Genomic DNA, 113,387 nt, shown 5'->3' with positions numbered 1-113,387 from the left:
CGCCATGTCGACCTGGCCGAGTACGCCCTGCTGCGCCCGCCGGCCGACCGCCGCACCCCCGCCCCCGCCACCCTCTCCGAGGAGGCCGCCGTATGAAGCGCCCCGGACACGTCACCAGCGGACCGTACGCACCGCCACCGCCCCGCCGGACGCGGTACGTCGCCTCCGGCGGCGCCCGGCTGTACACCGAGATCCACGGGCCCGAGGACGCCCCGGCCGTCGTCCTCGCCCACGGCTGGACCTGCTCCACCGCCTTCTGGGCGCCCGTCGTCCGCGACCTCGCCGCCGACCACCGCGTCATCGTCTACGACCAGCGTGGCCACGGCCGCAGCCCGGCCCCCGGGCCCGGCGGCTACAGCACCAGCGCCCTCGCCGACGACCTGATCGCCGTCCTGGAGGCGACGCTGGCACCGGGCGAACGCGCCGTCGTCGGCGGCCACTCCATGGGCGGCATGACGATCATGGCCGCGGCCGACCGCCCCGTACTGCGCGAACGGGCCGCCGCCGCCCTGCTGTGCAGCACCGGCGCCGCCGACCTCTCCGCCGCATCGCGGGTCATTCCGCTGCGCACCCCCGAGGGCCGCCGCCGGGCGCACCGGCTGATGCTCGGCTCCCGCGCGCCGCTCGGCCCCGTCAGCCCGGTCACGAGGGCAGCCCTGAAGTACGCCACGATGGGCGCCGGTTCCTCCCCCGAGCAGGTCGAGGCGTGCGCCCGGATCATCCACGCCTGCCCGACCGGCGTCCGCTCCCACTGGGGGCGGGTGCTGTACGGCCTCGAACTCACCGGTGGCGCCGCGCGGCTGTCCGTCCCGACGGAGGTCGTCGTCGGCACCGCGGACCGGCTCACCCCCGTGGTCCACGCCCGCCGGCTGGTGTCCGTCCTGCCCGACTGCCGCCGTCTGACGGAACTGCCGGGCCTGGGCCACATGACCCCGCTGGAGAACCCGGGCGCGGTGGCGACCCGGCTGCGCGCCCTGGCGGCGGAGCACCTGGCGGGGGAGGGCGCGGGCGGGGGATCTATCAGGGAGCCTGCCGGACAGAAAGCAGCGGCGTCCGAGGAAACCCTCAGGAAGGCATCCGGAAAGAAAGCCGGCACCGGCACCGGCACCGGCACCGGCACCGGCACCGGCACCGGCACCGGCACCGACGCCGACGCCGAGCCGGGCGCGCACCGCAAGGACACCAAGACCGAGGGGGAGGCGGCATGAGCCGGCGCAACGGGCTTCAGGGGCAGGTCGTGGTGGTGACCGGGGCGGCGCGCGGGGTCGGTGAGCTGCTGGCCCGCAAGCTGTCGGCGCGCGGCGCCACCCTCGCACTGGTCGGTCTGGAGCCGGACGCACTCCGCGAGGTCGCCGTCTCGCTGCGCGGACCGGCCCACCACTGGTACGCGGATGTCACCGACCACACCGCGATGGCGCAGGTCGCCGCCGAGGTGAAGGCGCGGTTCGGGAAGGTCGACGCGGTCGTCGCCAACGCCGGGGTGGCGACCGGCGGCCCGTTCGCCGACTCCGACCCGGACGCCTGGCGGCGGGTCATCGAGGTCAACCTCATCGGCGGCGCGGTCACCGCCCGCGCCTTCCTGTCCGTCCTCACCGAGTCGCGCGGCTACTTCCTCCAGATCGCCTCGCTCGCCGCGCTCACCCCGGCGCCGATGATGACGGCGTACTGCGCCTCCAAGTCCGGTGTCGAGGCGTTCGCGCACAGCCTGCGCGGCGAGGTCGGGCACAAGGGCGTACGGGTCGGCGTCGCCTATCTGAGCTGGACCGACACGGACATGGTGCGCGGCGCGGACCAGGACGACGTCATGCGGGAGTTGCGCTCCCGGCTGCCCTGGCCGTCGAACAAGACGTATCCGCTGGGGCCCGCCGTCGACCGGATCGCGGACGGTGTCGAGCGGCGCTCGGCGCACGTCTACGGCCAGTGGTGGCTGCGCGGGATGCAGTCGGTCCGCGGCTACCTCCCGGCGCTCATCGGCACGGTCGGCCAGCGGGAGATGCGGCGGTTCGGGGACCGGCTCGACGGGATGGACGTCGGGCTGGTCGGCGCCGGCGGCGCGGCGGACGAGAAGGCGCGCGCCGAACGGTGACGCGCGCCGAGCCGTGACATGTGCCGAGCCGTGACACGCGGCGGGTGAGGGCGGGCCGGGCGCCGGGCGCCGCCCGGCGGTCAACGCACCGGCCGCGCCGCCCCGTTGATCACCCGCCGCCCGGCCCGCGCCCGCCGGTTGATCGAAATGCGGGGTGCGGGGGTGCGTGCAAGGCTGGTCGCGTCCGGCACCCGACATCCGACGGGAGTGAACAGCATGGGGCTCAGGGAGCAGTTCCAGGCCAAGGCCGAACAACTGGCGCAGCGGGCGCGCGCGGAGGCCGACGCGGAAGCGGCCCGGCGCAGCGCCGGAACCACCGACGGGCCGGAGCCCGAACCCGGCACCGAGCCGACGGAGCCCACCGGGTACTGACCCCGGCGGCCCACCCCGTACCCGGAAGGCGCACCCGGACCACACGCCGGGTGCGCCTTCCGTATGCGGCAGACGGCCTGCGGGCCCGGCCCGACATGCGGCAGACGGCCGACCGGGGCGTCCGGCCCGCCGCCGCGCCCGGTACCGCCCCCTCACCGCGGCGGCAGCTCCGGTCGTCGCAGGTCCGGCACCTCCGAGAGATCGGGAGGGGTGGCCGCCGGGTGGCGGTCGAGGAGGTCGAGGGCGGTGCGGACGGCGACGCCGAGCTGGGGGTGGCGGTTCTCGGCCCAGTCCAGCGGGGAGCGGAGCGCCTCGATGTCGGGCTCGACACCGTGGTTCTCCACACCCCAGCCGTACACCTTGAACCACGCCGCGTTCATCGGCACCGTGATCGTCGTCCCGTCGCCCAGCCGGTGGCGGCCGGTCATCCCGACCACCCCGCCCCAGGTGCGCAGACCGACCACCGGGCCGATGCCCTGGAGCTTGAACGCCGCGGTGATCATGTCGCCGTCGGACGAGGTCATCTCGTCGGCGACCGCGACGACCGGCCCGCGCGGCGCGTTCTGCGTGTACGAGACGGGCTGCGCGTCGCGCGTGAGGTCCCAGCCCATGATGGTGCGGGTCAGCTTCTCGATGACCAGCTCGGAGATGTTGCCCCCGGCGTTGCCGCGGACGTCGACGATGAGCGCCGGGCGCGACACCTCCATCCGCAGATCGCGGTTGAACTGCGCCCAGCCCGAGCCGCCCATGTCCGGGATGTGGAGGTAGCCGCACCGGCCGTCGCTCAGCTCGCGGACCACCGCCCGGCGCCGCTGCACCCAGTCCTGGTAGCGCAGCGGCCGCTCGTCGACCAGCGGCACCACCGCCACCCGGCGCGGCGGCCCGGCCCCCTCCGCCGGGGCGAACGTCAGCTCCACCGTCGTCCCGCCCGCCGCCGACAGCAGCGGCGAGGGCCCGGCGACCGGATCGACCCGGCGGCCGTCGACATGGGTCAGCGCCGCGCCCTCCCGGATGCCGGTACCGGCCAGCGGTGAGCGGGCCTTGGAGTCCGACGACTCGCCCGGCAGGATCCGCTTGAGCACCCACCGCCCCTCGCGCGGCACGAAGTTGGCGCCCAGCAGGCCCATCGCCCGCTGGTAGTGCGGCGGCCCCTCGTTGCGCCGCGCCCCGGCGACGTACGCATGGGAGGTGCCCAGCTCACCCAGGACCTCCCGCAGCAGATCGGCGAACTCGTCCGGGGTGGCGACCCGGTCCAGCAGCGGACGGTACTGCGCCAGCACCGCGTCCCAGTCGATGCCGGACATCCCCGGGTCCCAGAAGTACGCCCGGACGATCCGGCCCGCCTCCTCGTACGCCTGCCGCCACTCCGCCTCCGGGTGCACCTCGTGGAGGATGCGCCGCAGGTCGAGGTGGACCGTCGAGTCGCTGTCCGCCTGCTCGGTGGCGGGCACGGCGCGCAGATCGCCCTCGTCGTTGACGACCAGCCGGGTGCCGTCGCCGCTGAGCGCGAACCGGTCGAGCGCGGAGGTCAGTTCGGTGCGCCGCGCCTTGACCAGGTCGAAGTGTTCGAGGGTGGGCTGGCCCGAGGTGTTGTCCGGGTTGGCGAACGTCTCGCCGAGCGCCCCGGAGATCGGCCAGCGCAGCCACACCAGACCGCCCCCGGCGACCGGTCGCAGCGAGGAGTACTTCGACGCGGCGACGGGGAACGGCGTGACCCGCTCGGGCAGCCCTTCCACCTCGACCAGCACCGGGCCCTCCGATACCGGCGGGTTCTCGGCCGGATCGAGTCCGCCGGCGGCCGGGCGGCCCTCCGGCGACAGCGCGAACGGCGACGGCGTCGCGGACGACAGCGGGACCAGATGCGGGCGGCAGCCCAGCGGGAACGACAGATCGCCGGTGTGCACGTCGTAGACCGGGTCGAAGCCGCGCCAGGACAGGAACGCCAGATAGCGGCCGTCGCGGGTGAAGACCGGCTGCTCGTCCTCGAACCGGCCGTTGGTGACGTCCACGATCATCCGGTCGGCGAGCCGGGCCATCTTGATCTGCCGCAGCGACCGGCCGATCCCCGGATGCGACCAGGTCAGCCACCGCGAGTCCGGTGAGAACGCCAGATCCCGTACCGGACCGTTGGCGGACCGGATCAACTCGGCGACCTCGTCGGGGAGTTGGCGCTCGGCCGGTTCGTCGTCGCCCTCCACCGCGGGCGGCTCCGCCGCCTCCCGCTCCTCGGGGCGCCGCACATCGACCAGCAGCAACCGGCCGTCGTGGGCGGCGACCGCCAGGCAGGTGCCGTCCGGCGACGCCACCGTCTCCTGGACCATGCCCAGCCGCCCCGCCGCCAGCCGCCGCGGCTCGCCCACCCCGCTGGCCCGCGGCAGCCCGGCGATCTCGACCGCGTCCGCGCCCTCCGCGTCGGTGACGTACGCGATCCGCCCGGTGTCGCCCAGCATCTCCGGCAGCCGCACCCGGACACCGGGTACGTCGTGCAGGGCGCGGGCCGGACCGTCGCGGTGGGTGAGCCAGTACAGGCTGCCGCGCACCCCGACCGCGCTGGCCCGGCCGGTGGTGTCCACCGCCAGTGAGGTGACGTTCGAGGCGGTCGGCACCTGGTACGTCCGGCGCCCGGTGCGCGGCCCGCCCACCCGGACGGCCAGCTTCCGGGGCCGGGCGGTGGGGGAGAGGTCGTCGACCAGCCAGAGGTCCCCGGCGCACTGGTAGACGATGCGGGAGCCGTCGGTCGAGGCGTGCCGGGCGTAGAAGTCGTCGTGGTCGGTGTGGCGGCGCAGGTCGGAGCCGTCCGGCAGACAGGAGTAGACGTTGCCGACGCCCTCGTGGTCGGAGAGGAACGCGATCCGCCCGCCGGTGAACATCACCGCGTCCAGATGGCCCCGCAGCTTCGGCAGCAGCCGCGTCCCGTGCAGCCACATCCGGCCCATCGCCCCGCCCCGGTACCGCTTCCACGACGCCGGTTCGTGCGGCGGCTTCCCGCTGAGCAGCAGGGTGCGCCGCTCCCCGGCCACATCGGCGACGGCGATGTCGGACACCGGCCCCCAGGGCAGCCGCGCCCCGGGCCCGCCCTCGACGGGGAGCCGGTACGCCCACGAGTAGTACGAGAACGGCTGGCCGTGCGAGGCGACCGCGAGGATGTGGGAGACGCCGTCCTCGTCCGGCGGCGTCCAGCCGCAGACCCGGGCGTCCGTGCTGGCCCAGTACGTCAGCCGCCGCGCGGGCCCGCCCTCGACCGGTACGAGGTGGATCTCCGGATCGAGGGAGCGCCAGGTGGTGTAGGCGAGGTGGCGGCCGTCGGGGGAGAAACGGGGGTGGCCCACCCGGGTGCGGTCGACGGTCAGCCGCCGGGCGGGCGCCGGTTCGACGCCCTCCGGGACGAGGGGCGCGACCCACAGGTCGTCCTCGGCGGTGAAGCAGAGCAGATCGCCGTTCAGATGCGGATACCGCAGGTAGGACGCGGGTGGCGGGCCCGGCGGCACCGGCATCCGGCGCAGCCGGCCGGGCGGTGCGGCATCATCCGGCTCCGGGTGGGGTCCGACGGCCTCGTGTGCGTCGCTCATCCGTCTCATCGTTCCGCCGCCCCCGCCGGGCGGCAACTCGGCGGACGGACACGGCAGGCCGGGCGGGGCATCGGGACGGTTCCGCCCAAGCCGGGCGGGCCGTCGGCCGGTTCACGGCGGGCGCCGGAGAGGCGCGCCGCGGCGCCGGACCGAGGCGTACCCACCGTCCGGTACGGCCGCGCCGGTTCGGCGCCCCCGGGGCCCGCAGACGGGTTTCCGTACCGCTGTGACGAAGCCCACGCCGCACCGGCCCCGGTCATGAGCACCGCTTCGCGCGAGGCACCATTGAAGGGTCACCAAAGCGACGGAACAGTGGGAAGCGGGAAACAGTGGTGGACGTCCAGGGCAGGGTCGACGACGGCTTCGAGCCGGTCCGGGACGCATTCGCAGCCAACTTCACCCACCGCGGCGAGCACGGCGCCGCCGTGGCCGTCTACCGCGACGGCCGCAAGGTCGTCGACCTCTGGGCCGGTACGAAGCACGGCGACGGCGGCGACGACCTCGGCCCCGCCGCCGACGGCCACCCCGACGCCCCCTGGGAGGAAGGCACCGCCCAGGTCGTCCGCTCCGCCACCAAGGGCGTCGCCGCCGTCGTCCCGCTCCTGCTCCACCAGCGCGGACTCCTCGATCTGGACGCACCGGTCGGCACGTACTGGCCGGAGTTCAAGGCCGCCGGCAAGGACCGCGTCCTCGTCCGCCATCTGCTCTCGCACCGCGCCGGACTCCCCGTCCTCGACACCCCGCTCACCCCCGAGCAGGCCGTCGACGGCGTCAGCGGCCCCGCCGCCCTCGCCGCCCAGGCCCCCGCCTGGACGCCCGGCACCGACCACGGCTACCACGCCCAGACCTACAGCTGGTTGCTGGCCGAACTGGTCCTGCGGGTCACCGGCCGCACCATCGGCGCCTGGATCGCCGACGAGATCGCCGCCCCCCTCGGCCTCGACCTCTGGCTCGGCCTGCCGCCCGGTCAGCAGGCCCGCGCCGGACGCCTCGCCGACGTCACCTCGCCCGAGCCGGACCCCGCGGGCGGCCTGCGGGTGCGCCCCAAGCGGTCGGTGACGGACGCCTACCGCGACCCGTCCTCCCTCACCAGCCGCGCCTTCGCCGCCATCACCCCGGCGCCCGACGAGAACGCCCCGGCCTACCGCGCCGCCCAACTGCCCGCCTCCGCCGGGATCGCCACCGCCCGCTCCCTGGCCCGCGCCTACGCCGCGCTCATCGGCCCGGTCGACGCCGACGGCACCGGTGCGCACCCGCGCCTCTTCGCCCCCGCCACGCTGACCCTGGCCCGCACCGAGGAGTCCGCCGGACCGGACCGCACCCTCGTCGTCGGCACCCGCTTCGGCCTGGGCTTCATGCTGCACAGCGCCGCATCGCCGCTGCTGGCGCCCGGCTCGTTCGGCCACCCCGGGCGCGGCGGCGCACTCGCCTTCGCCGACCCCGAATCCGGCCTCGCCTTCGGCTACGTCACCAACGGCATGCAGAAGAACGTCACCGCCGACCCCCGCGCCCAGGCCCTCGTCCGCGCCCTGGCCGCCGCCACCCGCTGAACGCACGCGGGGCCCCGGCACCGCGCCGGGGCCCCGCGTCGTGTCGGCCGGTCAGCTGTGCAGCATCAGCCCGATACCGACCACCATCAACCCGGCGGCCGCGATCCGCGGCCCGCCGAAGCGCTCCTTGAAGAACAGTGCGCCGATGGCCGCACCGACGATGATCGACGACTCCCGCAGCGCCGCGATCGGCGCCAGCGCCGCCTGCGTCTGCGCCCACAGCACCAGCCCGTACGCGAACACCGACAGCACCCCGCCGGCCGCACCACGCAGCGCGAACGGCTTGAGCTGGACGAGGAGTTGGCGCCGCCGCACCGCCAGCGCCCAGAGCGGGATGAAGATGCCCTCCAGCAGCATCAGCCAGGCGATGTAGCCGAGCGAGGTGCCCGACGCCCGGACGCCGAGCCCGTCGACGGTGGTGTACGAGGCGATGGCCAGGCCGGTGGCGAGCGCCGCGAGAAGCGCCGGCCAGTGCGGGCGCGCCCCCGAACCGCGCAGCCCCCACAGGGCGACGCCGAGCAGCCCGGCCGAGGCCAGCGCGACCCCGGCGAGCGCCCAGGGCCCGGGCACCTCACCGACGAAGAGCGCCGCGAGGACGGTGACGACCAGCGGCGCGGTACCGCGGGCGATCGGATACATCTGCCCGAACTCGCCCAGCCGGAACGACTGCATCAACAGCGCCTGATAGACGACGTGCAGCACGGCGGAGCCGAGGAGATACGGCCAGGCACCGGCCGCGGGCAGCGGGGTGAACGGGAGGAGGGCGAGGCCGCAGACGGCACCGGCGCCGCCGACCAGGGTGAAGGCGAGGAGCTGGTCGCGGATGCCGTGGGCGATGGCGTTCCAACTGGCGTGGGTGACCGCGGCGATGAGCACGGCCACGACGACGAGAGGCGTCATGCGGTGGGCTCGGAGGCGTTCGCCGCGGGTGCGGTGGCGCGGCGCCGGCGGATGAGGGCGGCCCGGCGGGCACGTGCCCGATCGGCTGCCGGAACGGGCAGGTTGGGCGGGAAGACGCTCATGCCCCGCACGCTAGCGAAGGGTGTACGGGCCACGCGATGGAAAGGTGAGCAGTCTCTCACCAGCCGCTCACGACGTTTACGCCGCACGGCCTTCCCCCGGCCACCTTCCGTTCATCTCCCGGGTGCGGCGAAGCCGCCCCGCACCGCCGGAGAGGCGGGACGGAGCGGCTTCGCCGCGCGGCGCGGTCAGCCCGCGGAGAGCAGGGCGCGGACCACCGGGCCCGCGTTGTCGCCGCCGTGGCCGCTGGCCGGGACGAGCGCCGCGGCGGCCATGTCGTTGCGGTACGCGGTGAACCAGGCGTTCGGCTTCTTCTGGTTGTCGACCTCCGCCGAACCGGTCTTCGCGCCGATGTCGCCGCTCAGCCCGGCCATCGGCTTGACCGCCGTACCGGCCACCGCGGTGGTGCGCATCAGCGACTTCAGCCCGGCGGCGGTGGCCGGCTTCATCTTGCGCGCCGCGGTCGCCAGCTTCCGGTGGTCGACGTCGGGGGAGACGAGGTAGGGCTGGCGGAAGACGCCGGACTGCGCGGTCGCGGCGAGCGAGGCGACGTTCAGCGGGTTCATCCGCACCCCGCCCTGACCGATCAGGGACGCGCCCATCTGCGCGCCGTCCTGCACCGGCACGATGCCGTCGAAGGTCGGGACGCCGGTCTGCCAGTTGAGACCGATGCCGAAGACGTCCCGCGCCTCCACCGTCAGATCGTCGTTGTTGAGGTTCTTCGCCTCACCGATGAAGGCGTTGTTGCAGGACGCGGCGAAGCTCTGCGCGAAGGTGCCGTGCGGGATCTCGCTCATCTGGTCGTTGTGGAACTTCCACCCGGCGACCTTCATGTACTTCGGGCACGGGTGCTGCTTGCCCGGCGAGGTCAGGCCCTTGTCCATGAGCAGCGCGGCGGTGACGATCTTCATCGTGGAGCCGGGGGCGAGGGAGCCGCCGGTGGCGACGTTGAAGCCCTTCGCGGGGGAGTGGGCGAGCGCGAGGATCTCGCCGGTGCTGGGCTTGAGGGCGACGGCGGAGGCGTTCTTCCGCTCGTCGACCTGCTTCTGCGCGATCTCCTGGAGCGTGACGTCCAAGGTGGTCTTCAGCGTGCCGGGGGTGCCCTTGGAGAGGACCTTCAGCGTGGTGTCGGGCTTGGCCTTCTTGCCGTCCGCGGCGTGGCGGACGGCCAGCTCTATCCCGGGCGTACCGCCCGCCTTGCCGCCGAACTTCTCCTGGAGGCTGCCCAGCACCCCCGCCAGCTCCGGGTGGTCCTTGGCGGTCAGCGGCTTGCCGTTGCGGTCCACCGCGTTGATCGGCGCCGTACCGGAGGGCCCGGTGCGCAGCGTGTCGCCCTTGGTGAGGGAGGGGTGGAGCACGGCGAGGTTCCAGTTGACCCGGGGCTTGCCGGTGGCGCCGTCCCGCCGGACGTGCAGCGCGGAGGTGTAGGAGTACGGCGCCTGTTGTCCCTGGTAGGAGATCTGCGCGGTGACGGTGTAGGGCACCTTGTCGCCGTTGGGGGCGCCGGGCTTGACGGTGAGGTTGTTGAAGTGGGTCTCCTTGGCGAAGGAGGCGAGCGCCGCCTTCGCGGATGCCGGGTCGTCGGTCAGCTCCGCCGCCTTCGCGGCGTCGGCGGACTGCCAGGCGGTCAGGAAGTCCCGGGACGTGGTGGCGATCTCCTGCGCGGTGGCCGGTCCGGCCTTCGCCCCGGAGCCGCCGTTCTTGGCGTCGGTGGCCGTCACCCCCGACGCGGACGTGTCGTCCGAACCGCCGCCGAACAGCGCGAACCCGCCGACCACCCCGGCGACCAGCGCCGCGGATCCGCCGATCAGCCCGTACTTCACCTCACGGCGCATGCGACCGTTCCCCTCCCAGTGCCTCACCCCGCTCAGCCGGGGCCTGGTGCGCACTCTATGGGACGGCGGAAACCCGGAGAGTGCCGGTCCGTCTCGATCAGGGCACGGTCGGATGAACGGCCCGGTGCGCCCCGCTTTCCCTGTTGTAAAGGAGCCCGCCGGGCCGTCCGCAGCGGGGCCCCGTGGCCTGGCAGAACCCTGCCGCGGGGCGCCGATCACCGCCGCCTCGGGGCCCGCACCCGTCCGGGACCACCCGCCGGAAAACCGGGTGCGCCCCCTCCCGTCCCCGCCGAGGATGGACGCCATGACCGCACCACCCGCGCGCCCCGCGCCCGTCGGAGACCCCGCCCGCACCGGTACGGCCCGGCTGCCCGACGGGCGGCTGCTCGGCTGGGCGGAGTGGGGGCCGGTGGACGGCCGGCCCGTGGTGCTGTGCCCGGGAGCGGCCACCAGCCGGTGGCTGGGTTTCGGCGCGGACGTCGTCGACGGCCTCGGCGTCCGCCTCGTCTCCGTCGACCGCCCCGGCCTCGGCGCCTCCACCCCGGCGCCCGGCCGCACCCTCGCCGACTTCGCCACCGACCTGCGGGCCCTGTGCGCCGCCCGCGACCTGGGCCGTCCGGCCGTCGTCGGCAACTCCCAGGGCGCCCCGTTCGCCCTCGCCTGCGCCGCCGCGGGCGTCGCCGGATCCCTGGCCCTGGTCTCCGCCGCGGACGAGGTCGCCACCGCGGAGGACCTCGACCCCGGCGTACGGGACCTGGTCGCACTGACCGCCCGCGACCCGGCCGCCGCCGAGGAGTTCTTCGCCGGCTTCACCGCCGAAGCGATGCGCGAGATGGTCCTCGCCACGAGCCCCGCCTGCGACCGCGCCGTCTACGACTCCCCGCCCTTCGCCGCCGCCTACCGCCGCGCCCTCGACGAAGGCTTCGCCCAGGGCGCGTCCGGCTACGCCCGCGACACCGTCCTCGCCATGTCCCGCTGGCCCCTCGACCTCGGCGCGCTCACCGTCCCCACCGACATCTGGTACGGCACCGAGGACACCACCCACTCCCCGGACCACGGCGCCCGCCTCACCACCCGCATCCCCGGCGCCCGCCGCCACCTCGTCCCGAACACGGGCGGGGCGCTGCTGTGGACACATGCGGGGGAGGTGCTGGCGGCGGTGGTGGCGGCAGGTGCGGATCCGGCGAGCTGACCCGCCGGCCCGCCCCGCCTCACACCCACGAGTCGAACCACATCCGCCGGTGCCACTCCGACTTCGGGATCGGCAGGCCCGTGTAGATCGGGTAGAAGTAGATGAAGTTCCACACGATGAGCAGGACGAGGACGCCCGCGCCGACCGCGCCGATGGTGCGGCGGCGTTCCGAGGAGCCCGGTGGGCCGATGATCGCGCCGATCATCATGGCCAGCGCCAGGCAGAGGAACGGCACGAACACCACGGCGTAGAAGAGGAAGATCGTCCTCTCCTGGTAGAGGAACCACGGCAGATACCCGGCGGCCACCCCGCACAGGACCGCGCCCGCGCGCCAGTCGCGTTGGAAGGCCCAGCGGTAGAGGGCGTACGCGAGGGCGAAGCACGCGGCCCACCACAGCAGCGGGGTGCCGATCGCCAGGACCTCGCGGGCGCAGCCCTCCGCCGCGGTGCAGCCGTCCTGTCCGGCCTTCGGGTCCTCGTAGAAGTACGAGACCGGGCGGCCGAGGACCAGCCAGCTCCACGGGTTCGACTGGTAGGTGTGCGGGGTGGTCAGGCCGGTGTGGAAGGCGTAGACCTCGGTCTGGTAGTGCCACAGGCTGCGCAGCCAGTCCGGCAGCCAGGTCCAGGCACCGGTGTGGCCCTCGGGGGTCGTCGCCCACTCGCGGTAGTAGCCGCCCTTGGTGGCGAACCACCCCGACCACGACGCCAGATACGTCGCCACCGCCACCACGACCGTCGCGCCGAACGCGGGCGCCACGTCGAGCCGCAGCACCGACCGCACCGGGCGCCGCGCCCCGGCGGTGCGGCGCGCGCCGATGTCCCACACCACGGACATCAGGGCGAACGCGGCGAGGAAGTACAGGCCGTTCCACTTCGTCGCCGACGCCAGGCCCAGGCACAACCCGGCGGTGAGCCGCCAGGGCCGCCAGCCCAGCCGCAGCCGGTCGCCGACCGTGCCGTCCGGATGGGCCTGGCCCTCCGCGTCGACGGGCAGCGCCGCCGCCAGCCGGGCCCGCGTACGGTCCCGGTCCAGGAGCAGCGCGCCGAACGCGGCGACCACCCAGAACATCACGATGAGGTCCAGCAGCGCGGTCCGGCTCATCACGAAGTGCAGCCCGTCGACGGCGAGCAGCGCACCGGCCAGGCAGCCCAGCGCCGTCGAGCGCAGCAGCCGCCGTCCGATCCGGCAGACCAGCAGCACCGACAGTGTGCCGAGCAGCGCCACCGTGAACCGCCAGCCGAACGGATTCATCCCGAAGGCCCACTCACCGACGGCGATCAGCCACTTCCCCATCGGGGGATGGACCACGTACGACGGGTCGGAGTTGAGCAGGATCCGGGCCGGATGGCCGATGAGCGCGTCGTTGGCGTTCTTGTCCCAGGTGCCCTCGTAGCCGAACTGGAGCAGCGACCAGGCGTCCTTCGGGTAGTACGTCTCGTCGAATATCACCTTGTCCGGGCTGCCGAGGCGCCAGAACCGCAGCACTCCGGCGACCAGCGTCACCAGCAGCGGCCCGAGCCACCCCGAGGCGCGGGCGAGCCGCGCCGCCAGCAGCGGGTTCGCGCCGCACAGCTGCCACAGCCGGGTGCCGGGCTGCGGGAAGGGGGGCACCAGCCGCGTACGGACATCGGGCCGGGGGCCGTCCGCGTAGCCGAAGCGGCGCAGCCTGCGCTGCCACGCGGGCGGTCGCCGGTCGGGCTCGTCGGCGGCGCGGGCTACGGCGTCGGTGTCACTGGTCACCCGGCCCATCGTAGGGAAGCGGCCTGTGGACGGACGGGTACGCCGCAGCCCGTGTGACGAGGACGTCGCCCGCGGGCTGGGAGGATGGGGGCGTGACTGGAACGCTGGTACTTGCAGGGACGCCCATCGGCGACATCGAGGACGCCCCGCCGCGCCTCGCCGCCGAGCTCGCCGCCGCCGATGTGATCGCCGCCGAGGACACCCGCCGGCTGCGCCGCCTCACCCAGGGCCTCGGCGTGACGCCCGGTGGCCGGATCGTGTCGTACTTCGAGGGCAACGAAGCGGCCCGGACGCCGGAGCTGGCCGATGCGCTGGCCGGCGGCGCCCGGGTGCTGCTGGTTACCGACGCCGGAATGCCGTCCGTCTCCGACCCCGGCTACCGCCTGGTCGCCGCCGCCGTCGAGCGGGACGTGAAGGTCACCGCCGTCCCCGGGCCGAGCGCCGTGCTGACCGCGCTCGCGGTGTCCGGGCTGCCCGTCGACCGGTTCTGCTTCGAGGGCTTCCTCCCCCGTAAGCAGGGTGAGCGCCTCACCAAGCTGCGGGAGGTCGCGGACGAGCGCCGCACCCTCGTCTACTTCGAGGCGCCGCACCGCCTCGACGACACCCTCGCCGCGATGGCCGAGGTCTTCGGCACCGACCGCCGCGCCGCGGTCTGCCGGGAGCTGACCAAGACGTACGAGGAGGTCAAGCGCGGCGGGCTCGGTGAGCTGGCGGCGTGGGCGGCCGAGGGCGTACGCGGCGAGATCACCATCGTGGTCGAGGGGGCTCCCGAGGCCGGTCCGCAGGAGCTGGGCCCCGCGGAGCTGGTGCGCCGGGTGCGGGTCCGGGAGGAGGCCGGGGAGCGCCGCAAGGAGGCCATCGCCGCGGTCGCCGCCGATGCGGGGCTGCCGAAGCGCGAGGTCTTCGACGCGGTGGTCGCCGCGAAGAACGCCGAGAAGGCCGACGGGAAGGCCGAGGGGAAGTCCGCCGGGGCCTGACCAGCGGCCCGGCCGCGTCCGGTGTCCGAAAGCCGCTGCCGGAAGGTAAACGGCCGGTCTCGAAGGGTAAAGGGAGCATCCGGACGGCCCGGACTTTGCCCTTGAGCGGGCCAAATCTGGGCCAACAGGTAAGAACATCCGCCGCACCTCGCCCGGGACAGGAGTCCACTGGAGACCGGGACGCACGGTTCCCCGGAGACCTTGTCCTGCGGACAAGAGGAGCGGCACATGAGTGAGATCGCGGACATCCGCACCACCTACCCCGACACCCACCCCACCACCGATGCCCCTGTTCACGAGGCGTACGCCTTCGCCTGCATGCATTGCGGCCACGGCTGGGAGCAGGCGTACGAGATACGGCACCAGGCGGACGTCAAGGGCGTCCTGCACGCCGTCTACTACGCGGACGGCGAGCGGGTGCCGTCCCCGCTGACCAGTCCGTCCTGCCTCAGCTGCGGCTCGACCGTGGTGCGGATCATGCGCGCGGGCGAGGTCTCGAAGGTGTCCCACGCGATCGAGAACCTGCACCAGCGCACCGCCTCCCCGGCGAAGCGGCCCGCCGCCGGCCCGGAGGGCGGCAGCTCCCTCGCGCCGCGCGAGCACCACTGGCACCTCTCCGACCTGCTCCACCCCTTCCAGCACCACCGCCGCTGATCCGCGGCGCCCGGGCCCGGCGCCCGGAGACCGCGAGGTGAGGCCGTGGCCGCCGTCCTCGTAGGATCGCGGCCATGGCCCCGCACGACACCGGCTCCGAGACCGCCCCGCCCACCGCCGCCCCGAGCGGCACCGCAGCCAAGGCGAAGGCCGCGAAGGACGCCCCGCCACCGCTGCCCGAGCCGCTGCGGGTGCCGGTCGCCGACTCGCACACCCACCTCGACATGCAGCAGGGCACCGTCGAGGAGGCGCTGGCCAAGGCGGCGTCGGTCGGCGTCACGACGGTCGTGCAGGTGGGCTGCGACGTGGCCGGATCGCGGTGGGCGGCCGAGACCGCCGCCGCGTACGACGCGGTGCACGCGGCCGTCGCGCTGCACCCCAACGAGGCGCCGCGCATCGTCCTCGGCGACCCCGACGGCTGGTCGCGGCAGGGCGCCCGCGAGCCCGGCGGTGATGCGGCGCTGGACGACGCTCTGACCGCCATCGACGCGCTGGCCGCCCTCCCGCACGTCCGCGGCGTCGGCGAGACCGGGCTCGACTACTTCCGCACCGGCGCCGAGGGCATGGCCGCCCAGGAGCATTCGTTCCGGGCGCACATCGAGATCGCCAAGCGGCACGGGAAGGCGCTGGTCATCCACGACCGGGAGGCCCACGCCGACGTGCTGCGGATCCTGCGCGAGGAGGGCGCCCCGGAGCGCACCGTCTTCCACTGCTACTCCGGCGACGCCGCGATGGCGAAGGAGTGCGCGGCGGCCGGGTACTTCCTCTCCTTCGCCGGGAACGTCACCTTCAAGAACGCCCAGCCGCTGCGCGACGCGCTCGCGGTGGCCCCCGCCGAACTGCTGCTGGTCGAGACCGACGCCCCGTTCCTCACCCCGGCACCGTTCCGCGGCCGCCCCAACGCCCCGTATCTCATCCCCGTCACCCTGCGGGCGATGGCCGAGGTCAAGGGCGTCACCGAGGACGCGCTCGCCACCGCCGTCGCGGCGAACACGGCACGCGCCTTCGGCTACTGACCGCGCGGGCGGGCCGACCCCCGTCCGGCCCGTAAGCTGCACCGGTGAACCAGCGCAGCGAGCGAACAACGGAAAGGCGCGCCCCGGCGGCGCGTGGCGAGGCTTCGGCATGAGTGAGAGCACCACCGGCGACGAGTCCGGCCCCCTGCTGGGCCCCGCCGACATCCGCGAGCTGGCCGCCGCGCTGGGCGTACGCCCCACCAAACAGCGGGGCCAGAACTTCGTCATCGACGCCAACACCGTCCGCCGCATCGTGCGGACCGCGGGCGTGCGGCCCGACGACACCGTCGTCGAGGTCGGCCCGGGTCTCGGCTCGCTGACCCTGGCGCTGCTGGAGGCGGCCGACGCGGTCACCGCCGTGGAGATCGACGATGTGCTGGCCGCGGCGCTCCCGGCGACCGTCGCGGCGCGGCTGCCGCAGCGCGCCGACCGCTTCGCGCTGGTCCACAGCGACGCGATGCACGTCACCGAGCTGCCCGGCAACGCGCCCACCGCGCTCGTCGCCAACCTGCCGTACAACGTCGCGGTGCCGGTGCTGCTGCACATGCTGGCGACGTTCCCGACGCTGGAGCGCACCCTGGTGATGGTGCAGGCGGAGGTCGCCGACCGGCTCGCGGCCCGCCCCGGCAACAAGGTCTACGGCGTGCCGTCGGTCAAGGCCAACTGGTACGCCGAGGTCAAGCGCGCCGGTTCGATCGGCCGGAACGTCTTCTGGCCCGCGCCGAACGTCGACTCCGGTCTGGTCTCGCTGGTCCGGCGGCAACCGCCGGAGACCACCGCGACCCGCGACGAGGTCTTCGCGGTGGTCGACGCCGCGTTCGCCCAGCGCCGTAAGACGCTGCGGGCGGCGCTGGCGGGCTGGGCCGGTTCCGCCCCCGCCGCCGAGGAGGCGCTGACCGCCGCCGGGATCTCCCCGAAGGCCCGCGGCGAGGCACTGACCGTCGAGGAATTCGCCCGCATCGCGGAGCACAAGCCGAAGCAGCACGAGCAGCAGGACGAGCAGGGGGGTACGCGGTGAGCGCGGCGGTGACGGTACGGGTCCCGGCGAAGGTCAACGTCCAGCTGGCGGTCGGCGCCGCCCGCCCGGACGGCTTCCATGACCTGGCCAACGTCTTCCTCGCCGTCGGCCTGTACGACGAGGTCACCGCCGCCCCGGCGGACGGGCTGCGGATCACCGCCGAGGGCGAGGGCGCAGACAGCATCCCGCTCGACGCCACCAACCTCGCCGCCCGCGCCGCCACCCTCCTCGCGGCCCGCCACGGCCGCACCCCCGATGTCCATCTGCACCTGAAGAAGGACATCCCCGTCGCGGGCGGCATGGCGGGCGGCAGCGCCGACGCCGCCGGCGCCCTGCTGGCCTGCGACACCCTCTGGGGCACCGGCGCCTCCCGCGACGAACTCCTGGAGATCTGCGCCGAGTTGGGCAGCGACGTACCGTTCAGCCTGGTCGGCGGCGCCGCGTTGGGTACCGGCCGCGGCGAGGTCCTGACCCTGCTGCCCGTCGGCGGCACCTTCCACTGGGTCTTCGCGGTCGCCGACGGCGGCCTGTCGACCCCCGCGGTCTACGGCGAGTTCGACCGCCTCACGGCCGGCACCGATGTCCCGGAACCGGCCGCGTCCCCCGCCCTCCTCGCCGCCCTCGCGGCGGGCGATGCGGAAGCCCTGGCGGGCGAGCTGGTCAACGACCTCCAGCCCGCCGCGCTCTCCCTGCGCCCGTCGCTGGCGGCCACCCTCGACGCGGGCGCGGCTGCGGGCGCGCTCGCCACGCTGGTCTCCGGCTCCGGCCCGACCACGGCGTTCCTCGCCGCCGACGCCGAGGGCGCGGAGAAGGTCGCGGCGGCGCTGACGGCGTCGGGGACGTGCCGTTCCGTACGGATCGCGGTCGCTCCGGCGCCGGGGGGCGACGGTTCTCTGAGTCCCGGCCCGCGGGCCCGAAGCCGTACCGGACGCGTTACGCGCGCAACGCCTGCGACAGCGCGTCCACGGTCACGTCCGTGATGGCCCGGAGCTGCGCCGGGCTCGCCCCGGCCCGGCTCATGACGGCGAGCGACTGATTCACGGCCGCCACGTGGAGGGCGAAGGTCTCGGCGTCCCGGTCGGGCAGCCGCCCGGCCTTCAGCGCGGTGCGCAGGCGCAGACGCTGGAGGCCGAGCGCCTCCTCGGCGCGGGCCGCGACGCTCGGGCTCAGCACGGGAATGGCCATGGCGGACTGGGCGATCAGGCATCCATCAGGCAGCGCGGGATCGGCGATGCGCTCAAGGGTGACGTCGAAGAACGCGCGGACCGCGGCGGCGGGGTCCGAGACCGCACGCGCCAGGGCGGCGTCGTACTTCTCGCCATAGCGCGCGGCGTAGCGATCCAGGCAGCGCAGGAAGAGCGTGTCCTTGCTCCCGAAGGAGGAGTAGAGGGAACTGCGGTTCAGGCCGGTCGCCCGGGACAGATCGTCCAACGAGGTGTCGGCGTAGCCGTCGCGCCAGAACTGGATCATCGCGGCGTCGAGCGCCGCGTCCATGTCGAACTGCTTCTTTCCTGCCACGCGGCACTTCCTTGCCGATGCGTCGAGGGTCCGGACCGTGTTGCGCACCATCCTATCTTGAACTGATCGGTTCAAGATGCGTTAGCCTTCCCCCCACCCGCCCGACATCGATGGAGGATCCCGTGACCGGCCCGGCAACCAGCACTCCGCATGTCTCCGAAAGCAACCCCGTCCCTGACCTGCCCCTACAGCAGCTGGCCGGATTCACGCACTGCTGGGTCGACGCGGACGGCGTCCGCCTCCATGCCGTCGAAGGCGGACGGCCGGACGGCCCCGCCGTCGTCCTGCTCGCCGGATTCCCGCAGACCTGGTGGGCCTGGCGAAAGGTGATGCCCAGCCTCACCCGCCGGTTCCGCGTCCTCGCGATCGACCTGCCGGGCCAGGGCCACTCCGAGCGGCCGGCGCACGGCTACGACACGCACACGGTCGCCGCGCACGTCCACGCCGCCGTGCAGGCGCTCGGAGTGTCGACGTACTCCCTGGTCGCCCACGACATCGGCGCCTGGGTCGCTTTCTCCCTCGCCCTCAACTTCGAAAGCCACCTGCGCGGGGTCGCCCTGCTCGATGCCGGAATTCCCGGCATCACTCTCCCGGAGACGATTCCCACCGACCCGGATCGCGCGTGGAAAACCTGGCATTTCGCGTTCCACGCCGTGCCCGACCTGCCCGAGACGCTGCTCGCCGGCCGCGAACGCGAGTACCTCGGCTGGTTCCTGAAGGCGAAGGCCCTGTCTCCCGACACGTTCGACGACACCGAACTCGACCACTACGCGGCCGCCGTCGCCACCGACGGCGGCCTGCGCGCCTGCCTCGCGTACTACCGGGACGCCGCGGAGTCGGCACGCAAGAACCGCGAGGCGCTCCAGCGGCAGCACCTGACCGTGCCCGTCCTCGGAATCTCCAGCAGCCACGGCTCCATCCCGGACATGGCCACCTCCCTCAGCCCCTGGGCCGCCCACACCACCGGAATCGTCGTGCCCGACGCCGGCCACTTCATCCCGGACGAGCAGCCGGAAGCTGTCGCTGCCGCGATAGCGCGCTTCGCTACAAGGGTTCCGCAACTGATGTGATCACACCAACTCGTCAGAAGTTGTTGAAGTCCCTCATCTGTTCCATCGTGTTCTCCCTGCTCCTCGCCACATAGTTATCGACTTCCCGGTCCAGGGCCTGGTTGCGGGCATTCCGGAGATTCTCATAGGTCTGGGGGCTGAAATCTCTGATGGTCTGCACGGCCTCCGCGCCGTCACCGAACTTCTTGGCCGCCGCCAAACCTCCGAGAAGGGTCGAACCAAGCTTGGCCGCCACTTTGAGGCCGGGGTGCGGTATGAAATTCGTGGCCTGGCCGATCGCCGCGCCCGTCGCCAGGGAGCCGATAACGGAGCCTTCCATTTCCCGTTTCTTTGCCTCCAGCGTTTTATCAAACTGCTCCAGGAGTTTCTGGCCTTCCTCGGGACTCACGTGCTTTGCGGCCTGCTCCATTGCATGGCGCACCTTGTCCTCGCCCTCCAGTGCGACCCAGGTAGCCCAGCGCGCCCCTTCCGAGACGCTCTCCATACTTGGCGAAGGCCCGGTCAACGCGGCGGCGCGACCGGTGACAGCCGACTGCACTCCGCTGGCCAAACCTGTGGCGAACGGGCTCTCCGGCGTGTGTGCAGCCAGCCTCTGCCGGGCCAGCTGCGACAGCACATCGGCCGCGCCCCGGTCTCCCCCACCTCCGTGCGATGAGCCGGTATGGCCACTGCCCGGCTGTCGCGGGCCCACCTGCCCGTGCGGCGCGCCAGCGGCGAAGGCCGCCGGCCGCCCGTGCGAGGCTGCGCCTTGTTCCTGCGCCGCGAAGAGGGCGAGGACTCGTTCGCAGATGGCGTCGGCCAGCTCTCTTGCGCCGGCCTCGCTGTCCTCGTAAACGTGATTCCGCTCTTCGGTGATGAATTCCTTGATCGCATTGCTGGATTTGAAGCCAACCCGGCCCTTCGCCGCAATTCCGAGAGGTCCGGCAACACGTTGTTCGACCAGTGTGGAGATGGATATCTTGTACTGGTCGAGAAATGACCGAACGCTCTGTTCGTCGCTGAGCTCTCGCGTCTTCTGCGAGTCCTGCGAATCCCGGAGAATCACCCGCCGCTGGATCGCGCTCCCAGCCGGGGCGCCACTGCTCTCGGCGGGCGCCGCAGCTGGCTGAGGATGCGATGTACTGCTTTGCATCACCCGCGTCGCGTTGGCCTCTGCTTCACGTTCGAAATGGTCACCCGGGTCGCTGACGGAAAGCCCTTGGCCGTTGTCGGTCCCTGCGACCGGGCCTTTACGTTGCTGAATGACGTGGGTGAGTTCATGGGCCAGGGTGTGCTTGTCGCCGCCACCCTCACCGATTACCACATGATTCCCGCTCGTGTACGCGCGAGCGCCGACCTCGGCCGCAGAGGCGCGGGCCTGGCCGCCCTCGTGGATACGGACGTCGGAGAAGTCCGCGCCGAGCCGGGTCTCCATGTCGGTCCGGGTGGCCTCGTCGAGCGGACTGCCGCTGGTGCCCAGTACATCGTGCACGGTTGAGCGCTGCACGGCGGGCGAATCCCCTCGGTGGCCGCAGCCGGCAGAGTGCTGGTGCTGCTCAGGCTGAGCCCATGGGTGACCGGACTGACGGAGCATCTGCACGACCGCCGCATTGCCGACCGACCGCTGTAGACCGAGCGGGCCCAGCATCTGTTGGGGAGGGGCCTGCCCGGACCGGCGGGGACGTGCGGCCTTCCGGGACCCTTCCGACTTCGCTCTCTCCTGCTCGTACACGGACACCCTCCCCTGGCGTGGAATCGTCAATTTCTACAGGGCAGGGCCTTTTGTTGCCAGGTACTCCCGGGCAGGTCTGGTGCCCGACCGGGCAACGTTCACCACGATCCCGCCCCGCGCCACTCAACAGACGAGATCGCTTGCTGCAACGCAAGGGCGACCGACGGTTACGGGAAAGTCCTCAGCTGACGAAGTGGTCGAACTCGCCGTTCTTCACGCCGAGGAGGAAGGCGGCGAGTTTTTCCGGGGTGGTTTTGACGATGACGGTGGGGTCGTCGCTCTCGCGCAGGAGAATTTCACCGTCGACTATGGCGGTTTCGAGGCACTGCGTGTTGGAGTTGGAGAAGCTTGACTTCTGCCAATTGATTTCGCTGTTCATTCCCTGACTCTCACGGTTCCTTTGTGACGTGGTGGACGAAGCTTCGCGACTCTTCGGGGGTGAGTGCCGCCTGTTCGGCGCGGTCGAGCAGTGTGCGATAACGGTCGAGGTCGGCGGCTGAATGCAAGAAGCTGTTGCCGATTGCGGTATCGATGTGAACGGTATCGAGCTGCGGGACGACGCCGCTCGCGTACATCACTGTCTGCGTCACGTCGATGAAGTCCTCGTTCGCGAACGGAATAACCCGGAGGGTCAAGCCGGGGTGCTCGGACACGGACAAGAGGTGTTCGAGCTGCTCGTGCGCAACCCTGCGTCCGCCTACGCGCATGCGCAGGGCCGCTTCATGAATGATGACCTGGAAATTCGGCGGAGCATCTCGTTCCAGGATGCTCCGCCGCTTCATTCGATGCTCGACACGGGACTTCAGTTCGTCGTCGGGGAGTTGCGGAATGGCGCCTGCGAACAAGGCGTGCGCATACTCCTCGGTCTGGAGGATCCCCGGAAACGTGATGGGTTGCAGATATCGCAGCTCTGTGGCGTGGTGCTCAAGCTCGGCGATGTCGAGGAACCCGGGAGCGAGCACGCCGCGATAGTCGTCCCACCAGTATTGTCCGCGATGCTCGCGCGCGATGGCGCACAGTGCCTCGATGAGGGCTTCGTCGTCGCAGGCGTAGAAGACGGCGAGCCGGCGGATGCGGTCCTCGCTGACTCCGATGCGTCCCGCCTCTATGTGGCTGATCTTGGCCTGGTCGGTCGAAACCATGCCCGCCGCCTCGCGGGCGGTCTTGCCTGCGCGCTCGCGCAACTTGCGTAGCTCGCCGCCGAGTCGAGCCTGGCGGGCCGTCGGGTTGTCCCTCGGTGGCATGTCACCTTCCCCTTTTTGCGCACAGTCTTGCGCGTGCCGACGAGGGCGGTCCACTCAACCTGGTTAATGCTCTGCGGCAAGCTTGCTACGGCGCATATATGCGCCTACCTTCCAAGTGGTGCAGCGCAGCACGCGGGATCTCCCAAGTGCCGCCCCCTGCATGCCCGTTGGGATCCCCAAGGGCTCACTTCAGCGCGCCCAACGCCGCGCACAGAAAGGTGTAGCCACATGCCCCTCCACCACTCCACCCCCGACGACGTACCCGACCTCGTCGCGGAGCTGCGTACCGCGCTCAAGGACAACGGCATTACGCTGCCGTCGCTCGGCGTCGATCTGCCGAGCTTCGCGGGCAGCTACGGCGTCCCGCTCGTCGCCCTCGGCAACTGCAACGCGGCCACCGCGCACCAGCTCACCGAGGTTCTGCGCAAGGCGGCCACCCGGTGAGCGGCCTGGTCGGTCTTGTCTGCACGGTCGTCGGAGCGCTGCTGGAGCGGTTATTCCCGGGGCGGGGTGGTCATCGTGCGACCCGTAGCGCCAGCGCCTTCGCCGCAACGGCCCGGCCACCGACCGTTGCTCCGAGGCGACGCCTCGTATGCGTTCCCCGGGTGCCGCCCGACCTGCTCCCCCTGCTGGGAGGCGGGGACAACGGCCTCGTCCGGCCGTACGTCCTCGCCGCGCAGGAGCGGCAGCGCCTGGCGAATAAGCGTGCCAGGCGCCGGGAGCTGGAGGAGGCTGTCCGGGCGCTCAACGCCTGGTCGTCGGGTGGTGGCGGGCGGGGCTGAGGCCGCCCGCACGAGAGAGGGCGAGCTGTTGAAGCCTCCGCAAGCTGGGGAATGTCCGAGCAGGTCGCAGACACCGCCACTGGCGGCAGGCGGACCGCCGTCCGCCTGCCCCTGGCCCCCGTCCCCACCTGATCCACGAAAACCCCGAGAGACAGGAAGTTCCGCGTGTTCATCGATATCCCGAGTGAACTCGAATCCGCTCTGATCGACCTTCCCCTCCCGACGTGGAAACTGGACGGCTCGTTCCTGGCGAAGTCCACCATGGAGCGGTATCGGGCCGAACTGACGGCCATACCGCGGTTCGAGGAGGCCGCCGCGACGCTGCGCCACGCGCTGACCGGGGAGGGCGGCGGATACGCCGTGTTGCGCCTGGGAAACCTCGCCAAGGCGCTGGGGGCCGACGACGACCGGTTCCTGCGGCTGGCGACAGCCTTCGTCGCCGAGGTGGCGGTCCCCTTCTCGCCTTTCCCGCGGTGGCCCCTGTGGAAGGACATCGGGGTCAAGGCCGACAAGGACCCCGGCAAGTCCAGCGGCATCGGGTACAACGCGTTCCACATGGACCTGGTGAACGCGACCCTGCCCCCGGACTACACCACGCTCCTGTGCGTTCGCCGCGACCCGCTCGGCGGCGGCACCAGCATCCTCTCCGACGCCCACGCGGCGGTGGCGCGGCTTTCGGAGAACAGCCGCGCCCTGCTGGCCGAGACGGCCTACCACTACGGGACTTTCTTCGACCTGCACGTCGTCGGTGAGGAGTACAAGCCGTTCCCGATCCTGGACGGCTCCGGCCCGGGCGCGGGGTTCGTCCGGTTCACCGCCAAGATGCTGGAGCGGTCCCAGCTCGGCCAGGCGCACGCCAACGCCGCCAGGGAACTCGCCGAGGAGCTTGTGCGGGGGCAGGTCTCCTTCATGCTCCAGCCCGGGGATTACCTCATCGTGAACCAGCGCCGCTTCCTGCACGGCCGGGAGGCGCTCCACAGCGGTCAGGAGAGCGTCCCGGTCTCCGACCGGCGGCTGCTTCTCCAGCTCTTCCTGCGCGCAGGGGTCGGCGGTGGCTCGGCCGCGTAGCCGGCCGACGGCACCGGTGATCTACCGAATCCCGTCCCCGGGGCCAGCTCCCGAGCACGCGGCACGGCCGTGGGTCGGGGCACGGTCGGGCACCCCCGGAAACGGTCGCGCACCGGGCTCCCCGGGCCCGTGCACGGAGTCAGATGCGCGAGTTGCGCAGCGACTGCCACACGGCGCCGGCCAGCGCCCGCGTCGCTCGCGGGACCGACAGGTGCTCGTGCTCGCGGTACAGGGCCCAGTTGTACTGCACAAGCGACAGCTTGTTGGAGGACAACGATCCCGCCTGGTGGGCCCGGTACACCGCAAGCGGCTCGGCCAGGCCCCGGGCGTCAGCACCGTCACGCATGATCGACAGCCAGAGGGCGTAGTCCTGGCGCTTGCGCATCTCCGGCATCAGCCTCGTGCCCAGGACATTGCGGTCGTACATGGCGGTGAGAGCACCGATGTGGTCTCGGACCAGCATCGCGCGGTAGTTCACATGCTCCCGCGCACGGACCACCCGCCCGTTCGGGACCCAGTCGGTGCTCTCGCCGTCGTGGTCGGCGTCCATCTTGAAGTACGAGGTGAACGTCAGGGGCGCATCGCCTGCCGCGGCGAAGGCGAGCTGCTTCTCGGTCTTCTCCGGAAGCCACATGTCGTCGCTGTCGAGAAAGGCGATGTAGTCACCGCGGGCCCGCTCGATGGCGAGGTTGCGGGCCCGGCCCGCACCGCCCCGCTCGGGCGCCGCCTCCGGCAGGACGCGCTCGTCCTGGGCGGCGAATTCGCGGAGCAGGTCCATGGAGCCGTCGGAGGACTGGTCGTCGGTGACCAGCAGCTCCAGGTCGCTGTGGGTCTGCGTGAGTACCGATCGGACGGCTGCGCCGAGGGTGGCCGCCGAGTTGTAGACGGGCATCACGACAGACACCAGGGGCACAGCGCTTCTCCTTGCCGGATAAGGAACGACAGTCCATTCAAGCACCGCGAACGAGTAGGAGCTGACATGCAGATCGTCATTGCTGGTCAGGGCTACGTAGGGCTTCCGCTGGCCGTACGCGCCGCGGAGGTGGGGTACCGCGTGATCGGCTATGACGTGGACGCTCACCGTGTCCAGCAGCTCGCCGCCGGTCACTCCTACGTGGAGGATGTGACCTCCGCACGGCTGCGGGGCGTGCTGGACTCCGGGGTTTACGCCGCGACCACCGACGGCGCCGCGCTGGCCGGTTTCGACATCGCGGTGATCACCGTGCCGACCCCGCTGCGGGACGGCGTGCCCGACCTGACCTACATCGAGTCCTGCGCCCGAACCCTGGGTGAGCACCTTCGCCCTGGCGCGACCGTGGTCCTGGAATCCACGACCTACCCCGGCTGCACTGAGGAACTGCTGCTGCCGATCCTGGAGAAAACATCGGGCCTGCGGGCAGGAGAGGACTTCCTGGCCGGATTCAGTCCCGAGCGCATCGCTCCGGGGAACAAGCGGTGGTCGTTCGACGGGACGCCGAAGGTGGTGTCCGGTATCGACGCCACCTCTCTCGACGTGATCAAGAGGTTCTACGACGGCATCTTCCAGACGACGGTCCCGGTGTCCGGGCCCAAGGTCGCCGAGCTGGCGAAGTTGCTGGAGAACACCTTCCGGCTGGTCAACATCTCGCTCATGAACGAGCTGGCGACGCTCGCGGCGCCCCTCGGCGTGAACCTCTGGGAGGCGATCGACGCTGCCGCGACCAAGCCGTTCGGCTTCACGCGGTTCACCCCGGGGCCGGGAGTCGGCGGGCACTGCCTGCCCGTCGATCCGCTGTTCCTCTCGTGGAAGGTCGAGCAGGAGCTGGGGGTCCCCTTCCGGTTCGTGGACCTCGCCGACGACGTGAACCGGCACATGCCCGACTACGTCGTCCAGCGCGTCGTGGACGGCCTCGGCAAGCGCGGTCTGCCCATCAAGGGGTCGCGCGTCTTGCTGCTCGGCCTGACTTACAAGTACAACGCCACCGACCTGCGCAACTCTCCTTCCGCGAAGGTCGCTGAACTCCTCACCGACCTCGGTGCCGATGTCCGCGGAGCCGACCCCAACGTCCAGGAGAGCGACACCAACAGGCTGAACATGCCCCGGGCCGATGCGAAGCCGCAGGAGGTGGCTGCTGCTGATGCCGTGGTGCTCCTCATGGACCACACCCGGTTCGACCTCACCATGATCGAGAAGCACGCGTCGTACGTTCTCGACTGCCGCAATCGCCTGTCCGGCGCGAACGTCGAGACCCTGTAGCTCCCCAACTCCCCCCGGCAAGACGATCACTTCACCCGAAGGAGTTCCCTTGTACGACGAATGGGAGCACGCCCACACGGACTACACCAAGCCTGCGCAGCGACCGGCCCCGGCCTCTCTGACCGAGACCGAGGACGACTGGCGTCGCTGCCTGGAAGACGACACCCCCAACGGGTGGCTGATCCAGCACAGCGCGATGACCGAAACGCTCGCCAGCGGCCGGCCCATGTACTTGCTGCACACCACCAAGGACATCACCGCCATCCGCACCAGCGGTGAACTGCACGTCTCCACCGGATGCCTGGTCGGAGCCCTGTACTGCTCCCCACTCGTTCGTCAGCGCGAGGGATGGCGCCCGCACAACCTCGGCGCCTACCTCATGCAGACGAAGCCGAACACCACGCCCATGATCTTCGAGGTCACCCCGGACGCCCCGATCCCCACCAAGGGCGTGGACTACCTGCACCTGGGCACCATCCACCTGCGCACGTACTTGCGCTACCAGAGCTTCCTCACCCCGGCCGAGAACGACTACCTCGAACGTGCCCTGACGGCCGGGCTGCGCACCGCGGCCGTGTTCCTCGACACTGCCCTGCGCAACGCCGTCGGCCGGGCCACCGCAGCACCCGGGTTCATTGATCAACTGGCTGCCGCCGTGCCCGCCGTGCCGTTCCTCGGCTATCTGTACTTCGAGGTGCTGTCCGAGTACCTGATGCTCCACTCCGCGACTCCGGAGACCAAGACCTACGCCCAGGCCGGGGAACTGAACAACTGGCTGTACAAGAGGATGGCGTTCGCCGCCGTGGACGGCATGCACCACTTATTCGACTTGGCCCGTTTCCATCCGCGCCATCAGCGGCTCCTCCAGCTCATCGACGGCGTGGAGCCCTCGCTCGCCCCAGGAGTCGCCGAGTACGTGCGGCGACGGCTGTCCCACCTGTTCGCCCGGATCGCTCTGCACCCGTCCCAGGACGCGGCATCGGTCACCTTCCGAGGCGCTGATCTCGGCACGCTCCGGCAAGTCGCGCCGGGGTTGATCGGCCAGATGATCTTCCGCGAGATCCGGTACATGCCGCGCTACCAGCAGCTCTACCACTGCTTCGAGAAGGCCAAGGCGCTGGAGGCATGGGACTACTGGAACCGCGAGGGCATCCCCACACCCTTCAACGGCATCCTCCCGAAGGGCGAGATCGGGATACACCCCGTCTACCCCCGGTCGGCCGTCAGAGCGTGGACGGCCAAGCAGGACAGCAAAGGCTTCCTGCACCCGGCCCAGGAGATCACCGCCGTGTTCACACCGCACCTGGCGTCGTGGTGGGCGCCACCGCGTCACCGCGGACGGAAGGCCGGCGCCGACCTGCGGATCACGGTGGACCGGGGAGCCCCGTCCTCGCTGCCCGCCCACCGGTCGTCTATCAAGGGGGTCTCCGCATGACCACCAAACTCCTGAACATTGTGACCGGCATCAACCGCATCTCCGTGCCTTCGTCCGGGAGCCTGATCCTCGTCAACGATCTTTACCGCGCGATGCCCGACACCCATACGACCTTCCTGGGCAGGGCACCGGTCGATCAGGCGTGGAAGGCCGCCTTTGATCGTCTGATCAGCCTCTCCACGACGAAGCGCCCTCACGGTCCCGGCTTCGACTCGTACGTTGACGAGCTGACCCGTGAGGTCGGTGCGCTCATCGCGAAGATCCAGCCGAACGCCATCCATGCCCAGTATCTCGGCTTCGCTCTCAGCCTGGCCTTCGTCCGATCCGCCGGCAGCATCCCGATCATCGCCCTCGCCCACGGCCCCGACGTGATGGTGGCCGAGCGCAGTGCATCGGAATGCGAGGCCATGAATGAGGTTGCTGCTGCGAGCGCCGCGATCGTCGCCCCGACCGGCGCCCTCGCCGCCCGCATCGACCGTCTCACCGGACGCCGATTCACCGATCGGCTCACCGTCATCCCGTGGGGCATCCGTTTGAGCGATGTTCGGGTGCGCGATCAGCCTCCTACTGGAACCGGCCCCCTGTCCTTGGTGCACGCCGGGCGTCTGGACGGCAACAAATCCACGATCACCGCCATAGAAGCCCTCGCGTTGACCGAGCAACCGCACCACTTGGCCGTGATCGGCACGGGACCCCTACGGGAGCATCTGGAGCAGCGGACCATCGAACTCGGGCTGCGGGACCGAGTCCATTTTGATCCGTTCCTGCCCCGCGCCGAACTGTGGCGCCACCTGCCGGACTTCGACGCCTTCGTCTTCACTACCAGAGGCCTGGAGGCATTCGGACTTGTCCTCATCGAGGCCCAAGCCCACGGACTCCCGGTTGCCTACTCCAATCTTCCCGGTGTAAGGGAAATCCTCGGAAGCGCTGGCATTGCCTACACCCCTGGCGACCCCCGCTCGCTGGCTGTGGCCCTGGACGAGATGGGCCGAGACTCCCACCGGCGCAAGGACCTGGCCAAGGCTGCTCTCCGTAACGCGCGCCGATACGACATCACTACCACCGGCCGCCAGCTTCGCGAGCTGACGCTCCGCGTCACCTCCTAGCCTCGATGGAAATCTTGCCGCGGGATGTCCCAACGGCCCTCAACGCCTGGTCATCCGCCGGCGGCGGACGCAGCTGAGGCCGCGCCCCGGGTCCTCCCTCCCGGGGGCCGGGGCAGCACCCCGGCCCCCGTCTGCGCCATGGGATCCTGGAAGGGCCCAGGGAGCGTGCGCCGTACCGGAGCCGCGCGGGCCGTCAGCAGGGAGAGCAATGGCCAGCAACCTCGTCAATCTGGAAGCCGTCGGCAAGGTCTACGGGACGCGTGCCCTCCTCGACGGTGTCTCGCTCGGCGTCAACGAGGGGGACCGGATCGGCGTCGTCGGGCGTAACGGTGACGGCAAGACCACCCTGATCCGGATCCTCGCCAAGCTGGAGGGCGCCGACGACGGCCGCGTCACCCACGCCGGTGACCTGCGGCTCGGCGTGCTCACCCAGCACGATTCGCTGGACCCGGAAGCCACGATCCGGCACGAGGTCATCGGCGATCTCGCGGACCACGAGTGGGCGGGCAACGCCAAGATCCGCGATGTGCTGACCGGCCTCTTCGGCGGCCTGGACCTGCCGGGCTTCGGGCAGGGCCTGGACACCGTCATCGGCCCGCTCTCCGGTGGCGAGCGCCGCCGCATCGCGCTGGCGAAGCTGCTCATCGCCGAGCAGGACCTCATCGTCCTCGACGAGCCCACCAACCACCTCGACGTCGAGGGCATCTCCTGGCTCGCCCGCCATCTGCGCGCCCGCCGCTCCGCCCTCGTCTGCGTCACCCACGACCGCTGGTTCCTCGACCAGGTCTGCACCCGCATGTGGGACGTGCAGCGCGGTGACGTCCACGAGTACGAGGGCGGCTACAGCGACTACGTCTTCGCGCGGGCCGAGCGCGAGCGCATCGCGGCGTCGGAGGAGGCCAAGCGGCAGAACCTGATGCGCAAGGAGCTGGCGTGGCTGCGGCGCGGTGCCCCGGCGCGTACCAGTAAGCCGCGGTTCCGGATCGAGGCGGCCAACGAGCTGATCGCGGACGTGCCGCCGCCGCGGGACAGCGCCGAGCTGATGAAGTTCGCCAGCTCCCGGCTGGGCAAGACCGTCTTCGACCTGGAGGACGTGACCGTCCAGGCCGGGCCGAAGGTGCTGCTCAAGCATCTGACCTGGCAGCTGGGGCCCGGCGACCGGATCGGTCTGGTCGGCGTCAACGGCGCGGGCAAGACCTCGCTGCTGCGGGCGCTCGCGGAGGCGGCGCGGACGCAGGGCGAGGTGCAGCCGGTCGGCGGCAAGATCGTCGTCGGCAAGACCGTGAAGCTGGCGTACCTCTCGCAGGAGGTCGCCGAGCTGAACCCGGCGTGGCGGGTGCTGGAGGCGGTGCAGGCGGTTCGTGAGCGCGTCGATCTCGGCAAGGGCCGGGAGATGACCGCGGGCCAGCTGTGCGAGAAGTTCGGCTTCACCAAGGAGAAGCAGTGGACGCCGGTCGGTGACCTCTCCGGCGGTGAGCGCCGGCGCCTGCAGATCCTGCGGCTGCTGATGGACGAGCCCAACGTCCTCTTCCTGGACGAGCCCACCAACGACCTGGACATCGAGACCCTGACGCAGCTGGAGGACCTGCTCGACGGCTGGCCCGGCTCGATGATCGTCATCAGCCACGACCGGTACTTCGTCGAGCGCACCACCGACCGCGTCTTCGCGCTGCTCGGCGATTTCCGGCTGCGGATGCTGCCGCGCGGTCTTGACGAGTACATCGAGCGGCGCGAGGAGATGGCCGAGGCGGCGGCCCCGGCGCCCGCGCAGGCCGAGGCGCCGAAGAAGTCGGCGGCGGTCAACCGCGCGGCGCAGAAGGAACTCCAGCGGATCGAACGCCAGTTGGACAAGATCGGTGACCAGGAGTCGAAGCTCCACGCGCAGATCGCCGAGCACGCCACGGACTTCGAGAAGGTCGCCGGTCTCGACGCCGAACTGCGTGAACTGACCGGCCGCCGCGAGGAGTTGGAGATGCGCTGGCTGGAGCTGGCCGAGGACGCCTGACGGCCGCGGCCCGGGAAGGTACGCCTTGCCCGGGTCCGACCGGCCCCGGGCAATCCGGCCGAGTCCGGTCGGACGGGGCGCGCCCGGCGCGGTGAGCGTGTAGCTTCCCGTGCACGGCGGGCCCGGTCAGGGCCCCGTGCGCCGGGAGGAGGGCCGCGGGATGGGCGTACGGCTCGTGGTGGTCGACGATCACCGTCTGCTGGCCGAGGCGCTCGCCTCGGCCCTGAAACTGCGCGGGCACCGGGTGCTGGCGGCGGCCGCGCCGTGCGCCGGCGCCGCGGAGTTGGTGGTGAGCCGGGCCCCGGAGGTGTGCCTGCTGGGGACGGCGGCGCCCGCCGAGCCCGGGGTGTTCGACCCGGTGGTCCGGATCAAGAAGGAGCGGCCGGGGATCGCGGTGGTGGTGCTGGGCCCGGTGCCGTCGCCGCGGGGCATCGCCGCCGCGTTCGCCGCGGGCGCCTCCGGCTACGTACGCCATGACGAGCGGATCGAGGGCGTGGAGCGGGCGATGCTCAAGGCGCGGGCGGGCGAGGTGGCCGTCGCGCCGGTCCTGCTCCAGCAGGCGTGCGAGGAGCTGCTGCACCCGGCGGCGGAGCCGGACGACGAGGGTGCGCGGCTGCTGGCGCTGCTCACCCCGCGCGAGGTCGAGGTGCTGATGCGGGTCGCCGACGGCGAGGGCACCCGGCAGATCGCGGCGGGCATGGGCACCGCCCCGTCCACCGCGCGCACCCATGTGCAGCGGGTGCTGATGAAGCTGGAGGTCGGCTCCCGGCTGGAGGCGGCGGCACTGGCGGCCCGCACCGGCCTGCTGGAGCGGGCCGCGGAGGCGACGGAGAGCGCGGACCCGAGGGCGTAGGGCGGGGCCGGGCCTGCGGACGTAGCCCAGCGCCCGGGCCCGCGTACGTGACGTAGGCCCGGGCCCCTCGGTGGTCAGCTCGCCGGAGCGTCCCCCGGTGCCTCGCCGGTCAGTTCCTCGGCGGTGGGCGGGACGGTCGGCCGCAGCTTCAGCCAGACCAGGAAGAAGAGGCCGAGGGCGAGCATGCCCAGGCCGGTCCAGAGGTTGATGTTGATCCCCTGGGCCTTCTTCAGGTCCGCGTCGGAGGCGGTGAACCCGGCGATGGTGACGATCACGCCGTAGACGGCGAAGAGGCCGCCGATGATGCGCCGGACGTCGAAGAGCCGGGCGGCGGTCGCCGATTCGCGTTCGAGGGCGGCGACGTCGTGCTGGTGGTCGGACATGGTGGGCTCCCGGGCTCAGAAGGAGAAGGGGACGTAGCAGAGGGCGGCGAGGACGACCGCGCCCCAGCCCAGCAGGGCGGGCTTGCGGTACCACGCGTCGTCGCCGTCGGCGGGCACCTCCGCCATCTCCGGCGACCTCGTGCCGTAGACGAGCCCGGCGAGCGACTCGGCCGGCTTCGGCTTGGTGACGAGGGTGACGAGGACCATCACCACCGCGCCGACCACGAACGCGACGATCGACGAGACGAAGTTCGCGCCCTGCTCGGACGGGATGGAGATGACGCCCTGCTTGTACAGCCCGAAGTAGTTGATCATCGCGGCGGCGGTGCCGGAGAGCAGGCCCCAGAACCCGGCGGCGGCGCTGGTGCGCTTCCAGAACATCCCGATGATGAAGACGACGAAGAGCGGGACGTTGAAGAAGGAGAACAGCGTCTGGAGGTAGTTCATGATGTTGCTGAAGGACGAGGCGATGAACGCGGTGCCCATGCCGATCAGCACGCCGACGGCGGTGACCACCCGCCCGGTCTTCAGGTAGTAGGCGTCCTCGCGGCCCTTCTTCAGATACGCGCCCCAGATGTCGTTGGTGAAGACGGTGTTGAACGACGAGACGTTCGCCGCCATACCGGCCATGAACGCGGCGAGCAGACCGGTCACCGCGATGCCCAGGACCCCGTTGGGCAGCAGATCGCGCATCAGCACCGGGATGGCGTCGTTGTACTGGAGCCCGTCCTTGGTCTTGCCGAGCGTCGGCTCCATGACCAGGGCGATCAGCCCGGGGACGACCACGACCAGCGGGATGAAGATCTTCGGGAAGGCGGCGATCAGCGGGGTGCGCTTGGCGGCGGAGAGGTTCTTCGCGGACAGCGCGCGCTGCACCTCGGCGAAGTTGGTCGTCCAGTAGCCGAAGCTCATCACGAAGCCGAGCCCCAGGACGAGGGTGAGCCAGTTGGCGCCCAGCGGGTTGGCCTCGCCGATGCCGGTGCCCTTCCAGGCGGTGAGGAATGCATCGCCGTGCGAGGAGGTCAGCGAGTCGGTCAGCCCGTGCCAGCCGCCGACGCGCTTGAGTCCGACGATCGTCAGCGGGATCAGCGCGGCGAGGATGACGAAGAACTGGAGCACCTCGTTGTAGATCGCCGAGGAGAGCCCGCCGATCGTGATGTACGCGAGGACGAAGAACCCGGCGACGACGATCGCCACCCACTGCGGCCAGCCCAGCAGCGCCTGGAGGACGATCGCCATCGCGTAGAGGTTGACGCCCGCGATCAGCACCGACGACACGGCGAAGATCACCGAAGACAGCAGGTGCGAGGACGGGCCGAAGCGGTGCAGCAGGAACTCGGGCACCGAGCGGACCTTGGAGCCGTAGTAGAACGGCATCATCACCAGGCCCAGGAAGACCATCGCGGGGATGGCGCCGATCCAGTACCAGTGGACGGTGTAGGCGCCGTACTGCGCGCCGTTGGCGGCCATGCCGAGGATTTCGGTGGCACCGAGGTTGGCGGCGACGAACGCGAGACCGGTGACCCAGGCGGGCAGCGACCGGCCGGAGAGGAAGAAGTCCAGGCTGGTGCGGACGCTGCGCCGGGCGGCTATGCCGATGCCGAGGACGACGGCGAAGTAGAGGGCCAGGATCGCGTAATCGAGCCCGTTGGTGGGAAGCCTGAGCCCTTCGGCCAAGGTGATCATGAGGGCACTCATTTCCGGGGGCTGGGGGAGACCCCCAGGAGGACACATCGTTGTGCTCACGTGGAACGCACAAAAAGCTACGCGCGAGGTTCCGGAAACTGAACACTTATGTTCGTTTCAGTTTGGACAAGGAGCGGATGTGCGGTGCTTTTGTAGCGTTATGTCCGGCGCAATGGGTGCCTGGCGCGCCGCCTCCGCGTCCCGGTCCCGTATTGACTGCCCTGTTGGGTTGTGCTTCATTGTGTTTGTTTTTGTGTTCGGTCGAGGCGGTGGCGTCGGCCGAGTGGCAGGCTGAGGAGCCCCCGTGAAGAAGACGACGACCCGGCTGGCCGACGGCCGGGAGCTCATCTACTACGACTCCCGCGACGACGCCGACCGCGCCGCCCCCGACCACCGCCCCCTGCCACCGGTCGCCACCTCCTCCGAGATCCGCCGCGACCCGCTGCTCGGCGACCACGTCGCCATCGCCTCGCACCGCCAGGACCGCACCTACCTCCCGCCGGCCGACGCCTGCCCGCTCTGCCCCACGCGCGAGGGCCGCCCCTCCGAGATCCCCGCAGGCAGCTACGACGTCGCCGTCTTCGAGAACCGCTTCCCCTCCCTCGCCGGCGACAGCGGACGGTGCGAGGTGGTCTGCTTCACCTCCGACCACGAGGCGTCCTTCGCCGACCTCACCGAGGAGCAGGCCGCCCTCGTCCTGGCCGCCTGGACCGACCGCACCGCCGCCCTCCAGCAGCGCCCCGAGGTCGCCCAGGTCTTCTGCTTCGAGAACCGCGGCGCCGAGATTGGCGTCACCCTCGGCCACCCGCACGGCCAGATCTACGCGTACCCCTTCACCACCCCGCGCACCGCCCGCATGCTCGCCTCGCTCGCCGCGCACCGCGAGGCCACCGGCGCCAACCTCTTCGACGAGACCGTCGCCCGCGAACGCGCCGACGGCGTCCGCATCGTCCTGGAGACCGACCACTGGACCGCCTTCGTCCCGTACGCCGCCCACTGGCCGTACGAGGTCCACCTCTACCCGCGCCGCCGGGTCCCCGACCTGACCGCGCTCGACGACGCGGCGCGCACGGAGTTCCCGCAGGTCTACCTGGAGCTGTTGCGCCGGTTCGACCGGATCTTCGGCGAGGGCGACGGCCAGGGACCGGACGCGGACGCCACGGCCCGCACGCCGTACATCGCCGCCTGGCACCAGGCGCCGGTGAACGCCCCCGACCGCGACGAGTTCGCCCTCCATCTGGAGCTCTTCACCATTCGCCGTACCGCCGGAAAGCTGAAGTTTCTCGCGGGTTCCGAATCCGGCATGAACGTGTTCATCAACGATGTGCCGCCGGAAGCCGCGGCCCAGCGACTGCGAGAGGTAGCGACCAAGTGAGTGTGAGCGTGCCGTCCCCCAAGCCGACCACCCGAGCGAAGTGCCTGGTCACCGGCGGTGCCGGCTATGTCGGCAGCGTCGTCGCCGCCCATCTGCTGGAAGCCGGGCACGACGTCACCGTCCTCGACGACCTCTCCACCGGTCACCGCGAGGCCGTCCCGGCCGGCGCCCGCTTCATCGAGGGCCGCATCCAGGACGCCGCCCGCCACCTCGACGCCTCCTACGACGCCGTCCTGCACTTCGCCGCCTTCTCCCAGGTCGGCGAGTCCGTCGGGGACCCGGCGAAGTACTGGCGCAACAACGTCGGCGGCACCATGGACCTCCTCGACGCGATGCACGGCGCGGGCGTCCGCGCCCTCGTCTTCTCCTCCACCGCCGCCACCTACGGCGAACCGGCCACCACCCCCATCACCGAAGCCGCCGCCACCGCGCCGACCAGCCCGTACGGCGCGAGCAAGCTCGCCGTCGACCACCTCATCGGCGGCGCGGCGGCCGCCCACGGCCTGGCCGCCGTCTCGCTGCGGTACTTCAACGTCGCCGGCGCGTACGGCGACTGCGGCGAGCGCCACGACCCCGAGTCGCACCTCATCCCGCTCGTCCTCCAGGTCGCCCAGGGCCGCCGCGAGACGATCTCCGTCTACGGCGACGACTACCCGACCTCCGACGGCACCTGCATCCGCGACTACATCCACGTCGCCGACCTCGCCGAGGCGCATCTGCTGGCGCTGGAGGCGACGCTGAGCACCGTCGCGGAGGCGTCCGACGGCGACCTGCGCCCCCACGTCCGCCCCGGTGAACACCTCATCTGCAACCTCGGCAACGGCAACGGCTTCTCCGTCCGCGAGGTTATCGACACCGTCCGCAAGGTCACCGGCCACCCGATCCCCGAGGTCCTCGCCGACCGCCGCCCCGGCGACCCGGCCGTCCTCGTCGCCTCCGCGCAGACCGCCACCGACCGCCTCGGCTGGCGCCCCACCCGCGCCGACCTGGCCGGAATCATCGCGGACGCCTGGGAGTTCGCCCGCCGCACCACCCGGACGAAGGAGTCCTGATGCCCACGCACGAAGCCGCCGACCCGACCGCCGCCCCGCACGGCGCGGCCCGCACCACCGCGGCCTTCCGCGCCGTGTACGGCACCGCGCCCACCGGCGTCTGGGCGGCGCCCGGCCGGGTCAACCTGATCGGTGAACACACCGACTACAACGACGGCTTCGTGCTGCCCTTCGCCCTGACGGACACCACCCTCGCCGCCGCAGCGCCCCGCACCGACGGGGCGCTGCGGCTGCACTCCGGCGACGTCCCCGGCGGCGTCGTCGAGGTCCCGGCCGACGCCCTCGCACCCGGCCGGGACCTGGGCTGGGCCGCGTACCCGGCGGGCGTGGTGTGGGCGATGCGGGACGCCGGACTGCCCGTCGGCGGCGTCGACCTGCACCTCGACTCCACCGTCCCCACCGGCGCCGGACTCTCCTCCTCCGCCGCCCTGGAGGTCGCCACCGCCCTCGCCCTCGACGGGCTGTACGGACTCGGGCTCGACCGGCAGGAGGTGGCCCGCCTGACACAGCGCGCCGAGAACGCCTTCGTCGGCGTCCCCTGCGGGATCATGGACCAGACGGCCGCCACCAGCTGCACCACCGGCCACGCACTCCTCCTCGACACCCGCGACCTCACCACCCGCCAGGTCCCCTTCGACCTCACCGGCCACGGACTGCGGCTGCTCGTCATCGACACCCGCGTCCGCCACGCCCTGGCCGACGGCGCCTACGCCGAACGCCGCGCGGGCTGCGAACGCGCCGCCCGCCACCTCGGTGTCCCCGCCCTGCGCGACATCGATTACGGCCAACTCCAGGACGCACTGGAGAAGTTGGCCGAACACCCCGACGTACAGCCGCTGGTGCGGCACATCGTCACCGAGAACCACCGCGTCCAGCAGGTCATCGCCCGGCTGGACGCGGGCGAGCCCCGCGCCGTCGGCCCGCTGCTCACCGCCGGACACGCCTCGCTCCGCGACGACTTCGCCATCTCCTGCGCCGAACTCGACCTCGCCGTCGACACCGCGCTGGCCGCCGGTGCGCTCGGCGCCCGGATGACCGGCGGCGGCTTCGGCGGCTCGGCCATCGCCCTCGTCGAGGACGCGGCGGCACAGCAGATCACCGACGCCGTCCACACGGCCTTCACCACCGCCGGACACACCGCCCCGCGCGTCTTCACCGCCCGCCCCGGACCCGGCGCGCACCGCGCCGCCTGACGTACCGCCCGGCGCACGCCGGGCGGCCGCGTCAACACGGCGCACCACCCCGGCGGTACACACCGGCGCGGGGCGGGGAGCGCGCCGCGGCCCCGCGCGCCGGGACTTTCCCCAAAGCGTCGCTGCCCGGCGCGCCCGTCCGTACCCTGAGATGAGCGCCGGTGGGGGCCGGTGCGTTCATCCGGGGGAGCGGCGCCGCACCACGCGCGCCGGGCGGCGGGTACCGGCCACGGCACCGTTCGTGCCCGGACAGCGATCTTCACCCAGGGTCCGGTGGCCGCTAAGGTCCGTTCCCCACGACAGGGGGTCCATGTGCAACGCATCCGGGTACTGGTGGCCGACGGCCACCGCATCTTCGCCGAGTCGCTGGCCGCGGCGCTCGCCGCCGAGGCGGACGTCTGCGTGGCGACGGCGGGCAGCGCCCACGCCGCGCTGCGCACCCTCGAACGCGCCGCCGCCGAGGGCCGCCCCGTCGACGTCCTGCTGGCCGACGCCGACCTCACCGCCGCGACACCGACGCTCACCGCCGTCCCCGCCCAGCAGACGCGGGGCCGGGGCGGCGGCGCGCCGCGCCCGCCCCGCGACGGCATCGCCCTGGCCGCGGCGGTCCGCGCCGCCCACCCGGAGCTGCGCACCGTCGTCCTCGCCGAACGCGACGACCCGCGCCGGGCGGCCGCCGCACTCCAGGCGGGCGCCCAGGGCTGGGTCGCCAAGGACTGCTCCCTCTCCCGGCTGCTGACGGTGATCCGCGGGGTCCTCCGCGAGGAAACACATCTGCCGCCCGCCCTGCTCACCGGCGTCCTGCGGGAGCTGACCGCCGCCCGCCGCCACCGCACGGAGAGCGAACGCCTCGTCGAGACCCTCACGCCCCGCGAGCGCGAGGTGCTGCGCTGCATGGTCGCCGGCATGGGCCGCAAGGCCGTCGCCGAACGCCTCTTCCTCTCCCCGCACACCGTCCGCACCCATATGCAGAACGTCCTCGGCAAGCTCGACGTCCACTCCACGCTCGCCGCCGTCGCCCTGGCCCGCCGGGCGGGAATCGGCCCGGTGGAACCGGAGCCCGCACCGGCCGCCCCGGTGGAGGCCCGGGCAGGGGCCGGAGCGGCGGCCCCGGGGCGCTGACGGGCGCGGTCCCTTGTGCCGAGGGGCCGCGCCTTGCGTTGAGGGGCCCGCCTCCGTACGAGGACGAGCCTTCCTCAGGCCGTGGCCCCGGGGAGGGCGATGACGGCGACGCCCCTGGGGGCGAGGGTGAGCCGGTGGACCTGCGCGCCTACGGGGGCCGCCGGGTCGCCCGATCCGTCCGTGGAAGGGGAGCCACCCACGGGTTCCGGCCGCCCCGCCTCGTCGGACACCACCACCCGCCCCGGCTCCGGCAGCGTGACCCGGGCCGTCCGCGCCCCATGGTTGAGCAGGAACAGGAAGCGCCCCGCCGCGCCCTCACGGACGGTCGCCTGCACCCCTGCGGGCAGCCCGGCCACCACCGGGGCCACACCCGCCGCCTCCCGGACGTCGTCCAGCAGCGCCCGCAGCGACGCGGGCTCCAGGCGGGTGGCGACGTACCAGGCCGCACCGCGCCCGTACGGGTGCCGGGTCACCGCGGGGCGGCCGTCCAGCGGACCGCCGCTGAAACGGGCGCGCACCTCGGCGCCTTCCGGGACGACATCCTCCGCCCACAGGTCCGCCCGGCCCGCGTAGGAACCCTGCAGGGTGAGCACCGCGCCCTCCGGCTGCGGCCAGAACTCCTCCACCCGCAGCCCCAGCAGCTCCCGCAACGGACCCGGATAGCCACCGGGGTGCACCCGGTCCTGCGCATCCACGATGCCGGAGAAGAACGACACCACCAGCTGCCCGCCGTCGCGGACGTACGCCGCGAGCCGCGCCGCGTCCTCCTCCGTCAACAGGTACAGCTGCGGCGCCACCACCATCCGGTAGCCGGACAGCTCCCGCGACGGCGGGACGACATCGCATGCCACACCCGCCTCGTACAGCGGCCGGTGGTGCTCCAGCGTCAGCCGCGAGTGGTCCAGCGCGGTCGACGGCCGCGCCTCCAGCTCCAGCGCCCACCAGCTCTGCCAGTCGGCCAGCAGCGCCACCTCCGCCCGCGACCGCGTCCCGGCGATCTCCGGCACGGACGCCAACTCCCGTCCCAGCGCGGTCACTTCGCGGAAGATCCGGGTGTCCGTACCGCCGTGCGGCACCATCGCCGAGTGGAACTTCTCCGCCCCGCCCCGCGACTGCCGCCACTGGAAGAAGAGCACCGCGTCCGCGCCCTGCGCCACCGCCTGCCAGCTCCACAGCCGCATCGCGCCCGGCGGCTTCGGCCCGTTCCGTGGCCGCCAGTTGACCGCGCCGGGCGCCTGCTCCAGCAGCAGCCACGGCTGCCCGCCCCGCGCCGACCGCATCAGGTCGAAGACATACGCCGCCCGCAGCTGGTCATCGGACAGGAAGGGATCCTGATAGAAGTCCAGCGCCATCACGTCCAGGTGCGGCGCCCAGGCGAACGCGTCGACCGGCTTGTGCTGCGGCATCAGATTGGTGGTCACCGGCACCCCGGGCGCGCACCGCGCCAGCACCTCCTTCTCCGCGAGGTAGCAGGCGCGCAGCGCGGCATCGCCGAACCGCAGATAGTCCAGCTGCTGCGCCGGATTGGGGAAGGTCGGTGCGGTACGCGGCGGCAGCACCTCCGCGAAGTCGCCGTACGTCTGCGACCAGAACGCCGTGGACCAGGCGTCGTTGAGGGCGTCCACGCTTCCGTAGCGCTCCCGCAGCCAGTCCCGGAAGGCGGCGGCCGAGACGTCGCAGTAGCACTGCCGGGTGTGGCAGCCGTACTCGTTGCCGATGTGCCACAGGGCGAGCGCGGGGTGCCCGGCGTAGCGGGTGGCGAGCTGCTCGACGAGGCGGACGGCGTGCGCCCGGTAGACGGGGCTGGAGGGGCAGTAGTGCTGCCGCGCCCCCGGCCAGCGGCGCCGTCCGTCGGCGTCCTCGGGCAGGATCTCGGGGTGCGCACGGCTCAGCCACGGCGGCGGCGAGGCGGTCATCGTGGCCAGGCACACCTCGATCCCGGCACCGGCCAGTCCGTCCATGACCCGGTCGAACCAGCCGAAGTTCCACTCCCCGGGCCGGGGCTCGACCCGGGCCCAGGAGAAGATTCCCGCGGTGACCATCGAGACCCGGGCCGCCTTCATCAGCTCCAGATCCTCGGCCCACACCGCCTCGGGCCACTGCTCCGGGTTGTAGTCGCCGCCGAATCGGATGCCCATCGTTCGGCCCTCCAGGGTCGGGCCCGGCGCCCGCACGGCCGCCGGTACGGACGCGGACTGCGGCGCCGCTCGCCCCGCCCGGACGGCACCCGCGCGCCAGCATCCGCGCCCCGCCCACCCGCCACAAGGACCCCGACGGCACGGCTCCCGCTGTTCAGGGAGAGTTTTCGCTCAGGAAGGGTTCCTGAAGGGTGGGGGAGGGGCCGGTTCGTTCAGGAAGTGTTCCTGAGGGATGCGCGCCGGCCTGACCCAGTTCAATCAGGAAGGCTTCCGGAAAGCTCCGCCCCGCCAGGCCCGCGGCTCGTACAGGGAGGGTCCCTGAAGGATGGGGAAGGACCGGGTTCCTTCAGGAAGGCTCCCTGAAAGCTCCGCCGGTGGCCCCGTTCACCCGGGAAGGTTGTCGAACGGTCCCGTCAATCGCCGCAGCAGGCTGGCGAGTTCGCGGCGCTGGTCGCGGGAGAGTTCGGCGAGGATGGCCCGCTCCTGGGTGAGCAGACCGGCCAGGGAGGCGTCGGCCTTGTCGCGGCCCGCGGGGGTCAGGCGGACGAGGACGCCGCGCCGGTCGTTGGGGTCGGGCAGCCGCTCGACGAGGTCCTTCTTGGCGAGCCGGTCGATACGGTTGGTCATCGTGCCGGACGTCACGAGGGTCTGGGTGAGCAGCGCGCCGGGGGAGAGCTGGTACGGGGCCCCGGCGCGGCGGAGCGCGGTGAGGACGTCGAATTCCCAGGGCTCCAGCCCCACCTCGGAGAAGGCGAGGCGACGGGCCCGGTCGAGGTGCCTGGCCAGCCTGCTCACGCGGCTGAGGACCTCAAGCGGTTCCACGTCGAGGTCCGGGCGCTCGCGGCGCCATGCTGCGACCAGACGGTCGACCTCGTCCTCCATGGCGATCAGTGTAAGGGGTCTGTCGACGTGAAGTCTCTTGACATAGGCCTTCTCGACATCAACTATCTCGACGTAGAGATATGTGATCCGGTGCGACGGGACGGGCCCGCCCGACCCCACCGTTCCGGCGACCCGTCCCGGCCCCGGCCCACCCGGATCCGGCCGTACCAGCAGAGGGGTAACCGTCCATGTCCGACACGCCCACCTGGGACCCGCAGCAGTACCTCCGGCACGCGGCGCACCGTACCCGCCCCTTCCACGACCTCCTCGCCCGGGTGCCCGAGCTGCCCGCGCACGGCCGCCCCGCCCGCATCGCCGACCTCGGCTGCGGCGCCGGCAACGTCACCGCACTGCTCGTCGACCGCTGGCCCGACGCCCACGTCACCGGCCTCGACAACTCGCCCCCGATGCTGGCCGAGGCCGCCGCCCTCGCCGGGCCCACCCCCGGCGGCGGCCGCCTCGACTTCACCACCGCCGACGTCACCGACTGGGCCCCCGCCGAGCGCTTCGACCTGATCGTCTCCAACGCCGCCCTCCAGTGGGTCCCCCGCCACCCCGAGTCCTTCGGCCGCTGGATCGACGCCCTCACCCCCGGAGGCACCTTCGCCTTCCAGGTCCCCGGCAACTTCACCGCCCCCAGCCACACCCTGCTGCGCGAGCTGTGCGACACCCCGCGCTGGCGCGACCGCCTCGCCGGCCGGGGCAGCCGCCACGTACGCGTCCTCGAACCCGTCGACTACCTCGACCGCCTCACCGACCTCGGCTGCACCGCCGACGTCTGGGAGACCACCTACATCCAGCTGCTCCAGGGCGAGGACCCCGTCCTCGACTGGGTCAAGGGCACCGCCCTGCGCCCCGTCCTCACCGCACTCGCCGACGATCCCCCCGCCCGCGAGGAATTCCTCACCGACTACCGCGACCTGCTCCGCACGGCCTACCCGCCCGGCCCCCACGGCACGGCTTTTCCGTTCCGCCGCATCTTCGCGGTGGCGCAGCGGGGGTAGCCGCCGTCCCTCAGGAGGAAACGCTGTGATCACCGGCCTCGACCATGTCCAGCTCGCCGCGCCCCCGGGCAGCGAACCCGCGCTGCGGGCCTTCTATGCGGGGATCCTCGGGATGACCGAAGTACCCAAGCCGGAGCCGCTCGCCGCACGCGGCGGCTGCTGGTTCGAGGCGGGGGCCGCCCGCCTCCACCTCGGCATCGACCCCGATCACCGCCCGTCCGCCAAGGCTCACGCGGCCTTCCGCGTCCCCGACGCCGATGCCCTCGCCGCCCGGCTGACCGCCGAGGGCGTCCCCGTCACCCGGGACGACGCCCTGCCGGGCGTCCGCCGGTGCTTCGCCCACGACCCGGCGGGCAACCGGTTGGAGTTCCTGACGGAAGAGGAGGGACCGACCGCGGCCGGCTGATCGACCGCCCCGACGCCCGTGCCGTCTCCGGCGCGGGCGTCAGTTCTTCCGATGCCCCACCAGCCGAGGCTTCGCCTCCAGCCCGTCCAGGCCGTGCCAGGCGAGGTTCACCAGATGGGCGGCGACCTCGGCCTTCTTCGGCTTGCGGACGTCCAGCCACCACTGGCCGGTCAGGGCGACCATGCCGACCAGTGCCTGCGCGTACAGCGGCGCCAGCTTCGGGTCGAAACCGCGGGCCTTGAACTCCAGGCCCAGGATGTCCTCCACCTGGGTGGCGATGTCGCTGATCAGCGACGCGAAGGTGCCCGTCGACTGGGCGACGGGGGAGTCCCGCACCAGGATGCGGAAGCCGTCCGTGAACGTCTCGATGTAGTCGAGGAGGGCGAACGCCGCCTGTTCGAGGAGTTCTCGCGGGTGTCCGGCGGTGAGGGCGCCCGTCACCATGTCCAGGAGCTGACGCATCTCGCGGTCGACGACCACGGCGTACAGCCCCTCCTTGCCGCCGAAGTGCTCGTACACCACCGGCTTGGAGACGCCCGCCTTCGCGGCGATCTCCTCCACCGACGTGCCCTCGAAGCCCCGCTCGGCGAAGAGGGTGCGGCCGATGTCGAGCAGTTGCTCACGGCGCTCGGCGCCCGTCATCCGGACCCGCCGGGGCCGCCTCCCACCCCCGCCGGAGGAGGAAGCCTTGCCCTTGTTGCCGTTGCTCACGCTGCTGCCGTCGATCGCCACCCGACAATCATGCCGCCTGGGCGGTCTCTCCCTTGCGCCGGGCATCGATGCGGGACGCCTGCGGCCATCGCACGTCGTACGCCCAGCCCGCCTTCTCGAACCAGCGGATCAGCCGCGCACTCGAATCCAGCTGCCCACGCAGCACCCCGTGACGCGCCGAGGTCGGGTCCGCGTGGTGCAGGTTGTGCCACGACTCACCGCAGGACAGGATCGCCAGCCACCACACGTTCCCCGACCGGTCACGCGACCTGAACGGCCGCTTGCCCACCGCATGGCAGATGGAGTTGATCGACCACGTCACATGGTGCAGCAGCGCCACCCGCACCAGCGAACCCCAGAAGAACGCCGACAGCGCGCCCTCCCACGACATCGTGGCCAGCCCGCCGATCAGCGCCGGCAGCAGCAGCGACAACGCCGTCCACAGCACGAACTGCCGGGAGATCGCCCGCAGCGCCGGATCCTTGACCAGGTCCGGCGCGTACTTGTGCTGCGGCGTCCGCTCCTCGTCGAACATCCAGCCGATGTGCGCCCACCACAGGCCCTTCAGCAGCGCCGGGACCGTCTCGCCGTACCGCCACGGCGAATGCGGGTCGCCCTCCGCGTCGGAGAACTTGTGGTGCCGCCGGTGATCGGCCACCCAGCGCACCAGCGGCCCCTCCACCGCCAGCGACCCCATGATCGCCAACGTGATCCGCAGCGGCCGCTTCGCCTTGAACGCGCCGTGCGTGAAGTACCGGTGGAAGCCGATCGTGATGCCGTGGCAGCCGACGTAATACATCACCACCAACAGCCCCAGATCCAGCCAGCTCACCCCCCACCCCCACGCCAGCGGCACCGCCGCGGCCAGCGCCAGGAACGGCACCGTGATGAACAGCAGCAGCGTGATCTGTTCGACGGAACCCTTGCTGTCACCACCCAGCGTCGCCGACGGCAGCGGCGTACCGGCGGGCCCGGGTGACTCTTCGACGGTCTGCGGATCAGCGGTCATGTGGTGTCCCTCGTCGGAGGCTCGGGGCACGGCTACGGAACCGTAACCTACGGTTTCGTAAGTATGGCAGCGCCAGAGCCCCGGACAAGGCGGTGACAGGCCCGTACCCGCCAGCAGGGTGCACCGCGGGACGGCCCCGCCACGACCCGGCCGCCACTCCTGCCCGCCCCTGACCTGCGGCCCCGCCCGGACGGCCCGTTCCCAGCCGGTGGACGGTGTGACCACCCCCCGAACGGGAGACCTATCCTGGTGGGCGTCGGACAGCGCGGTCCGCAACCCGCCCACAAGCCCGGACGTGCACCCCGTCGCCCGCGCCCCACCGGTACGAAGGAGCCGCGAAGCGACGCACCTCCCGGGCCGTCGCCCGCCGCGCCCCGGGACCGCAGGCCCCGGACCGGCACGGCACGACGCCCCGCCCAGATCGCCGCAAGGAGCCGCACCTGTGAGCAGTGCCGACAACACCTCCGCCGCCGAGATCAGCACCCCCGGAAGCAGCCGGACGGACAAGCCGGGCACGGCCGGCGACAACGGCGACCACACCGCCCTGCGCGCCGACATCCGCCGCCTGGGCGACCTCCTCGGCGAGACCCTCGTCCGCCAGGAAGGCCCCGAACTCCTCGAACTCGTCGAGCGGGTCCGCGCCCTGACCCGCTCCGACGGCGAGGCCGCCGCTCAGCTCCTCGGCGCCACCGACCTGGCCACCGCCGCCAAGCTGGTCCGCGCCTTCTCCACCTACTTCCACCTCGCCAACGTCACCGAGCAGGTCCACCGCGGCCGCGAGCTGCGCGCCCGCCGCGCCGCGGAAGGCGGCATCCTCAGCCGCACCGCCGACATGCTCAAGGACGCCGACCCCGAGCACCTGCGCGAGACCGCCGCCCACCTCGGCGTACGCCCCGTCTTCACCGCACACCCCACCGAGGCCGCGCGCCGCTCCGTCCTCACCAAGCTCCGCAAGATCGCCGAACTGCTGGAGCACACCGACCCCACCGAGCGCCGCCGCACCGACCTCCGCCTCGCCGAGAGCATCGACCTCATCTGGCAGACCGACGAACTCCGCGTCGCCCGCCCGGAGCCCACCGACGAGGCCCGCAACGCCATCTACTACCTCGACGAACTCGGCCGCGGCGCCGTCGGCGACGTACTCGAAGACCTCGCCGCCGAACTCGCCCGCGCCGGCGCCCCGCTGCCCGCCGGCACCCGCCCGCTCACCTTCGGCACCTGGATCGGCGGCGACCGCGACGGCAACCCCAACGTCACCCCGCAGGTCACCTGGGACGTCCTGATCCTCCAGCACGAACACGGCATCACCGACGCCCTGGAACACATCGACGAGCTCCGCGGCGCCCTCTCCAACTCCATCCGCAACAGCGGCGCCACCGAGGAACTGCTCACCTCCCTCGGCCACGACCTCGAACTCCTCCCCGAGATCAGCCCCCGCTACAAGCGCCTCAACGCCGAGGAGCCCTACCGCCTCAAGGCGACCTGCATCCGCCAGAAGCTCCTCAACACCCGCGAGCGCCTCGCCGCCGACACCCCCCACGTCCCCGGCCGCGACTACCTCGGCACCGCCGAACTCCTCGACGACCTCGCGCTCATCCAGACCTCGCTCCGCGCCCACCGCGGCTCCCTCGTCGCCGACGGCCGCCTGGAGCGCACCCTGCGCACCCTCGCCGCCTTCGGCCTCCAGCTCGCCACCATGGACGTCCGCGAACACGCCGACGCCCACCACCACGCCCTCGGCCAGCTCTTCGACCGCCTCGGCGAGGAATCCTGGCGCTACGTCGACATGCCGCGCGAATACCGCCGCAAGCTCCTCGCCAAGGAACTGCGCTCCCGCCGCCCCCTGGCCCCCAGCCCCGCCCCCCTCGACGAGGCCGGCGCCAAGACCCTCGGCGTCTTCCGCACCGTCCTCAAGGCCAAGGAGACCTTCGGCCCCGAGGTCATCGAGTCGTACATCATCTCCATGTGCCAGGGCTCCGACGACGTCCTCGCCGCCACCGTCCTCGCCCGCGAGGCCGGCCTCATCGACCTCCACGCCGGCTGGGCCAAGATCGGCATCGTCCCGCTCCTGGAGACCACCGACGAGCTGAAGATCGCCGACCAGCTCCTCGACGAAATGCTCTCCGACCCCTCCTACCGCCGCCTCGTCGCCCTCCGCGGCGACGTCCAGGAGGTCATGCTCGGCTACTCCGACTCCTCCAAGTTCGGCGGCATCACCACCAGCCAGTGGGAGATCCACCGCGCCCAGCGGCTGCTGCGCGACGTCGCCCGCCGCCACGGCGTACGGCTCCGCCTCTTCCACGGCCGCGGCGGCACCGTCGGCCGCGGCGGCGGCCCCTCCCACGACGCGATCCTCGCCCAGCCCTACGGCACCCTCGAAGGCGAGATCAAGGTCACCGAGCAGGGCGAGGTCATCTCCGACAAGTACCTCGTACCGTCCCTGGCCCGCGAAAACCTGGAACTGACCGTCGCGGCCACCCTCCAGGCATCCGCCCTGCACACCGAACCCCGCCAGTCCGACGAAGCGCTCTCCCGCTGGGACGCGGCCATGGAGACCGTCTCCGACGCCGCCCACGGCGCCTACCGCCGCCTCGTCGAGGACCCCGACCTGCCCGCCTACTTCTTCGCCGCCACCCCCGTCGACCAGCTCGCCGAACTCCACCTCGGCTCCCGCCCCTCCCGCCGCCCCGACTCCGGCGCCGGACTCGACGGCCTCCGCGCCATCCCGTGGGTCTTCGGCTGGACCCAGTCCCGCCAGATCGTCCCCGGCTGGTACGGCGTCGGCACCGGCCTCAAGGCCGCCCGCGAGGCCGGACTCGACACCGTCCTCGACGAGATGCACACCCACTGGCACTTCTTCCGCAACTTCCTGTCCAACGTCACCATGACCCTGGCCAAGACCGACCTGCGGATCGCCCAGCACTACGTCGACACCCTCGTCCCCGACGACCTCAAGCACGTCTTCGACACCATCAAGGCCGAACACGCCCTCACCGTCCAGGAAGTCCTCCGCGTCACCGGCGAGAGCGAACTCCTCGACTCCAACCCCGTGCTGCGCCAGACCTTCCACATCCGCGACGCCTACCTCGACCCGATCAGCTACCTCCAGGTCTCCCTCCTGGCCCGCCAGCGCGCGGCCGCCGCCCGCGGCGAAGAAGCCGACCCCGTCCTCGCCCGCGCCCTGCTCCTCACCGTCAACGGCGTCGCCGCCGGCCTCCGCAACACCGGCTGACCCCCGGGCGTGCGCCCCGCACGCCCCACCCGCACACACCACGGCGGCCCGCCCCCGACACCGGGAGCGGGCCGCCGCCCTTCCACCACGCCGATCCTGCCGTCCTGCCGTACGCGCACCACGGCGCCCCCGCACGGCTACAACGCCACCCACGCCCCCACCAGCAACGCCACCCCGGCAAGCCCCATCCCCCACGCCGTACGCCGCCACCGCAACCCACCGGCCACCACCAGCGACGCCAGCAACAACGCCCCCGCGAACGGCACCCACGCATGCAGCACACCCGCCGGGCCCGTCCGCACCGCACGGTCACCCGCCGGCCGCAACGCCACCGTCACCCGCTCACCCACCCCCGGCGAAGCGGCCTTCACCAGCGACACCCGGTCCCGCGGCCGCCCCCTGCCCTCCGGCACGAACGACCCCGCACACCGCTCGTCATCACACGACGTCACCTTCACCGTGCCGTGCTCACGGCCCGCAAACCCCATCGCGTACCGCGCCGACCCCCACGACGTCCACACCCCCGCGACCAGCAACACCGCCGCCACCAGCACCAGCAACCCGTTCCGGACGAGCAGCATCACCCCGAAGGCGCTCTCACCCGCCCGCCGGGTACGACTGCGTTTGACCGGTCTGGACCCCACACTGCCTCTGGACATGCCCGGGATCTTTGGCCATGGCCCCGCACCCGGTCAACCTACGGCGACACCCGAAAACCCCCGCCCGAGCCCCAACCCGCACCCTCACCTCACGAGTTGTACGTGCTCTGCGCCCGCTCCAACCCCTCCAGGATCAGCGCCTCGACCGCATCCGCCGCCCGGTCCACGAAATAGTCCAACTCCTTGCGCTCCGCCGCACCGAAATCCTTCAGCACGAAATCCGCCACCTGCATCCGACCCGGCGGCCGCCCGATCCCGAACCGCACCCGGTGATACTCCGCACCCGACGACTTCGTGATCGACTTCAGACCGTTGTGCCCGTTGTCGCCCCCACCCAGCTTCAACCGCAACGCACCGAAATCGATGTCCAACTCGTCATGGACCGCAACGATCTGCCCCACCGGAACCTTGTAGAAATCCCGCAGCGCCGACACCGGCCCACCCGACAAATTCATGAACGACATCGGCTTGGCCACCACCACCCGACGGCTCCCCGGACCCGGCGGACCCACCCGGCCCTCCACCACCTGCGCCCGCGCCTTGTGCGCCTTGAACTTCCCCCGCATCCGCTCCGCCAGCAGATCCGCCACCATGAAACCCACATTGTGACGATTGCCCGCATACTCCGGACCCGGATTACCCAGCCCCACCACGAGCCACGGCTCGGCGTCCGCCATCTCCACCACTCCCGCATCCGCCCGGCACCACACCGAGCACCCGACGGCCCGCCACCACAACGGGCCACGAAACAACCCAACCGCCACCCCGCACCCGAAGGCGCGCGGCAGCGGTTGGAAAACGTCCTACCAGACGGCAGGGACGACGGCTCAGCCCTCGGCCGACGCGTCCTCACCCTCGGCCGACTCCGCAGCGGCCTCGGCCTGCGCGGCGACAACCTGCAGAACAACGGCGTCGTCCTCGACGGCCAGCGACGTACCGGCGGGCAGCACGACATCCTTCGCCTGTACCGAGTCACCCGCGTTCAGACCGGCGATCGACACCGTGACCGACTCCGGCAGGTGCGTGGCCTCGGCCTCGACCGACAGGGTGTTCATCAGGTGCTCCAGCAGGTTCGCACCCGGGGCCAGGTCACCCTCGGTCACGATCGGCACCTCGACGGTGACCTTCTCGCCCTTCTTCACCGCGAGGAAGTCGACGTGCACCAGGAAGCCACGGATGGCCTCACGCTGCACAGCCTTCGGGATGACCAGCTCGTCCTTGCCGTCCACGTCCAGGCGGATCAGCACGTTCGGGGTCTTCAGCGCCATCATCAGCGCGTGGTTGTGGATGGCCACGTGCTTCGGCTCCGCACCGTGACCGTAGACAACCGCGGGAACCAGGTTCTCGCGACGCGCCTGACGCGCCGCACCCTTACCGAACTCGGTACGCACCTGGGCGGTGAGCTTGACCTCAGCCATGACTGCACTCCTCGTATCTCAGAAATCGATGGCCGTTACCCGGCCCACGACAGACCTGCTACGAAGAGCGCGTCGATAACGGACCGCCGCACACACAGGTGCGGCCTCCCTCGCCGAGCAACCCCATGAGTCTACCCGGCCGGGAGGCCGCCCCAAAGTCGATCAGCCCACAGGCCGATCAGCGCCTCACTGCTCGTCGAAGAGGCTCGTCACCGAACCGTCCTCGAACACCTCACGGATCGCCCGCGCCACCGTCGGCGCCATCGACAACACCGTGATCTTGTCCAGCTCCAGCTCCGAAGGCGTCGGCAGCGTATTCGTGAACACGAACTCGCTCACCTTCGAATTCTTCAGCCGATCCGCCGCCGGACCCGACAGCACACCGTGCGTCGCCGTCACGATGACATCCGCCGCACCATTGGCGAACAGCGCATCCGCCGCCGCACAGATCGTGCCACCCGTGTCGATCATGTCGTCGACCAGGACACACACCCGGTCCTTCACATCGCCGACCACCTCATGAACGGTGACCTGATTCGCCACGTCCTTGTCACGACGCTTGTGCACGATCGCCAGCGGCGCACCCAGACGGTCACACCAACGGTCCGCCACCCGCACCCGGCCGGCGTCCGGCGACACCACCGTCAGCTTGTTGCGGTCCACCTTCGCGCCCACATAATCCGCCAGCACCGGCAGCGCGAACAGATGATCCACCGGACCATCGAAGAAGCCCATGATCTGATCCGTGTGCAGATCGACCGTGACAATACGGTCCGCACCCGCCGTCTTCATCAGATCCGCGATCAGCCGCGCCGAAATCGGCTCACGACCACGGTGCTTCTTGTCCTGACGCGCATAACCGTAGAACGGCACGACCACGGTGATGCTCCGGGCCGAAGCCCGCTTCAACGCATCAATCATGATCAACTGTTCCATGATCCACTTATTGATCGGAGCCGTGTGGCTCTGAATCAAAAAGCAGTCCGCGCCACGCGCCGACTCCTGATAGCGAACGTAGATCTCACCATTGGCGAAGTCGAACGCCTTCGTCGGGACCAGGCCGACACCCAGCTGGTGCGCGACCTCCTCGGCCAGCTCGGGGTGGGCACGTCCGGAGAAGAGCATCAGCTTCTTCTCGCCGGTCGTCTTGATCCCGGTCACAGCAAATCTCCTCGAATTCCTGTTTGCGTGCGCTCAACACGGTACGCCCCGCACGGCGCACCACGGCACGGTCAGCGCTCGCCCTCGGACTCCTGGCGAGCGGAAGAAGCAGCCTGCGCGGCGGCACTCCCGGGCCGCTTACGCGCGACCCAACCCTCGATATTCCGCTGCTGGCCACGCGCGACCGCCAACGAACCCGGGGGCACATCCTTGGTGATGACCGAACCCGCCGCGGTGTACGCGCCGTCCCCGATCGTGACAGGAGCCACAAACATGTTGTCCGACCCCGTCTTGCAATGCGAACCGACCGTCGTGTGATGCTTCGCCTCACCGTCGTAATTCACAAAGACACTCGCCGCGCCGATATTGGTGTACTCACCGATCGTCGCATCCCCCACATACGACAGATGAGGAACCTTCGTCCCCTCACCGATCGTCGCATTCTTCATCTCCACATACGTGCCGGCCTTCGCCCGCGCCCCCAGCACCGTCCCCGGACGCAGATACGCATACGGACCCACCGACGCCCCCGCACCGATCTCCGCACCCTCGGCCACCGTGAACGACGCCACCGCGCCCTCACCCACCACCGTGTCCGTCAACCGCGAATGCGGCCCCACCTCGGCACCCGACGCCACCCGCGTCGCACCCAGCAACTGCGTCCCCGGATGCACCACCGCATCCGCACCGAACGCCACCGACACATCCACCCACGTCGACGCCGGATCCACCACCGTCACACCCGCGAGCATCGCCCGCTCCAACAACCGCTCGTTCAACAGCCGCCGCGCCTGCGCCAACTGCACACGGTTGTTGATCCCCAGAATCTCCCGGTGATCCCCGGCCACCGCCGCACCCACCCGGTGCCCGGCCTCCCGCAGAATCCCCAGCACATCCGTCAGGTACTCCTCACCCTGACTGTTGTCCGTCCGCACCTTCCCCAGCGCATCCGCCAGCAGCCGCGCATCGAACGCGAACACCCCGGAATTGATCTCCCGGATCGCCCGCTGCGCCGGACTCGCGTCCTTGTGCTCGACGATCTCCGTCACCGCGCCGTTCGCACCGTCCCGCACGATCCGGCCGTAACCCGTCGCGTCCGGCACCTCGGCCGACAGCACCGTCACGGCGTTGCCGTCCGCGGCGTGCGTCTCGCTGAGACGACGCAGCGTCTCACCCGTCAGCAGCGGCGTGTCCCCGCACACCACCACGACGGTCCCGTCCAGCGCCGCACCGCCGGCGGTCAGCTCCTCCAGACCCATCCGCACGGCGTGCCCGGTGCCGTTCTGCTCGTGCTGCACGGCGGTACGGACCGACGGGTCGATCTCGGACAGGTGCGCCCGGACCTGGTCACGGGCGTGGCCCACGACGACGACGAGGTGCTCGGGGTCCAGCTCGCGGGAGGCGGCGACGACGTGTCCGACGAGGGACCGTCCGCAGATGGCGTGGAGGACCTTGGGGGTCGCCGATTTCATGCGGGTTCCCTCACCCGCGGCGAGAACGACGACGGCCGCCAGTGGGGTCTCCCCCGTCCGAGCGGAGCCGAGAACGGGAGGAAGGTTGGCGCTCACGGAGGTGCCCTTCGGCCTTGGCTACTTCGGGTGGTGGACATCCGAAGGATACCGGGGCGTATTCCTGGAGAAACGCATGCGGGTCCCGACCTGTCGGCCGGGACCCGAACTTTGCTTTGCTCCCCCGCCAGGACTCGAACCCGGACAGATGGCACCAAAAGCCACAGTGCTGCCAATTACACCACGGGGGAACGAAGCGGCTAAAACGGACACTTCATCAGCTCGGCTGCTTCGCTCCCAACACTATGCCGTACCACCAGCCTTCGATGCGACGGTATAGGTCAGCACCTTTCAGGACCCTGATCACCAGGCAGCCGTGGTAGTCCTCTCCGGTGTTCTTGCGCACGGTCTTGGGGTTGTGCTTCTTGAGTGCCGTCTTGCCGAGCGTGGATACGTCGATTCCGGCCAGGTCGGCCCAGTGGCGCTCGGCGGCGGGCACGTCGGCCGACTCGTGGATCATCACGTGGCAGCGCAGGCTCTGGGTCTCGATGCCCAGCAGCTTCAGCCACGCCAGGTAGACCGTGATCATGTCAGGGTCGCTGTTGACGAACTGCACGTTCTCGCGGCGCGCGTACGGCTTGCTCTTCGCGCCCTCCGCCCAGTACAGCCCCACGCCGAGCAGGAACAGCTCCCTGTCCGTGAGGGTTCCGATCTCCTTCGTCGCTGCCGCCTTGGTCTCCGCCGTCTGGCGGTCGCGTTCCTCGCGGTACGGCGCCCAGCGGGCCTCCCGCATCTGGTGCATCTCTTCCGGCGACTTCGTGGGCTTGGGCAGGTCGCGGACCCAGAGGGAGACGGAGCTCTTGGAGACGCCCAGCTCGGCGACGATCGCGTCGTAGGTCCGGCCCGCGCGGCGTAGCTCGCGGGCCTTTGCGCGGAGGTCGTCCTTGGCGTTGGGGCGTTTGGTCCACTCGGGAGGTGGTTCGCCTTCGAGGAGGTCGGTCAGGGTGCCGTCGGTGAGTGGGCCGAGCCGGTCGCGGATCTGGCGTCGGCTGAGGCCCGCGCGGCGGAGGGCGCGGGCTTCGGTGCGTAACGCTTCGTGGTCGGTGGGGCGCTCGTGGGCGCTGCTGTGGGTCATGGGAACAGGCTTGCGGGACGCGTGTGCGGGCGGGGCGAATATGTGGGCGATTCAATAGTTCGAGGGATAACCGTGGGTAAGGGTGCGTAACGGGTAGGGAACGTGCACGTGCGCTGTTCGGGGGGCCGGGGTGGGCGCCCGTACGCTGGTCGGTATGAGCGCTACGGGGGCAGAGGGAGAGGCCGGAGCGCGGGTGTGTGCCGTGCCCGCGCGGGGGCCGTGGTGGTGGGCCCGGCGGCGCAGTGCCGTGCTGGACGTGGTGCTGGCGTTGTTGTCGACGCTGGAGTGCGTCGTGGAGGGCGCGGCGTTCTCGGGTGACGTGGGGTGGCCGGAGCCGGTGGGGGTCGGGCTGGGTCTGGTGGCCGGGCCGGTGCTGCTGGTGCGTCGGCGGTGGCCGGTGGTCGTGGTGCTGGTGTCGATCGCGGTGACGCCTGCGGATATGGGTGTGCTGCTGGGGGTGGTGGGCCTCTACACGTTGGCGGCGTCCGACACGCCGCGGCGTACGACGGCGTTGCTGGCCGGGATGACGGTGGCGGGGACGTTGGTGTCGACGTTCCTGAACCTGCGGCAGGAGGTGGCGGCGGATCCGGATTTCCAGCCGCCGTTGTGGTTCGTGCCGGTGATGTCGGTGGCGATGGGGTTGGTGGTGACGGCGCCGCCGGTGCTGTGGGGGCTGTATGTGGGTGCCCGGCGGCGGCTCGTGGAGAGCTTGCGGGAGCGGGCGGACGGTTTGGAGCGTGAGCTGTCGCTGTTGGCGGACCGTGCGGAGGAGCGGGCGGAGTGGGCTCGTAACGAGGAGCGGACGCGGATCGCGCGGGAGATGCACGACGTGGTGGCGCACCGGGTGTCGTTGATGGTGGTGCATGCGGCGGCGTTGCAGGCGGTGGCGTTGAAGGATCCGGAGAAGGCGTCGCGGAACGCGGGTCTGGTGGGGGACATGGGGCGCCAGGCGTTGACGGAGTTGCGGGAGATGTTGGGGGTGCTGCGGACGGCGGAGGGTTCCGGTGGGCGTGCGGCGTCGGGGGCGTCGGATGATCCGGAGCGGTTGGCCGCGGTGGTGTCGAAGGCGGCGGCGCAGGCGGGGGTGAAGGTGTCGGTGCCGGGTGTGGTGGCCGGGGAGGCTGTGGGCGTCGAGGTGGAGGGGCCGACGTTGGCGGAGCTGGCGGAGTTGGTGGGGCAGTCGCGTGCGGCGGGTATGGCGGTGGTGCTGTCGGTGGACGGTGCGGAGGGTGCCGGTGTGCCGGGGCGGTATGCGGCGGGGGTGGAGCAGACCGTGTACCGGGTGGTGCAGGAGGCGCTGACCAATGTGCACAAGCATGCGCCGGGGGCGCGGGCGCGGGTGCGGTTGGCGCATCGGGCGGCGGAGGTCGCGGTGCAGGTGGAGAACGGTCCGTCGGATGGTGCGGCGTCTCCGGCGGGGTTGCCGAGCGGGGGGAACGGTCTGGTGGGGATGCGGGAGCGGGTGACGGCGCTGGGTGGTGTGTTCGTGTCCGGTCCGACGGATGCGGGTGGTTTCCGGGTGTCGGCGGTGGTGCCGGCGGGCGGTGCGGGCGCGGCGTCGGGTGCGGGTGCGGCGTCGGCTTCCGGTGGCGGGGTGGCTGCCGGGGGGTGAGGCCGGGGGGCCGGGGCGCTGCCTCCGGTGTGCTGGCCGCCGGTCGCCGGCCGGCGACCGCCGTGGCTGTGGCCGTGGCGCCCGCGGGCCCGTGCGCCCGCACCGTTCTCTTCACGGTCGTACGGCGTCACACGCAGCCGGTCCATAGGCCCACGCCGCCCTTTTCACGGTCGTGCGGCCGTCACGCGCAACTGCTCACACAGGCGCGGCGCGTCTCCTGCTCTCCCGCTCTCCTGGTCTCAGGCGTTCTCCGGTCGTACCAATCGGCTCGGTCGTGTGCCCAGGATGAGGGTGTTGAGGGCGTGGTCGATGGTGGGGCCGAGGTACCAGTCGCCGGTGTGGTCGAGGCTGTAGACGCGGCCTTCGGTGTCGATGGCGAGGAGGGCCTGGGGGTGGCCGGCGGTGTGGGTGCCGCTGAGTTCTTCGCGGCCGAGGGGGGAGACGTCGGTGTCGAGGGCGCGGCCGAGGTCGCCGAGGGTGCGGGCGAGGTGGAGGCCGTGGAGGGGGTCGATGGTGAAGGGGGTGGGGGCGATATGGCGGCCGGGGCCGGGGCCGGTGATGTGGAGGCCGCCGAATTCGGCCCATGCCTCGACGGCGGCGGGGAAGACGGTGTGGCGGTGGCCTGCGGGGGAGGTGTGGTCGCGGAGGGTGTCGGCCCAGTGTTCGGCGTGCTTGATGTCCCAGCGGCCGGGGGTCCAGCCGGCCTGTTGGAGGGCGACGTCGACGGCGGCGGGGAAGCGGGTGGAGCCGGCGTGGTCGCGGGGGTCGTGGGTTTCGGTGGCGGGCACGGTGGTGGTCAGCTCCCTGCGGGCGTGTTGCCGATGGGCATGACGCCGAAGTGGGCGAGGAGCGCGTCGCAGGAGCGGCAGGGGGGTGCGTAGCTGCCGTGCAGGGGGTCGCCGTCCTCGCGGATGTGACGGGCGGTGATCTTGGAGTGTTTCAGGGAGCGGCGGGCTTCGCCATTGGTGAGGGGTTTGCGGGAGGCACGTTTGCCGCGGTTGCTCTCGACGGCGTGGAGGTGGCGGGAGAGCAGGACGGCTTCGGGGCAGCGGCCGGTGAAGCGTTCGCGCTGTGCGGTGGCGAGGGTGTCGAGGAAGTCCTGGACGAGGGGGTGCAGGGCGGGGGGCTGTTCGGCCTTGCTCGCGGTGCAGGTGAGGGTGGCGCCGCGGACGGAGAGGGCGGCGCCGACGGTGGGGAGGATGCCGTCGCGGCGGTGGTGGAGCGTGGGGGTGTGCCCGTCGTCGGCGGTTCCGCTCCAGCCGATGCGGGGGTCGCCGGTGGCGGCGGTGTGGTGTGTCGTGGTGCTCATGCGGTGCTTCCCTCCCTGCAAACCCCCCGGTTGCGGGGTCAGCCTGCCAAATGTCCCGGGTGTTCCGGTAGTCGGGCATGCCGTGGAGGGCGTCACGGCCGGGTGACAGTGTGTTGCGGGTGGGGTAAGTGGGCTGGCCGGGGCGGGTGTGGCGGGTGGGGTGTGGTGGAGCGGGCGGTGGTGAGGACAGGGGTTGCGCGGGCGGTGGTGTGGAGGGCGTCCGGTACCTGCGGTGTCCCTTGCGGTACGGCATAGGCTGTGCGCAGTAGCCAGATTCAGCCAGGGGGCACCGCGATGACGACAGGTCGGCTCGGGCAGCATGCCGCGCCACCGAACACCGCTTATGCCGGGCAGGTCGTGCATTTCCCGGATCCGGTCCGTGCCGCCCGGCACCCGGCGGGGGTGCGGATGGACGGGCAGGGGTTCCCGTCGTTCACGCCGTATGCGCGGGCGGCCGTGGAGATCGCCGAGCCGCCGGAGGGGTTCGGCGTCGATGAGCTGCGGTTGACGGATTACGTGTCGGCGAATGCGGCGATGCATGCGCGGCGGCACGAGCTGTGGGCGGACGGCCCGGCGGTGGCGACGCCGCACGGTTGGACGTGGCATCACGTCGCGGGGACGCGGCGGTTGGAGCTGGTTCCGGTCGAGGTGAAGGCGTTGCTGCGGCACCACGGCGGGTTGGCGACGGCGGCGGTGGCGCACGACAAGCGGGGTACGCGGCCGTTGCAGGAGACGCGTCCGGTGCACTTCGGGCTGGCGCACCGGGGGATCTCGGTGTGCGAGGAGCAGGTGGCGCAGGCGGAGGAGGCGCTGGGGTACCGGCTGCCGGGTGCGTACCGGTCGTTCCTGAAGGCGGCGGGGGGCTGTGCGCCGGTGGGGGTGGGCCTGGATGCGGAGTTGGGGCTGCTGGTGGATCAGCCGTTCTTCACGGTGCGCGACGACGCGGCGGTGAACGATCTGGTCTACGTCAACAAGTGTCTGCGTGATCACCTGACCAAGGACTATCTGGGGGTGGCGTTCGCGCAGGGCGGGTTGCTCGCGGTGAAGGTGCGGGGTGCCGACCCGGGCTCGGTGTGGTTCTGCCCGTACGACGATGCGCGGGACCGCGACGGGTGGTCGGTGCAGGAGCGGGTGGAGCGGCTGTTGTTGCCGTGCGGGGCGGATTTCGATGCGTTCCTGGAGCGGCTGGCGGGGAATCCGCCGGAGCTGGAGACGGTGGCGAATCTGATGGTGGACGGTGGCTTCGCGCAGGTCGTCCCGGTGGAGGGGTGAGCGCGGTGGTGACGTTCGCGCAGGCGCAGGAGCGTGCGGAGCTGTGGGTCAACGGCGACGTGCCGGCGCAGCTCCAGCGTGAGGTGCGGGTGCGGGAGTTCGACCTCGGGTTCGTCGCGTGGGCGGAGGACCGGGAGGACGGTCCGGGGTCCGGCGGGGGCCGGAGCCGGTTGGTGATCGCGCGGGACAGCGGGGAGACGACGCTGTGGCCGGGGTTGCCGGTGGGTGAGGTGATCCGGCGGTACGAGGAGGAGTACGGCGCGGCGGCGGTGCGAACACCGTCTGCGGTGGCGCCGCGGATCGATCTGGAGGCGACGTCGTTCCTGCTGACGCCGCCGGAGTGGTTGCAGGAGGCGGCGGATGCGCGCGCCGAGGCGTCCGGCGGGGCGGCCGCGCCGCCCGCTCCGGCGCCCGCGGCCGGTGACGGTGCGGCCGATGCCTGGGCCGGGGTGAATGTGACGCCGGGGGCCGGTGGCGGTCCGGGGGCTGCGGAGGACGACGACCGGTCGGTGGCGCCGCCGCAGACGGTGTTCGCGCCGCCGTTGGCCGGTCTCGACGAGGTCGGCGAGGAGGACGGGGCGGACGGCGCCGCGCAGCGGAGCAGTCCCGAGGCGAAGACCCAGTTGTTGCGGGGCGGTAGTCAGTTGCCGCCGACGCAGGTGGCCCCGGCGGTCGAGCGGGAGGCGGCTGACGCAGCGTCAGGCGTGACGTCGGGCGATGACGCATCGCGTGCGGCCGATGGCTCCGGTGCGCCCGGTGGCTCCGCTGTGCCCGGTGGTGCGGCTCCGGTGCCGCCGATGCCTCCGGTGCCGCCCGCGGGGCCGGGGCTGGCGGATCTGCCGCCGCCGTCCGGTCCGCCGGTCGCCGATGTGCCGCCGCCGCAGGGCGCCACGCCCGCCGTGTCCGGCCCGCCCGGTCCGCCCGCGCCGCCCGCCACCGGCGGGGTGCACGCGGCGGCGACGGTGCTGGCCGCCGGTGCCGCGGTGCCCGCCGAAGCGGCGGTTCCGCCGCCGCCCCCCGGGGTGCCCGGGGCCGAGAAGGCGGCGTCCGGTGGTGCGGGTGCGCCCGCCGGTGGTTACGTACCGACGCAGCTGGTCTCGCAGTTGGACGGGGACGGGCTCGACCTGAGCGCGGTGGACGGTGCCGACGGCGCGTCCGGCGATGCCGGTTCCGGTGTGTCCGGGGGCGGGGTGCATGCCGCGGCGACGATGCTGGCGTCCGGTGCCGCGCTGCCCGACCCGGCGGCCGGTGGCCCCGGCGCGGGCGGCCCCGCCGTACCGCCGCCGCCCGGTCCGCCCGGTGCGCCGAAGGGGGCTGGTGCCGCCAAGTCCGGTGCGGCTGCCGGGAGTTCGGGCGCGGGTCCGGAGGTTCCGTCGCCGCCTCCGCCGGTGCCCGCGGTCGGTGGCGCCGGGGGCGGGGTGCACGCGGCGGCGACGATGCTGGCCTCCGGCGCGGCGGTGCCCGGCCCGGGGGCGCCCGGTCAGGCGGGCTCCGGTGCGCAGCAGGGTGCGGGTCCGGCCGGACCGCCGCCCGCCCCGCCGCAGCCCGCGCCGCAGGCCCCCGCTCCGGCCGCTCCGCCGCAGGCCGCGCCTTCGCAGGGTGCCCCCGGTGGCTACGGCTATCCGCCGGCGCCGGGTGGCGTACCGACGGTCGGGCCCGGCTACATGGCGGTGCTCAGCTACCGGGCGCCGGACGGTTCCGAGCAGAAGATCGTGCGCCGGTCGGCGCCCGGTATGCCGCATCCGGAGTGGCAGCTCCTGCACGAGCTGCGGGGGATGAACATCCCGCCGCAGCAGGTGCTGGAGCTCCACACCGAGCTGGAGAGCTGTGAGGTGCCGGGCGGCTACTGCGCCCGGCTGGTCCGGGACACCTGGCCGCAGGTGCGGATCAGCCACACCGCCGCGTACGGCCGGGACCACGCCTCGCGGCAGCAGGGCGTCCGTCATCTCGTCGAGCACCAGGGCGAGTTGCACCAGGTAGCGGACGGTCCGGCGCGGCCCGCCCCGGTGCGGGCGCCGCTGCCGCACCCCTCGCAGGTGCAGCCGGTGCCCCCGGCGCCGCCGCAGGTCGTCGGGCAGGAGCTGGAGCAGGCGTTCGGCCCGCAGGCGCTGTTCCGCTTCGACCAGCGGGCGGTCTCCCGGCAGGGCGTGCCGGAGGTCGTCGCGCAGATGCTGGTCTGGGCGGGGCTGCCGGTCGACTTCGGGCCGTTCTTCTGGGCGCAGGCGCAGCCGGGCCGCCCGGTGCCGACGCTGGCGGAGCTGGCGGCGGAGCGCGGTGTGCAGCCGGCGGCCGACGCGGGTTCGTACCTGGTGATGGGGAGCGACTACGGGCGGCAGCTGTGTGTGCAGTACGGCACGGCGCACCTCGTGGCGGTGCCGCTGGAGGGGGTGCCCGGCGGGCAGCCCGCCCCGGCGCAGTTCGTCAACAGCGGACTGCCGGAGTTCACGCGCTGCCTGGCGATGCTGGGCCGGATGTGGCGGCTGCGGTACGGGCTGACCCCGGAGCAGGCGGGTCGCTGGACGGTCGATTTCCAGGCACAGCTGGTGGCGCTCGACCCGGCGGCGCTCGGTTCGCCGGAGACGTGGTGGTCGGTGCTGCTGGAGCAGATGTGGGACGGGCTGCTGTAGGGCGTGTCCGCAAAGTCCCGCCTGCCTCGCGACGCCCGGCACGCACTCCCCCAAGCTCTCGGCTCCGCTCGAGCAGGGAGGTACCCCCTTGCCGCGTTGTCGGATCACCCCGATACACCCGGTATCGGGGCGACCCTCCGCCTTGCGAGGGCACGCACCGGACGCCGCGAGGCCCGCCCTCCGGGCGAACGACGGGACTTTACGGACACGCCCTAGGGGCCGTCGTCACGCTTCCGCCCGCCGTGCGGTGACGGCCTCTGGCCGCGTACGCAAGTTGTGCCGTTGACGCGCCGCTGACCTCCGGTTTTCCGGGGTCGGTGGCGCGTCGGTGTGCTGCTCGGGCTGCGGGAGCGGCGCGGCGCGCGGACCATACCGGTATGGAGCAGCTCGGGCAGGAGCCGCCACCGCCGTCCGCGATCACGGATCGCGCCGGGCGGCGGGCCGGGCGCGCCGGGGGCGGGCGGCGCCGCCACCGGTGGCTGCGCCGGACCCTGCTGACGCTGCTGGTCGTGGTGGTGCTGCTGGTCGCCGCAGGGGTGGTGGCGTACCGCTGGGCGGGCGGGCAGGTGCGGCACACCGCGGCGATCGGCACGTATCCGGGCCGCCCGGCCGCCGGGGCGGGCACGAACTGGCTGCTGGTCGGCTCGGACAGCCGCGCGGGTCTCACCCCGCAGCAGCGCAAGGAGCTGCACGTCGGCAACAGCGGCGGGCGGAACACCGACACGGTGATGGTGCTGCACACCGGCGCCCACGGCCCGTCCCTGGTGAGCCTGCCGCGCGACAGCTACGTACCGGTGCCGGGCCACGGCCGCCGCAAGATCAACGAGGCGTACGCGGACGGGGGGCCGCAGCTGCTGACCCGTACCGTGGAGGAGGCGACGGGGCTGCGCATCGAGCGGTACGCCGAGGTGAACTTCCTCGGCCTGGTGCAGGTCGTCGACGCGCTCGGCGGTGTGCGGATCTGCCCGGAGAAGCCGCTGAAGGACGCGAAGTCCGGTGCGGACTTCCGGGCCGGGTGCCAGCACGTCGACGGGCGGCGGGGGCTGGCGTACGCGCGGGCCCGCTACAGCGATCCGCAGGGCGATCTGGGGCGGGTGAAGCGGCAGCGGCAGCTGATGGGGGCGGTGGCGGACCGGATGCTGAGCACCGGGATGCTGGTCCATCCGTCCCGTCCGGCGCCGGTGGTGCGCACCACGCTCGCCGCGATCCGGGTGGACGAGGGCGCCGGGATCCGGCAGTTGGCGGAGCTGGGCTGGTCGATGCGGAAGATCACCGGCGGGTCGGGCCGGGCGGTGACGGTGCCGGTGGCGCGGCCCGGGGTGAGCGTCAGCGGTGCGGGGGATGTGCTGCTGTGGGACACGCCGAAGGCGCGGCAGTTGTTCGACGCGCTCCGAAAAGATGATCCAATTCCGACTTCTGTCATCAATTGACGCATCCTGGTGGGGTGGGAGCGGCCCACCTGCTGTCTTGCGGGCGGTGCGGGCCGTCCGGAGAGTTGAGTGCGGGGCGGCGCGTCGGCCGGACAGAGCGGTCCGGACGGCGCATCGTCGCGGAGGGCGTGACGTGCGCGCGCCGGAGAGGGGCATGAGGATGAGTGCGTCGGTTTCGCCGCACGGTTTCGTGACCGTACGCGGACGCGGCTACCGCCAGGACGACGTGGACCGCCGCGTCGCGGGCCTCACCGTGGACCGCGACTCGTGCTGGGAGCGGGTCGCGCGGCTCACCGAGGACGCCGAGCGGCTGGCGGCGGAGCTGGCGGAGCTGCGCGCCTACGTCGCCACGATGCCGCCGCAGACGTACGAGTCCCTGGGCGAGCAGGCCCGGCTCATCCTCACCACCGCCGAGTCCGAGGCGGCCCGGTTGCGCGCCGACGCGGAGCGGGCGGCCGAGGAGCTGCGGGAGGCGACGGTGGCGTACGCCTGCGACACCGGCGAGGCGGCCGACGAGGTCGCGCACGCCCGCCGCAAGGACGCCGAGGAGCGCGGGCAGCGGGTGGTCGACGCGGCGCGGGCGGATGCCGCGGCGCGGGTGAAGGCGGCACAGAAGGACGCCGCCCAGTGGCGCGAGGAGGCCGCCGAGGCGCTCCAGGAGATGCGGCGCCGCACCGCCGCCATGCTCGCCGACGAGGAGCAGCGGCAGGCCGACGAGTGGGAGGAGTGCGGCCGGGAGATCGCCGCCCGGGAGGCGGAGACGGCCCGCCTGATCGTGGAGCTGGAGGAGCGCGGCCGGGAGATCGTGGCGCAGGCGGAGCGGCGGCACGCGGAGACGCAGGAGGCCGCGCGCCACCGCCAGGAGGACGCCGAGGCCCGCGCCGCCGAGCTGCTGGCCCAGGCCGACGTCGAGGTCGAACGCATCGAGCGGGCCACCGCCCGGATCCTGCGCGAGCACCAGGAGGAGCGCGACGAACTCCGCTCCCACATGACCCACGTCCGCAACAGCCTGGCCGCCCTGACCGGCAAGGACCCGGGCGATCTGACGGGGGCGGACGAGGACGGCGACGCGGCCTCCGGCGACGGCCCGGCCGCCCCGGAGGCCGCCACCGCCTCGGACACCGACGCCCCGGACGCCGCCCCGGGCGCCCCCGCGGGCCCCACGACCGGCCCCGCCGCCGGTGATCTGCGCACCCCCGTCAACCCGGACGACGAGGACACCATCGAGACGGAACTGCCGCGCACGCCCTGAGCCGGGCCGCACGGCGGGCGCCGCTCGGGCCCGGGCGCGGGGCGGCGCTTCCCGTACGGCGGGCGGCCCGGCCCCGGCGGTGCCCGGTGGCCCGGCCCCGCGCCCCGTCCGCCGGGTGACCTGGGGCCCTTCGCTCGCGCGGCGGGCTGTCGGTGGGCGGGCGTAAGGTGGGCAACCCCGGCCCGTTCGACATGGGGACCGCTCCGGCCCAGATCGTCGCGTCGGGCTGTTCGCGTTGTTCGCCTCGCTGGGACGGAACCCCTCATGAGCCTTGCTGGTCTGCTCGACGCCGTCGTCAAGGATCCGGCGCTCGCCGAAGCGGTGCAGGCCGCGACCGACGGCCACCGCCCGCACGTGGACCTCGTCGGCCCGCCCGCGGCCCGCCCCTTCGCGGTGGCGGCGCTCGCCCGGGACGCGCAGCGGCCGGTGCTCGCGGTCACCGCCACCGGCCGGGAGGCCGAGGACCTCGCCGCCGCGCTGCGCACCCTCGTCCCGGCCGGGCAGGAGAACACCATCGTGGAGTTCCCCTCCTGGGAGACGCTGCCGCACGAGCGGCTCTCGCCCCGCTCGGACACCGTCGGCCGCCGCCTCGCGGTGCTCCGCCGCCTCGCCCACCCCAGCCCCGACGACCCGGCCACCGGCCCGGTCTCCGTCGTCGTCGCGCCCATCCGCTCCGTGCTCCAGCCGCAGGTCAAGGGGCTCGGCGAGCTGGTGCCGGTCAGTCTGCGCACGGGGCAGAGCGCCGATCTCGGCGAGGTCGTCGACGGGCTGGCGGCCGCCGCGTACGCCCGGGTCGAACTGGTCGAGAAGCGCGGTGAGTTCGCCGTCCGCGGCGGCATCCTGGACGTCTTCCCGCCCACCGAGGAGCACCCGCTCCGCATCGAGTTCTGGGGCGACGACGTCGAGGAGATCCGCTACTTCAAGGTCGCCGACCAGCGGTCCCTGGAGGTCGCCGAGCACGGTCTGTGGGCGCCGCCGTGCCGGGAGCTGCTCCTCACCGACGAGGTGCGCGAGCGGGCCGCCGCCCTCGCCGAGGACCACCCGGAGCTGGGCGAACTCCTCGGCAAGATCGCCGAGGGGATCGCCGTCGAGGGCATGGAATCCCTCGCGCCGGTCCTCGTCGACGACATGGAGCTGCTGCTGGACGTGCTGCCCGCCGGGAGCATGGCCGTGGTCTGCGACCCGGAGCGGGTCCGCACCCGCGCCGCCGACCTCGTCGCCACCAGCCAGGAATTCCTCCAGGCGTCCTGGGCGGCGAGCGCCGGCGGGGGAGAGGCCCCCATCGACGTCGGTGCGGCGTCCCTGTGGGGCATCGCCGATGTCCGTGAGCACGCCCGTGAGCTGGGCATGATGTGGTGGTCGATCAGCCAGTTCGCCGCCGACGAGGCCACCGCCGCCGATGCGGGCGACACCCTCACCCTCGGTATGCGCGCCCCCGACACCTACCGCGGCGACACCGCCCGCGCCCTCGCCGACACCAAGGGCTGGCTCGCCGACGGCTGGCGCACCGTCTACGTCACCGAGGGCCACGGCCCCGCCGCCCGCACCGTCGAGGTGCTCGGCGGGGAGGGCATCGCCGCCCGCCTCGACGCCGAGCTGACCGCGCTCGCGCCGTCCGTCGTCCATGTCGCCTGCGGCTCCCTCGACAACGGCTTCATCGATGCGGAGCTGCGGCTCGCGGTCCTCACCGAGACCGATCTGTCCGGGCAGAAGGCCGCCTCCAAGGAGCTGGGCCGGATGCCGGCCCGCCGCCGCAAGACGATCGACCCGCTGACCCTCAAGGCCGGCGACTTCATCGTCCACGAACAGCACGGTGTGGGCCGCTACATCGAGATGGTGCAGCGCACCGTCCAGGGCGCCACCCGTGAGTACCTCCTCGTCGAGTACGCGCCCGCCAAGCGTGGCCAGCCCGGCGACCGGCTCTACATCCCCACCGACCAGCTGGAGCAGGTCACCAAGTACGTCGGCGGCGAGGCCCCGACGCTGCACCGCCTGGGCGGCGCCGACTGGACGAAGACCAAGGCGCGGGCGAAGAAGGCGGTCAAGGAGATCGCCGCCGACCTCATCAAGCTGTACTCCGCGCGGATGGCGGCGCCCGGCCACACCTTCGGCCCGGACACCCCCTGGCAGCGCGAGCTGGAGGACGCCTTCCCGTACGCGGAGACGCCGGATCAGCTCACCACCATCGCCGAGGTCAAGGAGGACATGGAGAAGTCCGTGCCCATGGACCGGCTGATCTGCGGCGATGTCGGGTACGGCAAGACCGAGATCGCCGTCCGTGCCGCCTTCAAGGCGGTGCAGGACGGTAAGCAGGTCGCCGTCCTCGTCCCGACGACCCTCCTCGTCCAGCAGCACTACGGCACCTTCACCGAGCGGTACGGACAGTTCCCGGTCAACGTCCGCGCGCTGTCCCGCTTCCAGACCGACACCGAGTCCAAGGCGACCCTGGAAGGGCTCAGGGACGGCTCCGTCGACATCGTCATCGGCACCCACCGCCTCTTCTCCTCCGAGACGAAGTTCAAGGACCTCGGTCTGGTCATCGTCGACGAGGAGCAGCGGTTCGGCGTCGAGCACAAGGAGCAGCTGAAGAAGCTCCGCGCCAACGTCGACGTCCTGACGATGTCCGCGACGCCCATCCCGCGGACGCTGGAGATGGCCGTCACCGGCATCCGCGAGATGTCGACGATCACCACCCCGCCCGAGGAGCGCCACCCGGTGCTCACCTTCGTCGGGCCGTACGAGCAGAAGCAGATCGGCGCGGCCATCCGCCGTGAGCTGCTCCGCGAGGGCCAGGTCTTCTACATCCACAACCGGGTCGAGTCCATCGACCGGGCGGCGGCGCGGCTGCGCGAGATCGTGCCGGAGGCGCGGATCGCGACGGCCCACGGCCAGATGTCCGAACAGGCCCTGGAGCAGGTCGTCGTGGACTTCTGGGAGAAGAAGTTCGACGTCCTCGTCTCGACCACGATCGTCGAGTCCGGCATCGACATCTCCAACGCCAACACCCTCATCGTCGAGCGCGGCGACAACTTCGGCCTCTCCCAGCTGCACCAGCTCCGCGGCCGGGTGGGCCGCGGCCGCGACCGCGGGTACGCCTACTTCCTCTACCCGCCGGAGAAGCCGCTGACCGAGACCGCCCACGAGCGGCTGGCGACGATCGCCCAGCACACCGAGATGGGCGCCGGTATGTACGTCGCGATGAAGGACCTGGAGATCCGCGGCGCGGGCAATCTGCTCGGCGGCGAGCAGTCCGGGCACATCGCGGGCGTCGGCTTCGACCTGTACGTCCGGATGGTCGGCGAGGCGGTCGCCGACTACCGCGCCTCCCTCGAAGGCGGGGTGGAGGAGGAGCCGCCGCCGGAGGTCAAGATCGAGCTGCCGGTCGATGCGCACGTCCCGCACGACTACGCCCCCGGCGAGCAGCTGCGTCTCCAGGCGTACCGCGCCATCGCCTCGGCGTCGAGCGAGGAGGACATCACGGCGGTCCGCGAGGAGCTGACCGACCGTTACGGCAAGCTGCCCGAGCCGGTGGAGAATCTGCTGCTCGTCGCGGGCCTGCGGATGCTGGCGCGGGCCTGCGGCGTCAGCGACATCACCCTCCAGGGCTCCAACGTCCGCTTCGGGCCGGTGGAACTGCGCGAGTCCCAGGAGCTGCGCCTCAAGCGCCTCCACCCGCGCTCCGTCCTCAAGCCGGCCACCCACCAGGTGCTGGTGCCCCGCCCCACCACCGGCAAGATCGGCGGCAAACCGCTGGTCGGCCGGGAACTGCTGGCGTGGGTGGGGGAGTTCCTGACGACGATCCTGGGGGCGTGAGGGGCGCACGTACACCAACGGGCCGGAGGCGGATCGCCGCCTCCGGCCCGTGGTGCTCTCCGGCCGGGCGCGGGGCGGGCCGCCGCCCGCAGCCTTCGCGATGCTGCCCGTTTCGGGGTATTGACCACTCCCTTGCGGGAGTTATCGGCATATCCTCTCCCGGGGCGTGAGATCGCCCACGCCGATACCTCCGCCGTCTTCTCCCCGGACTGGATACCTCTGCCGTGATACGTGCCCGCCGTGCCGCCCTGTCCGCCGCCTTAGTGACGGCCGCTCTGGTCTCCGTCGTCGGCTGTACGCCGGAGGGGGCCGGTGCGGGCGAGCGGCCCGCGACCCCCACGGCGACGGCCTCCGCGACGGCCTCGCCGTCGGCCTCCGCCACCGTGACCCCCTCGCCGTCGGCCTCGCCCTCGGACTCCCCGTCGGCCACGCCCGCACGGACCGCGCCCGCCTCCCCGTCGCCCGCGGTGCCCGCCGCCCCGGCGCAGGGGCCCGCCCACGCGGACGCGCCGGCCCGGCCCGCCGCGCCGCCGCAGTCCCCGGCACCGGTCCGCCGGACGACGGCCCCGGCCCCCACCGCCGCCCAGGGCGGCTCCGGCGACGTGATCCTCGCGCCGTCCGGAAACCACTACCGGCGCGGTCAGTTCTGCAAGAACATCCATCTGGGGCTCACCACGCGGGACGCCCACGGCGCCACCCTGCACTGCGCGATGCAGAGCGGCCGACCGCACTGGCAGTAGGTCACCCCACCCGCGCCGCCACCTGGCGCGCGCACTCCTGCGGGGTGTGGCGGCCCGTGTCCACCTCCACGTCGTACGCCATTCCCCGGTGGACCAGGGACGCCTGGGCCGCGGCCATCCCGGGGACGCGGTCGGGGCGGGTGCTTTCGCGGGCGGTGGCGACGGCCGCGTCGCAGCGGACGCCGACCCACAGGGCGGGCAGGTCGCCCAGCGCGCGCTCCCAGGCGCGGCGCCCCTCGACGCCGCCGAGGAACACTTCGTCGAGGATGACCGGCGCCCCGGCGCGGGCGACCGCCGCGACGCCGTGCCGCCAGCTCTCCTGGAGCGCCTGGAACGCGGCGCCGGGCGTGACCGAACCGTCCGCGCCGAGGACGAGCCCGTCGGGGGCGTCCATCAGCCCCGGCGGCAGCGCCTCGATCAGACTGTCGACGCCGAACGTCAGCCACGGGCGGGGCAGCACGTCCTGGAGGGCGCGGGCCAGCGACGACGTGCCGGAGCTGGAACCGCCGTTGAGAACGATCACCTGGAGAGCCATCGCGCCACCGTAACGACCACGGCCCGCCGCCGCCCCCGGTTTTTTCCGCCCGGCTCAGGACCCGGACGTCCGCCGCAGCACCAGGAGTTCCGCCGCCGTACCGGACACCGCGTACCGGGTGTGCGGATGCCGCTGCTCGGCCTCGGTGCGGACCTGCTCCGGGGTGCGGCCGTCGGACAGCTGCACCGCGATGTAGTCGGGGGCGATACCGCGGGTGTCGCCGATCCAGAACACCCGGGTGCGGGAGACGAGCCGGGACAGCGGCCGGATGTCCGCCTCGACGCTCGCCCCGTCCGGGACGGTCGCCAGCAGCCGCTCGGCGGCGGTGACCTCCGGCGGGATGCGGTACGTCGCCGGCTCGGTGAGGCGGGCCAGTGGCAGCGTGGTGGTCAGCGCCAGCGCCGCGGCGAGCGCCGCGGCCGGGAGCTGGCCGGCCAGCGAGCGCAGCCAGGGCCGCGGCGAACGCCCCGTCCGCTCCAGCGCGTCGACGAGCGCGAGGAAGACCACCGGCATCAGCACCGCGTTGTAGTGCCAGTCGATGCCCCAGTAGTGCGGCTCGTGGGAGACGAACCGCCAGCCGAGCGTCGGCACCGCCGCCAGCAGCAGCGGCGAACGCAGGGCCAGCAGACCGGTGGTGGGCAGCAGCACCCACAGCAGGGTGTGCAGCGCCTCGCCCGCCCCGATCCCCGGCCCCGGCGCGCCGTCCCCGCCGAGCTTGGACCAGTAGTCGTACGAGCCGGTGCCGTTGAACCCGGGGATGATCACGCCGAGGGTGACGGCGGTGGCGGCGAGACCGAAGCCGACCAGCGCGACGGCGAGCGGCAGCGCCCGCCGCGCCCGGACCAGCACCACCACGCCGATCGCGGCGGCGGTGACGCCCAGGTCCTCCTTGACCAACGCCAGCGGCGCGGCCCAGCACACCGCCGCCGTCCACCGCCCGCGCACCACCGCCTCCAGTGCGAACGCCAGCAGCGGCAGCGCGAACGCGATCTCGTGGAAGTCGAAGTCGACGGCCTTCTGCAGGCCCCACGACAGCCCGTACGCCCCGCCGACGGCCAGCCCCCGGGCGCGTCCCAGATACCGGGCGGCGGTGCGGGTGACCGGCACCGACGACAGCGCGAACAGCGCCGCCTGCGCCGCCAGCAGCGTCATCGGGGAGGGCAGCAGCCGGTAGAGGGGCGCGAGCAGGATCAGCACCGGGCTGAAGTGGTCGCCCAGGATGTTGGTGCCGGGGCCCTTGAGGTCGACGATCGGCGCCCCGAGATGCGCGTAACCGCGCACCGCCTGCTCGAAGATGCCCAGATCCCAGGAGGCGGTGCCCATCGTGAGATGGCGCAGCAGCGACAGGGTGGCGTACGCGGCGAGGAGCAGCGCCGCCAGCCACCACGGGTCGAGGCGCGGCGCCCGCCACGCGGCGAGGCGGCCGCCGCGCGCGGCGGGCGGCGTCTCGCGGGGCGTGCCGGGCGGGCCGGTCCGCTGCCCGGGCGGCGCCCCGGTCGCCGTGCCGGGCGCGGCGGGACCGGCGCCCGCCGCCGTCACTGCGGCCGTGTCCATGCGCGTCCTCCGTCTCGGCTTCCGAAAAGATACTCGAAACCGTCGAACCGGGCGGTTACGGCGTACCCGCCCCATGGCGCGTACGCTCCTTCGCCGGACCGGCCACCGGTGCTCCGGCGGCCCAGCTACCTGAGGGGACACCCGACTTGAACCGGATACGGACCGCGCTGCCCATCGCCGCCGTCGCCGCACTGCTCACCCTGACCGGCTGCACACCCGCCGATGTGACGGGCGGCAAGGACGCCAAGGAGGGGACGACGGCGTCCGGCGCGCCCGGTGGCGCCCTGGCGACGCTGGCGGAACTGCCCGTCAAGAAGCGCGGCTCGCAGGACGGTTACGCCCGTGACCGCTTCGGCAGCGCCTGGGCCGACACCGACGGCAACGGCTGCGGCACCCGCGACGACATCCTCCAGCGCGACCTGGAGAACACCACCCACCGCGGCAAGACCTGCGCCGTCACCTCCGGGACGCTCACCCACGACCCGTACACCGGCGGCACCATCCGCTACCAGCGCGGCAGCAGCAAGGTCGACATCGACCATGTCGTCGCGCTCTCCGACGCCTGGCAGAAGGGCGCGTCCCGCTGGGCGCCGCGCAAGCGGATCGCGCTCGCCAACGACCCGCTGAACCTCATCGCCGTGGAGGCGTCCGCCAACCGCAGCAAGAGCGACGGCGACGCGTCCTCCTGGCTGCCGGAGAACCAGGGCTACCGCTGCACCTATGTCGCCCGGCAGGTGGCGGTGAAGAAGAAGTACCGCCTGTGGGTCACCCGGGACGAGAAGGCGGCGATGTCGAAGGTGCTGGACGGCTGCCCGAGCGAGAAGCTGCCGACCGGCGGCAACCCTACCCAGGCGCCGGAGCGGTTCACGGCGAAGTAGGGCCCGGGGCGGGGCGGCGCGCGTCCGGTGCACGGCCGGACGCGCGGCCACCGCGGCGTCCGGTGTGCGGCGCCCCCGCGGCGTCCCGCCCCGCGTACCCAAAAACCTGGGGAATCGTTGGCCAACCGGTGGCCCGGGGCACCCGGACTCCCTACTATCGATCAACGCCAGATCGATGAGATGACCGCTCCCGGCACCCGCCGGGGGCGCCCCGCCCACCGCCGCCGCACGGCGTTCGCGCCGCGCCGTCTCGTTCACGATCTCTGCCGGGAGGCCCCGTGCTCCGCCGTAGGACAGTGCTCTCCGTATCCGTCTCCGCCGCCCTGCTGGCCGCGACCCCGCTGCTCACCGCCTGCGGCAGCGACGCGCACCCCGGTGCCGCCGCGATCGTCGGCGGCCAGCGGATCACCGTCGCCCAGCTCCAGGCGAAGGTCAAGGACGTACGCCGGGCCCAGAGCAAGTCCCCGCAGGGCGGCCAACTCATCTCCAACACCGGCCAGTTGAGCCTGATCACCCTCAACGGCATGATCTTCCGGCAGGTCCTGGAGCGCAGCGCCGACCGCGCCGGGGTCACCGTCAGCCGCGCCGACGTGCAGAAGTGGCGGAACACCGCGGAGAAGGAACTGGGCGGCCCGGACCGGCTGAAGGCCGTCTGGCTCCAGCAGCAGTCCGTCGCCCCGGACGAGGTCGATGCGACCGTCCGCAACCAGCTCCTGCTGGACGGCCTCGCCAAGAAGATCGGCGCCGACCGCGCCAGCGCCGCGGGCCAGCGCCGCCTCGTCGACAACCTCGCCCGCACCTCCCGCGCCATGGGCGTCGACGTCAACCCGCGCTTCGGCTCCTGGAACGACCGCCGGGTGATCCTCGGCGAGACGAAGGACCCGTGGATCTCGCACGCCACGGGCGCCCGCGAGCAGGCGTAGCCGGTACGTCCCGGGGAGCGGCCCCGGCGCCCGGCCGGCCCCCGCGGCCCCCGGGCGCCGGGGCCGCTGCCGGTCCGCGGCGCGGGGCGCTGTCGGTGAGGTGCGTTACGTTCGAGGGGTGAACGCTGACGTGCCCTCCGCCGACGCCGCTGCCCGCCCCGAGGGCGGCACCGGGCGCCTGGTCCTGCTCACCACCAGCCACCGTGTCGCCCCGGGCCTGCTGTCCTGGAACGCCTGGCGGACGCTGCGCGCCGCCGACCGCGTGTTCTGCGCCGACGCCGCCCACCCGCAGCTGCCGTATCTGCGCGAGGCCGGGGTCACGGTGGAGTCCGCCGTCCCCACCGCCCGTGAGCTGGTCGACGACTGCGTCGCCGGGGACCGCACGGCCGTCGTCCTCACCTCCGCCGACGGCGAGAGCACGCTCACCGACGGACTGGCCCGCCTCGCCGGCTCCGGCCGCGAGACCATGCCCGACCTGGAGCTGCTGCCCGGCGCCTACGACCTGCCCGGCGCCCGCCTGCTCGATCTCGTCCAGGTCATGGACCGCATCCGCGCCGACTGCCCCTGGACGGGCATCCGCACCCACGAGGACCTCGCCAAGTACGCCCTGGAGGAGACGTACGAGCTGGTCGAGGCCATCGAGACCGGCGACCGCGAGGCGCTCCGCGAAGAGCTGGGCGACGTCCTGCTCCAGGTCGTCTTCCACGCCCGCATCGCCCAGGACGACCCCGAGGCGCCGTTCTCGGTCGACGACGTCGCCGGGACGATCGTGGAGAAGCTGATCCGCCGCCATCCGCACATCTTCGGGGACGAGCCCGCCGAGACACCCGAGGACGTCCGGGCGCACTGGCTGCGCACCAAGGCCACCGAGAAGGGGCGCGCCTCGGTCACCGACGGCGTCCCGCTCACCCAGCCCGCGCTGGCCCTCGCCGCCAAGCTCGCCTCCCGCGCCCGCACCGCCGGTCTGGACGTCCGCCCGTCGGCCCCCGGCATCGGCTACGAACTCCTCGCCCTGGCCGCCCGCGCCGAGGCCGAGGGCACCGACCCCGAAACCGCCCTCCGCGCCGCCGCCCGCACCTACCGCGACGCGATCCGCGCGGCGGAGGGACTGCCGGCGGCGGGGGAGACGCCCGAGACACCTGAGATATCTGAGACACCTGAATAAGGGGTGTCGCCCGGGGAGGCGGGGCGGTCCGCTGCTCGGCGGTCCGCCCGCGCCGCCGCCCGGGCGCCCCGGCTCCCGGCCGCCGTCCCCGGGCGCTGGGCGCCTCCCGCGCCCCGCACCGCGCCGTCCGACCGCCCCGAGCAGCGGTTACCGTCGAAAGGTGCACCCCACGCCCGACACCGCCCCCGGCTGCCCCGCGCACCCCGCGGCCGCCGCCCCGCCCGCCCCCGCCCTCTTCACCTGGGAGTTCGGCGCCGACCCGTACCCGGCCTACGCCTGGCTGCGGGAGCACGCGCCGGTGCACCGCACGGAGCTGCCCAGCGGCGTCGAGGCATGGCTGGTGACGCGGTACGCCGATGCCCGGCAGGCGCTCGCCGACGCCCGGCTGTCGAAGAACCCGGTGCACCACAGCGAGGGCGCCCACGGCAAGGGCAAGGTCGGCATCCCCGGCGAGCGCAGCGCCAACCTCATGACGCATCTGCTCAACATCGACCCGCCCGACCACACCCGGCTGCGCCGTCTGGTCTCCAAGGCGTTCACCCCGCGCCGTGTCGCCGCCTTCGCACCGCGCGTCCAGGAGCTGACCGACGCGCTCATCGACGGCTTCGCCGCCCGCGGTGAGGCCGACCTCATCCACGAGTTCGCCTTCCCGCTGCCCATCTACGCCATCTGCGACCTGCTCGGCGTCCCGCGCGAGGACCAGGACGACTTCCGGGACTGGGCCGGGATGATGCTCCGCCACACCAAGCCGGGCGGCACCGGCGGCGGGCCGCGCGGCGGCGTCGCCAAGGCGGTCAAGAAGATCCGCGGCTACCTCGCCGAGCTGATCCACCGCAAGCGCGCCGCCCTGCCGCCCGAGCCCGCGCCCGACGAGGACCTGATCTCCGGCCTGATCCGCGCCTCCGACCACGGCGAGCACCTCACCGAGAACGAGGTCGCCGCGATGGCGTTCATCCTGCTCTTCGCCGGGTTCGAGACCACCGTCAACCTCATCGGCAACGGCACCTACGCCCTGCTGCGCACCCCCGACCAGCGCGAACTCCTCCAGAAGTCGCTGGCCGCCGGCGACCGCGAGGTGCTGACCACCGGCATCGAGGAGCTGCTGCGCTACGACGGCCCGGTCGAGCTGGCCACCTGGCGGTTCGCGACCGAGGAGCTGACGCTCGGCGGCGAGCGGATAGCCGTCGGCGATCCGGTGCTGGTGGTGCTCGCCGCCGCCGACCGCGACCCCGCCCGCTTCGACGCCCCGGACACCCTCGACCTGCGCCGCACCGACAACCCCCACCTCGGCTACGGCCACGGCATCCACTACTGCCTCGGCGCGCCGCTCGCCCGCCTCGAAGGGCAGACCGCCCTTGCCACCCTCCTGATCCGCCTGCCCGACATCCGGCTTGCGGCGGAACCGGACGATTTGCGGTGGCGCGGCGGGCTCATCATGCGGGGTCTGCGCACCCTCCCCGTGGAGTTCACCCCGGCCCCCTGACGACACGCCGCCCACCTGCGCGGACGGCCGCCCGCAGGCCGGAAGTTGACCCTCCGTCAGCCGCGTGACCTACACGTGATCTCCGCTACACCGGCTTGTGACGCCCCGTGAGCCCGGCTACCTTGCCACCGAACACGTGCTCCAGCGCTCCGGTGGACGCCGTACCGGACCCCGGGCGGCCGGACCGGGGCGGCGGGGCGGACAACTCAACCGCCGCTCGAAAGGCAATCGCATGCGCACCGGCAACGGCAGACACCGTCGCCCCCGCCAGGCACCGGCCCTCTTTGTCACGGCGGGTGTGACCGGCGCGGGCCTCGCCCTGCCCCTCCTCGGCGCGGGCGCCGCCCACGCCGCCGACGCCTCCACCTGGGATCGCGTCGCCCAGTGTGAGTCCGGCGGCATCTGGTCGAGCGCCAGTGGCAACGGCTTCTACGGCGGGCTCCAGCTCACCCTCGACATGTGGCGCGACCACGGCGGTCTGGAGTACGCCGCCCGCCCCGACCTGGCCAGCCGCTCCCAGCAGATAGCCGTGGCCCAGGCGATCCTCGCCGAGCGCGGCCCCGACGCCTGGCCCCGCTGCGCGTCCGACGCCGGACTCACCGAGGACGGCGAGGCGCCCGACGTCGACCCCGGCGGCGCCGTCACCACCCCGCCCGCCGGTGCGGACGACGCCCACACGGGTACCGGCACCGACTCCGACCAGGACGAGCCCTCGACGCCGGACACCACCGACCCGTCCACCCCGCAGGGCACCCCGGACCCGTCCGGCAGCCCGGACCCGTCCGACACCCCGGACCCGGGCACCCCGGACCCGTCCACCTCGCCCGACGCCACCGGCTCCCCGGAGGCGCACGAGGGATCGCAGCGACCCGGCACGCCCGGCCCGTCCGACGAGCCGTCCACCGACCCGTCCGGCCACGCCTCGCACCCGTCCGAGCCCTCGCACCCGTCCCGTACGACGCCCCCGGCGGACACCGACGGCCCCCGTGGCGGCGACGGCTCCGGGCGCCACCGCGGCGGCGCCGACGAGGACGGCGACCGCGCCCCGGGGCGGCACGCCTCGCGCGGCGGTGAGCGGACGGACCCGGCCGAGGGCGGCTACACCGTGCGCTCCGGTGACAACCTGTCAGCCATCGTCGAGGCGCGCGACCTGCCGGGCGGCTGGCCCGCGCTGTACGAGCGCAACGAGGACGTCATCGGCGACGACCCGGACCTCATCCAGCCAGGTCAACTCCTCGATCTGGGCCACTGATCGAGCCGAAAGGCGGCTTTTGCCCGTTTTGGCGAAAGTGAGACATGGCTCTCGTCCGTGTCCGCCGTGTCCCGACCTGCCCTTCGAATCCACACCATGTCCTACCTGCGGAAATATGCGCCCTCTGCGGTCGTTGACGGTCAACTGGGTGCAGAAAACGGGGTTTGAACGACACGGGGGGTTCTGTTTACGGTCAGGACCGCTCGCCAAAGCGGGCCCTTCGTTCACACGCCGAATCCTGCCGGTGGGCGAAGGTGGTCGACGCGCAAGCGCCGAAGGCAGGAGCGGGGGACCCAAGGTAAGTGCCGGCCCCGCCCGTGAAAACGGGTCAACCGGCTTGGGGTGAAGCCGTGTGCGCGTCACACGGCCGGGCAATCCACACCGCCCGAACCCGACAGCTCACCTCGCAGGCGTCGGTGAGGAAAACGCATCATGCTGAGCAACAAGGCCAAGCACCGCCGTCCCTCCAAGGCCGTCCGCGTCGCCACCCTCGCCGGTGTCGCCGGCGCCGCCGTGGCCGTCCCGCTGATGGGCGCCACCAACGCCTCCGCCGCCTCCGTCTCCACCTGGGACGCCGTCGCCCAGTGCGAGTCCGGCGGCAACTGGTCGATCAACACCGGCAACGGCTACTACGGCGGCCTGCAGTTCTCCGACTCCAGCTGGAAGGCCGCCGGCGGCCTCCAGTTCGCCTCGCGCGCCGACCTGGCCACCAAGGCCCAGCAGATCCAGGCCGCCGAGAAGCTGCTCGCCATCCAGGGCCCGGGCGCCTGGTCCTGCGCCGGCGCCGGCAACCTCACCTCCGGTGGTCCGTCCCCCGACCTGAACACCGGCACCACCAAGGCCGCCCCCAAGCAGCAGGCCCCGCAGCCCAAGGCCGCCCCGCAGCAGCAGGCGCCGAAGCAGCAGGCCCCGAAGCCGCAGGCCGCCCCCAAGCAGCAGGCGCCGCAGCACCACGCCATGGGCCACGGCAACTACACCGTGAAGTCCGGCGACACCCTGGCCAAGATCGCCAAGGCGCACGGCAAGAACTGGAAGTCGGTCTACGCGGACAACAAGTCCGTCATCGGCTCCAACCCGAACCTCATCTTCCCGGGCCAGAAGCTCCACGTCTGATCCCCGCGCGGGGCCCCACCGCCCCGCACCCCGGGCCCCCGCCCCCTCCCGGCCCACCGCGCCCGTGCGTACGGCGGTACGCACGGCCCACCGGACCGGGAGGCGGCACCGGCCGCCCGGACCCGCGGGCCACGGCCCCCGGCACCGCCCGGGAGCCCCCGCTCACCCGCGGACCTCACCCCCCCCCACGGGATACCCCGCCCGGCGCGCACGTCCCCGGGGCGGCACCGGCTCCCCGCCTCGCCGCCCTCCGCGCGCCGAGGCGGGGTTTCGCCGTTCCGTACCCTGGTCCCGGACACAGCGTCGTGCCCGCCCCTTATCAGCTGCTTTTCCGTTCCGCGGCCTTCGTTGTCGAATGTCAGGAACCTGGCGTCCGAGGCACCTTTCGTCCCGTACTGCGGGCCGCGAGGTAGCGGAGGGCCCCGGGGCCGTTAGGCTCGTGCCGCAGAACTCCAGACACCCATGAAGGAGACAACGTGCCGTCCATCGACGTCGTCGTAGCCCGCGAAATTCTCGACTCGCGAGGTAATCCCACGGTCGAGGTCGAGGTCGGCCTCGACGACGGCTCCACCGGCCGGGCCGCCGTCCCGTCCGGTGCCTCCACCGGAGCCTTCGAGGCCGTCGAGCTGCGTGACGGGGACCCCAACCGCTACCAGGGCAAGGGCGTCGAGAAGGCCGTTCTCGCCGTCATCGAGCAGATCGGCCCGGAGCTGGTCGGCTACGACGCCACCGAGCAGCGCCTCATCGACCAGGCCATGTTCGACCTGGACGCCACCGACAACAAGGGCTCGCTGGGCGCCAACGCCATCCTCGGCGTCTCCCTCGCCGTCGCGCACGCCGCCTCCGAGGCCAGCGACCTGCCGCTCTTCCGCTACCTCGGCGGCCCGAACGCGCACGTCCTGCCCGTCCCGATGATGAACATCCTCAACGGTGGGTCGCACGCCGACTCCAACGTCGACATCCAGGAGTTCATGATCGCTCCGATCGGCGCGGAGTCCTTCTCCGAGGCGCTGCGCTGGGGCGCCGAGGTCTACCACACCCTCAAGAAGGTCCTGAAGAACAAGGGCCTGGCCACCGGCCTCGGCGACGAGGGCGGCTTCGCCCCCAACCTCGGCTCCAACCGCGAGGCCCTCGACCTCATCCTGGAGGCCATCCGCGAGGCCGGTTACGCCCCCGGCCAGGACATCGCGCTCGCCCTGGACGTCGCCGCCTCCGAGTTCTACAAGGACGGCAAGTACCAGTTCGAGGGCGAGGAGCGCTCCGCCGCCGAGATGACGGAGTACTACGAGGAGCTGGTCGGGGCCTACCCGCTGGTCTCCATCGAGGACCCGCTGTTCGAGGACGACTGGGCCGGCTGGAAGGTCATCACCGACAAGCTCGGCGCCAAGGTCCAGCTCGTCGGCGACGACCTCTTCGTCACCAACCCCGAGCGCCTGGCCCGCGGCATCGAGGAGGGCTCCGCCAACGCCCTCCTGGTGAAGGTCAACCAGATCGGTTCGCTCACCGAGACCCTGGACGCCGTCGAGCTGGCCCAGCGCAACGGCTTCAAGTGCATGATGTCGCACCGCTCCGGCGAGACCGAGGACGTCACCATCGCCGACCTGGCCGTCGCCACCAACTGCGGCCAGATCAAGACCGGCGCCCCGGCCCGCTCCGAGCGCGTCGCCAAGTACAACCAGCTGCTGCGCATCGAGGAGATCCTGGACGACGCGGCGGTCTACGCCGGTCGCTCGGCGTTCCCCCGTTTCAAGGGCTGACCTTTCCGGCCGGGTGCGTCCCGCTCCGCCCGACCGTGGGCGGGCCACCCGCCGCACCGGCCTGCGTTCGTCCCCGGCGACGGTCCCGTACCGTTGCCGGGGACGGCTGCGCTTCCGAACGGCCCCGCCCGGCGGGAGCGCCCGAACTCCATGACGGTCGGCCAACAGGGGAGGCGACGTGTCCGCGGACAGGTTCTCGACCGCGACCCGGCTCAAGGCGCTCGGCGAACAGGCGGCGGCCCGCGTCCAGCGCGTCCGGCGCCCCCGCCGCAACCGCCTCACCGGCCGGGCCGCCCTGCTGGCCCTCGTCATGTGCTCCCTCGTCGTGGCCCTGGCCTACCCGATACGGCAGTACGTCTCGCAGCGCTCCGACATCGCCGACCAGCGCCGCAAGGCCCAGGAGGCGGCCAGGACGCTGGATCGGCTGCGCGACGAGAAGTCCCGCTGGCGCGACCCCGCCTACGTCGAGCAGCAGGCCCGGCTGCATCTGCACTTCGTCCGCCCCGGCGAGACGGGTTATATCGTCCAGGACGGCTCGCGCGCCGACGACGGCGCCGCGCGCGAGGACGCGGCAGCGGCCTCCAGCCCCTGGTACGAGAACCTCTGGGCCGACGTCGACGCGGCCGACCGGTGACGCGCCGCACCCCGGCCGCGGCCACCGGCCCGCGGCCGTGAGCACCGAAGACCCATCGAAGATCCCACCGAAAGCGCACATGGACACGCCTCCGCCCCAGACCGAGCCCACCGAGCCCACCGCCGCGGACATCGCCGCCTTCAAGGAGCAGCTGGGCCGCCCGCCGCGCGGCCTGCGGGCCATCGCCCATCGCTGCCCCTGCGGTCAGCCCGATGTCGTCGAGACGGCCCCGCGCCTGGAGGACGGCACGCCGTTCCCGACGCTGTACTACCTGACGTGCCCGCGCGCGGCCTCCGCCATCGGCACGCTGGAGGCCAACGGCGTGATGAAGGAGATGACGGAGCGGCTGGCCACCGACCCCGAGCTGGCCGCCGCCTACCGCGCCGCCCACGAGGACTACATCAGCCGCCGCGACGCCATCGAGGTCCTGAAGGGCTTCCCCAGCGCCGGCGGTATGCCGGACCGCGTCAAGTGCCTGCACGTCCTCGTCGGCCACTCCCTCGCGGCCGGTCCCGGCGTCAACCCGCTCGGCGACGAGGCGATCGCGATGCTGCCCGAGTGGTGGCGCAAGGGCCCGTGCGTGAGCCCCTGCGACGAGGGCGCCGCCGAAGGAGCATCCGAATGACCCGGGTCGCCGCCGTCGACTGCGGCACCAACTCCATCCGCCTGCTGGTCGCCGACGTCGACGCGGCCACCGGTGAGCTGACCGAGCGGGACCGCCGGATGCAGATCGTCCGCCTGGGCCAGGGCGTCGACCGCACCGGCCGCCTCGCCCCCGAGGCGCTGGAGCGGACCTTCGCCGCCTGCCGCGAGTACGCCGCGGTCATCAAGGAGCTGGGCGCCGAGCGCACCCGCTTCGTGGCGACCTCCGCCTCCCGCGACGCGGAGAACCGCGACGACTTCGTCCGCGGTGTGGTGGAGATCCTCGGCGTCGAGCCCGAGGTCATCACCGGTGACCAGGAGGCGGAGTTCTCCTTCACCGGCGCCACCCGCGAGCTGACCGGCATGGAGGCCGGGGGTGCGGAGGGCCGACGGCCAGGCTTCGCCCGCCCGTACCTCGTCGTGGACATCGGCGGCGGCTCCACCGAGTTCGTCCTCGGCGACACCACCGTCCGGGCCGCCCGCTCCGTCGACATGGGCTGCGTGCGGATGACCGAGCGCCACCTGGTGCGCGACGGCGTGATCAGCGACCCGCCGGCCCCCGACCGGATCGCCGCGATAAAGGTCGACGTGGCCGCCGCCCTCGACGAGGCCGAGGCCGCCGTCCCGCTCCGCGAGGCCGCCACCCTCGTCGGCCTGGCCGGTTCGGTCACCACCGTCGCCGCCATCGCCCTCGGCCTCGACCACTACGACTCGCAGGCCGTCCACCACTCCCGCATCTCCCGCGCCCGCGTCGCGGAGATCACCGACCGCCTGGTCACCTCCACCCACTCCGAACGCGCCGCGATCCCGGTCATCCACCCGGGCCGCGTCGACGTCATCGCCGCCGGCGCCCTCATCCTGCGGGAAATCATGGACCGCACGGGCGCCGAGGAGGTCGTGGTCAGCGAGCACGACATCCTGGACGGCATCGCCTGGAGCCTCGCCTGAGAGGTTCACGGCCCGCGCGGCCCCCGTCGCCTTCGGGCGACGGGGGCCGCTGCGTTCACAGGGTGCGGTAGACGTCGCGCCGGTCGCCGACCTTGACGACGAGGATGATGAGTTCGCCGTCTTCGACCTGGTAGGCGATCCGATAGTTGCCTACCCGGAGTCGGTAGAGGCCCGACGGGCCGGTGAGTTTCTTGATGTCGGCGTCCTCGCGGTACGGATCGTCGCCGAGCGCGGTCAGCGCGGCCAGGATGCGCATGGCGGCAGGCCGGTCGATGGCGCGAAGTTGCCGCTGTGCCGCTGTGGTGAACCGGAACGCGTACTTCACGCCGCGCCTTCGGAGTGCTCGGTGAACAGGTCGGCCAGCAGCTCGGCCATGGTCACGGTCGGGCCGTCCTCGGCCAGGACCGCTTCCGCCTCCCGGGCCAGCAAGACATCGGCGGCTTCCTCGAGCGCGTCGAAGTCCGTGATCGGCACCACGGCCGCCACCGGTACGCCATTGCGGGTGATCACCGTGGGTGAGCCCTCCTCGGCGCGATTGATGTGGTCCGCCAGGTGCGCACGGGCTTCCCGCACGGTCACAGTGTGCTCAGCCATAAGGGAAGTGTACGCACCTTTGCGTACACGCGCAGCTCGGAGAGGGTGGCACCTGCGGCCGGAAGGCGGGACGGAGGGTAACTCCCCCGCCGCGCCGGAGAGTGCCGCCACGCCGGGCCGATACGTGCGTATATGGGCGGTAAGGGTCCGCGACCGCCTAGCGCATGACCATGTGTGCTTTCTTGGGCCGAAAGTCCCTTCACCTCGGGACTTTCGGCCGCTGGTGTGCCCGGTTCGCTCTGTAAAGATCTTGTTGGTGGCCTCTGGTCATCTTTTGGTCAGTTAAAAGGCGACATCTAAAGGCAGTTGAGAGGACGGGCGGTCGTGGAGGCAGTCGGGGGCCGAGCGCCCCGGAAGGGCGCGGGCGGTCTGCCGTCCGGTCCCGTCCGGCCCGGTTGCGCACGGTTACCCGGCCCACGGCCTCGCCGCGGTTCCTGCGACGACGGAGCGGACGATGGCATCGATACCCGACGATGAGCAGCACGAGGGTGAGTCGGCGCCCGTACCCGCCAAGCCGAAGCGGCCGTACAACGTGTGGCGGGGGGACGGCATCCCGATGGACAAGCTCTTCCGCGAGGGAGAGACGGAGGAGACGGCGGACGGCCAGGGAGCGCAGGCGCGGCACGCCCCCGTGACGGAGGAGGACACCGCGGAACAGCCGCGGGTGCTCGTGCCGTTGCTGGACGTGGACACCGGGCTCCCCTTCCGAGACGAGTTCGCGGACGAGATCCCGGTGCGGAGCACGGTGCTCCGGCCGGCCGGAGCGGCGGCCCGGGCGGGCGGCCCGGCGGCCGCGGACGCCGCGGTGGCAGGCATCGCCGCCGCCAACGGACTGCTGGACACGGCGGAGCGGACCGGCCGTGGCACACCCGAGACCGCGGACGGCGGCCGGGCCGAGGAGCCGGCGCCGCGCACCGGACGCACACGTACCGGACGTACGCGTACGGGGGTGGGAACGGGAGAAGGCACCGCGGAGCGGAAGCGGCGGGGGCCGTCGCGCTCCGGGGGCCGGGACGCCGAGGACACCGGGCCGCCCGCCGCGCGGGACGGCGAAAAGCGGGCGCCCTCCCGCCGGACCCCGTCGGCGGACCCCGCCCTGACCGAGCGGCGCGGCCCCTCGCTGTCCGGCTGGCTCGCCCTCGCCGTCGGCCTGCTGGCGCTCGGGAGCGGCGTGGCGCTGCTGTGGTGGCGCGGCGTGCTGCCCGAGCCGGTCGTGCGCGGTGCGGGTCTGCCCGTCACGGGGCCGGGCCGGCTGCGCGGCCGGGACGGGCTGCTGCTCGCCGGTGCGGCCGTGGTGGCGCTGCTCGCCTTCGGCGGGCTGACCCGCGGGCGGGTCGGCAGCGCCTTGGTGCTGAGCCTGTTCGGCCGCTACCGGGGCACCGTGCGCCGCGCCGGTCTGCTGTGGATCAGCCCGATGCTGCTGCGCCGCCGGGTGGACGTCCGGCTGCGGCACTGGCGCAGCGAACCGATGCCGGCCGTGGACGCGGACGGGGCGCAGCTGCGGGCCGTCGTGATGGTCGTCTGGCGGGTCAAGGACACCGCGCGGGCGCTGCTCGCCGTCGAGGACCACGCCGACTACCTGCGCGAACAGGTCGAAGCCGCGATGGCGCGGGTGCTGTCGCAGGCCCCGGCGGACGCCTTCCACGAGGGCGGCGGCCCGGGGCCTGCCGCCACCTCCACCCTGCGGGACGCGGAGGCGGTCGGGGACGCGCTGACCCGGATGCTGGCCGCCGACTGCCGGCCGGTCGGTATCGAGGTCTTCTCCGCGCAGCCCACCCGCATCGAGTACGCGCCGGAGGTGGCGGGCGCCATGCAGCGCCGCCAGATCGCGGCGATCGATGCCAGGCACCGCGACACCGTGCTGGCCTCGGTCGTCGACGCGGTGGACGACACCGTGCGCCGGCTGACCGCCCGGGGACTCGTCGAACTCGACGACTACGAACGGAAGGCCCTGGTCAAGGACTTGACCGTGGCCTTCTACACGGCGCGCGGCAGCGCGGCGTCCGAAAGCTGAGCCAGCGCTCAGGGAAAGGCAGGTCACGCATGCGGACACCGGAATTCACCGAGGAGGCCCCGACCGACTGCTCGTGCGACTTCTGCACGGGGGTCCAGGTCGCCGACGTGCACGGCGGCCACCGGCCGCGGTGCACCGTGCGCGGTGCCGTCGTCGCGGCGGTGGGCGCGGCGGTGCTGGTCGGCACGGGCGCGGGCCCGGCGAGCGCGGAACCGGCACCGAGCCACGCGGGCTGGGACGGCACGAAGTACTGGTTCAAGAACGCCGCCGGGGAGTGGCGCTGGACCAGCTACAAGTCGAAGTACGAGCGCTACACCGGCAAGAGCGGCGGCAGCACCGCCCGCCCCCCGGCCGCCTCCCGCCCCGCCCCGTCCACCGGGCACAACAGCTCGCCGACCTTCCGCGGCCGGTCCGGCTGGGACGCCGTCGACCGGGTGTACTGGTACCGGAGCAGCGGTCACTGGTGGTGGACCAGCCACCGGGACATCTACGAGGCCCGGACCGGTAAGTCCGGCTCCGCCTCCACGGGCTCCGGCAGCTCGGGCGGCTCCGGCTCCAGCGGCAAGGGCACCCCGTCGCGGCACGGCACCGAGGCCGCCATCGCGTGGGCGATGAGCCAGCTCGGCAAGCCGTACGCCTGGGGCGGCAACGGACCGTACTCCTACGACTGTTCCGGCCTGGTCCAGCAGGCGTACCGGCGGGCCGGCATCTCGCTGCCGCGGGTCGCCGACTACCAGTACCGCGCCGGGAAGCCGATCGCCCGCTCGCAGCTGCGCCGCGGCGACCTCGTCTTCTGGTCGAACAGCAGCTCGTCCTACGGCATCCACCACGTGGCGATCTACCTCGGCAACGGCCAGTACCTGGAGGCGCCGCGGCCGGGGAAGAACGTCCGCGTCTCGTCCTTCTCCTTCTACAACCCCAACATGTACGCCCGCGTCGGCTAGTCGCGAGGTGCACGCCGCCGCCGGGTCCGGAGCGAAGCCGCTCCCGGGCCCGGCGGACGGCTGCGGGGAAGAAAGTTCGTGAAATCCTTCACATGAAAAAGGTGCCGGATGGGCGAAGAAACCGGCCCTCCGGCCCTCATTCGAAGGCCCTAGGTCCCTTGTGGGCGGGGAATGCGCGGCTTCGGGTGTGGTGAGGGCGGCCCGGTCCGGTCGGTGGTCCAGCGGCCGGTGCGCCCGCAACGCCTGATCAACGGGGTGATCAACGCCTGGCGCGGTCCGGTGGTTCCCCAGGGGCGCTATGGCGTCGGTCACGGGGGCGGCGGAGTGTAGCAGATGCCCCTACGATCCTTGTGAAGGGGCTCACGAGCAGCCCCCCAGGGGGAGGTGGATACTCGATTGCATGAGCACCACGGAGCGTCCCAGGATCCTCGTTGTAGGCGGTGGGTACGTAGGCCTGTACGCGGCACGTCGCATCCTCAAGAAGATGCGGTACGGCGAGGCGACCGTCACGGTCGTCGACCCGCGCTCGTACATGACGTACCAGCCCTTCCTCCCTGAAGCTGCGGCCGGCAGCATCTCCCCGCGCCACGTCGTGGTGCCGCTGCGGCGTGTGCTGCCCAAGGCGGAGGTTCTCACCGGCCGGGTGACCACCATCGACCAGGACCGCAAGGTCGCCACCGTCGCGCCGCTGGTCGGCGAGGCGTACGAGCTGCCCTTCGACTACCTGGTCATCGCGATGGGCGCGGTCTCCCGTACCTTCCCGATCCCGGGCCTTGCCGAGAACGGCATCGGCATGAAGGGCGTCGAGGAGGCCATCGGCCTGCGCAACCACGTGCTGGAGCAGCTGGACAAGGCCGACTCCACCACCGACGAGGAGGTCCGCCGCAAGGCGCTGACCTTCGTCTTCATCGGCGGCGGCTTCGCCGGTGCGGAGACCGTCGGCGAGGTCGAGGACATGGCCCGCGACGCTGCGAAGTACTACAACAACGTCAAGCGCGAAGACATGCGCTTCCTGGTCGTCGACGTCGCCGACAAGATCCTCCCCGAGGTCGGCCCGAAGCTCGGTGCGTACGGCAAGGCGCACCTCGAGGGCCGTGGCGTCGAGGTCTACCTCAAGACGAGCATGGAGTCCTGCGTCGACGGTCACGTCGTGCTCAACAACGGCCTCGAGGTCGACTCGGACACCATCGTGTGGACCGCGGGCGTCAAGCCGAACCCGGCGCTCTCCCGCTTCGGTCTGCCGCTGGGCCCGCGTGGTCACGTCGACACCGCCGCCACCCTCCAGGTGCAGGGCAGCGACTACATCTGGGCCGCGGGCGACAACGCCCAGGTGCCGGACATGGTCGGCCGCCGGGCCGGCAACGAGAACGCCTGGTGCCCGCCGAACGCCCAGCACGCGCTGCGGCAGGCGAAGGTCCTCGGCGACAACGTGGTCTCCGGTATGCGGGGCTTCCCGCAGAAGGAGTACAGCCACGCCAACAAGGGCGCGGTCGCGGGTCTGGGCCTGCACAAGGGCGTCGCGATGATCGTCGTCGGCAAGGCGAAGATCAAGTTCAAGGGCCGTCTCGCCTGGTACATGCACCGCGCGTACCACGGCATGGCGATGCCGACGTTCAACCGCAAGATCCGGGTCTTCGCCGACTGGACGCTCGCGATGTTCCTCAAGCGTGAGGTCGTCTCGCTCAGCGCCATGCAGAACCCCCGCGAGGAGTTCTACGAGGCCGCCAAGCCGGCGCCGAAGCCCGCCGCCGAGGCCGACAAGCCGAAGGCCAAGGCTTCTTGATCTCCAGGTCGGCGTAGTCCGGCCGGCCCGAAGGGCGTCCGCCATCCGTGGGGCGGGCGCCCTTCGGCATGTCCGCCGTCGGAGCCGTGGCGCGCTTTACCGTTCCCTTACGCGGGAACGGGACTATCCGGGCGCCTGTACGGCGTTTACGTGGTCGGTGAAAGTGTTTCGCCGACTCGTCAAGACGGAGGTGTGCGACATGGCCGACGCCGCTGGACGGCTCACCAAGCTCGCCGAGGAGGTGCTGGGGGCGAAGCTCCCGGTCCGCATCCGCGCGTGGGATCGCAGCGAGTTCGGCCCTCCGGGCGCACCGGTCCTGGTCTTCCGCAATCGCCGGGCACTGCGCCGGCTGCTCTTCAAACCCGGCGAACTCGGCCTGGCCCGCGCCTGGGTCGCCGGTGACCTCGACATCGAGGGCGATCTCTACGAGGCGCTCGATCTGCTGGCCGGTCTCATCTGGGAGCGCGGCACCGCCGCCCCCGCACCGCGGCGCGCGCCGGTGCTGCGGGCCCTGGCGCGGCCCGAGATCCGCGCGGCGGCCAAGGAGTTGCTGACCCTCGCGGGCGCACCGCTGCCGCCGTCCCCGCCCGCGGAGGAGGCCCGCACCCGCCGCGGTCCGCTCCACACGCTGCTGCGCGACAAGGAAGCCATCAGCCACCACTACGACGTCGGCAACGACTTCTACGCGCTGGTCCTGGGCCCGTCGATGGTCTACTCGTGCGCCTACTGGGAGAGCCCCGACGCGACGCTGGAGGAGGCGCAGCGCGACAAGCTCGACCTGATCTGCCGCAAGCTCGGGCTCGCCGAGGGGCAGCGGCTGCTGGACGTGGGCTGCGGCTGGGGCTCGATGGTGCTGCACGCCGCCCGCGAGTACGGCGTCCGGGCCGTCGGCATCACCCTCTCCGAGGAGCAGGCCGCGTACGCCCGTAAGCGGGTCGCGGAGGCGGGGCTGGCCGACCGGGTGGAGATCCGGGTGCAGGACTACCGCGAGATCCATGACGAGCCGTTCGACGCGGTCTCCTCGATCGGGATGGCCGAGCACGTCGGGCGGGCCCGGTACGCCGAGTACGCGAGCGCGCTGTTCGCCCTGCTCAAGCCCGGCGGGCGGCTGCTCAACCACCAGATCGCCCGGCGGCCGCTGGATGACGAGGACACCTACCACGTCGACGAGTTCATCGACCGGTACGTCTTCCCCGACGGTGAGCTGGCGCCCGTCGGCCGGACCGCGGGGGCGCTGGAGGACGCCGGGTTCGAGGTGCGGGACGTCGAGGTGCTGCGGGAGCACTACGCGCTGACGCTGCGGCAGTGGGTCGCCAACCTGGAGGCCCGCTGGAAGGAGGCGGTGCGGCTGACGACGCCGGGCCGGGCCCGGGTGTGGCGGCTCTACATGGCCGCGTCCGCGCTGTCCTTCGAGCGCAACCGCATAGGGGTCAACCAGGTGCTCGCCGTGCGGACGCCGGAGTCCGGGGCGTCGGGGCTGCCGCTGCGCCCGCGCGTCTGGCAGGGCTGAGCCACCGCACGCAGGAGGGCCCCGGACCGTACGCGGTCCGGGGCCCTCCTGGTTGTCCGGGCGGCTACTCCGCCTTGAGGGCGGTGAGCATGTTCAGCTTCGCCGCGCGGCGGGCCGGCCACAGGGCGGCGACCACGCCGACCAGGGCGGCCAGGGCGAGGAAGATACCCATCCGGCCCCAGGGCAGCACCAGTTCGTAGGTGGCGAGCGAGGCGGAGATCAGCTCACCGGCGGCCCAGCCGAAGAAGACGCCGAGGCCGATGCCGAGCACCCCGCCGAAGAGCGAGATCACCAGGGACTCCAGGCGGACCATCCGCCGGACGCCGGTGCGGTCCAGGCCGATGGCGCGGAGCATGCCGATCTCCTGGGAGCGCTCGAAGACCGACATGGCCAGGGTGTTGACGACACCGAGGACGGCGACGATCACAGCCATGGCGAGCAGCGCGTAGAGCATGTTCAGCATCAGGTTGACGGACTGGGAGATGCCCTCGGAGACGTCCTTCTTGTCCTCGATGGTGAGGGCCGGGTTCTTGCCCAGGGCGTCGATCAGCGTCTGCTTGGTGGCGTCGGTGGCGCCGTCCTTGGTCTTGACCATCACCTTGAGGTCGGTGGCGTTCTTCTGGTGGTCGCCCAGGACGCCGTTGTCGACGACGATCTCGTGGAGCATCTCGTTGCCGCGGTAGACGCCGGAGACGGTCAGCGTCTCCTTCTTGCCGTCCTCGAATGTCACCGGGACGCGGGTGCCGACCTTCCAGCCCTTCTCCTTCGCGGTGCCCTCGTCGGCGACGATGCCGCCGTCGGCGAGGTCGCCGAGGGAGCCGGAGGTGAAGTCGAGGCGGGTCAGCTCGCCGAAGTCCTTGCCGTTGACGCCGGTCAGGTAGGCGGTGTGGCCGCCGATCTCGGCCTCGGAGCTGCGCAGCGGGCTGATGGCGGTGACCTCGTCGAGGCCCCCGAGCTTCTGCGCGACCTCGGGGGAGAGCGGCGTCAGCGAGGCCATGGAGACGACGTAGTCGGCCTTGAGGGAGTCGACGGCCATCTTGTCGATGCCCTTCTGGACGCTGTTCCCGATCACCGTCAGACCGGTGATCAGGGTCAGGCCGACCATCAGGGCGGAGGCGGTGGCGGCGGTGCGGCGCGGGTTGCGGACCGCGTTCTGCCGGGCGAGCTTGCCGGAGATGCCGAACGCGCGGAGCAGCGGGTCGGTCAGGCCGATCAGCGGGCGGGAGAGCAGCGGCGTCAGGATGAAGACGCCGATCAGCAGCAGCGCCGCGCCCAGGCCCAGGACGGCCTTGCCGTCGTTCATGCCGGTGGCGGCCAGGACGGCGGCGATACCGGCGGCGGCGAAGAGCGCGCCGAGGGTGTTGCGGACGACCAGGGACTTGGTGGTGGCCGTGGCGTGGACGCTGTTCATCGCGGCGATCGGCGGGATCTTCGCGGCGCGGCGGCCCGGCAGCCAGGCGGCGAGGACGGTCACGCCGATGCCGACCACCAGCGCGGTGACGACGGTGGAGACGTCGACGACGAGCGGGCCGTCGGGGGTGGCCCCGCCGGTGCTGTCCAGCAGGGCGCGCATCGCGGCGCCGATGCCGATACCGGCGGCCAGACCCGTGACGGCGGCGGCCGCGCCGACGACGAACGCCTCGATCAGCACGGAGCGGGTGACCTGGCGGCGGCTGGCGCCGACCGCGCGCAGCAGCGCCAACTCCTTGGTGCGCTGGGCGACCAGCATGGTGAAGGTGTTGGCGATGAGGAAGATGCCGACGAAGAGCGCGATGCCGGCGAAGCCCAGCAGCGCGGTCTGCATGCTCGACATGCTCTTGGCGATCATGTCGGCCTCGTCGTCGGCGAGCTGCTGCCCGGTGGTGGCCTCGGCGCCCTTGGCGGGCAGCACCTTGCGGAGCTGCGCCTCCAGGGCGGACTGCGAGGTGCCCGGGGCGGCCTTGACGTGGATCTCGTTGTACTTGCCGGGGGCGAGCAGCTGCTTCTGGGCGGTCGCGTTGTCGAACAGCGCGAGGCTGCCGCCGGCCGAGACATTGCCGTCGGTGGTGGTGAAGATGCCGGTCAGCCGGGGCTCGCGGACCGTTCCGTCGAAGGAGGTCCGGACGGTGTCGCCGACCTTGTACCCGGCCTCGTCGGCGGTACGGGAGTCCAGGGCGATCTGGTCGGCGCCGTGCGGGGCGGCGCCGTCGCGCATCGGGTAGCGGGCGTCCTTGCCGTCGGCGCCGGGGTAGTAGTTGCCGCCGCGGGTGGAGAAGCCGGAGCCGACCAGCTTGCCGTGGCGGTCGGCGATGGCGGTGAAGCCGGTGACGGTGCCGGTGGCCGAGGCGGCGCCGGGCACGTGGGCGGCCTTGTCGAGCAGCTTCTGGTCGAGGGCGGGGCGCTCGCCGGGGCCGGCGCCGTCGCCGGTGGGCTGGATGGCCACGTCGACGTCGGCGTAGCCCTCCTGGGCGCTGGAGCGCAGCGCGCCGGAGATGGTGGAGGTGAAGACCAGGGTGCCGGAGACGAAGGCGACGCCGAGCATGACGGCGAGGACGGTCATCAGCAGCCGGGCCTTGTGCGCGAGGACGTTGCGCAGGGCGGTACGGAGCATGGGTCAGTAGTCCTGGGGGAGTGGTCCGAAGTACGGGCGGCGGGGCGTCAGCTGGTACGGCCCTTGGCGTCGAAGCCCTTCATGCGTTCCAGGACCAGGTCGGCGGTGGGGTCGGGCATGTCGTCGACGATGCGGCCGTCGGCGAGGAAGACGACGCGGTCGGCGTAGGAGGCGGCGACCGGGTCGTGGGTGACCATGACGACGGTCTGGCCGAGTTCGCGCACGGAGTTGCGCAGGAAGCCGAGGACCTCGGCGCCGGAGCGGGAGTCGAGGTTGCCGGTCGGCTCGTCCGCGAAGATGATCTCGGGCCGGGAGGCGAGGGCGCGGGCGACCGCGACGCGCTGCTGCTGGCCGCCGGAGAGCTGGCCGGGGCGGTGCTTGAGGCGGCCGCTGAGGCCGACGGTCTCCACGACGCGGTCCAGCCAGGCGCGGTCGGGCTTACGGCCCGCGATGTCCATCGGGAGGGTGATGTTCTCCAGCGCCGTCAGGGTCGGCAGCAGGTTGAACGCCTGGAAGATGAAGCCGATCTTGTCGCGGCGCAGCTGGGTGAGCTTCTTGTCCTTCAGCCCGGTCAGCTCGGTGTCCCCGATCCGGGCGCTGCCGCCGGAGATCGTGTCCAGCCCCGCCATGCAGTGCATCAGCGTCGACTTGCCGGAGCCGGAGGGGCCCATGATCGCGGTGAACTGTGCCTGGTGGAACGTCACGGAGACGGCGTCGAGGGCGACCACCCGGGTCTCCCCCTCCCCGTAGACCTTGGTGAGATCCGTCGCGCGGGCGGCCGCCTCGGTGGTGCGGGAGGCGGTGGGGACGCCGGAGGGGATGGTGGTCACGGAAGCGTGCTCCTCGTCGAGACGGTGCGGCGGGACGGCCGCGGCTGGGACCTTTCCATCGTCGGCGTGCGGAGCCCCCGGAACGTCAGCCCGGACGCCCGACCTGGGCCCGACCTGGGGCGTATCGGGCACCACGGCCCTCCTCCCTGGGTATGAGGGCGATCCCTGAGACGGACGGTCGGCCACGGGGCGCGAGGGGAGCGCGGGGCGGACCGGGGCCGGGTGCCCGGACCGGTGGGATTCATGCCGGAGTGTCGGCCGAGCACATATCGGGGTGGGTTGGCGAGGCGGTACGGCGACTTTCCGTCATTTCGGGGCCCGAACGTGTTTCAGGACGTTACGCCGGAGGTGCGCCACAGGCATGTGACAACGGCTCACGGTGGTGACTGACACACCCTCAGTTGCCAATAAAATAAGACAACCTCGGGATGAGCGGCCGGGGGTTCGGCGGCCTGCGGGCTACGCTCGTGCTGCCTCTGCGGGGGCATGGGGGAGTCCACGCCCGGATGGTGGAATGCAGACACGGCGAGCTTAAACCTCGCTGGCCTTCGGGCCGTGCCGGTTCAAGTCCGGCTCCGGGCACTTCCGGCAATCGGCCGCCCGTTCCGAAGAGTTTTCCCGGACCTTGCGCCGAGCCGCACCTACCCTGACACATCCCGTTCGCGCTCCGCTCCGGCGGGGTGTGTCCACGGCCGCCCGCCGCCGCGTTCTCCCTGTCCGGACGCCCGGCGCCCGGCGGTGCGCGGCCGGACGCCCGGGCGCGCCGCCCCGTCCGGCCGGACGGACCGGGTGCCGCTTCCGGAGAAATGCGGCTGCCGTTTGCGGGGTGTGCCCCTTCCTTCCCCCGGCCATTTCCGTGACCGTACGAATCCGTAGGGTCACGGCGTGGCGGGCGGGGTTTGTGGCCGCGTCGCGAACCGGTGCCGGATAACGGGCCGGAGGCCGTGTGCGGGTGATTTCCCGGAGGCGTTCCGCGGTATTTCGTATTCGCTCGTTCCGGGGAATTCGCCGCTCCGCCGACCGGATTTCGCGTGCCTGTGGAGAACCGTGGCGCGAGCCCGTCCGGACGTGCTCGCCGGGGTCCTCGCGCCGGGTGGCGGCGGGGGTGTGCGGTCGTCGAATTCCGAGTGGGCGGCCCATCCGGGGTGCGGTCCGGGTGCCGGGTCGCCGGGGTCCCGGAAGTTGCGCCGGCTCTGCGTATGGTGAGCTTTTGTCGGATTTGAGCGTATTGAGGATGGTGGCTTACGGCATGGAACTCTCCTTCCTTCGTCCCCTCTACACGGAGGGCGCCCCGGTCGCCTCGGTGTACCTCGACACCACGCGCGCGGTGCCGGACGCGGACGAGCGGATCGCCACCCGCTGGCGGACCGCGCGGCGCACGCTGGCCGAGCGGGGTGCGGACGACGCGACGCTCGAAGCGCTGGACGCCACGGTCGGCGGCGTGCCCGACCTGCCCGGACCCCAGGGCGAGGCGCTGTTCGCCGCCGACGGACGACTCCTCGGCGCCTTCACCCTGACCGAGCCGCCCGCCGCCGACGAGGCACTCTGGACGCCGGTGCCGGACCCGCTGCTGCTCGCCTTCGACCGCGACCACCAGGTGCCGCACGTGGTCGTCGCGGTCGACCGGGAGGGCGCCGACGTCGAGGGATACCCGGCCGCCGCCCATGAACCGGCCTTCCGGCGCACCTTCAACGGCAGCACCCTGCACATCACCCGCGTCCGCGCGGGGGCCGAGGCCCAGGCGTCGTTCCACCGGCGCAGCGTCAACGTCTGGTCCGAGAACACCGAGCAGGCGGCGCAGGACGTCCGCGACGCCGTCGACGCGGTGGACGCCGAGGTCATCCTGGTCGCCGGCGATCCGAAGGCGTTCGGGCTGCTGCGGGATCACCTGGGGCCGCTGGCGGAGCGGTTGGTGAAGGTGGGCGGTGGCCGCACCGACGCCCAATCCCGTGCGGCGCTGCGCGAGGCCACCGACACCGCGCTCCACGAGATTTCGGCCGAGTCCCACCGGGACGCCTTGCGGCAACTGGAGAGCGCACTCGACGGCGAGCAGGCCCTCCAGGGCATCCCGGCGGTGAAGGAGGCGCTCGCCGAGGGCCGGGTGGACACCCTCTACATGGCGCCGCCCACGGGGACGCAGGGCGTCAGTCTCTTCGCCTCGGAGCGCAACCCCCGGGCCCTGGCGACCGATCGGGCGGCCCTCGGCGACGACCCGACGGTGTTCGAGGCGCCCGCACCGCTCCTGCTGCTGCGCGCCGCGGTCCTCGGCGACGCGTCCTTCAGCGAGATCCAGCCGCCGACCCGGTGCACCGACGGCGTCGCCGCCCTGCTGCGCTACTGAGGTGCGCCACGCCCGGACCCGGTGGCGGGCCCGGGCACGATCGCGGGCGGCCGTTCGTACTCTTCGTGGTGTAGGAGCGCCCCCGAGAGGCGGGGAGAAATCGTGCTCAGGAAGTAGCCCCGCGTCTTTGCCAAGCCATTACTCTTGTGGCGAGGTCGCGCAGGGCGGCCATGGAGGAGTGAGGATGAGGAGCAGCAACCCGGTCTTCTCGCGTCGGGGGTTCAGCCGCGACACCGGCTACGCGGGCTTCAACGCGCCGCCGCAGGCCGGGGGCGTCGGAACCAACCCGTACGCCGGGGCCAACCCGTACGCGCAGACCGCCACCCAGGCACCCCAGTACACCCCGCAGCACCGCGCCATGACGATGGACGACGTCGTCATGCGGACGGCGTTCACCCTCGGCACGGTCATCGTCGGCGCCGTCGTCGGCTGGCTGTACCTGTCGGACAAGATCGGCTTCGCGATCGGCGCCGGTATCGCCGCGATGGTGCTGGGCTTCATCCAGTCCTTCAAGCGCAAGCCGTCGCCGGCGCTGATCCTGGGGTACGCGGCGCTGGAGGGCCTCTTCCTCGGCGCGCTCAGCGGCAACCTCAACGACCTGCCGAAGATGAACGGCGCGCCGATGCAGGCGGTGCTGGGCACGATGGCGGTCTTCGTCGCGATGCTCATCGCCTACAAGACGCGCATCGTGCGGGTCACCGCCCGCTTCACCCGCTTCCTGATGATCGCGACTCTGGGCTTCGTGCTGCTGTCGCTGGTCAACGTCCTGTTCATGGCGTTCGGCGGCGGTGACGGCCTCGGCTTCCGCAGCGGCGGTCTCGGCATCGTCTTCGGTCTGGTCGGCGTCGTCCTCGGCGCGCTGTTCCTCGCGCTGGACTTCAAGCAGGTCGAGGACGGCATCGCCTACGGCGCCCCGCGTGAGGAGTCCTGGCTGGCGGCGTTCGGCCTGACCACGACGCTGGTGTGGATCTACATGGAGATGCTGCGGCTGATCTCGATCCTGCGCGACTGACGGGACGGCGGGGCTGACGCGACGTCACCCCGCCGCCCGCAACCGCACCGTCACCGAGCCCCGTGGGCAGCCGCCCGCGGGGCTTCGGCGTGCCCGGGGGAATGCGCGGCCCCGCACGGCCGTGCGCGCCGCCGTGCGCCGTCGCATAGGCTCGCGCCGTGCCTGACGTAACGCCATTGGTCCACGCCGTGGACGCCTTCGCCGACCGCCTCCGCTCGATGCCGCAGAGCACTCTGCGCCGGGGCGCGGCCGCCGACGCGCTCGCCCTGGCGAGGGAGTTGACCGCCCGCGCCCAGCGCCTGGAGCACCCGGACCGGGAGCCGCACATGCTGCCCGACGTGGGGCTGTTCGCCGTCGGCGACCAGCTCGCCGTCGTCGGGCACGACCTCGCCGAGGCCCTGCGGAACGCGGAAACGGCCTCCGCCGGGGATGTGGCGGAGGCCGTGGCGCGGGTCGGGGAGACGGCGCGGCGCTGGTGAGCCGGGGCGGCGGCCCGTGGGGCGCGCCGCCGACGGCCGGTCAGAGCGAGGCGATGACGCGGTCGGCGAGGAGGTAGACGCTCTCCTGCCGGTCCTCGCCCCAGGCGAACGTCAGGGCGTACGCACCGGCGATGGCGGAACCGCCCAGCAGCACCGGGGCCTGACCGTCGCGCAGCGCCTCGGCGACGCGCTCGGACGTCTCGCGGTGGCCCGGCGTCAGACAGAGGGTGGTGCCGTCGGAGAAGACGTAGACGTCGAGGGTGCCCAGCGGGCCCGGGCGGACGTCGACCAGCGGCACGCTCCGCTCGGCCAGCTCCCCCAGGCACGCCACCGTGCGCTCGTGGTCGGTGACGGCGGCGACCGGTGTGAAGTCCGGGTGCGAGGGGTGCCGGCGGCGGGCCGCGGCCAGCTCCGCCGAGTCGCCCTCCTCCGCCGCTTCCCAGCCGTCGGCCCGCAGCGCCTCCGACGACTCCAGCGTGGGCTCGACCGCGGCGAACGGTTCCGGCACGGTGAACGGCTCCAGCGCGTCCGGGCCGAGCAGCGGCTCCACCCCGGCCAGGTCCGCCTGACGCGGCAGGAACGGCCGGGTGTCGAACCGGTCGTCCGGCAGATCGCGGGGGTCCGGCGGGCTCTCCTCGCCGATACCGGGCACCCCGCCCAGCAGCGACGGGGTGTCCGCGGCGTCCCGGGCCTCCTGGGCCGCCCAGAACGCCCGCGCCTCGGCCAGCTCCCGCTCCCGCTCCTCGGCGAGGGCGTCGGCGACCGCCGCGCGTATGTCCGCCAGCGGCGTCGCCCCGGCCGACTGCTGCCGGGCCGCCGGGATCGCGCAGACCGCGTCGGCGCGGGCGGAGAGGGTCTCGCGGGTGGTCACCAGCTCGGTGCGCACCTCGATGAGCTGGCGGCGCAGCCCCCGGACGGTGTGCAGCGCCGCGGCGCCCACCGCCACGGCGCAGGCCGCGGCCAGGAACAGGACGAGGTTGATGACGCTCATGCGCCCTCCCCCCGTCGCTCCGCGGCCGCGGCGCCGCGGGGCGCGCGCCCGTCGACGGCCCGGGCCCGGCCGGCGGCCGCGACGGCGGCCTTGCTGGGTTCGCTGCGCTCGCTCACTGGTGTACTCCCCATAGCAGAAGGTCTTTCGACTTCTACCTCAGCCTGACGGGCGTCGGCGACCGCGCCCAGTGCGCTTTGTCCCGAAATAGTGGGGGCTTGCGACCTCGTGCGAAGGAGTGCCCCCTGGCTGACCTGCAAGAACCCTTCTCCGGCGGGGCGTTGGTCACAATCCTGACGGCGATTGGGTCGCGATCTTGTCACCGGGTGACCCACCTCACCCCCGCTTGCCGAGGGTGCCCGTACGACGACGAAGGGTGCGCGGAACCGGGAGAGTTGGCTTCCCGATTTCCACGCACCCTTACGAGGGGATCGTGCGCGCTACGCGCTACAGCTCAGCCGCGCGCTTTCTTGGTCGCGTTCCGCTTCGCCTCCGCTGCGGGCAGGTGCCGCCCTCCTCCGTCGGGCGACCCCTACCCTCCGCTACGGCTCAGCTCAGCCGCTCGATGACCATCGCCATGCCCTGGCCGCCGCCCACGCACATCGTCTCCAGGCCGAACTGCTTGTCGTGCCACTGGAGGGAGTTGATCAAGGTGGTGGTGATGCGGGCGCCGGTCATGCCGAAGGGGTGGCCGACGGCGATGGCGCCGCCGTTGACGTTCAGCTTGTCCAGCGGGATGTCCAGGTCCCGGTAGCTCGGGATGACCTGGGCGGCGAACGCCTCGTTGATCTCGACCAGGTCGATGTCGGACATCGACAGACCGGCCCGGCGCAGCGCCTGCCTGCTGGCCTCGACCGGGCCGTAGCCCATGATCTCGGGGGAGAGGCCGGAGACGCCGGTGGAGACGATCCGGGCCAGCGGGGTCAGGCCCAGCTCGCGCGCCTTGGTGTCGGACATGATCACCAGCGCCGCGGCGCCGTCGTTCAGCGGGCAGCAGTTGCCCGCGGTGACCAGGCCGTCCGGGCGGAACACCGGCTTGAGGCCCTGCACACCCTCCAGCGTGACGCCCGCCCGCGGGCCGTCGTCCTGCGCGACGACCGTGCCGTCCGGCAGCGTCACCGGCGTGATCTCCCGCTCCCAGAACCCGGCCGCGATGGCCTTCTCGGCGAGGTTCTGCGACCGGACGCCGAACTCGTCCATGTCCTGACGGGTGACGCCCTTCAGCCGGGCGAGGTTCTCCGCGGTCTGCCCCATCGCGATGTACGCGTCCGGGACCAGGCCGTCCTCGCGCGGGTCGTGCCAGTCCGCGCCCGCCTGCTCCGCGCGGGCCGCGGTGCGTGCCTCGGCGTCGGCGAAGAGCGGGTTGTGGGTGCCGGGCATCCCGTCCGAGCTGCCGTTCACGGAGCGCGAGACGGTCTCGACGCCCGCCGAGAGGAAGATGTCGCCCTCGCCCGCCTTGATCGCGTGCAGCGCCATCCGGGAGGTCTGGAGCGAGGAGGAGCAGTAACGGGTGATCGTGCAGCCCGGCAGGTGGTCCATGCCCATCTGCACGGCGACGATGCGGCCGAGGTTGTGGCCCTGCTCGCCGCCGGGCAGCCCGCAGCCGAGCATCAGGTCGTCGATGTCCCGGGGGTCCAGCTCGGGCACCTTGGCCAGCGCGGCCTCGATGATCTGCGCGGTCAGGTCGTCCGGGCGCAGCTCCTTGAGCGAGCCCTTGAAGGCGCGGCCGATCGGCGAGCGGGCGGCTGAGACGATGACGGCTTCGGGCATCACGGCTCCATGGGGTCGTAACGTGCGGCGGCGCGAGACCCGGAAGCCTCGGCGGGCGCGGACGGGCGGGACTGTCAGGGAAGTTACCGGTACGTACCGCGGAGGTCACGGGGTGCGCGCTGTGATGCGGGACTCTTTTCTAAGCGGATGCTTATGTGGCGGCGGGCCCGGCGCCCACGGCGCCCCCGCCCCGGGCCGCCGGCGGCTGGTCCGCCTCCTCCGGAGCCGGGATCCGGCGGCGCCTGCGGTGCTTGAGCAGGGCCCAGGGGGCGCGGGCCGACGCGACCTCCGTGCCGGCCTCGGACGCGGCCTCCACGGCGGCCTCCTCGACCGGCAGCACGCCCTCGTACCGGGCGGGCTCGGGGTGCTCGCCCTCCGGCCACAGGCCCAGGGAGGCGCAGAGCGTCGGCAGTACGGCCATCGCGGCGGTGGCGTACCCCTCCGCCGACGGGTGGTAGTTGTCCGGACCGAACAGCTCCCGCGGCCTGGCCTCGAACTCCGGGCCCAGCAGATCGCCGAGCGAGACCGTCCGGCCGCCGTTCTCCACCACGCCGATGGTCTGCGCCGCCGCCAGCTGCCGCGACAGCCGCCGGGCCACCCAGCGCAGCGGCTGGTAGACCGGCTCGATGGTGCCCATGTCCGGGCAGGTGCCGACGACGACCTCGCTGCCGGCCGCCCGCAGCCTGCGGACCGCGTCCGACAGCAGCCGTACGGAGAGGGCCGGCGGCATCCGGTGGGTGACGTCGTTCGCGCCGATGATGATCACGCAGACGTCCGGGGCCGCGGCGTCGTCCGCCAGCAGCAGATCGACCTGGCGCTCCAGATCGTCGGACTGCGCCCCGGGCAGCGCGACGTTGCGGAAGTCGACCGGCAGCTCCGACAGCGCGGCGAGGCCGGAGGCGAGGAGCGCGCCCGGCGTCTCGCGGGCCCGGCGCACGCCCTGGCCCGCCGCCGTGGAGTCGCCGAGGAAGGCGAGCCGCAGCGGCGGCCGGTCGGCGCCGTGGCCGAACGCGGCGCCGTAGCGGCCGTCGGCGCACGGCGGGCTGTCGCCCGAGCCGCCGACCGTGCGGCGCGCCAGCCGGGCCTCGGTCAGCAGCACCCCGGCGGCGGCCACCCCGAGCAGCCCGATCCCGCCGCCGCCGTACGCCGCGGCGGCGGCGATCCGCCGGGCCACCCTCGCCCTGGACAACGTCATCGGCATAGGCCGGGCACCTCCCCGTGCAGTGCGTCGGTGCGCCCCGGGCCGTACCGGTCGGCGCACACCGGACATGCGGTGAGAACTCGTACAACAGGTTGTTGCCCCGTCGTGCACCGAACGCAACGCGACGCCCCCGCAGACGGGCGGGCAATAGGCTGATGTGATGGGCGCAGGACAGCGTGCCCCCGACCGCGGAGACCACCGTGCAGTTTTACGATTCGATGATTGAGCTCGTCGGCAACACCCCGCTCGTGCGGCTCAACAGCGTCACCCAAGGGATCCAGGCGACCGTCCTGGCCAAGGTCGAGTACTTCAACCCCGGAGGCTCGGTCAAGGACCGGATCGCGGTGCGGATGATCGAGGCCGCCGAGGAGTCGGGCGCGTTGCAGCCGGGCGGCACCATCGTCGAGCCGACGTCCGGGAACACCGGCGTGGGGCTGGCGATCGTGGCCCAGCAGAAGGGCTACAAGTGCATCTTCGTCTGTCCCGACAAGGTCTCGATGGACAAGATCAATGTGCTGCGGGCGTACGGCGCCGAGGTCGTGGTCTGCCCGACCGCCGTCGACCCCGAGCACCCGGACTCGTACTACAACGTCTCCGACCGGCTGGTCCGTGAGACGCCCGGGGCCTGGAAGCCGGACCAGTACAGCAACCCGAACAACCCGCGCTCGCACTACGAGACGACCGGCCCGGAGCTGTGGGAGCAGACCGACGGGAAGATCACCCACTTCGTGGCGGGCGTCGGCACCGGCGGCACGATCAGCGGCACCGGCCGCTATCTGAAGGACGTCAGCGACGGCCGGGTGAAGGTCGTCGGCGCCGATCCGGAGGGCTCCGTCTACAGCGGCGGCTCCGGGCGGCCGTACCTGATCGAGGGCGTCGGTGAGGACTTCTGGCCGACCGCGTACGACCGGACCGTCGCCGACGAGATCGTCGCGGTGTCGGACAAGGACGCCTTCCAGATGACCCGGCGGCTGGCCAAGGAGGAGGGGCTGCTGGTCGGTGGCTCCTGCGGGATGGCCGTGGTGGCCGCCCTGGAGGTCGCCTCCCGGCTCGGCCCCGACGACGTGGCCGTCGTCCTGCTGCCGGACAGCGGCCGCGGCTACCTCTCGAAGATCTTCAACGACGAGTGGATGGCCGACTACGGCTTCCTGGAGGAGGGCGGCGCCGCCGCCGTCGGCGAGGTGCTGGCCCACAAGGAGGGCGCGCTGCCGTCGCTGGTGCACATGCACCCGGAGGAGACCGTCGGCCAGGCGATCGAGGTGCTGCGCGAGTACGGCGTCTCCCAGATGCCGATCGTCAAGCCGGGCGCCGGACACCCGGACGTGATGGCCGCCGAGGTCGTCGGCTCCGTCGTCGAGCGGGAGCTGCTCGACGCCCTCTTCGCCCAGCGCGCCTCGCTGTCGGACCCGCTGGAGAAGCACATGTCGGCGCCGCTGCCGCAGGTCGGCTCCGGCGAGCCGGTCGCCGACCTGATGGCCGTCCTGGAGGGCGCGGACGCCGCCATCGTCCTGGTCGAGGGCAAGCCGACGGGCGTCGTCAGCCGCCAGGACCTGCTGGCGTACCTGGCGCGCGAAGCGGGGAAGTGACGGCCCTTCCGGTGTGCGGCGGGGCGGCCGGCGGGGGCCCGGCCGCCCGCTGTGCGGCACACCGCCGCCCCGCCGCGCAAGATGTACGAACGCGTCATGTGAACGCAGCACGCGCTTAACACGGGTCCGGCAGATTGTCGGTCACGGCGATCGGAACTCCGGAGCGGCTCCCGGACCTTCCTCTTCGCCGGGGCGCCGCGTCCGGTCCTGGCCCGGAACGCACCCCCTAGCGGGGACCGCCGCCGTCCCGACCCCGGCCACGGCCGGGGTGCGGCGGTCCCCGCCCCTCTTCCCCGGGTGCGGTGCGCTCAGCGGGAGGTGGCCGGTTCGGGCCCCTCGGCGGCGGCCGTGTCCGGCTCCGGCGGGACCAGGCGCCCGGTGTCGCGCCGGGCGAAGATCCCGTACAGCACGGCCGGTACGACCAGGCCGACGAGCCAGGAGACATCGGCGCCGCCGAGCGGGCCGACCAGCGGGCCGGTGTAGAACGCGGTGGCCAGGAACGGCAGTTGGGCCAGGACGCCGACCGCGTAGACCGCGAGCGCCGTGCCGTTCCACGCGCCGTAGCGGCCGCGCGGATCGGTGAGGGCGGGGATGTCGTACCGCTCCTTGGAGATCAGGTAGTAGTCGACGAGGTTGATCGCCGACCACGGCGTGAAGAACGTCAGCAGGAACAGCAGGAAGTCCTTGAACGCGGTGAGGAAGGAATCCTTCCCCAGCAGCGCGACGACGGTGCCCGCCACCATGATCCCGGCGATGTACGCGGTACGGGCACGTGTCGACAGGGTGCGCTGGGCGCGGAAGCCGCTGACGCCGGTCACCAGCGACATGAAGCCGCCGTAGGTGTTGAGGATGTTGATGGTGAGCTTGCCGAGCGCGATGACGAGGTAGAGCAGCGAGGCGATCAGCCCGGTGCCGCCCAGGCCCACGACGTACGTCACCTCGTGGCCGACGAAAGCGGCGGGCGCCGCGGCGGCGGCCAGCGCGCCGAACGTCATCGACCACTGCGAGCCGAGCACCGAGCCGGACAGCGTCCACCAGAACGTCGCCCGGGTCGAGGTGTGGCGCGGCAGATAGCGCGAGTAGTCGGCGACGTACGGGCCGAACGCCAGCTGCCAGGAGGCCGAGAGGGAGACGGCGAGCAGGAAGACGGGCAGGCCGAAACCGTGCGGGTGCAGCAGCGCGCCGAGGTCGGTCTGGTGCAGGAGGCGGGCGCCGAGGTAGACGAAGGCGAGTGCGCACACCAGCCCGGCGACCTTGCCGAGGACGTGGATCAGGCGGTAGCCGACGGCCGTGGCGACGCCTGTGATCAGCGCGAACACGAGGATTCCGGTGGTGTCGCCGAGATGCGTCAGCTCACCGACCGCCTGCCCGGCCAGCACCGTGCCGCTGGCGAAGAAGCCGATGTACATCACGATGACCAGCGCCAGCGGGACGACCGCGCCGCGCACCCCGAACTGCGCCCGCGAGGTGATCATCTGCGGCAGTCCGAGCCGGGGGCCCTGCGCGGAGTGCAGCGCCATCACCGCGCCGCCGAGCAGATTGCCGACCAGCAGTCCGGCCAGGGCCCAGAAGGGCGTCGCGCCGAAGACGACGGCCAGCGCCCCGGTGACCACCGCGGTGATCTGGAGGTTGGCGCCCAGCCAGAGCGTGAACTGGTTGAACGCGCTGCCGTGCCGCTCCTCGTCCGGGACGACATCGATCGAGCGTTTTTCCACCACACCGGCCATGGACACCACCTCCCTGGATGACTCCTGTATGAATTCATTCAGAATTAGGGTGGAGTGAATGGAAGGTCAATAGGTGGGAGCGGGCCATCTGTGCCGGACGGGACGGAAGGGAGCCCGGTTCGGTGAGGTCTGCTCCGGTGCGGTCCGATTCGGCCACCCGGCCCGGCGACGGTCTCCGGGCGGACGTACGACGGTGCGTCGCGGGGCCGGAGTTTCCGTAGAGTCGATCGGTAGACGACATGGCCCCCGACCGGGCCGGGAGGAAGAGGCGATGAGCGGGGACGGGGACGGGAACAGCGGCGGCGGTGCGGCCGGTGTCGCGGGTGTGACGGGGGCGACGGGTACGGGGGAGGCCGGTGCGACGGGTGCTCCGGCGGCCGACGCGGCTGGCGTGGCCGGGGCGCCGGTCGGTGAGGGTGATGCGGCCGGTGGTGACGCGGCGGCCGCACGGGTGCAGCGGCTCTTCGAAGGGCGGCGGCTGACGCCCACCCAGCGGCGCATCGCCCACTGCATGGTGCGCCGCGCCGCCGACGCACCGTTCCTCTCCAGTGTCGAACTCGCCGAACTCGCCGGGGTCAGCCAGCCCTCCGTGACCCGCTTCGCGGTCGCCCTCGGCTTCGACGGCTACCCGGCGCTCCGCCGCCGGCTGCGCGACACCGCCCCGACCGGCCCGGACGCCACCGCCGTGGCCAACGAGTACCAGCAGGCGGTCCAGGCGGAGATCGACAACCTCCGCCATCTCGCCGCCGTCCTCGCCGACCCGGAACCGGTCGTCCGGGCGGGCCGGCTCTTCGCCGCCTCCCGCCCGCTGCCCGTCCTCGGCCTCCGCGCGGCCACCGCCCAGGCCGCCGGATTCGTCTACTTCGCCCGCAAGGTCCACCCGGACGTCCGCCTCCTCGACGAGGGCGGCTCGCTCCTCGCCGACCGCATCGACGCCGCCGTACGCGCCGGGGCGAGCGCCCTCCTCTGCTTCGCGCTGCCGCGCCATCCGCGCGAGGTCGTCGAGGCGCTGGAGTACGCGCGCACCGTCGGCCTGACCGTCGTCACCGTCGCCGACAGCGCCTTCGCCCCCGTCGCCCACCACACCGACCTGCTGCTGCCCGCCCCCGTCGGCACCGGCCTGACCTTCGACACGGTCTGCGCCCCGATGCTCCTGGGCCGCGTCCTGCTGGAGGCGATGTGCGACGCCCTGCCCGGGGCCCAGGCCAGCCTGGAGGAGTTCGACGCGAAGGCGGCGGCACGGGGGTTGTTCGTGGAGTGAGGCGCCTGGAGCGGGTGCGGGGCCGGGCCGGTGGGGCGTGCGCCGGGGTGGTTCGGCTTGCGCTCGGTGAGGCTTGCGTTCGGGCGCCTGTGAGCTTGGGTTTTCGGTGGCGTGGCCCGGGGTGGGATCCGGGGGCCGTCGTGGCCGTTCGCCGTCTCCTGCGTCCCGTCCCCCGTGTCCCCTCTCCCGTCTCAGGGAATCCTCATCCGGACTTACTACGATCTGCGGCCGGCACGGGGGTGTCGGTGCAGAGGTGACGGTACGGGTGTGCCGGTACGCGGACGGGGCCGTGCCGGGCCGTCCGTGCGGTGCGGCCGAGGTGAGGAGGTCCGGCGTGGGACGTGGGGCGTACGGGCTGGCGCGGGTGGCGGTGATCGTCCGGGCGCCGGCCGGCTGGCTGTGGTGGTCCGGACTGCTCGCGGCCGGAATCGGCGCGCTGCCACCGGGGCTGACGGGGCGCCGGATCGGGGTGCTCGCCGGGATCGCGGGCGGTCTGATCGTCGCGTTCGCGGTCTACGCCACGCGCCGCCGCCGCTGGAACGCCCTGCTCGGCGCCGCGGAACGGGCCGGCCGGGCCGTCGTCCTCCAGGACCGGGCGGTCACCCTCCGCACCTGGCGCCGGGCCCACCGCTGGTGGCTGCTCCTCGCCTTCGCAGCCGCCGTCGGCTCGTCGTTCGCCCTGCCCGCGGCCGGTGGCCTGCTGCTGTCCGGCGCCGCGCTCGGGCTGTGGGCCAAGGCCCTGTGGCTCGGCCGCTGGGAACGGGAGCACGACGCCCTGCTCTGGGTCCGCACCGAAGCGGCGGTACGCGGTGGCGCCGCGGGCCGGACCGTCCCCGGCCACCACACCACCGGCCTGGCCGCGGGCGACGCCGCCCCGGGCGGCGCCCGGACCCGGACCCGCACTCGCGCCCCGGGCCGTCCGACGGGCCCGACCCGGCGCTGATCCGGCGGATCACGCTTCAGGTTCGGTGCGGCAAAGGTCGTAGAGGTAGGACTGGTCGCCCTTGAAGCTGCGCCAGACGGTGGCAGGGGGTTCGGGTGCGTCACCGTCGTGGTGCAAGGGATGAGCGGTGACAAGACCACCGGCGATCTCGCAGTGCCAGCCGTCCTCCGGCCCCCAGACACACCACACCTGCCCGTCCGTTCGGCGATAGGCAGGCCGGTGATGCCTCTCGCCGTCGCGTTCGAAGCGGTGACGAAGACCGTCGACATGGCGCACGAAGACGAAGGACGCAAGAGCCGTCATGCCTCCGGCACTGTAGGGGCCAAGCCTGTCCGCGGCGAAGGTGTTTCGGCGCGGCCTCCTCGGCGGCCGCGACACCGGAGGCCCGGCCCGTTGGTCCTCCGGTGTCGGGAGGGGGCTTGGCCTGACGTCTGCGCCAGGTACGGCGCCTTGGCCCGGATTGGCCGGTTCGTCTTTGCCCGCGTTGGCTCGGCCCACACAGCCTTCGCTCGTGCCGCATCGGCTCGACCCGGCTCGGCTCACTCCGCGCAGCCGCAACCTGGAGGATCGGTCCGGTTCGCCCCGCGGCCCTGCCTCAGCCCGGCCGCAGGCCCCCTCACCGCAGCGCCCGCAGCTCCTCCCCGTGTGCCCCGCCGCTCTCCGCCGTCAGCTCCTCCAGGGTCTGCGGCGTGCGGACGGTCGCGAAGCGGACCTCGCCCGACGGGTCCGCCGTGTAGCCGTACACCCCGGGCCGGGGCAGCGAGTTGTAGGCGAAGTGGGTGGAGAAGTAGTACGCGCCGGTGTCCAGCAGTGCGGCGTGGTCGCCGGAGGCCAGGAGCGGCAGCGGGCGGTTCTCGGCGACCAGGTCGCCCGCGAAACAGCACGGCCCGGCGATGTCCTGGGCGACCGCCGGCCCCTCCTTGGGGCGCCCCTGCGCGTCGTACGCGGCGACCCGTAGCGGCCAGGCGTCCGGTACGAACACCGTCCGGGTGGCGACCTGCGCCCCCGCGTGGGTGACCGCGATCGGCCGTCCGCCCGCCGATTTCGCGTACTCCACCCGCGCCACGACCGTGCCGTGCTTGGCCAGCAGCGACCGGCCGAACTCGGTCACCAGCCCGTACCGCCCCCGGAACAGCCCCGGCACCCGCTCCCGCAGCAGCTCCACATACTCCCGGTACGTGGGCGTGACCCGGTCCGACGCGAAGTTCACCGGCAGCCCGCCACCGATGTCGAGGGTGTCGACCTGGGCCCGCCCCACCCGCGCGTTGATCTCCTCGGCGAGGTCGTACAGGGCCCGGACCCCGTCGGCCATCAGCGGCAACGCCATGCCCTGCGAGCCGACGTGACCGTGCAGCCGGGTCAGCCACGGGCGGTCCCGATAGGCCCGCACCACCCACTCGCGGGCGCCCTCGTCCCGCAGCGCCACCCCGAACTTGGAGGTGTCCGTCGCGGTGCTCATCGCGCCGATGCTGCCGCCGCCGAGCTGCGGATTGACCCGCAGTCCCAGCGGCGCGTCGGTCGGTGCCGACGACACCAGCGCGTCGACCCGGGCCAGCTCCTCCGGGTTGTCGACGTTGACCGCGATGCCCAGCGCCAGGGCCTCCCGCAGCTCGGCGGGGGTCTTGGCCGGGGAGTCCAGCACCGTGCGCCGCACCGGGACGTGCGCCGCGCGGGCCAGCGCCAGCTCCCCGGGGCTGGCCACCTCGCAGCCCAGCCCCTCGTCGGAGAGCAGCCGCAGCACCGGCACCAGCGACGCGGCCTTCACCGCGAACGCGTGCAGCACGGGAACCCCGGCATCGGTGAACTCGGCGAAGGCGGAACGGAGTTCGGCCGCCGAACGCCGCACCCCCGCGACATCCAGCAGCCCGGCGACGGGCGCGGCGGGGCTCACGAGCCCCTGCTCGACGGCTGCCCGTACGGCACGGTCCCGGTCGGTGAGGCCCGGAACGGTCGGAGAACCAGTGGTGAGGCCAGTCATGTCGTCACTCCATCATCGCTCTGCCGTGCGACGCCACAGGTGTCCAGGGACCGGTCACCGAGCTGTTACGCCACCCCGGTGCCGCTCAGCTCCGCCTTCCGCTGCCGCGCGGACAGCCGCGACCCGGACTCCCGCCGGGTGGCCCGCCGCAGCAGCGGTACGGCCAGCAGGAACCCGAGGACCGCCCACGCCGCCAGCACCAGTGCGACCCACGGCAGATCCCAGGACCCCGCGGGCTCCGCCGCCCGCGCCGCGTCCGGGAGCAGCGCCGACCGTATGCCCTGCGCCATCCACCGCAGCGGGAAGCAGGACGCCACCCGCTGGACCACCTCGGGCAGCGCGCTCAACGGGAACATCGCACCCGACGTCACCAGCAGCGCCATCACCGGCAGCATCAGCAGCGCCAGCGCCTCCCGCGGGTTGGGGAGTACGGCTCCGATGGCGGCGCCCAGCGGTATGACGGCGAGCAGGCCCAGCGTCGTCACCCACAGCAGCGTCAGCCAGCCGCCCGGACCCTGCGGCAGCGGCCCGTCCACCAGCAGCGCACCCGCTCCGAGCAGCACCACCAGCGTGCCCACGGCCACCGCGACCATCAGCAGCGACTTGGCCAGCAGATAGGCCGGTATGCCGCCCGGCGTGGCCCGCAGCCGCAGCAGCGTGCCCTCCTCGCGCTCGGTCACCATCATCTGCGGGAGGTTGAACAGCCCCACCTGGAAGAGCAGATACGCCGAGAACCCGGCGAGGGTGAGATGCCCCATCGGGATCCGGGTGCCGGGAACGGTGCCGCTCAGCGTTCCCGCGATCACCAGCGCGACCACGGTGTTGAGCAGATGCCCGGTCATCTCCTTACGGTTGCGCAGCAGATGCCGTATCTCGATGACACCCCGCGCCCACCCGGCCCGCCAGATCTGCCCGCGCGCACCGGCATCCCTCGGGCCGGCGCCCCGACGCCGGCCCGGAGCGCGACCGGCCGCCCCGGTCGAAGCCGCTTCCGTGCCTGTCCTCGTGCCTGCTGCCACACCTGTCGCCGTACCTGTCACCGTGTCCGTCCCGGTATCTGTCATGACGTCATTCCCCCGTGCCGGTCCTCGTCGTTCGTGTCCGTGTCCGTGTGCGCGTGCGTGCGCGTGTCCGTGCGGTGCGGAGCCGTGCCGTCAGGCCGCGTGCGCCGCCTCGGCGGTGGCGTCCTGTGTCCCGTCCGTCGCCGGTCCGGCGGGATCGTCCGCATCGGCCGTGCCGTCCTGTCCGTGCAGCATGTGGAGATAGGTGTCCTCCAGCGTCGGGCGGCGGACCTCCAGGTCGGGGAGGGGGCCGTCGGCCGACCGGTGCAGGTCCCAGACCAGCTGGGAGGGGTCGGCGGTCCGCTCCCGGCGCGGTGTGCCGTCCAGGGCCGTCCAGCGGACCTCCGCCTCTGCGGCCGCCCGCCGGGCCAGCTCCCGGGGCGTGCCGCAGGCCCGTATTCGGCCCTTGACCAGCATCGCCATCCGGTCGGCCAGCCGCTCGGCCTCGACGAGGTCGTGCGTGGTGAGCAGGACCGTCACCCCTTCCTCCCGGGCCAGCCGTTCGACCAGGGCGTGGAAGTCGCGGCGCGCCTCGGGGTCGAAACCGGTGGTCGGCTCGTCCAGGAAGAGGAGCTCGGGGCGGCCGACGATGCCGAGTGCCACATCGAGGCGCCGCCGCTGGCCGCCCGAGAGCTGGGCCACCTGCTGGCCTGCCTGGTCGGTGAGGCCGACGAGGCCCAGCAACGCCTCCGGGTCGCGCGGCTCGCGGTAGTAGCGGGCGAAGTGGGCGAGGAGTTCGCCGACCCGCCAGCGTCCGTGGTCCCGCCAGGTCTGCAGGACCAGGCCGAGCCGGGCGCGCCAGGCGTCGTCGCCGTGGGCCGGGTCCGTGCCCAGCACCTCGACCTCGCCCGCCGAGCGCCGCCGGAAGCCCTCCAGGATCTCCACGGTGGTGGTCTTGCCGGCGCCGTTGGGACCGAGCAGGGCGAGGATCTCGCCGCGGTGCACCTCCAGGTCCACCCCGCGCAGCACCTCCCTGGCGCCGTAGCTCATCCGCAGCTCGCGCGCCCGGATCACCGGACCGTCGCCGGGCCGCGTGGGCATGGTGCGTGTGGTCATCGGGTCACCTCGGCGGGCGTCGGGGCGGCGGTCTCGTCGGTGGGTGCGGTGGCCGCGGGGGCGGCGGTCGGGGCGTTCTCCACGATGGTCCGGAGCGCCGCCACATGGCCCTCGAACGCGGACCTGCCCCGGCCGGTGAGCCGGACCTTGGTGCGGCGCCGGCGGCCGCCGCCCTCCTTGCGGATCTCCAGGTACCCGGCCTCCTCCAAGGTGTGCAGCTGCTTGGAGAGTGCCGAGTCGCTGAGCGAGAGGCTGTCCCGGATGAACGGGAAGTCGGCCCATTCGGTGGCCGCGAGCAGCGCCACCACGGACAGCCGGGTCGCTGGATGGATCAGTTCATCGAAGCCTGTCGGGGTGCTCATCGGGCGTACTCCTCACCACGGGGGCGGATCATCGGGCGGTCGGCGCGGCAGGGGCGCCGCCCGGGGCGGGCCGGTCGCCGCGGCCGCGCAGCGCGGTCAGCGTCCAGCGGTTCACCGGACCGGCGCAGAGCAGGAAGACGCCCACGGAGACGGTGGCCTGGATCACGGTGGGCAGCGGCAGCCGCAGGCTCTCGGCGGCGTACCCCGACAGCAGGACGGTGGTGAGCGCCACCACGGCGCCGAGCAGGGCGGAGACGCCGGAGCGCCAGGTGTGGCGGGAGCGGTGCAGCCGCACCCGGGCCCGGCGGACCCGGCTGCCGATCAGCACGCCGATCAGGGCGACGTAGGCGGCGGTCACGAGCCAGGAGGCCCAGTCCGGGAGGGACAGGCCCCAGCTGGCGACGAAGAGCCACATGAGTGCGGCCGTGGGATAGATGACGCCCGTGCTGTCGGACGCGCAGCGCTCCACCTCGTCGTAGACCCGCTCCTGCGGTACCCGGATGCGCTGCAGGTCCTGCCAGGCACGCTCCGCGTCGACCGGTGTGGTCATGGTCGTCCCCTCCCCGTGACGTTACTTGCCTACTGGGAAAGCTAACACCGGCTTTCCTTGCGGGCAAGTCAAAATCCGGGGTGAATTTTCGCGTGCGCCCGATTCGGCCGCGATGGCCGTCCGCCTCCCCGTCCTGTTGACTAGCCATATTCAGCGAAGTCAAGATGTGAATATCCCGATCCAATCGCTGCCGGGAGGCACCCGTGCCAGGACCTCGTCCCGTTCCGCGTGAAGGCGCCGCCGATCCCACGACGGGAGTGCGCGCATGACCGGTCAGACCGCGTCGTTCCACACCATGTGGCGGGAGCTGCGGCCCCTCGGCCGCGACACCTCCTCCGGCGGCTACCGCCGCCACGCCTGGACCCCCGCCGACGCCGACTGCCGCGCGTGGTTCCGCGCCCAGGCCGAGTCCCGCGGCCTCGTCCACGAGCTGGACCGCAACGGCAACCAGTGGGCCTGGCTCGGCGTCCGCTCGTACACCGAGGTCGCCCCCGGCGCCGCCGTCGTCACCGGCTCCCACCTGGACTCCGTCCCGGACGGCGGCGCCTTCGACGGCCCGCTGGGCGTCGTCTCCTCCTTCGCCGCGCTCGACGAACTCCGCCGCAGGGGAGCGGAGTTCACCAAGCCGCTGGCCATCGTCAACTTCGGTGACGAGGAGGGCGCCCGCTTCGGGCTCGCCTGTGTCGGCTCCCGGCTCAGTGCCGGCGCCCTCACTCCCGAGGACGCCCGTGAGCTGCGCGACGGCGACGGCGTCACCCTGCCGCAGGCCATGGAGCGCGCCGGATACGACCCCGACGCGATCGGCCCCGACCGCGACCGGCTGGACCGGATCGGCGCCTTCGTGGAGCTCCACATCGAGCAGGGCCGCGCCCTCGACCTGACCGGCGACCCGGTCGGCATCGCCTCCGCCATCTGGCCGCACGGCCGCTGGCGGTTCGACTTCCACGGCGAGGCCAACCACGCGGGCACCACCCGCCTGGAGGACCGCCACGACCCCATGCTCAGCTATGCCCGGACCGTCCTCGCCGCCCGGGAGGCCGCCAAGGCCGCGGGCGCCCTGGCCACCTTCGGGAAGATCGGCGTCGAGCCGAACGGCGTCAACGCGATCCCCTCGCTCGTCCGCGGCTGGCTCGACTCCCGCGCCGCCGACCAGGACACCCTGGACACCGTCGTCAAGGAGATCGAGCGCGCCGCCGCGGAGAGCGCCGCCCGCGACGGCGTCGACCTGCGCGTCGTCCGCGAATCCTTCACCCCCGTCGTGGAATTCGGCCACGCCCTCCGCGACGAGCTGGGCACCCTGCTCGCCCGCGCCGGTGACGGACGGCCCGTACCCGTCCTCGGCACCGGCGCCGGACACGACGCCGGCATCCTCTCGGCGACCGTCCCGACCGCCATGCTGTTCGTACGCAACCCCACCGGCGTCTCACACTCGCCCGCCGAAACCGCGGCTGAGGACGACTGCGTCGCCGGGGTCACCGCACTCGCCGACGTATTGGAGGGGCTCGCGTGCGCATGACGCCGCAGGACACCACGCCGCACGGAACGGCGCCGCAGAACGCCGCCCCCGAACGCCCCACCCCGCAGGGCGCGACGGTCTACTGGCTCGAACACGCCTGGCTCGACACCCACACCGAGCCCGGGGTGACCGTCGAGACCGCACAGGGGCGGATCACGGCCGTCCGCACCGGCACCGCCACCCCGCCGCCCGGCGCCGTCGTCCTGCGCGGGCTGACGCTGCCGGGCCTGGCCAACGCCCACTCGCACGCCTTCCACCGGGCGCTGCGCTCCACCGTGCAGGTGGGCTCCGGCACCTTCTGGACCTGGCGCGAGGTCATGTACGACACCGCCGCCCGCCTCGACCCGGACAGCTACCACGCCCTCGCACGGGCCGTCTACGCCGAGATGGCGCTCGCCGGCATCACCTGCGTCGGCGAATTCCACTACCTCCACCACCGGCCCGGCGGCGGCGCCTACGCCGACCCCAACGCCATGGGGGAGGCGCTGATCGCGGCCGCCGCCGAGGCCGGAATCCGTATCACCCTCCTCGACACCGCTTACCTCTCCGCGGGCTTCGGCACCCCGCCCGCCCCGCACCAGCAGCGCTTCTCCGACGGCACCGCCGACGCCTGGGCCGAGCGCGCCGCCGCTCTCAAGGGCGCGGAGCACGCCCGCATCGGCGCGGCGATCCACTCCGTCCGCGCGGTGCCCGCGGCCCAACTGGGCACCGTCGCCGACTGGGCCCGCGAGCGCGGTGCCCCGCTGCACGTCCACCTCTCCGAGCAGACCGCGGAGAACGACGCCTGCCAGGAGGCCCACGGCTGCACGCCCACCCGCCTCCTCGCCGACCACGGAGCCCTCGGCCGCACCACCACCGCGGTGCACGCCACCCACCTCACCCCGGAGGACATCGGCCTGCTCGGCGGCGCCGGGACCGGCGTGTGCATGTGCCCGACCACCGAGCGCGACCTCGCCGACGGCATCGGCCCCGCCGCCCGCCTCCAGCAGAGCGGCAGCCCGCTCTCCCTGGGCAGCGACAGCCACGCCGTCATCGACCTCTTCGAAGAGGCCCGCGCGATGGAGCTGAACGAGCGGCTGCGCACCCGCGCTCGCGGCCACTGGACCGCCGCCGCGCTGCTGCGTGCCGCCACCGCCGACGGGCACGCCGCCCTCGGCTGGGACGACGCCGGCACCCTGACCACCGGAGCCCTCGCGGACTTCACCACGATCGCGCTGGACTCCGTACGGACCGCGGGCCCGCTGCCCCGGCTCGCCGCGGAGACCGCGGTATTCGCCGCGACGGCGGCCGACGTACGGCACACCGTCGTCGGCGGCCGGCAGGTCGTCCGCGACGGCGTGCACACGCTGGTGCCGGACGTGCCCACCGAACTCGCCGCGGCCATCGCCGCCGTGCGCACGAACGACTGACGCGCCCCCAGCGGACGAACCAGCGGACGAAGGAGAACACCACCGCGATGACCACCACCGCACTGACCCATCTCACCCAGCTCGTCACCAACGACCCCTCCCTCGGCGAAGGCCCCCTCGGTCTGATCCAGGACGCGGCCGTCGTCATCGACGGCGACCGCATCGCCTGGGTCGGTCCGTCCAGCAAAGCACCCGCCACTGACAACGCCGTCGACGCGAGCGGCCGCTCGGCCCTGCCCGGCTTCGTCGACTCCCACTCCCACCTGGTCTTCGGCGGCGACCGCACCCAGGAGTTCAACGCCCGGATGTCGGGCCGCGCCTACGAGGCGGGCGGCATCCGCACCACCGTCGCCGCCACCCGCGCCGCCACCGACGAGCAGCTCTCCGCCAACGTCGCCCACTACCTGGCCGAGGCGCTGCGCCAGGGCACCACCACCTTCGAGACCAAGTCCGGCTACGGCCTGACCGTCGAGGACGAGGCCCGCGCGCTGCGCATCGCCGGGGAGCACACCGACGAGGTCACCTACCTCGGCGCGCACATCGTCTCGCCCGACTACGCCGACGACCCGGCCGGCTACGTCGACCTCGTCACCGGCCCGATGCTGGACGCCTGCGCCCCGCACGCCCGGTGGATCGACGTCTTCTGCGAGAAGGGCGCCTTCGACGGCGACCAGGCCCGCGCGATCCTCACCGCGGGCAAGCAGCGCGGCCTGCTGCCCCGCATCCACGCCAACCAGCTGTCCTACGGGCCCGGTGTGCAGCTCGGCGTGGAGCTGGACGCGGCCTCCGCCGACCACTGCACCCACCTGAC

At 72.6% G+C, this 113,387-nt stretch carries 97 protein-coding genes, 2 tRNA genes and 1 riboswitch (2 of these 100 only partly in view); of the genes, 58 read left to right on the top strand and 41 right to left on the bottom strand.

What is annotated here, in order from left to right:
- The 4 genes from ACZ4U4_RS10355 to ACZ4U4_RS10340 all read left to right on the top strand — a co-directional run.
- Positions 1 to 96, top strand: the 3' end of a protein-coding gene (locus tag ACZ4U4_RS10355; RefSeq protein ID WP_467871305.1) for a flavin-containing monooxygenase. 1,428 nt of this gene lie to the left of the window's left edge; 96 of the gene's 1,524 nt are visible here — the last part of the coding sequence; its start codon lies beyond the left edge, outside the window; it ends in the stop codon at positions 94 to 96.
- Entirely contained in the window at positions 93 to 1,208 is a 1,116-nt protein-coding gene (locus ACZ4U4_RS10350) for an alpha/beta fold hydrolase (protein WP_467871302.1), read from the top strand. The genes ACZ4U4_RS10355 and ACZ4U4_RS10350 overlap by 4 nt, the downstream gene beginning before the upstream one ends.
- The gene (locus ACZ4U4_RS10345; protein WP_467871300.1) at positions 1,205 to 2,086 is read left to right on the top strand and encodes an SDR family oxidoreductase; all 882 of its coding nucleotides are present in this window, start codon (positions 1,205 to 1,207) and stop codon (positions 2,084 to 2,086) included. Before ACZ4U4_RS10350 ends, ACZ4U4_RS10345 begins: the two co-directional genes overlap by 4 nt.
- Positions 2,087 to 2,302: 216 nt before the next feature.
- Positions 2,303 to 2,458, top strand: coding sequence for a hypothetical protein (locus ACZ4U4_RS10340; RefSeq protein ID WP_391644159.1), 156 nt, complete (start codon positions 2,303 to 2,305; stop codon positions 2,456 to 2,458).
- A gap of 152 nt (positions 2,459 to 2,610) precedes the next feature.
- Here the strand turns inward: ACZ4U4_RS10340 and ACZ4U4_RS10335 are convergent, their stop codons facing one another.
- Positions 2,611 to 5,952: a S41 family peptidase gene (locus ACZ4U4_RS10335; RefSeq protein ID WP_467872075.1), complete on the bottom strand. Its 3,342-nt coding sequence runs from the start codon at positions 5,950 to 5,952 to the stop codon at positions 2,611 to 2,613.
- A gap of 404 nt (positions 5,953 to 6,356) precedes the next feature.
- Here ACZ4U4_RS10335 and ACZ4U4_RS10330 point away from each other — a divergent pair, with 404 nt between their 5' ends.
- Positions 6,357 to 7,577, top strand: coding sequence for a serine hydrolase domain-containing protein (locus tag ACZ4U4_RS10330; protein WP_467871298.1), 1,221 nt, complete (start codon positions 6,357 to 6,359; stop codon positions 7,575 to 7,577).
- Positions 7,578 to 7,628: 51 nt separating this feature from the next.
- Here the strand turns inward: ACZ4U4_RS10330 and ACZ4U4_RS10325 are convergent, their stop codons facing one another.
- The 3 genes from ACZ4U4_RS10325 to ACZ4U4_RS10315 form a co-directional block, all read right to left on the bottom strand.
- A complete protein-coding gene (locus ACZ4U4_RS10325; RefSeq protein WP_467871295.1) occupies positions 7,629 to 8,477 on the bottom strand; it encodes an EamA family transporter in 849 nt (282 codons plus the stop codon).
- Complete coding sequence (locus ACZ4U4_RS10320; protein ID WP_281179959.1) at positions 8,474 to 8,599, bottom strand: hypothetical protein; 126 nt, start codon at positions 8,597 to 8,599, stop codon at positions 8,474 to 8,476. Before ACZ4U4_RS10320 ends, ACZ4U4_RS10325 begins: the two co-directional genes overlap by 4 nt.
- Positions 8,600 to 8,785: 186 nt before the next feature.
- Complete coding sequence (locus ACZ4U4_RS10315; protein ID WP_467871291.1) at positions 8,786 to 10,432, bottom strand: penicillin-binding transpeptidase domain-containing protein; 1,647 nt, start codon at positions 10,430 to 10,432, stop codon at positions 8,786 to 8,788.
- Positions 10,433 to 10,736: 304 nt separating this feature from the next.
- Here ACZ4U4_RS10315 and ACZ4U4_RS10310 point away from each other — a divergent pair, with 304 nt between their 5' ends.
- A complete protein-coding gene (locus tag ACZ4U4_RS10310) occupies positions 10,737 to 11,624 on the top strand; it encodes an alpha/beta fold hydrolase (RefSeq protein ID WP_467871288.1) in 888 nt (295 codons plus the stop codon).
- Between the two features lie 19 nt (positions 11,625 to 11,643).
- Here the strand turns inward: ACZ4U4_RS10310 and ACZ4U4_RS10305 are convergent, their stop codons facing one another.
- Positions 11,644 to 13,374: a dolichyl-phosphate-mannose--protein mannosyltransferase gene (locus ACZ4U4_RS10305; protein ID WP_467871285.1), complete on the bottom strand. Its 1,731-nt coding sequence runs from the start codon at positions 13,372 to 13,374 to the stop codon at positions 11,644 to 11,646.
- 83 nt (positions 13,375 to 13,457) lie between these two features.
- Here ACZ4U4_RS10305 and rsmI point away from each other — a divergent pair, with 83 nt between their 5' ends.
- From rsmI to ACZ4U4_RS10280, 5 genes are all read left to right on the top strand, one after another.
- Complete coding sequence (gene rsmI / locus ACZ4U4_RS10300; RefSeq protein WP_467871282.1) at positions 13,458 to 14,342, top strand: 16S rRNA (cytidine(1402)-2'-O)-methyltransferase; 885 nt, start codon at positions 13,458 to 13,460, stop codon at positions 14,340 to 14,342.
- A 228-nt stretch (positions 14,343 to 14,570) separates the two neighbouring features.
- On the top strand, positions 14,571 to 14,996 hold the full coding sequence (locus ACZ4U4_RS10295; protein ID WP_467871279.1) for a hypothetical protein: 426 nt from the start codon (positions 14,571 to 14,573) through the stop codon (positions 14,994 to 14,996).
- 74 nt (positions 14,997 to 15,070) lie between these two features.
- Positions 15,071 to 16,012: a TatD family hydrolase gene (locus tag ACZ4U4_RS10290; RefSeq protein WP_467871277.1), complete on the top strand. Its 942-nt coding sequence runs from the start codon at positions 15,071 to 15,073 to the stop codon at positions 16,010 to 16,012.
- 109 nt (positions 16,013 to 16,121) lie between these two features.
- The gene (gene rsmA, locus ACZ4U4_RS10285) at positions 16,122 to 17,030 is read left to right on the top strand and encodes a 16S rRNA (adenine(1518)-N(6)/adenine(1519)-N(6))-dimethyltransferase RsmA (protein WP_467871274.1); all 909 of its coding nucleotides are present in this window, start codon (positions 16,122 to 16,124) and stop codon (positions 17,028 to 17,030) included.
- Positions 17,027 to 18,010: a 4-(cytidine 5'-diphospho)-2-C-methyl-D-erythritol kinase gene (locus tag ACZ4U4_RS10280; protein ID WP_467871272.1), complete on the top strand. Its 984-nt coding sequence runs from the start codon at positions 17,027 to 17,029 to the stop codon at positions 18,008 to 18,010. Before rsmA ends, ACZ4U4_RS10280 begins: the two co-directional genes overlap by 4 nt.
- On the opposite strand, the gene ACZ4U4_RS10275 is transcribed toward ACZ4U4_RS10280, so the two are convergent.
- The gene (locus tag ACZ4U4_RS10275; protein WP_467871270.1) at positions 17,964 to 18,548 is read right to left on the bottom strand and encodes a TetR/AcrR family transcriptional regulator; all 585 of its coding nucleotides are present in this window, start codon (positions 18,546 to 18,548) and stop codon (positions 17,964 to 17,966) included. The genes ACZ4U4_RS10280 and ACZ4U4_RS10275 overlap by 47 nt on opposite strands.
- Before the next feature lie 110 nt (positions 18,549 to 18,658).
- On the opposite strand from ACZ4U4_RS10275, the gene ACZ4U4_RS10270 reads away from it, so the two are divergent.
- Positions 18,659 to 19,618 (top strand): alpha/beta fold hydrolase, encoded by a 960-nt coding sequence (locus tag ACZ4U4_RS10270; RefSeq protein WP_467871267.1) that lies wholly within the window; start codon positions 18,659 to 18,661, stop codon positions 19,616 to 19,618.
- Between the two features lie 13 nt (positions 19,619 to 19,631).
- On the opposite strand, the gene ACZ4U4_RS10265 is transcribed toward ACZ4U4_RS10270, so the two are convergent.
- From ACZ4U4_RS10265 to ACZ4U4_RS10255, 3 genes are all read right to left on the bottom strand, one after another.
- Positions 19,632 to 21,089 (bottom strand): eCIS core domain-containing protein, encoded by a 1,458-nt coding sequence (locus ACZ4U4_RS10265; RefSeq protein WP_467871264.1) that lies wholly within the window; start codon positions 21,087 to 21,089, stop codon positions 19,632 to 19,634.
- A gap of 421 nt (positions 21,090 to 21,510) precedes the next feature.
- Positions 21,511 to 21,708 (bottom strand): DUF397 domain-containing protein, encoded by a 198-nt coding sequence (locus tag ACZ4U4_RS10260; RefSeq protein ID WP_467871261.1) that lies wholly within the window; start codon positions 21,706 to 21,708, stop codon positions 21,511 to 21,513.
- Positions 21,709 to 21,718: 10 nt separating this feature from the next.
- A complete protein-coding gene (locus tag ACZ4U4_RS10255; RefSeq protein WP_467871258.1) occupies positions 21,719 to 22,573 on the bottom strand; it encodes a helix-turn-helix domain-containing protein in 855 nt (284 codons plus the stop codon).
- A 228-nt stretch (positions 22,574 to 22,801) separates the two neighbouring features.
- On the opposite strand from ACZ4U4_RS10255, the gene ACZ4U4_RS10250 reads away from it, so the two are divergent.
- The 3 genes from ACZ4U4_RS10250 to ACZ4U4_RS10240 all read left to right on the top strand — a co-directional run bounded on the left by ACZ4U4_RS10250 (position 22,802) and on the right by ACZ4U4_RS10240 (position 24,423).
- On the top strand, positions 22,802 to 23,017 hold the full coding sequence (locus ACZ4U4_RS10250) for a hypothetical protein (RefSeq protein ID WP_467871255.1): 216 nt from the start codon (positions 22,802 to 22,804) through the stop codon (positions 23,015 to 23,017).
- A 161-nt stretch (positions 23,018 to 23,178) separates the two neighbouring features.
- Positions 23,179 to 23,355, top strand: coding sequence for a hypothetical protein (locus ACZ4U4_RS10245; RefSeq protein WP_467871252.1), 177 nt, complete (start codon positions 23,179 to 23,181; stop codon positions 23,353 to 23,355).
- Positions 23,356 to 23,520: 165 nt separating this feature from the next.
- On the top strand, positions 23,521 to 24,423 hold the full coding sequence (locus ACZ4U4_RS10240) for a TauD/TfdA family dioxygenase (RefSeq protein ID WP_467871249.1): 903 nt from the start codon (positions 23,521 to 23,523) through the stop codon (positions 24,421 to 24,423).
- 139 nt (positions 24,424 to 24,562) lie between these two features.
- Here ACZ4U4_RS10240 and ACZ4U4_RS10235 read toward each other — a convergent pair whose 3' ends face one another.
- Positions 24,563 to 25,336, bottom strand: coding sequence for a glycosyltransferase family 2 protein (locus ACZ4U4_RS10235; protein WP_467871246.1), 774 nt, complete (start codon positions 25,334 to 25,336; stop codon positions 24,563 to 24,565).
- Positions 25,337 to 25,402: 66 nt separating this feature from the next.
- On the opposite strand from ACZ4U4_RS10235, the gene ACZ4U4_RS10230 reads away from it, so the two are divergent.
- The 5 genes from ACZ4U4_RS10230 (at position 25,403) to ACZ4U4_RS10210 (ending at position 32,058) form a co-directional block, all read left to right on the top strand.
- Positions 25,403 to 26,659, top strand: a complete 1,257-nt coding sequence (locus ACZ4U4_RS10230; RefSeq protein WP_467871244.1) for a nucleotide sugar dehydrogenase — start codon at positions 25,403 to 25,405, stop codon at positions 26,657 to 26,659.
- 49 nt (positions 26,660 to 26,708) lie between these two features.
- Positions 26,709 to 28,094 (top strand): hypothetical protein, encoded by a 1,386-nt coding sequence (locus ACZ4U4_RS10225; RefSeq protein WP_467871241.1) that lies wholly within the window; start codon positions 26,709 to 26,711, stop codon positions 28,092 to 28,094.
- The gene (locus ACZ4U4_RS10220; RefSeq protein WP_467871239.1) at positions 28,091 to 29,200 is read left to right on the top strand and encodes a glycosyltransferase family 4 protein; all 1,110 of its coding nucleotides are present in this window, start codon (positions 28,091 to 28,093) and stop codon (positions 29,198 to 29,200) included. The genes ACZ4U4_RS10225 and ACZ4U4_RS10220 overlap by 4 nt, the downstream gene beginning before the upstream one ends.
- A gap of 208 nt (positions 29,201 to 29,408) precedes the next feature.
- Positions 29,409 to 31,205 carry an ABC-F family ATP-binding cassette domain-containing protein gene (locus ACZ4U4_RS10215; protein WP_467871237.1) on the top strand — a complete coding sequence of 599 codons (1,797 nt, stop codon included), beginning with the start codon at positions 29,409 to 29,411 and terminating at the stop codon, positions 31,203 to 31,205.
- A 160-nt stretch (positions 31,206 to 31,365) separates the two neighbouring features.
- The gene (locus tag ACZ4U4_RS10210; protein ID WP_467871234.1) at positions 31,366 to 32,058 is read left to right on the top strand and encodes a response regulator transcription factor; all 693 of its coding nucleotides are present in this window, start codon (positions 31,366 to 31,368) and stop codon (positions 32,056 to 32,058) included.
- A gap of 74 nt (positions 32,059 to 32,132) precedes the next feature.
- Here the strand turns inward: ACZ4U4_RS10210 and ACZ4U4_RS10205 are convergent, their stop codons facing one another.
- Together ACZ4U4_RS10205 and ACZ4U4_RS10200 are read right to left on the bottom strand one after the other, a co-directional pair.
- Positions 32,133 to 32,441 (bottom strand): hypothetical protein, encoded by a 309-nt coding sequence (locus ACZ4U4_RS10205; protein ID WP_467871231.1) that lies wholly within the window; start codon positions 32,439 to 32,441, stop codon positions 32,133 to 32,135.
- A gap of 15 nt (positions 32,442 to 32,456) precedes the next feature.
- Positions 32,457 to 34,127, bottom strand: a complete 1,671-nt coding sequence (locus ACZ4U4_RS10200; protein ID WP_467871228.1) for a sodium:solute symporter family protein — start codon at positions 34,125 to 34,127, stop codon at positions 32,457 to 32,459.
- Between the two features lie 304 nt (positions 34,128 to 34,431).
- Between ACZ4U4_RS10200 and galT the strand changes: the two genes are divergently transcribed.
- From galT to ACZ4U4_RS10180, 4 genes are all read left to right on the top strand, one after another.
- Positions 34,432 to 35,502 (top strand): galactose-1-phosphate uridylyltransferase, encoded by a 1,071-nt coding sequence (gene galT / locus ACZ4U4_RS10195; RefSeq protein WP_467871225.1) that lies wholly within the window; start codon positions 34,432 to 34,434, stop codon positions 35,500 to 35,502.
- A gap of 2 nt (positions 35,503 to 35,504) precedes the next feature.
- Positions 35,505 to 36,554 (top strand): UDP-glucose 4-epimerase GalE, encoded by a 1,050-nt coding sequence (gene galE, locus ACZ4U4_RS10190; protein ID WP_467872073.1) that lies wholly within the window; start codon positions 35,505 to 35,507, stop codon positions 36,552 to 36,554.
- Positions 36,554 to 37,747 (top strand): galactokinase, encoded by a 1,194-nt coding sequence (gene galK / locus ACZ4U4_RS10185; protein WP_467871223.1) that lies wholly within the window; start codon positions 36,554 to 36,556, stop codon positions 37,745 to 37,747. Before galE ends, galK begins: the two co-directional genes overlap by 1 nt.
- Before the next feature lie 312 nt (positions 37,748 to 38,059).
- A complete protein-coding gene (locus ACZ4U4_RS10180) occupies positions 38,060 to 38,869 on the top strand; it encodes a LuxR C-terminal-related transcriptional regulator (RefSeq protein ID WP_467871220.1) in 810 nt (269 codons plus the stop codon).
- Between the two features lie 74 nt (positions 38,870 to 38,943).
- Here ACZ4U4_RS10180 and ACZ4U4_RS10175 read toward each other — a convergent pair whose 3' ends face one another.
- Positions 38,944 to 41,007 carry a beta-galactosidase gene (locus ACZ4U4_RS10175; protein WP_467871217.1) on the bottom strand — a complete coding sequence of 688 codons (2,064 nt, stop codon included), beginning with the start codon at positions 41,005 to 41,007 and terminating at the stop codon, positions 38,944 to 38,946.
- Between the two features lie 384 nt (positions 41,008 to 41,391).
- Positions 41,392 to 41,889 (bottom strand): MarR family winged helix-turn-helix transcriptional regulator, encoded by a 498-nt coding sequence (locus ACZ4U4_RS10170; protein WP_467871214.1) that lies wholly within the window; start codon positions 41,887 to 41,889, stop codon positions 41,392 to 41,394.
- A 188-nt stretch (positions 41,890 to 42,077) separates the two neighbouring features.
- On the opposite strand from ACZ4U4_RS10170, the gene ACZ4U4_RS10165 reads away from it, so the two are divergent.
- Together ACZ4U4_RS10165 and ACZ4U4_RS10160 are read left to right on the top strand one after the other, a co-directional pair.
- Positions 42,078 to 42,893 (top strand): trans-aconitate 2-methyltransferase, encoded by an 816-nt coding sequence (locus ACZ4U4_RS10165; protein ID WP_467871211.1) that lies wholly within the window; start codon positions 42,078 to 42,080, stop codon positions 42,891 to 42,893.
- A gap of 25 nt (positions 42,894 to 42,918) precedes the next feature.
- Positions 42,919 to 43,299: a VOC family protein gene (locus ACZ4U4_RS10160; RefSeq protein ID WP_467871209.1), complete on the top strand. Its 381-nt coding sequence runs from the start codon at positions 42,919 to 42,921 to the stop codon at positions 43,297 to 43,299.
- A 39-nt stretch (positions 43,300 to 43,338) separates the two neighbouring features.
- Here the strand turns inward: ACZ4U4_RS10160 and ACZ4U4_RS10155 are convergent, their stop codons facing one another.
- Together ACZ4U4_RS10155 and ACZ4U4_RS10150 are read right to left on the bottom strand one after the other, a co-directional pair.
- Positions 43,339 to 44,031, bottom strand: coding sequence for a TetR family transcriptional regulator (locus tag ACZ4U4_RS10155; RefSeq protein ID WP_467871206.1), 693 nt, complete (start codon positions 44,029 to 44,031; stop codon positions 43,339 to 43,341).
- A 7-nt stretch (positions 44,032 to 44,038) separates the two neighbouring features.
- The gene (locus ACZ4U4_RS10150; protein ID WP_467871203.1) at positions 44,039 to 45,019 is read right to left on the bottom strand and encodes an acyl-CoA desaturase; all 981 of its coding nucleotides are present in this window, start codon (positions 45,017 to 45,019) and stop codon (positions 44,039 to 44,041) included.
- Between the two features lie 442 nt (positions 45,020 to 45,461).
- Here ACZ4U4_RS10150 and ppc point away from each other — a divergent pair, with 442 nt between their 5' ends.
- Entirely contained in the window at positions 45,462 to 48,251 is a 2,790-nt protein-coding gene (gene ppc, locus ACZ4U4_RS10145; protein WP_467871200.1) for a phosphoenolpyruvate carboxylase, read from the top strand.
- Between the two features lie 137 nt (positions 48,252 to 48,388).
- Here the strand turns inward: ppc and ACZ4U4_RS10140 are convergent, their stop codons facing one another.
- The 7 genes from ACZ4U4_RS10140 to ACZ4U4_RS10110 form a co-directional block, all read right to left on the bottom strand.
- The gene (locus ACZ4U4_RS10140; RefSeq protein WP_467871197.1) at positions 48,389 to 48,910 is read right to left on the bottom strand and encodes a hypothetical protein; all 522 of its coding nucleotides are present in this window, start codon (positions 48,908 to 48,910) and stop codon (positions 48,389 to 48,391) included.
- A gap of 89 nt (positions 48,911 to 48,999) precedes the next feature.
- Positions 49,000 to 49,587: an aminoacyl-tRNA hydrolase gene (gene pth, locus ACZ4U4_RS10135; RefSeq protein WP_467871194.1), complete on the bottom strand. Its 588-nt coding sequence runs from the start codon at positions 49,585 to 49,587 to the stop codon at positions 49,000 to 49,002.
- Between the two features lie 150 nt (positions 49,588 to 49,737).
- Positions 49,738 to 50,328 carry a 50S ribosomal protein L25/general stress protein Ctc gene (locus ACZ4U4_RS10130; RefSeq protein ID WP_467871191.1) on the bottom strand — a complete coding sequence of 197 codons (591 nt, stop codon included), beginning with the start codon at positions 50,326 to 50,328 and terminating at the stop codon, positions 49,738 to 49,740.
- A gap of 186 nt (positions 50,329 to 50,514) precedes the next feature.
- Positions 50,515 to 51,489, bottom strand: a complete 975-nt coding sequence (locus ACZ4U4_RS10125) for a ribose-phosphate diphosphokinase (RefSeq protein WP_030282120.1) — start codon at positions 51,487 to 51,489, stop codon at positions 50,515 to 50,517.
- A gap of 71 nt (positions 51,490 to 51,560) precedes the next feature.
- Positions 51,561 to 53,003, bottom strand: coding sequence for a bifunctional UDP-N-acetylglucosamine diphosphorylase/glucosamine-1-phosphate N-acetyltransferase GlmU (gene glmU / locus ACZ4U4_RS10120; RefSeq protein WP_467872071.1), 1,443 nt, complete (start codon positions 53,001 to 53,003; stop codon positions 51,561 to 51,563).
- Positions 53,004 to 53,176: 173 nt separating this feature from the next.
- Positions 53,177 to 53,248: transfer RNA gene (locus ACZ4U4_RS10115), tRNA-Gln, on the bottom strand.
- 26 nt (positions 53,249 to 53,274) lie between these two features.
- Positions 53,275 to 54,132: a hypothetical protein gene (locus tag ACZ4U4_RS10110; RefSeq protein ID WP_467871188.1), complete on the bottom strand. Its 858-nt coding sequence runs from the start codon at positions 54,130 to 54,132 to the stop codon at positions 53,275 to 53,277.
- 154 nt (positions 54,133 to 54,286) lie between these two features.
- On the opposite strand from ACZ4U4_RS10110, the gene ACZ4U4_RS10105 reads away from it, so the two are divergent.
- Complete coding sequence (locus ACZ4U4_RS10105) at positions 54,287 to 55,744, top strand: sensor histidine kinase (protein WP_467871186.1); 1,458 nt, start codon at positions 54,287 to 54,289, stop codon at positions 55,742 to 55,744.
- Between the two features lie 239 nt (positions 55,745 to 55,983).
- On the opposite strand, the gene ACZ4U4_RS10100 is transcribed toward ACZ4U4_RS10105, so the two are convergent.
- Positions 55,984 to 56,532, bottom strand: coding sequence for an SUKH-3 domain-containing protein (locus tag ACZ4U4_RS10100; RefSeq protein ID WP_467871183.1), 549 nt, complete (start codon positions 56,530 to 56,532; stop codon positions 55,984 to 55,986).
- 8 nt (positions 56,533 to 56,540) lie between these two features.
- Positions 56,541 to 57,053, bottom strand: coding sequence for a YwqJ-related putative deaminase (locus ACZ4U4_RS10095; RefSeq protein WP_467871180.1), 513 nt, complete (start codon positions 57,051 to 57,053; stop codon positions 56,541 to 56,543).
- 294 nt (positions 57,054 to 57,347) lie between these two features.
- Between ACZ4U4_RS10095 and ACZ4U4_RS10090 the strand changes: the two genes are divergently transcribed.
- The 6 genes from ACZ4U4_RS10090 to ACZ4U4_RS10065 all read left to right on the top strand — a co-directional run bounded on the left by ACZ4U4_RS10090 (position 57,348) and on the right by ACZ4U4_RS10065 (position 68,187).
- Complete coding sequence (locus ACZ4U4_RS10090) at positions 57,348 to 58,325, top strand: SMI1/KNR4 family protein (protein WP_467871177.1); 978 nt, start codon at positions 57,348 to 57,350, stop codon at positions 58,323 to 58,325.
- A gap of 5 nt (positions 58,326 to 58,330) precedes the next feature.
- Complete coding sequence (locus ACZ4U4_RS10085) at positions 58,331 to 60,952, top strand: SUKH-4 family immunity protein (protein WP_467872069.1); 2,622 nt, start codon at positions 58,331 to 58,333, stop codon at positions 60,950 to 60,952.
- Between the two features lie 377 nt (positions 60,953 to 61,329).
- On the top strand, positions 61,330 to 62,382 hold the full coding sequence (locus ACZ4U4_RS10080; protein WP_467871175.1) for an LCP family protein: 1,053 nt from the start codon (positions 61,330 to 61,332) through the stop codon (positions 62,380 to 62,382).
- A 160-nt stretch (positions 62,383 to 62,542) separates the two neighbouring features.
- Positions 62,543 to 63,634 (top strand): cellulose-binding protein, encoded by a 1,092-nt coding sequence (locus ACZ4U4_RS10075; protein ID WP_467871172.1) that lies wholly within the window; start codon positions 62,543 to 62,545, stop codon positions 63,632 to 63,634.
- A 264-nt stretch (positions 63,635 to 63,898) separates the two neighbouring features.
- The gene (gene mfd / locus ACZ4U4_RS10070) at positions 63,899 to 67,447 is read left to right on the top strand and encodes a transcription-repair coupling factor (protein WP_467871169.1); all 3,549 of its coding nucleotides are present in this window, start codon (positions 63,899 to 63,901) and stop codon (positions 67,445 to 67,447) included.
- 263 nt (positions 67,448 to 67,710) lie between these two features.
- Complete coding sequence (locus ACZ4U4_RS10065; RefSeq protein WP_467871167.1) at positions 67,711 to 68,187, top strand: hypothetical protein; 477 nt, start codon at positions 67,711 to 67,713, stop codon at positions 68,185 to 68,187.
- Position 68,188: 1 nt separating this feature from the next.
- On the opposite strand, the gene ACZ4U4_RS10060 is transcribed toward ACZ4U4_RS10065, so the two are convergent.
- Together ACZ4U4_RS10060 and ACZ4U4_RS10055 are read right to left on the bottom strand one after the other, a co-directional pair.
- Complete coding sequence (locus ACZ4U4_RS10060; RefSeq protein ID WP_467871164.1) at positions 68,189 to 68,722, bottom strand: chloramphenicol phosphotransferase CPT family protein; 534 nt, start codon at positions 68,720 to 68,722, stop codon at positions 68,189 to 68,191.
- A 54-nt stretch (positions 68,723 to 68,776) separates the two neighbouring features.
- Positions 68,777 to 70,276: a DUF2079 domain-containing protein gene (locus ACZ4U4_RS10055; protein ID WP_467871163.1), complete on the bottom strand. Its 1,500-nt coding sequence runs from the start codon at positions 70,274 to 70,276 to the stop codon at positions 68,777 to 68,779.
- A 146-nt stretch (positions 70,277 to 70,422) separates the two neighbouring features.
- On the opposite strand from ACZ4U4_RS10055, the gene ACZ4U4_RS10050 reads away from it, so the two are divergent.
- From ACZ4U4_RS10050 to ACZ4U4_RS10005, 10 genes are all read left to right on the top strand, one after another.
- On the top strand, positions 70,423 to 71,154 hold the full coding sequence (locus ACZ4U4_RS10050) for an HNH endonuclease family protein (protein WP_467871160.1): 732 nt from the start codon (positions 70,423 to 70,425) through the stop codon (positions 71,152 to 71,154).
- Positions 71,155 to 71,450: 296 nt separating this feature from the next.
- The gene (locus tag ACZ4U4_RS10045) at positions 71,451 to 72,077 is read left to right on the top strand and encodes a SurA N-terminal domain-containing protein (protein WP_467871158.1); all 627 of its coding nucleotides are present in this window, start codon (positions 71,451 to 71,453) and stop codon (positions 72,075 to 72,077) included.
- 118 nt (positions 72,078 to 72,195) lie between these two features.
- Positions 72,196 to 73,242, top strand: a complete 1,047-nt coding sequence (locus tag ACZ4U4_RS10040; protein WP_467871155.1) for a nucleoside triphosphate pyrophosphohydrolase — start codon at positions 72,196 to 72,198, stop codon at positions 73,240 to 73,242.
- A gap of 160 nt (positions 73,243 to 73,402) precedes the next feature.
- Positions 73,403 to 74,725: a cytochrome P450 family protein gene (locus ACZ4U4_RS10035; RefSeq protein ID WP_467871153.1), complete on the top strand. Its 1,323-nt coding sequence runs from the start codon at positions 73,403 to 73,405 to the stop codon at positions 74,723 to 74,725.
- 232 nt (positions 74,726 to 74,957) lie between these two features.
- Positions 74,958 to 75,977 carry a transglycosylase family protein gene (locus ACZ4U4_RS10030; protein WP_467871151.1) on the top strand — a complete coding sequence of 340 codons (1,020 nt, stop codon included), beginning with the start codon at positions 74,958 to 74,960 and terminating at the stop codon, positions 75,975 to 75,977.
- A 260-nt stretch (positions 75,978 to 76,237) separates the two neighbouring features.
- A riboswitch (cyclic di-AMP (ydaO/yuaA leader) is annotated at positions 76,238 to 76,405 on the top strand.
- A gap of 4 nt (positions 76,406 to 76,409) precedes the next feature.
- The gene (locus ACZ4U4_RS10025) at positions 76,410 to 77,090 is read left to right on the top strand and encodes a transglycosylase family protein (protein WP_467871148.1); all 681 of its coding nucleotides are present in this window, start codon (positions 76,410 to 76,412) and stop codon (positions 77,088 to 77,090) included.
- Positions 77,091 to 77,566: 476 nt separating this feature from the next.
- Positions 77,567 to 78,847 (top strand): phosphopyruvate hydratase, encoded by a 1,281-nt coding sequence (gene eno / locus ACZ4U4_RS10020; RefSeq protein WP_467871145.1) that lies wholly within the window; start codon positions 77,567 to 77,569, stop codon positions 78,845 to 78,847.
- 178 nt (positions 78,848 to 79,025) lie between these two features.
- Positions 79,026 to 79,481: an FtsB family cell division protein gene (locus tag ACZ4U4_RS10015; protein WP_467871142.1), complete on the top strand. Its 456-nt coding sequence runs from the start codon at positions 79,026 to 79,028 to the stop codon at positions 79,479 to 79,481.
- Between the two features lie 79 nt (positions 79,482 to 79,560).
- Positions 79,561 to 80,106: a DUF501 domain-containing protein gene (locus tag ACZ4U4_RS10010; protein WP_467871139.1), complete on the top strand. Its 546-nt coding sequence runs from the start codon at positions 79,561 to 79,563 to the stop codon at positions 80,104 to 80,106.
- The gene (locus ACZ4U4_RS10005; RefSeq protein WP_467871136.1) at positions 80,103 to 81,071 is read left to right on the top strand and encodes a Ppx/GppA phosphatase family protein; all 969 of its coding nucleotides are present in this window, start codon (positions 80,103 to 80,105) and stop codon (positions 81,069 to 81,071) included. The genes ACZ4U4_RS10010 and ACZ4U4_RS10005 overlap by 4 nt, the downstream gene beginning before the upstream one ends.
- A gap of 55 nt (positions 81,072 to 81,126) precedes the next feature.
- Here ACZ4U4_RS10005 and ACZ4U4_RS10000 read toward each other — a convergent pair whose 3' ends face one another.
- Together ACZ4U4_RS10000 and ACZ4U4_RS09995 are read right to left on the bottom strand one after the other, a co-directional pair.
- Positions 81,127 to 81,396 (bottom strand): type II toxin-antitoxin system RelE family toxin, encoded by a 270-nt coding sequence (locus ACZ4U4_RS10000; protein ID WP_467871134.1) that lies wholly within the window; start codon positions 81,394 to 81,396, stop codon positions 81,127 to 81,129.
- The gene (locus tag ACZ4U4_RS09995) at positions 81,393 to 81,665 is read right to left on the bottom strand and encodes a type II toxin-antitoxin system Phd/YefM family antitoxin (RefSeq protein ID WP_467871131.1); all 273 of its coding nucleotides are present in this window, start codon (positions 81,663 to 81,665) and stop codon (positions 81,393 to 81,395) included. The genes ACZ4U4_RS10000 and ACZ4U4_RS09995 overlap by 4 nt, the downstream gene beginning before the upstream one ends.
- Positions 81,666 to 82,119: 454 nt before the next feature.
- On the opposite strand from ACZ4U4_RS09995, the gene ACZ4U4_RS09990 reads away from it, so the two are divergent.
- From ACZ4U4_RS09990 to ACZ4U4_RS09975, 4 genes are all read left to right on the top strand, one after another.
- Entirely contained in the window at positions 82,120 to 83,679 is a 1,560-nt protein-coding gene (locus ACZ4U4_RS09990) for an SPFH domain-containing protein (RefSeq protein WP_467871128.1), read from the top strand.
- A 29-nt stretch (positions 83,680 to 83,708) separates the two neighbouring features.
- A complete protein-coding gene (locus tag ACZ4U4_RS09985) occupies positions 83,709 to 84,623 on the top strand; it encodes a C40 family peptidase (RefSeq protein ID WP_467871125.1) in 915 nt (304 codons plus the stop codon).
- 400 nt (positions 84,624 to 85,023) lie between these two features.
- Entirely contained in the window at positions 85,024 to 86,406 is a 1,383-nt protein-coding gene (locus ACZ4U4_RS09980) for an NAD(P)/FAD-dependent oxidoreductase (RefSeq protein WP_467871122.1), read from the top strand.
- Positions 86,407 to 86,605: 199 nt separating this feature from the next.
- A complete protein-coding gene (locus ACZ4U4_RS09975) occupies positions 86,606 to 87,916 on the top strand; it encodes a class I SAM-dependent methyltransferase (protein WP_467871120.1) in 1,311 nt (436 codons plus the stop codon).
- Between the two features lie 64 nt (positions 87,917 to 87,980).
- On the opposite strand, the gene ACZ4U4_RS09970 is transcribed toward ACZ4U4_RS09975, so the two are convergent.
- Complete coding sequence (locus tag ACZ4U4_RS09970) at positions 87,981 to 90,506, bottom strand: ABC transporter permease (protein WP_467871117.1); 2,526 nt, start codon at positions 90,504 to 90,506, stop codon at positions 87,981 to 87,983.
- A 47-nt stretch (positions 90,507 to 90,553) separates the two neighbouring features.
- The gene (locus ACZ4U4_RS09965; RefSeq protein WP_467871114.1) at positions 90,554 to 91,336 is read right to left on the bottom strand and encodes an ABC transporter ATP-binding protein; all 783 of its coding nucleotides are present in this window, start codon (positions 91,334 to 91,336) and stop codon (positions 90,554 to 90,556) included.
- A gap of 500 nt (positions 91,337 to 91,836) precedes the next feature.
- On the opposite strand from ACZ4U4_RS09965, the gene ACZ4U4_RS09960 reads away from it, so the two are divergent.
- The 4 genes from ACZ4U4_RS09960 (at position 91,837) to ACZ4U4_RS09945 (ending at position 95,168) form a co-directional block, all read left to right on the top strand.
- A tRNA-Leu gene (locus ACZ4U4_RS09960) sits at positions 91,837 to 91,918 on the top strand.
- A gap of 667 nt (positions 91,919 to 92,585) precedes the next feature.
- Positions 92,586 to 93,677, top strand: coding sequence for a baeRF2 domain-containing protein (locus tag ACZ4U4_RS09955; protein ID WP_467871111.1), 1,092 nt, complete (start codon positions 92,586 to 92,588; stop codon positions 93,675 to 93,677).
- Between the two features lie 184 nt (positions 93,678 to 93,861).
- Entirely contained in the window at positions 93,862 to 94,689 is an 828-nt protein-coding gene (locus ACZ4U4_RS09950; RefSeq protein WP_467871109.1) for a Bax inhibitor-1/YccA family protein, read from the top strand.
- Between the two features lie 158 nt (positions 94,690 to 94,847).
- Positions 94,848 to 95,168: a hypothetical protein gene (locus ACZ4U4_RS09945; RefSeq protein WP_467871107.1), complete on the top strand. Its 321-nt coding sequence runs from the start codon at positions 94,848 to 94,850 to the stop codon at positions 95,166 to 95,168.
- A gap of 40 nt (positions 95,169 to 95,208) precedes the next feature.
- Here ACZ4U4_RS09945 and ACZ4U4_RS09940 read toward each other — a convergent pair whose 3' ends face one another.
- From ACZ4U4_RS09940 to ACZ4U4_RS09930, 3 genes are all read right to left on the bottom strand, one after another.
- Complete coding sequence (locus ACZ4U4_RS09940; RefSeq protein ID WP_467871105.1) at positions 95,209 to 96,159, bottom strand: hypothetical protein; 951 nt, start codon at positions 96,157 to 96,159, stop codon at positions 95,209 to 95,211.
- A gap of 546 nt (positions 96,160 to 96,705) precedes the next feature.
- Complete coding sequence (locus ACZ4U4_RS09935; protein WP_467871102.1) at positions 96,706 to 97,926, bottom strand: acetyl-CoA C-acetyltransferase; 1,221 nt, start codon at positions 97,924 to 97,926, stop codon at positions 96,706 to 96,708.
- Positions 97,927 to 98,077: 151 nt separating this feature from the next.
- The gene (locus ACZ4U4_RS09930; protein ID WP_467871100.1) at positions 98,078 to 99,127 is read right to left on the bottom strand and encodes an SGNH/GDSL hydrolase family protein; all 1,050 of its coding nucleotides are present in this window, start codon (positions 99,125 to 99,127) and stop codon (positions 98,078 to 98,080) included.
- A gap of 200 nt (positions 99,128 to 99,327) precedes the next feature.
- Between ACZ4U4_RS09930 and ACZ4U4_RS09925 the strand changes: the two genes are divergently transcribed.
- Positions 99,328 to 100,713 (top strand): cystathionine beta-synthase, encoded by a 1,386-nt coding sequence (locus ACZ4U4_RS09925; RefSeq protein ID WP_467871098.1) that lies wholly within the window; start codon positions 99,328 to 99,330, stop codon positions 100,711 to 100,713.
- 308 nt (positions 100,714 to 101,021) lie between these two features.
- Here ACZ4U4_RS09925 and ACZ4U4_RS09920 read toward each other — a convergent pair whose 3' ends face one another.
- Positions 101,022 to 102,440 (bottom strand): purine-cytosine permease family protein, encoded by a 1,419-nt coding sequence (locus ACZ4U4_RS09920; protein ID WP_467871096.1) that lies wholly within the window; start codon positions 102,438 to 102,440, stop codon positions 101,022 to 101,024.
- Between the two features lie 271 nt (positions 102,441 to 102,711).
- On the opposite strand from ACZ4U4_RS09920, the gene ACZ4U4_RS09915 reads away from it, so the two are divergent.
- Both ACZ4U4_RS09915 and ACZ4U4_RS09910 read left to right on the top strand, forming a co-directional pair.
- The gene (locus ACZ4U4_RS09915; protein ID WP_467871094.1) at positions 102,712 to 103,701 is read left to right on the top strand and encodes a MurR/RpiR family transcriptional regulator; all 990 of its coding nucleotides are present in this window, start codon (positions 102,712 to 102,714) and stop codon (positions 103,699 to 103,701) included.
- A 334-nt stretch (positions 103,702 to 104,035) separates the two neighbouring features.
- Complete coding sequence (locus ACZ4U4_RS09910; protein WP_467871092.1) at positions 104,036 to 104,644, top strand: hypothetical protein; 609 nt, start codon at positions 104,036 to 104,038, stop codon at positions 104,642 to 104,644.
- Between the two features lie 9 nt (positions 104,645 to 104,653).
- Here ACZ4U4_RS09910 and ACZ4U4_RS09905 read toward each other — a convergent pair whose 3' ends face one another.
- From ACZ4U4_RS09905 to ACZ4U4_RS09880, 6 genes are all read right to left on the bottom strand, one after another.
- Entirely contained in the window at positions 104,654 to 104,947 is a 294-nt protein-coding gene (locus ACZ4U4_RS09905; protein WP_467871090.1) for a hypothetical protein, read from the bottom strand.
- Between the two features lie 313 nt (positions 104,948 to 105,260).
- Entirely contained in the window at positions 105,261 to 106,622 is a 1,362-nt protein-coding gene (locus ACZ4U4_RS09900) for a type III PLP-dependent enzyme domain-containing protein (protein ID WP_467871088.1), read from the bottom strand.
- A gap of 65 nt (positions 106,623 to 106,687) precedes the next feature.
- The gene (locus tag ACZ4U4_RS09895; protein WP_467871085.1) at positions 106,688 to 107,641 is read right to left on the bottom strand and encodes an ABC transporter permease; all 954 of its coding nucleotides are present in this window, start codon (positions 107,639 to 107,641) and stop codon (positions 106,688 to 106,690) included.
- A 135-nt stretch (positions 107,642 to 107,776) separates the two neighbouring features.
- Positions 107,777 to 108,739 (bottom strand): ABC transporter ATP-binding protein, encoded by a 963-nt coding sequence (locus ACZ4U4_RS09890; protein WP_467871083.1) that lies wholly within the window; start codon positions 108,737 to 108,739, stop codon positions 107,777 to 107,779.
- On the bottom strand, positions 108,736 to 109,101 hold the full coding sequence (locus ACZ4U4_RS09885) for a transcriptional regulator (protein WP_467871080.1): 366 nt from the start codon (positions 109,099 to 109,101) through the stop codon (positions 108,736 to 108,738). The genes ACZ4U4_RS09890 and ACZ4U4_RS09885 overlap by 4 nt, the downstream gene beginning before the upstream one ends.
- 28 nt (positions 109,102 to 109,129) lie before the next feature.
- Complete coding sequence (locus ACZ4U4_RS09880) at positions 109,130 to 109,651, bottom strand: hypothetical protein (protein ID WP_467871077.1); 522 nt, start codon at positions 109,649 to 109,651, stop codon at positions 109,130 to 109,132.
- A gap of 265 nt (positions 109,652 to 109,916) precedes the next feature.
- On the opposite strand from ACZ4U4_RS09880, the gene ACZ4U4_RS09875 reads away from it, so the two are divergent.
- The 3 genes in view from ACZ4U4_RS09875 to hutI are tightly spaced (at most 47 nt apart) and all read left to right on the top strand, a layout consistent with a single transcriptional unit that may run on beyond the window.
- The gene (locus tag ACZ4U4_RS09875; RefSeq protein ID WP_467871074.1) at positions 109,917 to 111,167 is read left to right on the top strand and encodes an allantoate amidohydrolase; all 1,251 of its coding nucleotides are present in this window, start codon (positions 109,917 to 109,919) and stop codon (positions 111,165 to 111,167) included.
- Positions 111,164 to 112,576, top strand: coding sequence for a formimidoylglutamate deiminase (locus tag ACZ4U4_RS09870; protein ID WP_467871072.1), 1,413 nt, complete (start codon positions 111,164 to 111,166; stop codon positions 112,574 to 112,576). The genes ACZ4U4_RS09875 and ACZ4U4_RS09870 overlap by 4 nt, the downstream gene beginning before the upstream one ends.
- 47 nt (positions 112,577 to 112,623) lie before the next feature.
- Positions 112,624 to 113,387, top strand: the 5' portion of a protein-coding gene (hutI, locus tag ACZ4U4_RS09865) for an imidazolonepropionase (RefSeq protein WP_467871069.1). 406 nt of this gene lie beyond the right edge of the window; the window shows 764 of its 1,170 coding nt (coding positions 1-764); its start codon is at positions 112,624 to 112,626; the stop codon falls past the right edge of the window.

This window comes from Streptomyces sp. NPDC029159 (assembly GCF_055564055.1).
The sequence above is the reverse complement of the archived record's forward strand: the minus strand, read 5'-3'. Positions and strand labels throughout refer to the sequence as shown.

What these genes read in the sequence shown, in the direction of transcription:
- ACZ4U4_RS10005 (WP_467871136.1), top strand. Translation starts at nt 80,103, where the DNA reads ATGACCCGGGTCGCCGCCGTCGACTGCGGCACCAACTCCATCCGCCTG.
- ACZ4U4_RS10150 (WP_467871203.1), bottom strand. Translation starts at nt 45,019, where the DNA reads ATGACCGCTGATCCGCAGACCGTCGAAGAGTCACCCGGGCCCGCCGGT.
- ACZ4U4_RS10340 (WP_391644159.1), top strand. Translation starts at nt 2,303, where the DNA reads ATGGGGCTCAGGGAGCAGTTCCAGGCCAAGGCCGAACAACTGGCGCAG.
- ACZ4U4_RS10095 (WP_467871180.1), bottom strand. Translation starts at nt 57,053, where the DNA reads ATGAGCACCACGACACACCACACCGCCGCCACCGGCGACCCCCGCATC.
- ACZ4U4_RS10175 (WP_467871217.1), bottom strand. Translation starts at nt 41,007, where the DNA reads ATGGGCATCCGATTCGGCGGCGACTACAACCCGGAGCAGTGGCCCGAG.
- ACZ4U4_RS10200 (WP_467871228.1), bottom strand. Translation starts at nt 34,127, where the DNA reads ATGATCACCTTGGCCGAAGGGCTCAGGCTTCCCACCAACGGGCTCGAT.
- ACZ4U4_RS09885 (WP_467871080.1), bottom strand. Translation starts at nt 109,101, where the DNA reads ATGAGCACCCCGACAGGCTTCGATGAACTGATCCATCCAGCGACCCGG.
- ACZ4U4_RS09915 (WP_467871094.1), top strand. Translation starts at nt 102,712, where the DNA reads ATGAGCGGGGACGGGGACGGGAACAGCGGCGGCGGTGCGGCCGGTGTC.
- ACZ4U4_RS10110 (WP_467871188.1), bottom strand. Translation starts at nt 54,132, where the DNA reads ATGACCCACAGCAGCGCCCACGAGCGCCCCACCGACCACGAAGCGTTA.
- pth (WP_467871194.1), bottom strand. Translation starts at nt 49,587, where the DNA reads ATGGCGGACGCCGAGCCGTGGCTCGTGGTGGGGCTGGGTAATCCGGGT.
- ACZ4U4_RS10090 (WP_467871177.1), top strand. Translation starts at nt 57,348, where the DNA reads ATGACGACAGGTCGGCTCGGGCAGCATGCCGCGCCACCGAACACCGCT.
- ACZ4U4_RS10215 (WP_467871237.1), top strand. Translation starts at nt 29,409, where the DNA reads ATGGCCAGCAACCTCGTCAATCTGGAAGCCGTCGGCAAGGTCTACGGG.
- ACZ4U4_RS10250 (WP_467871255.1), top strand. Translation starts at nt 22,802, where the DNA reads ATGCCCCTCCACCACTCCACCCCCGACGACGTACCCGACCTCGTCGCG.
- galK (WP_467871223.1), top strand. Translation starts at nt 36,554, where the DNA reads ATGCCCACGCACGAAGCCGCCGACCCGACCGCCGCCCCGCACGGCGCG.
- ACZ4U4_RS10350 (WP_467871302.1), top strand. Translation starts at nt 93, where the DNA reads ATGAAGCGCCCCGGACACGTCACCAGCGGACCGTACGCACCGCCACCG.
- ACZ4U4_RS10165 (WP_467871211.1), top strand. Translation starts at nt 42,078, where the DNA reads ATGTCCGACACGCCCACCTGGGACCCGCAGCAGTACCTCCGGCACGCG.
- ACZ4U4_RS09870 (WP_467871072.1), top strand. Translation starts at nt 111,164, where the DNA reads ATGACGCCGCAGGACACCACGCCGCACGGAACGGCGCCGCAGAACGCC.
- ACZ4U4_RS10325 (WP_467871295.1), bottom strand. Translation starts at nt 8,477, where the DNA reads ATGACGCCTCTCGTCGTCGTGGCCGTGCTCATCGCCGCGGTCACCCAC.
- ACZ4U4_RS09955 (WP_467871111.1), top strand. Translation starts at nt 92,586, where the DNA reads ATGGAACTCTCCTTCCTTCGTCCCCTCTACACGGAGGGCGCCCCGGTC.
- ACZ4U4_RS09930 (WP_467871100.1), bottom strand. Translation starts at nt 99,127, where the DNA reads ATGCCGATGACGTTGTCCAGGGCGAGGGTGGCCCGGCGGATCGCCGCC.
- ACZ4U4_RS09920 (WP_467871096.1), bottom strand. Translation starts at nt 102,440, where the DNA reads ATGGCCGGTGTGGTGGAAAAACGCTCGATCGATGTCGTCCCGGACGAG.
- rsmA (WP_467871274.1), top strand. Translation starts at nt 16,122, where the DNA reads ATGAGTGAGAGCACCACCGGCGACGAGTCCGGCCCCCTGCTGGGCCCC.
- ACZ4U4_RS10210 (WP_467871234.1), top strand. Translation starts at nt 31,366, where the DNA reads ATGGGCGTACGGCTCGTGGTGGTCGACGATCACCGTCTGCTGGCCGAG.
- mfd (WP_467871169.1), top strand. Translation starts at nt 63,899, where the DNA reads ATGAGCCTTGCTGGTCTGCTCGACGCCGTCGTCAAGGATCCGGCGCTC.
- ACZ4U4_RS10060 (WP_467871164.1), bottom strand. Translation starts at nt 68,722, where the DNA reads ATGGCTCTCCAGGTGATCGTTCTCAACGGCGGTTCCAGCTCCGGCACG.
- ACZ4U4_RS10140 (WP_467871197.1), bottom strand. Translation starts at nt 48,910, where the DNA reads ATGTCCAGAGGCAGTGTGGGGTCCAGACCGGTCAAACGCAGTCGTACC.
- ACZ4U4_RS09905 (WP_467871090.1), bottom strand. Translation starts at nt 104,947, where the DNA reads ATGACGGCTCTTGCGTCCTTCGTCTTCGTGCGCCATGTCGACGGTCTT.
- ACZ4U4_RS10310 (WP_467871288.1), top strand. Translation starts at nt 10,737, where the DNA reads ATGACCGCACCACCCGCGCGCCCCGCGCCCGTCGGAGACCCCGCCCGC.
- ACZ4U4_RS09985 (WP_467871125.1), top strand. Translation starts at nt 83,709, where the DNA reads ATGCGGACACCGGAATTCACCGAGGAGGCCCCGACCGACTGCTCGTGC.
- ACZ4U4_RS10345 (WP_467871300.1), top strand. Translation starts at nt 1,205, where the DNA reads ATGAGCCGGCGCAACGGGCTTCAGGGGCAGGTCGTGGTGGTGACCGGG.
- ACZ4U4_RS10105 (WP_467871186.1), top strand. Translation starts at nt 54,287, where the DNA reads ATGAGCGCTACGGGGGCAGAGGGAGAGGCCGGAGCGCGGGTGTGTGCC.
- ACZ4U4_RS10130 (WP_467871191.1), bottom strand. Translation starts at nt 50,328, where the DNA reads ATGGCTGAGGTCAAGCTCACCGCCCAGGTGCGTACCGAGTTCGGTAAG.
- ACZ4U4_RS09880 (WP_467871077.1), bottom strand. Translation starts at nt 109,651, where the DNA reads ATGACCACACCGGTCGACGCGGAGCGTGCCTGGCAGGACCTGCAGCGC.
- ACZ4U4_RS10315 (WP_467871291.1), bottom strand. Translation starts at nt 10,432, where the DNA reads ATGCGCCGTGAGGTGAAGTACGGGCTGATCGGCGGATCCGCGGCGCTG.
- ACZ4U4_RS10205 (WP_467871231.1), bottom strand. Translation starts at nt 32,441, where the DNA reads ATGTCCGACCACCAGCACGACGTCGCCGCCCTCGAACGCGAATCGGCG.
- ACZ4U4_RS10305 (WP_467871285.1), bottom strand. Translation starts at nt 13,374, where the DNA reads ATGGGCCGGGTGACCAGTGACACCGACGCCGTAGCCCGCGCCGCCGAC.
- ACZ4U4_RS10080 (WP_467871175.1), top strand. Translation starts at nt 61,330, where the DNA reads ATGGAGCAGCTCGGGCAGGAGCCGCCACCGCCGTCCGCGATCACGGAT.
- ACZ4U4_RS09890 (WP_467871083.1), bottom strand. Translation starts at nt 108,739, where the DNA reads ATGACCACACGCACCATGCCCACGCGGCCCGGCGACGGTCCGGTGATC.
- ACZ4U4_RS10030 (WP_467871151.1), top strand. Translation starts at nt 74,958, where the DNA reads ATGCGCACCGGCAACGGCAGACACCGTCGCCCCCGCCAGGCACCGGCC.
- ACZ4U4_RS09990 (WP_467871128.1), top strand. Translation starts at nt 82,120, where the DNA reads ATGGCATCGATACCCGACGATGAGCAGCACGAGGGTGAGTCGGCGCCC.
- ACZ4U4_RS09935 (WP_467871102.1), bottom strand. Translation starts at nt 97,926, where the DNA reads ATGCCCGAAGCCGTCATCGTCTCAGCCGCCCGCTCGCCGATCGGCCGC.
- ACZ4U4_RS10075 (WP_467871172.1), top strand. Translation starts at nt 62,543, where the DNA reads ATGAGTGCGTCGGTTTCGCCGCACGGTTTCGTGACCGTACGCGGACGC.
- ACZ4U4_RS10335 (WP_467872075.1), bottom strand. Translation starts at nt 5,952, where the DNA reads ATGCCGGTGCCGCCGGGCCCGCCACCCGCGTCCTACCTGCGGTATCCG.
- ACZ4U4_RS10220 (WP_467871239.1), top strand. Translation starts at nt 28,091, where the DNA reads ATGACCACCAAACTCCTGAACATTGTGACCGGCATCAACCGCATCTCC.
- ACZ4U4_RS09940 (WP_467871105.1), bottom strand. Translation starts at nt 96,159, where the DNA reads ATGAGCGTCATCAACCTCGTCCTGTTCCTGGCCGCGGCCTGCGCCGTG.
- ACZ4U4_RS09995 (WP_467871131.1), bottom strand. Translation starts at nt 81,665, where the DNA reads ATGGCTGAGCACACTGTGACCGTGCGGGAAGCCCGTGCGCACCTGGCG.
- ACZ4U4_RS10055 (WP_467871163.1), bottom strand. Translation starts at nt 70,276, where the DNA reads ATGGACACGGCCGCAGTGACGGCGGCGGGCGCCGGTCCCGCCGCGCCC.
- ACZ4U4_RS10270 (WP_467871267.1), top strand. Translation starts at nt 18,659, where the DNA reads ATGGAGGATCCCGTGACCGGCCCGGCAACCAGCACTCCGCATGTCTCC.
- ACZ4U4_RS09875 (WP_467871074.1), top strand. Translation starts at nt 109,917, where the DNA reads ATGACCGGTCAGACCGCGTCGTTCCACACCATGTGGCGGGAGCTGCGG.
- ACZ4U4_RS10230 (WP_467871244.1), top strand. Translation starts at nt 25,403, where the DNA reads ATGCAGATCGTCATTGCTGGTCAGGGCTACGTAGGGCTTCCGCTGGCC.
- ACZ4U4_RS10320 (WP_281179959.1), bottom strand. Translation starts at nt 8,599, where the DNA reads ATGAGCGTCTTCCCGCCCAACCTGCCCGTTCCGGCAGCCGATCGGGCA.
- ACZ4U4_RS09950 (WP_467871109.1), top strand. Translation starts at nt 93,862, where the DNA reads ATGAGGAGCAGCAACCCGGTCTTCTCGCGTCGGGGGTTCAGCCGCGAC.
- ACZ4U4_RS10295 (WP_467871279.1), top strand. Translation starts at nt 14,571, where the DNA reads ATGAGTGAGATCGCGGACATCCGCACCACCTACCCCGACACCCACCCC.
- ACZ4U4_RS09980 (WP_467871122.1), top strand. Translation starts at nt 85,024, where the DNA reads ATGAGCACCACGGAGCGTCCCAGGATCCTCGTTGTAGGCGGTGGGTAC.
- ACZ4U4_RS09970 (WP_467871117.1), bottom strand. Translation starts at nt 90,506, where the DNA reads ATGCTCCGTACCGCCCTGCGCAACGTCCTCGCGCACAAGGCCCGGCTG.
- ACZ4U4_RS09975 (WP_467871120.1), top strand. Translation starts at nt 86,606, where the DNA reads ATGGCCGACGCCGCTGGACGGCTCACCAAGCTCGCCGAGGAGGTGCTG.
- ACZ4U4_RS10290 (WP_467871277.1), top strand. Translation starts at nt 15,071, where the DNA reads ATGGCCCCGCACGACACCGGCTCCGAGACCGCCCCGCCCACCGCCGCC.
- ACZ4U4_RS10255 (WP_467871258.1), bottom strand. Translation starts at nt 22,573, where the DNA reads ATGCCACCGAGGGACAACCCGACGGCCCGCCAGGCTCGACTCGGCGGC.
- ACZ4U4_RS09900 (WP_467871088.1), bottom strand. Translation starts at nt 106,622, where the DNA reads ATGACTGGCCTCACCACTGGTTCTCCGACCGTTCCGGGCCTCACCGAC.
- ACZ4U4_RS10260 (WP_467871261.1), bottom strand. Translation starts at nt 21,708, where the DNA reads ATGAACAGCGAAATCAATTGGCAGAAGTCAAGCTTCTCCAACTCCAAC.
- ACZ4U4_RS10010 (WP_467871139.1), top strand. Translation starts at nt 79,561, where the DNA reads ATGGACACGCCTCCGCCCCAGACCGAGCCCACCGAGCCCACCGCCGCG.
- ACZ4U4_RS10025 (WP_467871148.1), top strand. Translation starts at nt 76,410, where the DNA reads ATGCTGAGCAACAAGGCCAAGCACCGCCGTCCCTCCAAGGCCGTCCGC.
- ACZ4U4_RS10170 (WP_467871214.1), bottom strand. Translation starts at nt 41,889, where the DNA reads ATGGAGGACGAGGTCGACCGTCTGGTCGCAGCATGGCGCCGCGAGCGC.